This is a genomic window from Mycobacterium sp. NGS22, assembly GCF_059813095.1.
Genome location: NZ_JCALDY010000018.1, coordinates 1 through 111,811 on the forward strand (window position 1 = coordinate 1; position 111,811 = coordinate 111,811).

97 protein-coding genes, 1 tRNA gene, 2 pseudogenes and 1 riboswitch are annotated in these 111,811 nt (G+C 66.4%); of the genes and pseudogenes, 50 read left to right on the forward strand and 50 right to left on the reverse strand.

Annotation, left to right across the window (positions count from 1 at the left end):
* Positions 1 to 8 precede the first annotated feature (8 nt).
* Together sucD and sucC are read right to left on the reverse strand one after the other, a co-directional pair.
* Positions 9 to 911, reverse strand: coding sequence for a succinate--CoA ligase subunit alpha (sucD, locus tag AC5Y47_RS17465; RefSeq protein ID WP_499945421.1), 903 nt, complete (start codon positions 909 to 911; stop codon positions 9 to 11).
* Positions 912 to 928: 17 nt separating this feature from the next.
* A complete protein-coding gene (gene sucC, locus AC5Y47_RS17470) occupies positions 929 to 2,092 on the reverse strand; it encodes an ADP-forming succinate--CoA ligase subunit beta (protein ID WP_499945422.1) in 1,164 nt (387 codons plus the stop codon).
* Between the two features lie 291 nt (positions 2,093 to 2,383).
* Here sucC and AC5Y47_RS17475 point away from each other — a divergent pair, with 291 nt between their 5' ends.
* Positions 2,384 to 3,421 (forward strand): M23 family metallopeptidase, encoded by a 1,038-nt coding sequence (locus AC5Y47_RS17475; protein ID WP_499945556.1) that lies wholly within the window; start codon positions 2,384 to 2,386, stop codon positions 3,419 to 3,421.
* Between the two features lie 3 nt (positions 3,422 to 3,424).
* Positions 3,425 to 3,994: a hypothetical protein gene (locus AC5Y47_RS17480; RefSeq protein ID WP_499945423.1), complete on the forward strand. Its 570-nt coding sequence runs from the start codon at positions 3,425 to 3,427 to the stop codon at positions 3,992 to 3,994.
* Positions 3,995 to 3,999: 5 nt separating this feature from the next.
* On the opposite strand, the gene pcrA is transcribed toward AC5Y47_RS17480, so the two are convergent.
* On the reverse strand, positions 4,000 to 6,315 hold the full coding sequence (pcrA, locus tag AC5Y47_RS17485; protein ID WP_499945424.1) for a DNA helicase PcrA: 2,316 nt from the start codon (positions 6,313 to 6,315) through the stop codon (positions 4,000 to 4,002).
* A gap of 271 nt (positions 6,316 to 6,586) precedes the next feature.
* Here pcrA and AC5Y47_RS17490 point away from each other — a divergent pair, with 271 nt between their 5' ends.
* The 3 genes from AC5Y47_RS17490 (at position 6,587) to pgi (ending at position 9,616) form a co-directional block, all read left to right on the forward strand.
* A complete protein-coding gene (locus AC5Y47_RS17490) occupies positions 6,587 to 6,901 on the forward strand; it encodes a chorismate mutase (protein ID WP_499945425.1) in 315 nt (104 codons plus the stop codon).
* A gap of 62 nt (positions 6,902 to 6,963) precedes the next feature.
* Complete coding sequence (locus AC5Y47_RS17495; RefSeq protein ID WP_499945426.1) at positions 6,964 to 7,926, forward strand: esterase family protein; 963 nt, start codon at positions 6,964 to 6,966, stop codon at positions 7,924 to 7,926.
* Between the two features lie 31 nt (positions 7,927 to 7,957).
* The gene (gene pgi / locus AC5Y47_RS17500; RefSeq protein ID WP_499945427.1) at positions 7,958 to 9,616 is read left to right on the forward strand and encodes a glucose-6-phosphate isomerase; all 1,659 of its coding nucleotides are present in this window, start codon (positions 7,958 to 7,960) and stop codon (positions 9,614 to 9,616) included.
* 70 nt (positions 9,617 to 9,686) lie between these two features.
* On the opposite strand, the gene AC5Y47_RS17505 is transcribed toward pgi, so the two are convergent.
* The 5 genes and pseudogenes from AC5Y47_RS17505 to cobF form a co-directional block, all read right to left on the reverse strand.
* Positions 9,687 to 10,436 carry an SDR family oxidoreductase gene (locus tag AC5Y47_RS17505; protein ID WP_499945428.1) on the reverse strand — a complete coding sequence of 250 codons (750 nt, stop codon included), beginning with the start codon at positions 10,434 to 10,436 and terminating at the stop codon, positions 9,687 to 9,689.
* Positions 10,437 to 10,445: 9 nt separating this feature from the next.
* Positions 10,446 to 10,913, reverse strand: coding sequence for a zinc finger domain-containing protein (locus AC5Y47_RS17510; RefSeq protein WP_499945557.1), 468 nt, complete (start codon positions 10,911 to 10,913; stop codon positions 10,446 to 10,448).
* A gap of 153 nt (positions 10,914 to 11,066) precedes the next feature.
* Positions 11,067 to 11,309: pseudogene (locus AC5Y47_RS17515) on the reverse strand (DNA-formamidopyrimidine glycosylase family protein); the annotation flags it as partial.
* Positions 11,310 to 11,341: 32 nt separating this feature from the next.
* Complete coding sequence (locus AC5Y47_RS17520) at positions 11,342 to 12,349, reverse strand: PE family protein (protein ID WP_499945430.1); 1,008 nt, start codon at positions 12,347 to 12,349, stop codon at positions 11,342 to 11,344.
* Positions 12,350 to 12,535: 186 nt separating this feature from the next.
* Positions 12,536 to 13,291, reverse strand: coding sequence for a precorrin-6A synthase (deacetylating) (gene cobF, locus AC5Y47_RS17525; protein WP_499945432.1), 756 nt, complete (start codon positions 13,289 to 13,291; stop codon positions 12,536 to 12,538).
* Positions 13,292 to 13,440: 149 nt separating this feature from the next.
* Between cobF and AC5Y47_RS17530 the strand changes: the two genes are divergently transcribed.
* From AC5Y47_RS17530 to AC5Y47_RS17545, 4 genes are all read left to right on the forward strand, one after another.
* Positions 13,441 to 14,346 carry an AurF N-oxygenase family protein gene (locus AC5Y47_RS17530; RefSeq protein WP_499945433.1) on the forward strand — a complete coding sequence of 302 codons (906 nt, stop codon included), beginning with the start codon at positions 13,441 to 13,443 and terminating at the stop codon, positions 14,344 to 14,346.
* A gap of 212 nt (positions 14,347 to 14,558) precedes the next feature.
* The gene (locus tag AC5Y47_RS17535) at positions 14,559 to 15,503 is read left to right on the forward strand and encodes a DUF4873 domain-containing protein (RefSeq protein WP_499945559.1); all 945 of its coding nucleotides are present in this window, start codon (positions 14,559 to 14,561) and stop codon (positions 15,501 to 15,503) included.
* A gap of 377 nt (positions 15,504 to 15,880) precedes the next feature.
* Positions 15,881 to 16,654: an STAS domain-containing protein gene (locus AC5Y47_RS17540; RefSeq protein WP_499945561.1), complete on the forward strand. Its 774-nt coding sequence runs from the start codon at positions 15,881 to 15,883 to the stop codon at positions 16,652 to 16,654.
* Positions 16,655 to 16,741: 87 nt separating this feature from the next.
* On the forward strand, positions 16,742 to 17,611 hold the full coding sequence (locus tag AC5Y47_RS17545; RefSeq protein WP_499945435.1) for a TIGR03619 family F420-dependent LLM class oxidoreductase: 870 nt from the start codon (positions 16,742 to 16,744) through the stop codon (positions 17,609 to 17,611).
* Positions 17,612 to 17,614: 3 nt separating this feature from the next.
* Here the strand turns inward: AC5Y47_RS17545 and AC5Y47_RS17550 are convergent, their stop codons facing one another.
* Genes AC5Y47_RS17550 through AC5Y47_RS17560 form a run of 3 tightly spaced genes read right to left on the reverse strand, consistent with a single transcriptional unit; the run spans position 17,615 to position 22,675 of the window.
* Complete coding sequence (locus tag AC5Y47_RS17550) at positions 17,615 to 18,430, reverse strand: enoyl-CoA hydratase/isomerase family protein (protein WP_499945436.1); 816 nt, start codon at positions 18,428 to 18,430, stop codon at positions 17,615 to 17,617.
* Between the two features lie 46 nt (positions 18,431 to 18,476).
* Positions 18,477 to 20,408, reverse strand: coding sequence for a fumarylacetoacetate hydrolase family protein (locus tag AC5Y47_RS17555; RefSeq protein ID WP_499945437.1), 1,932 nt, complete (start codon positions 20,406 to 20,408; stop codon positions 18,477 to 18,479).
* On the reverse strand, positions 20,405 to 22,675 hold the full coding sequence (locus AC5Y47_RS17560; protein ID WP_499945439.1) for an ATP-dependent DNA ligase: 2,271 nt from the start codon (positions 22,673 to 22,675) through the stop codon (positions 20,405 to 20,407). Before AC5Y47_RS17560 ends, AC5Y47_RS17555 begins: the two co-directional genes overlap by 4 nt.
* Before the next feature lie 23 nt (positions 22,676 to 22,698).
* Here AC5Y47_RS17560 and AC5Y47_RS17565 point away from each other — a divergent pair, with 23 nt between their 5' ends.
* The 4 genes from AC5Y47_RS17565 (at position 22,699) to AC5Y47_RS17580 (ending at position 28,333) form a co-directional block, all read left to right on the forward strand.
* Positions 22,699 to 23,574, forward strand: coding sequence for a carbohydrate kinase family protein (locus tag AC5Y47_RS17565; protein ID WP_499945440.1), 876 nt, complete (start codon positions 22,699 to 22,701; stop codon positions 23,572 to 23,574).
* Positions 23,575 to 23,658: 84 nt separating this feature from the next.
* The gene (gene ku, locus AC5Y47_RS17570) at positions 23,659 to 24,564 is read left to right on the forward strand and encodes a non-homologous end joining protein Ku (RefSeq protein WP_499945441.1); all 906 of its coding nucleotides are present in this window, start codon (positions 23,659 to 23,661) and stop codon (positions 24,562 to 24,564) included.
* Between the two features lie 80 nt (positions 24,565 to 24,644).
* The gene (gene pstS / locus AC5Y47_RS17575; RefSeq protein ID WP_499945443.1) at positions 24,645 to 25,769 is read left to right on the forward strand and encodes a phosphate ABC transporter substrate-binding protein PstS; all 1,125 of its coding nucleotides are present in this window, start codon (positions 24,645 to 24,647) and stop codon (positions 25,767 to 25,769) included.
* A gap of 308 nt (positions 25,770 to 26,077) precedes the next feature.
* The gene (locus AC5Y47_RS17580; protein ID WP_499945563.1) at positions 26,078 to 28,333 is read left to right on the forward strand and encodes a serine/threonine-protein kinase PknD; all 2,256 of its coding nucleotides are present in this window, start codon (positions 26,078 to 26,080) and stop codon (positions 28,331 to 28,333) included.
* 1 nt (position 28,334) lies between these two features.
* Here the strand turns inward: AC5Y47_RS17580 and pstA are convergent, their stop codons facing one another.
* The 3 genes from pstA to pstS (AC5Y47_RS17595) are packed head-to-tail and all read right to left on the reverse strand — an operon-like array spanning position 28,335 to position 31,348.
* Entirely contained in the window at positions 28,335 to 29,246 is a 912-nt protein-coding gene (gene pstA / locus AC5Y47_RS17585; RefSeq protein ID WP_499945444.1) for a phosphate ABC transporter permease PstA, read from the reverse strand.
* Complete coding sequence (gene pstC / locus AC5Y47_RS17590; RefSeq protein WP_499945445.1) at positions 29,243 to 30,217, reverse strand: phosphate ABC transporter permease subunit PstC; 975 nt, start codon at positions 30,215 to 30,217, stop codon at positions 29,243 to 29,245. Before pstC ends, pstA begins: the two co-directional genes overlap by 4 nt.
* A 12-nt stretch (positions 30,218 to 30,229) precedes the next feature.
* The gene (pstS, locus tag AC5Y47_RS17595; protein ID WP_499945446.1) at positions 30,230 to 31,348 is read right to left on the reverse strand and encodes a phosphate ABC transporter substrate-binding protein PstS; all 1,119 of its coding nucleotides are present in this window, start codon (positions 31,346 to 31,348) and stop codon (positions 30,230 to 30,232) included.
* 334 nt (positions 31,349 to 31,682) lie between these two features.
* On the opposite strand from pstS (AC5Y47_RS17595), the gene AC5Y47_RS17600 reads away from it, so the two are divergent.
* From AC5Y47_RS17600 to AC5Y47_RS17615, 4 genes are read left to right on the forward strand one after another with little or no spacing between them, the layout of a single operon-like run.
* Positions 31,683 to 32,474, forward strand: a complete 792-nt coding sequence (locus AC5Y47_RS17600; protein ID WP_499945447.1) for an SDR family oxidoreductase — start codon at positions 31,683 to 31,685, stop codon at positions 32,472 to 32,474.
* 54 nt (positions 32,475 to 32,528) lie between these two features.
* Positions 32,529 to 33,785 (forward strand): Nramp family divalent metal transporter, encoded by a 1,257-nt coding sequence (locus AC5Y47_RS17605; protein WP_499945565.1) that lies wholly within the window; start codon positions 32,529 to 32,531, stop codon positions 33,783 to 33,785.
* On the forward strand, positions 33,786 to 34,856 hold the full coding sequence (locus AC5Y47_RS17610; protein WP_499945448.1) for a poly-gamma-glutamate hydrolase family protein: 1,071 nt from the start codon (positions 33,786 to 33,788) through the stop codon (positions 34,854 to 34,856). It begins immediately after the preceding gene.
* 7 nt (positions 34,857 to 34,863) lie between these two features.
* Complete coding sequence (locus AC5Y47_RS17615; RefSeq protein WP_499945449.1) at positions 34,864 to 35,688, forward strand: LLM class F420-dependent oxidoreductase; 825 nt, start codon at positions 34,864 to 34,866, stop codon at positions 35,686 to 35,688.
* Here AC5Y47_RS17615 and AC5Y47_RS17620 read toward each other — a convergent pair whose 3' ends face one another.
* A complete protein-coding gene (locus AC5Y47_RS17620) occupies positions 35,689 to 37,206 on the reverse strand; it encodes a carotenoid oxygenase family protein (RefSeq protein ID WP_499945451.1) in 1,518 nt (505 codons plus the stop codon).
* Between the two features lie 105 nt (positions 37,207 to 37,311).
* Between AC5Y47_RS17620 and AC5Y47_RS17625 the strand changes: the two genes are divergently transcribed.
* Both AC5Y47_RS17625 and AC5Y47_RS17630 read left to right on the forward strand, forming a co-directional pair.
* A complete protein-coding gene (locus tag AC5Y47_RS17625; RefSeq protein ID WP_499945453.1) occupies positions 37,312 to 37,872 on the forward strand; it encodes a TetR/AcrR family transcriptional regulator in 561 nt (186 codons plus the stop codon).
* 59 nt (positions 37,873 to 37,931) lie between these two features.
* Positions 37,932 to 38,004 (forward strand) — tRNA-Arg (locus AC5Y47_RS17630).
* Between the two features lie 314 nt (positions 38,005 to 38,318).
* Here the strand turns inward: AC5Y47_RS17630 and AC5Y47_RS17635 are convergent.
* Entirely contained in the window at positions 38,319 to 38,726 is a 408-nt protein-coding gene (locus AC5Y47_RS17635; RefSeq protein WP_499945455.1) for a hypothetical protein, read from the reverse strand.
* A gap of 263 nt (positions 38,727 to 38,989) precedes the next feature.
* On the opposite strand from AC5Y47_RS17635, the gene AC5Y47_RS17640 reads away from it, so the two are divergent.
* A complete protein-coding gene (locus AC5Y47_RS17640) occupies positions 38,990 to 39,823 on the forward strand; it encodes a PE-PPE domain-containing protein (protein ID WP_499945457.1) in 834 nt (277 codons plus the stop codon).
* A gap of 83 nt (positions 39,824 to 39,906) precedes the next feature.
* Here AC5Y47_RS17640 and AC5Y47_RS17645 read toward each other — a convergent pair whose 3' ends face one another.
* The 4 genes from AC5Y47_RS17645 to AC5Y47_RS17660 form a co-directional block, all read right to left on the reverse strand.
* Positions 39,907 to 41,232: a DEAD/DEAH box helicase gene (locus AC5Y47_RS17645; protein WP_499945459.1), complete on the reverse strand. Its 1,326-nt coding sequence runs from the start codon at positions 41,230 to 41,232 to the stop codon at positions 39,907 to 39,909.
* A 749-nt stretch (positions 41,233 to 41,981) separates the two neighbouring features.
* Positions 41,982 to 42,737, reverse strand: coding sequence for a DUF1275 family protein (locus AC5Y47_RS17650; protein ID WP_499945461.1), 756 nt, complete (start codon positions 42,735 to 42,737; stop codon positions 41,982 to 41,984).
* A 132-nt stretch (positions 42,738 to 42,869) separates the two neighbouring features.
* The gene (locus AC5Y47_RS17655; protein ID WP_499945463.1) at positions 42,870 to 44,009 is read right to left on the reverse strand and encodes a fatty acid desaturase family protein; all 1,140 of its coding nucleotides are present in this window, start codon (positions 44,007 to 44,009) and stop codon (positions 42,870 to 42,872) included.
* A 13-nt stretch (positions 44,010 to 44,022) separates the two neighbouring features.
* The gene (locus tag AC5Y47_RS17660) at positions 44,023 to 45,138 is read right to left on the reverse strand and encodes a ferredoxin reductase (RefSeq protein WP_499945465.1); all 1,116 of its coding nucleotides are present in this window, start codon (positions 45,136 to 45,138) and stop codon (positions 44,023 to 44,025) included.
* Between the two features lie 84 nt (positions 45,139 to 45,222).
* Between AC5Y47_RS17660 and AC5Y47_RS17665 the strand changes: the two genes are divergently transcribed.
* The 5 genes from AC5Y47_RS17665 to AC5Y47_RS17685 all read left to right on the forward strand — a co-directional run bounded on the left by AC5Y47_RS17665 (position 45,223) and on the right by AC5Y47_RS17685 (position 50,618).
* Positions 45,223 to 46,434 (forward strand): PucR family transcriptional regulator, encoded by a 1,212-nt coding sequence (locus AC5Y47_RS17665; protein ID WP_499945466.1) that lies wholly within the window; start codon positions 45,223 to 45,225, stop codon positions 46,432 to 46,434.
* A 302-nt stretch (positions 46,435 to 46,736) separates the two neighbouring features.
* Positions 46,737 to 47,180: an STAS domain-containing protein gene (locus AC5Y47_RS17670; protein WP_499945467.1), complete on the forward strand. Its 444-nt coding sequence runs from the start codon at positions 46,737 to 46,739 to the stop codon at positions 47,178 to 47,180.
* 224 nt (positions 47,181 to 47,404) lie between these two features.
* The gene (locus tag AC5Y47_RS17675; RefSeq protein ID WP_499945469.1) at positions 47,405 to 48,625 is read left to right on the forward strand and encodes an acetyl-CoA acetyltransferase; all 1,221 of its coding nucleotides are present in this window, start codon (positions 47,405 to 47,407) and stop codon (positions 48,623 to 48,625) included.
* Positions 48,626 to 48,627: 2 nt separating this feature from the next.
* A complete protein-coding gene (locus AC5Y47_RS17680) occupies positions 48,628 to 50,151 on the forward strand; it encodes a carotenoid oxygenase family protein (RefSeq protein ID WP_499945470.1) in 1,524 nt (507 codons plus the stop codon).
* Positions 50,148 to 50,618, forward strand: coding sequence for a VOC family protein (locus tag AC5Y47_RS17685; RefSeq protein WP_499945471.1), 471 nt, complete (start codon positions 50,148 to 50,150; stop codon positions 50,616 to 50,618). The genes AC5Y47_RS17680 and AC5Y47_RS17685 overlap by 4 nt, the downstream gene beginning before the upstream one ends.
* Before the next feature lie 3 nt (positions 50,619 to 50,621).
* Here AC5Y47_RS17685 and AC5Y47_RS17690 read toward each other — a convergent pair whose 3' ends face one another.
* The 7 genes from AC5Y47_RS17690 to AC5Y47_RS17720 form a co-directional block, all read right to left on the reverse strand.
* On the reverse strand, positions 50,622 to 51,050 hold the full coding sequence (locus tag AC5Y47_RS17690; protein ID WP_499945473.1) for a hypothetical protein: 429 nt from the start codon (positions 51,048 to 51,050) through the stop codon (positions 50,622 to 50,624).
* Positions 51,051 to 51,239: 189 nt separating this feature from the next.
* Positions 51,240 to 51,716, reverse strand: a complete 477-nt coding sequence (locus tag AC5Y47_RS17695) for a type II toxin-antitoxin system Rv0910 family toxin (protein WP_499945475.1) — start codon at positions 51,714 to 51,716, stop codon at positions 51,240 to 51,242.
* Positions 51,717 to 51,722: 6 nt separating this feature from the next.
* Complete coding sequence (locus AC5Y47_RS17700) at positions 51,723 to 51,902, reverse strand: antitoxin (protein ID WP_499945477.1); 180 nt, start codon at positions 51,900 to 51,902, stop codon at positions 51,723 to 51,725.
* Between the two features lie 72 nt (positions 51,903 to 51,974).
* Positions 51,975 to 54,362, reverse strand: coding sequence for a cation-translocating P-type ATPase (locus AC5Y47_RS17705; RefSeq protein ID WP_499945479.1), 2,388 nt, complete (start codon positions 54,360 to 54,362; stop codon positions 51,975 to 51,977).
* Positions 54,359 to 55,942 carry a serine hydrolase gene (locus AC5Y47_RS17710; protein ID WP_499945481.1) on the reverse strand — a complete coding sequence of 528 codons (1,584 nt, stop codon included), beginning with the start codon at positions 55,940 to 55,942 and terminating at the stop codon, positions 54,359 to 54,361. The genes AC5Y47_RS17705 and AC5Y47_RS17710 overlap by 4 nt, the downstream gene beginning before the upstream one ends.
* Positions 55,943 to 56,070: 128 nt before the next feature.
* Positions 56,071 to 57,189 carry an MBL fold metallo-hydrolase gene (locus tag AC5Y47_RS17715; protein ID WP_499945483.1) on the reverse strand — a complete coding sequence of 373 codons (1,119 nt, stop codon included), beginning with the start codon at positions 57,187 to 57,189 and terminating at the stop codon, positions 56,071 to 56,073.
* A gap of 5 nt (positions 57,190 to 57,194) precedes the next feature.
* Complete coding sequence (locus AC5Y47_RS17720; RefSeq protein ID WP_499945485.1) at positions 57,195 to 57,926, reverse strand: enoyl-CoA hydratase; 732 nt, start codon at positions 57,924 to 57,926, stop codon at positions 57,195 to 57,197.
* Positions 57,927 to 57,954: 28 nt separating this feature from the next.
* On the opposite strand from AC5Y47_RS17720, the gene AC5Y47_RS17725 reads away from it, so the two are divergent.
* Complete coding sequence (locus AC5Y47_RS17725) at positions 57,955 to 59,451, forward strand: carboxyl transferase domain-containing protein (RefSeq protein WP_499945487.1); 1,497 nt, start codon at positions 57,955 to 57,957, stop codon at positions 59,449 to 59,451.
* Here AC5Y47_RS17725 and AC5Y47_RS17730 read toward each other — a convergent pair.
* A complete protein-coding gene (locus tag AC5Y47_RS17730; protein WP_499945489.1) occupies positions 59,444 to 60,100 on the reverse strand; it encodes an ABC transporter transmembrane domain-containing protein in 657 nt (218 codons plus the stop codon). The two genes, AC5Y47_RS17725 and AC5Y47_RS17730, sit on opposite strands and share 8 nt — an antisense overlap.
* Before the next feature lie 371 nt (positions 60,101 to 60,471).
* On the opposite strand from AC5Y47_RS17730, the gene prrA reads away from it, so the two are divergent.
* Positions 60,472 to 61,173 carry a two-component system response regulator PrrA gene (gene prrA / locus AC5Y47_RS17735; protein WP_036364553.1) on the forward strand — a complete coding sequence of 234 codons (702 nt, stop codon included), beginning with the start codon at positions 60,472 to 60,474 and terminating at the stop codon, positions 61,171 to 61,173.
* A 16-nt stretch (positions 61,174 to 61,189) separates the two neighbouring features.
* Positions 61,190 to 62,530: a HAMP domain-containing sensor histidine kinase gene (locus tag AC5Y47_RS17740; protein WP_499945492.1), complete on the forward strand. Its 1,341-nt coding sequence runs from the start codon at positions 61,190 to 61,192 to the stop codon at positions 62,528 to 62,530.
* Between the two features lie 291 nt (positions 62,531 to 62,821).
* Here the strand turns inward: AC5Y47_RS17740 and arfC are convergent, their stop codons facing one another.
* The 3 genes from arfC to arfA are packed head-to-tail and all read right to left on the reverse strand — an operon-like array spanning position 62,822 to position 64,717.
* Positions 62,822 to 63,481 carry a channel accessory protein ArfC, sunset domain variant gene (gene arfC / locus AC5Y47_RS17745; protein ID WP_499945494.1) on the reverse strand — a complete coding sequence of 220 codons (660 nt, stop codon included), beginning with the start codon at positions 63,479 to 63,481 and terminating at the stop codon, positions 62,822 to 62,824.
* Entirely contained in the window at positions 63,478 to 63,681 is a 204-nt protein-coding gene (locus AC5Y47_RS17750; RefSeq protein WP_499945496.1) for a hypothetical protein, read from the reverse strand. The genes arfC and AC5Y47_RS17750 overlap by 4 nt, the downstream gene beginning before the upstream one ends.
* Positions 63,682 to 63,691: 10 nt before the next feature.
* Positions 63,692 to 64,717: a channel-forming protein ArfA/OmpATb gene (gene arfA / locus AC5Y47_RS17755; protein ID WP_499945498.1), complete on the reverse strand. Its 1,026-nt coding sequence runs from the start codon at positions 64,715 to 64,717 to the stop codon at positions 63,692 to 63,694.
* Between the two features lie 89 nt (positions 64,718 to 64,806).
* Here arfA and AC5Y47_RS17760 point away from each other — a divergent pair, with 89 nt between their 5' ends.
* Positions 64,807 to 66,390, forward strand: a complete 1,584-nt coding sequence (locus AC5Y47_RS17760) for a phytoene desaturase family protein (protein WP_499945500.1) — start codon at positions 64,807 to 64,809, stop codon at positions 66,388 to 66,390.
* A 67-nt stretch (positions 66,391 to 66,457) separates the two neighbouring features.
* Here AC5Y47_RS17760 and AC5Y47_RS17765 read toward each other — a convergent pair whose 3' ends face one another.
* Together AC5Y47_RS17765 and AC5Y47_RS17770 are read right to left on the reverse strand one after the other, a co-directional pair.
* Positions 66,458 to 67,750: a citrate synthase gene (locus tag AC5Y47_RS17765; RefSeq protein ID WP_499945501.1), complete on the reverse strand. Its 1,293-nt coding sequence runs from the start codon at positions 67,748 to 67,750 to the stop codon at positions 66,458 to 66,460.
* A gap of 235 nt (positions 67,751 to 67,985) precedes the next feature.
* Positions 67,986 to 68,312: a hypothetical protein gene (locus AC5Y47_RS17770; protein WP_499945502.1), complete on the reverse strand. Its 327-nt coding sequence runs from the start codon at positions 68,310 to 68,312 to the stop codon at positions 67,986 to 67,988.
* Positions 68,313 to 68,413: 101 nt separating this feature from the next.
* Here AC5Y47_RS17770 and AC5Y47_RS17775 point away from each other — a divergent pair, with 101 nt between their 5' ends.
* Together AC5Y47_RS17775 and AC5Y47_RS17780 are read left to right on the forward strand one after the other, a co-directional pair.
* Positions 68,414 to 76,681, forward strand: coding sequence for a BTAD domain-containing putative transcriptional regulator (locus AC5Y47_RS17775; protein WP_499945505.1), 8,268 nt, complete (start codon positions 68,414 to 68,416; stop codon positions 76,679 to 76,681).
* A 1-nt stretch (position 76,682) separates the two neighbouring features.
* Complete coding sequence (locus AC5Y47_RS17780; RefSeq protein ID WP_499945507.1) at positions 76,683 to 76,925, forward strand: PE family protein; 243 nt, start codon at positions 76,683 to 76,685, stop codon at positions 76,923 to 76,925.
* A 46-nt stretch (positions 76,926 to 76,971) separates the two neighbouring features.
* Here AC5Y47_RS17780 and pdxH read toward each other — a convergent pair whose 3' ends face one another.
* Positions 76,972 to 77,598, reverse strand: a complete 627-nt coding sequence (pdxH, locus tag AC5Y47_RS17785; RefSeq protein ID WP_499945567.1) for a pyridoxamine 5'-phosphate oxidase — start codon at positions 77,596 to 77,598, stop codon at positions 76,972 to 76,974.
* A gap of 105 nt (positions 77,599 to 77,703) precedes the next feature.
* On the opposite strand from pdxH, the gene AC5Y47_RS17790 reads away from it, so the two are divergent.
* Together AC5Y47_RS17790 and AC5Y47_RS17795 are read left to right on the forward strand one after the other, a co-directional pair.
* Positions 77,704 to 78,825: a citrate synthase 2 gene (locus tag AC5Y47_RS17790; protein WP_499945508.1), complete on the forward strand. Its 1,122-nt coding sequence runs from the start codon at positions 77,704 to 77,706 to the stop codon at positions 78,823 to 78,825.
* A 134-nt stretch (positions 78,826 to 78,959) separates the two neighbouring features.
* On the forward strand, positions 78,960 to 79,412 hold the full coding sequence (locus tag AC5Y47_RS17795; RefSeq protein WP_499945509.1) for a VOC family protein: 453 nt from the start codon (positions 78,960 to 78,962) through the stop codon (positions 79,410 to 79,412).
* A 52-nt stretch (positions 79,413 to 79,464) separates the two neighbouring features.
* Here AC5Y47_RS17795 and AC5Y47_RS17800 read toward each other — a convergent pair whose 3' ends face one another.
* The gene (locus AC5Y47_RS17800; RefSeq protein WP_499945510.1) at positions 79,465 to 81,156 is read right to left on the reverse strand and encodes an FAD-dependent oxidoreductase; all 1,692 of its coding nucleotides are present in this window, start codon (positions 81,154 to 81,156) and stop codon (positions 79,465 to 79,467) included.
* A 19-nt stretch (positions 81,157 to 81,175) separates the two neighbouring features.
* Entirely contained in the window at positions 81,176 to 82,201 is a 1,026-nt protein-coding gene (locus AC5Y47_RS17805; RefSeq protein ID WP_499945511.1) for an AurF N-oxygenase family protein, read from the reverse strand.
* Positions 82,202 to 82,382: 181 nt separating this feature from the next.
* Here AC5Y47_RS17805 and serC point away from each other — a divergent pair, with 181 nt between their 5' ends.
* Positions 82,383 to 83,513 (forward strand): phosphoserine transaminase, encoded by a 1,131-nt coding sequence (gene serC / locus AC5Y47_RS17810; protein ID WP_499945513.1) that lies wholly within the window; start codon positions 82,383 to 82,385, stop codon positions 83,511 to 83,513.
* 88 nt (positions 83,514 to 83,601) lie between these two features.
* A complete protein-coding gene (gene sepH, locus AC5Y47_RS17815) occupies positions 83,602 to 84,402 on the forward strand; it encodes a septation protein SepH (RefSeq protein WP_499945514.1) in 801 nt (266 codons plus the stop codon).
* On the opposite strand, the gene AC5Y47_RS17820 is transcribed toward sepH, so the two are convergent.
* Genes AC5Y47_RS17820 through AC5Y47_RS17830 form a run of 3 tightly spaced genes read right to left on the reverse strand, consistent with a single transcriptional unit; the run spans position 84,399 to position 85,926 of the window.
* Positions 84,399 to 84,674, reverse strand: a complete 276-nt coding sequence (locus tag AC5Y47_RS17820) for a DUF2537 domain-containing protein (RefSeq protein ID WP_499945516.1) — start codon at positions 84,672 to 84,674, stop codon at positions 84,399 to 84,401. The two genes, sepH and AC5Y47_RS17820, sit on opposite strands and share 4 nt — an antisense overlap.
* Positions 84,671 to 85,498, reverse strand: a complete 828-nt coding sequence (locus AC5Y47_RS17825) for a TrmH family RNA methyltransferase (protein ID WP_499945517.1) — start codon at positions 85,496 to 85,498, stop codon at positions 84,671 to 84,673. The genes AC5Y47_RS17820 and AC5Y47_RS17825 overlap by 4 nt, the downstream gene beginning before the upstream one ends.
* On the reverse strand, positions 85,495 to 85,926 hold the full coding sequence (locus tag AC5Y47_RS17830) for an Rv0880 family HTH-type transcriptional regulator (RefSeq protein WP_499945518.1): 432 nt from the start codon (positions 85,924 to 85,926) through the stop codon (positions 85,495 to 85,497). Before AC5Y47_RS17830 ends, AC5Y47_RS17825 begins: the two co-directional genes overlap by 4 nt.
* 162 nt (positions 85,927 to 86,088) lie before the next feature.
* Here AC5Y47_RS17830 and AC5Y47_RS17835 point away from each other — a divergent pair, with 162 nt between their 5' ends.
* Together AC5Y47_RS17835 and AC5Y47_RS17840 are read left to right on the forward strand one after the other, a co-directional pair.
* Positions 86,089 to 86,358: a DUF2530 domain-containing protein gene (locus AC5Y47_RS17835; protein ID WP_499945520.1), complete on the forward strand. Its 270-nt coding sequence runs from the start codon at positions 86,089 to 86,091 to the stop codon at positions 86,356 to 86,358.
* Positions 86,359 to 86,386: 28 nt separating this feature from the next.
* Positions 86,387 to 86,842 (forward strand): SRPBCC family protein, encoded by a 456-nt coding sequence (locus AC5Y47_RS17840; protein WP_499945521.1) that lies wholly within the window; start codon positions 86,387 to 86,389, stop codon positions 86,840 to 86,842.
* Between the two features lie 257 nt (positions 86,843 to 87,099).
* On the opposite strand, the pseudogene AC5Y47_RS17845 reads toward AC5Y47_RS17840, so the two are convergent.
* Positions 87,100 to 87,897, reverse strand: a pseudogene (locus AC5Y47_RS17845) (DUF3027 domain-containing protein); the annotation flags it as partial.
* 136 nt (positions 87,898 to 88,033) lie between these two features.
* Between AC5Y47_RS17845 and AC5Y47_RS17850 the strand changes: the two are divergent.
* The 3 genes from AC5Y47_RS17850 (at position 88,034) to AC5Y47_RS17860 (ending at position 91,358) form a co-directional block, all read left to right on the forward strand.
* Entirely contained in the window at positions 88,034 to 89,710 is a 1,677-nt protein-coding gene (locus tag AC5Y47_RS17850) for an MFS transporter (protein ID WP_499945523.1), read from the forward strand.
* A gap of 17 nt (positions 89,711 to 89,727) precedes the next feature.
* Complete coding sequence (locus AC5Y47_RS17855; RefSeq protein ID WP_499945569.1) at positions 89,728 to 90,189, forward strand: DUF2771 domain-containing protein; 462 nt, start codon at positions 89,728 to 89,730, stop codon at positions 90,187 to 90,189.
* A 98-nt stretch (positions 90,190 to 90,287) separates the two neighbouring features.
* Positions 90,288 to 91,358: a GGDEF domain-containing protein gene (locus tag AC5Y47_RS17860; protein ID WP_499945570.1), complete on the forward strand. Its 1,071-nt coding sequence runs from the start codon at positions 90,288 to 90,290 to the stop codon at positions 91,356 to 91,358.
* 9 nt (positions 91,359 to 91,367) lie between these two features.
* Here AC5Y47_RS17860 and AC5Y47_RS17865 read toward each other — a convergent pair whose 3' ends face one another.
* The 3 genes from AC5Y47_RS17865 to AC5Y47_RS17875 all read right to left on the reverse strand — a co-directional run bounded on the left by AC5Y47_RS17865 (position 91,368) and on the right by AC5Y47_RS17875 (position 94,837).
* A complete protein-coding gene (locus tag AC5Y47_RS17865; RefSeq protein ID WP_499945524.1) occupies positions 91,368 to 92,375 on the reverse strand; it encodes a glutathione S-transferase family protein in 1,008 nt (335 codons plus the stop codon).
* A gap of 11 nt (positions 92,376 to 92,386) precedes the next feature.
* Complete coding sequence (locus AC5Y47_RS17870; RefSeq protein WP_499945526.1) at positions 92,387 to 94,339, reverse strand: acyl-CoA dehydrogenase family protein; 1,953 nt, start codon at positions 94,337 to 94,339, stop codon at positions 92,387 to 92,389.
* 75 nt (positions 94,340 to 94,414) lie between these two features.
* Positions 94,415 to 94,837: a cold-shock protein gene (locus tag AC5Y47_RS17875; RefSeq protein ID WP_499945528.1), complete on the reverse strand. Its 423-nt coding sequence runs from the start codon at positions 94,835 to 94,837 to the stop codon at positions 94,415 to 94,417.
* 161 nt (positions 94,838 to 94,998) lie between these two features.
* On the opposite strand from AC5Y47_RS17875, the gene AC5Y47_RS17880 reads away from it, so the two are divergent.
* The 4 genes from AC5Y47_RS17880 (at position 94,999) to AC5Y47_RS17895 (ending at position 98,030) form a co-directional block, all read left to right on the forward strand.
* Positions 94,999 to 95,394, forward strand: a complete 396-nt coding sequence (locus AC5Y47_RS17880; RefSeq protein ID WP_499945530.1) for a YccF domain-containing protein — start codon at positions 94,999 to 95,001, stop codon at positions 95,392 to 95,394.
* The gene (gene moaA, locus AC5Y47_RS17885; protein WP_499945531.1) at positions 95,391 to 96,458 is read left to right on the forward strand and encodes a GTP 3',8-cyclase MoaA; all 1,068 of its coding nucleotides are present in this window, start codon (positions 95,391 to 95,393) and stop codon (positions 96,456 to 96,458) included. The genes AC5Y47_RS17880 and moaA overlap by 4 nt, the downstream gene beginning before the upstream one ends.
* On the forward strand, positions 96,451 to 96,717 hold the full coding sequence (locus tag AC5Y47_RS17890) for a MoaD/ThiS family protein (protein WP_499945533.1): 267 nt from the start codon (positions 96,451 to 96,453) through the stop codon (positions 96,715 to 96,717). The genes moaA and AC5Y47_RS17890 overlap by 8 nt, the downstream gene beginning before the upstream one ends.
* A gap of 247 nt (positions 96,718 to 96,964) precedes the next feature.
* Positions 96,965 to 97,142, forward strand: a riboswitch (cyclic di-AMP (ydaO/yuaA leader).
* A gap of 9 nt (positions 97,143 to 97,151) precedes the next feature.
* On the forward strand, positions 97,152 to 98,030 hold the full coding sequence (locus tag AC5Y47_RS17895; RefSeq protein WP_499945535.1) for a transglycosylase family protein: 879 nt from the start codon (positions 97,152 to 97,154) through the stop codon (positions 98,028 to 98,030).
* 4 nt (positions 98,031 to 98,034) lie between these two features.
* Here AC5Y47_RS17895 and AC5Y47_RS17900 read toward each other — a convergent pair whose 3' ends face one another.
* From AC5Y47_RS17900 to AC5Y47_RS17915, 4 genes are read right to left on the reverse strand one after another with little or no spacing between them, the layout of a single operon-like run.
* Positions 98,035 to 98,460, reverse strand: a complete 426-nt coding sequence (locus AC5Y47_RS17900) for a molybdenum cofactor biosynthesis protein MoaE (protein WP_499945536.1) — start codon at positions 98,458 to 98,460, stop codon at positions 98,035 to 98,037.
* Positions 98,457 to 98,936 (reverse strand): MogA/MoaB family molybdenum cofactor biosynthesis protein, encoded by a 480-nt coding sequence (locus AC5Y47_RS17905; RefSeq protein WP_499945537.1) that lies wholly within the window; start codon positions 98,934 to 98,936, stop codon positions 98,457 to 98,459. Before AC5Y47_RS17905 ends, AC5Y47_RS17900 begins: the two co-directional genes overlap by 4 nt.
* A complete protein-coding gene (gene moaC / locus AC5Y47_RS17910) occupies positions 98,933 to 99,439 on the reverse strand; it encodes a cyclic pyranopterin monophosphate synthase MoaC (protein WP_499945539.1) in 507 nt (168 codons plus the stop codon). Before moaC ends, AC5Y47_RS17905 begins: the two co-directional genes overlap by 4 nt.
* A gap of 7 nt (positions 99,440 to 99,446) precedes the next feature.
* Positions 99,447 to 99,641, reverse strand: coding sequence for a hypothetical protein (locus AC5Y47_RS17915; RefSeq protein WP_499945540.1), 195 nt, complete (start codon positions 99,639 to 99,641; stop codon positions 99,447 to 99,449).
* Positions 99,642 to 99,704: 63 nt separating this feature from the next.
* On the opposite strand from AC5Y47_RS17915, the gene AC5Y47_RS17920 reads away from it, so the two are divergent.
* Positions 99,705 to 101,960: a helicase-associated domain-containing protein gene (locus AC5Y47_RS17920; RefSeq protein WP_499945542.1), complete on the forward strand. Its 2,256-nt coding sequence runs from the start codon at positions 99,705 to 99,707 to the stop codon at positions 101,958 to 101,960.
* A 61-nt stretch (positions 101,961 to 102,021) separates the two neighbouring features.
* The gene (locus AC5Y47_RS17925; RefSeq protein WP_499945544.1) at positions 102,022 to 103,671 is read left to right on the forward strand and encodes a DNA repair helicase XPB; all 1,650 of its coding nucleotides are present in this window, start codon (positions 102,022 to 102,024) and stop codon (positions 103,669 to 103,671) included.
* 76 nt (positions 103,672 to 103,747) lie between these two features.
* Here the strand turns inward: AC5Y47_RS17925 and AC5Y47_RS17930 are convergent, their stop codons facing one another.
* Positions 103,748 to 104,893 carry a thiolase family protein gene (locus tag AC5Y47_RS17930; RefSeq protein ID WP_499945546.1) on the reverse strand — a complete coding sequence of 382 codons (1,146 nt, stop codon included), beginning with the start codon at positions 104,891 to 104,893 and terminating at the stop codon, positions 103,748 to 103,750.
* A gap of 1 nt (position 104,894) precedes the next feature.
* Positions 104,895 to 105,320: a Zn-ribbon domain-containing OB-fold protein gene (locus AC5Y47_RS17935; RefSeq protein ID WP_499945548.1), complete on the reverse strand. Its 426-nt coding sequence runs from the start codon at positions 105,318 to 105,320 to the stop codon at positions 104,895 to 104,897.
* 124 nt (positions 105,321 to 105,444) lie between these two features.
* On the opposite strand from AC5Y47_RS17935, the gene AC5Y47_RS17940 reads away from it, so the two are divergent.
* Together AC5Y47_RS17940 and AC5Y47_RS17945 are read left to right on the forward strand one after the other, a co-directional pair.
* Positions 105,445 to 107,343 (forward strand): serine/threonine-protein kinase, encoded by a 1,899-nt coding sequence (locus AC5Y47_RS17940; RefSeq protein WP_499945550.1) that lies wholly within the window; start codon positions 105,445 to 105,447, stop codon positions 107,341 to 107,343.
* Between the two features lie 4 nt (positions 107,344 to 107,347).
* Positions 107,348 to 109,246, forward strand: a complete 1,899-nt coding sequence (locus tag AC5Y47_RS17945) for a serine/threonine-protein kinase (RefSeq protein WP_499945552.1) — start codon at positions 107,348 to 107,350, stop codon at positions 109,244 to 109,246.
* Here the strand turns inward: AC5Y47_RS17945 and AC5Y47_RS17950 are convergent.
* Entirely contained in the window at positions 109,243 to 110,226 is a 984-nt protein-coding gene (locus tag AC5Y47_RS17950; RefSeq protein ID WP_499945553.1) for an LLM class F420-dependent oxidoreductase, read from the reverse strand. The genes AC5Y47_RS17945 and AC5Y47_RS17950 overlap by 4 nt on opposite strands.
* Before the next feature lie 99 nt (positions 110,227 to 110,325).
* On the opposite strand from AC5Y47_RS17950, the gene AC5Y47_RS17955 reads away from it, so the two are divergent.
* Both AC5Y47_RS17955 and AC5Y47_RS17960 read left to right on the forward strand, forming a co-directional pair.
* Positions 110,326 to 111,186 carry an LLM class F420-dependent oxidoreductase gene (locus tag AC5Y47_RS17955; RefSeq protein WP_499945571.1) on the forward strand — a complete coding sequence of 287 codons (861 nt, stop codon included), beginning with the start codon at positions 110,326 to 110,328 and terminating at the stop codon, positions 111,184 to 111,186.
* Positions 111,187 to 111,194: 8 nt separating this feature from the next.
* A complete protein-coding gene (locus AC5Y47_RS17960) occupies positions 111,195 to 111,800 on the forward strand; it encodes a class I SAM-dependent methyltransferase (RefSeq protein WP_499945555.1) in 606 nt (201 codons plus the stop codon).
* Positions 111,801 to 111,811 lie beyond the last annotated feature (11 nt).

Consider the following 111,811-nt stretch of genomic DNA (forward strand, 5'->3'; position numbering starts at 1 on the left):
GGGAAGCGTTAGAGCGACTGCAGAATTTCTCGCGCCAGCGCCGCCGTCTCCGACGGCGTCTTGCCGACCTTCACCCCGGCCGCCTCCAGCGCTTCCTTCTTGGCCGCCGCCGTGCCCGATGAGCCGGACACGATCGCGCCTGCGTGGCCCATGGTCTTGCCCTCGGGCGCGGTGAATCCCGCGACATAGCCGACGACCGGCTTGGTCACGTTGGCCTTGATGAAGTCGGCCGCCCGCTCCTCGGCGTCACCACCGATCTCGCCGATCATCACGATCAACTTGGTGTCGGGGTCCTTCTCGAACGCCTCGATGGCGTCGATGTGCGTGGTGCCGATCACCGGGTCGCCGCCGATGCCGATCGAGGTGGTGAACCCGAAATCGCGCAGCTCATACATCATCTGGTAGGTCAGGGTGCCCGACTTCGACACCAACCCGACCGGGCCCGGCCCGGTGATGTTGGCGGGGGTGATGCCGACCAGCGACTGTCCGGGGCTGATGATGCCGGGGCAGTTCGGTCCGATGATGCGGGTCTTCTTGCCCTTTTCGACGTTGTAGGCCCACGCATACGCGCTGTCCTGCACCGGGATTCCCTCGGTGATGACCACCAGCAGCGGGATCTCGGCATCGATGGCCTCGATCATCGCGTCCTTGGCGAACTTCGGCGGCACGAAGATGATCGAGACGTCCGCGCCGGTCTTCTCGATCGCCTCGACGACGGTGCCGAACACCGGCAGCTCGATGTCCTTGTCGTCGGCGTCCTTGTGCGACACCGTGGTGCCGGCCTTGCGGGCGTTGACGCCGCCCACGATCTGGGTGCCGGCCTTGAGCATCCGTGCGGTGTGCGTGGTGGCCTCGGCCCCGGTGATGCCCTGGACGATGACCTTGTTTTCGGAGGTCAGGAAAATAGCCATTGGGTTATCTCTCTTTGTCAGGCGTTCGCGAGCTGGGCGGCTTTATCGGCACCGGCGTCCATCGTCTCGGCCTGGATGACCAGCGGATGGTTGGCTTCGGCCAGGATGCGGCGGCCTTCTTCCACGTTGTTGCCGTCCAACCGCACCACCAGCGGCTTGTTGGCCTCGTCACCGAGGATTTCCAGCGCCTTGACGATCCCGGTGGCGACCGCGTCGCACGCGGTGATGCCGCCGAAGACGTTGACGAACACGCTCTTGACTTCCGGGTCGCCCAGGATCACGTCCAGTCCGGCCGCCATCACCTCGGCCGACGCGCCGCCGCCGATGTCCAGGAAGTTGGCGGGCTTGACGCCGCCGTGCTTCTCCCCGGCGTAGGCGACGACGTCCAGGGTCGACATCACCAGACCGGCGCCGTTGCCGATGATCCCGACCTCACCGCTGAGCTTGACGTAGTTGAGGTCGTGTTCCTTGGCCTTGAGTTCCAGCGGGTCGGTGGCTGCGCGGTCCTCGAATTCGGCGTGGCCGGGCTGACGGAAGTCGGCGTTGGCGTCCAGCGTCACCTTGCCGTCCAGCGCCAGGATCTTGTCGTCCGGCGTGCGCACCAGCGGGTTGACCTCGACCAAGGTCGCATCCTCGCCGACGAACACCCCCCACAACTTCTCGATCGTGACGGCGGCGGCGTCGAGCACCTCGGCGGGCAGGTGACCCTGCTCGGCGATGGAGCGCGCGAAGTCCCGATCGACGCCCTTGACCGCGTCCACCGCAACCTTGGCGAGCCGGTCGGGTTTGGTCGCGGCGACCTCTTCGATCTCCATGCCACCCTCGACCGAGCACATCGCCAGGTAGCTGCGGTTCGCCCGGTCCAGCAGGAAGGACAGGTAGTACTCCTCGGCGATGTCGCTGGCCTCGGCGACCAGCAGTTTCTTAACGATGTGGCCCTTGATGTCCAGGCCCAGGATGTTCTTGGCGTGCTCGTAGGCCTCCTCCGGGGTGGCTGCGTACTTCACGCCGCCGGCCTTGCCGCGTCCCCCGGTCTTGACCTGGGCCTTGACCATGACGGGCTTGCCGACTTCCTCGGCGATGGCACGCGCACCTTCGGCGGTGTCGGTCACGCGGCCCTGCGTACCGGGCACTCCGTGCTTGAGGAACAATTCCTTGGCTTGATACTCGAACAGATCCATGGGCGTCACTGCCTTTGCTCGGCTTAGTTACTAGTCCAGTGGGGCGGCGTCCCGTTTCGGTACCTCGCCCCGAGGAACTGTATCGGCACCCGAATTGCACTTTGCCGCCGCATCCACCGCTGTGGCGCAGGTCACCGAACCTCGATCTGGCTCAAACCGTGATACAAGTCACAAAATCGGTCAGTTTCCATACCGAGGTTGCCACCCTCCCCCGTTTGCGGATACCGTCTCAGGGTCCAGATAACGTTATGGTTACGAACCGAGGACATTCCAGCTTTGTCCCAGCACCGAATCGCCCGCTCTGCCAGCGCAGTAGCAGTCCGAGCACCCCGGGACCGGTGGCTGCATCATCACCGCAACGAAGTCACCGAGATCATCCCGTTAGATGGCTTTGATGAACTCGACGACATGGAACTCGCCGATCTCGACGACCTCGACTTCGGGGATTCCGAGTTCGACATCGATGAGCAGCTGCTGCAGGCCCCCGAACTCGACGACCTGAACGACACCGACGATCTGACTCCGCTGTGGCTGGCCGCGCCGGCCACCGAGGTGCTCACCCGGGTAGTCGTCGAACCCAAGGCCGTTGAGGTCACCGATGTCATCCCGGTGCCCCGCCGAGGGGGAAGCCACCGCAAGCAGCCGACCACCGCCGCCAAGGGGCGTCTGCTGATCGGCGCAATGGCCGCCGGCGCGGCCGCCGCTGCGACACACACCGCGCTCAACCAGTCCGACACACCCAAGATCGAGACGGTGCTGACCGCCAACGCGTCGACGATGTCCGGCGGGTCCCCCGGCGCCAACGCGCCGCGAGGAGCGCAGGTCATCGCCGCCCAACCGGGCAACGTCACGGTCCACAACGAAGAATTCGCCCGCGGCGTGGCCTTCGCGCAGGAGCGCGCGCAGCGCGAGGCGCGGTTGCAGCAGCCGCTGTACGTCATGCCGACCAAGGGGATCTTCACGTCGAACTTCGGCTACCGCTGGGGCGTGCTGCACGCCGGCATCGACCTCGCCAATTCGATCGGCACCCCGATCTACGCGGTGTCCGACGGCGTGGTCATCGACGCCGGGCCGACCGCCGGCTACGGCATGTGGGTCAAGCTGCAGCACGCCGACGGCACCGTCACGCTCTACGGCCACGTCAACACCACGCTGGTCAGCGTCGGGGAGCGAGTGATGGCCGGCGACCAGATCGCGACGATGGGAAACCGGGGCTTCTCCACCGGCCCCCATCTGCACTTCGAGGTCCTCCTCGGCGGCTCGGAGCGGATCGACCCGGTGCCGTGGCTGGCCAAGCGCGGATTGTCCGTCGGCAACTACGCCGGCTGACCGGTGACCGAGCCGACCGATCCGGCTACGCCCGAGACCCCCGAGTCTTCCGACGAACCACGAACGCGGATCATCCGGCGCGCACCGACCGGCCCGCTTCCGTCGATACCGGCTTCGGCGCAGACCACGCAGATAATCCGGCGCGCACCATCCTCAGATGCGGCGCGTGCCAACGTGTTTCCGGCCCTTCCCCGGGCACTGGCCGCTGAGCCGTCACCCCGGACGGCCGTGGCAGCCAGCGCCGTCAGCATCGTCAGCGGCTGGGCCACGTCTGTCGTCGCTACCGAACTGATCGCCGGCTGGTGGCGGTCCGACCGGTTGTTCTGCGTCGCGGTCGGCTTCCTGGCCCTGGTCTTCGCGATCACCACCGTGTCCGGGGTGATCATGCTGCTGCTACGCCGTCCGGTGGGCCGTTATCTCGTGGTGGCCGGGGCGGTGGTCGCGCTGCTGACCTATCTCGGCGTGTTCATCGCGGGAGCAAAGGTGGCCGGACTGGTGCATCTGCTGCCGCTGTTGCCGGTCGCGGGCGGGGTGCTGGCGATACTGCCCCAGACCAGACGCTGGGTGGAGTAGCAGGGCTACAGCTTGCTGATCGGAGCGTGGTTGTGCATCAGCTTCACCCGCCCGGCACTGCCGAAGTCGATCAGCGACATCGCCGACTCACCCGCACCGGAGACCTCTTCCACGCGGCCCAGCCCATACTTGTCGTGGGTCACCCGATCGCCGGGTTCGAGCACGATCAGCGGCCGCTTACTCGCACCGGATCGGGTCGGGGCGCTCCGGGGGGTCCCGAACCGGCCCGCGCCGCTGACCGGCGCGCTGAACGAAGCCTTGGGCGCGGTGCGCCGCCAGTCGAGGAGCTGCTGTGGAATCTCGCGCAGGAAGCGGGATTCCGGGTTCAGCATCGGCTGTCCCCACGACGAGCGGACGATGGCCCTGCTCACATACAACCGCTGCCGGGCGCGGGTGATGCCGACGTAGGCCAGCCGCCGTTCCTCGGAAAGCTCTCTCGGGTCGTCCAGCGCCCGCATGTGCGGGAACATGCCGTCCTCCCAGCCGGTCACGAACACCACCGGGAACTCCAGCCCCTTGGCGGTGTGCAGCGTCATCAACGTGACCACACCGGAGCCGTGCTCAGGGATCTCGTCGGTGTCGGCCACCAAGGACACGCGCTCGAGGAACGCTGCCAGGGCACCGGTGTCGGGCACGTCCTCGTCGTCGGGGTCGGTCTCGGCTGCCAGCGCCGCCGCGTTCGCCTGATCGATGCTGAATTCGTGTGCGACGCTGACGAGTTCGTTGAGGTTGTCCAGTCTGGCCAATTCCTGCGGGTCGCTTGACGACTCCAGCTCGCGGCGGTAGCCGGTGCGGTCCAGGACCGCTTCGACGAGATCGCCGAGGTCGTCGTCCAGATGCCCCCGCAACTCGTCGAGGAGTTCGACGAAGCCGGCGATGCACTTCTCGGCGCGGGTGTTGAGCATCGGGACCTTGCCCTGCGCCGCGGCCTGCAACGCGTCGGCGAAACTGCTGCCGGTGTTCTCGGCGTACACCGCCACACATGCCTCGGCGCGGTCGCCGATGCCACGCCTGGGCGTGTTGAGAATGCGCCGCATGCTGACCGCGTCACCCGGGTTGTCCAGCACCCGCAGATAGGCGACGATGTCGCGGATCTCCTTGCGTTCGTAAAAGCGCACTCCCCCAACGACTTTGTACGGAATCCCGGCGCGGATGAAGACCTCTTCCAGCGACCGTGACGAGTTGTTGGTGCGGTAGAAGACCGCGACGTCGTTGTAGGTGATCTCACCGCGGTCGGCGAGCGCGTCGATCTCGTCGGCGACGAACCTGGCCTCGTCGTGCTCGTTGTCGGCGACGTAGCCGACGATCAGTTCGCCCTCGCCGGCGTCGGTCCACAACCGTTTCTCGCGGCGTCCCGAGTTGCACGCGATCACCGAGTTGGCCGCCGACAGGATGTTCTGCGTGGAGCGGTAATTCTGTTCCAGCAGAATGGTTATCGCGTCCGGGTAGTCGCGTTCGAAGTCCTCGATGTTGCGGATGGTGGCACCGCGGAACGCATAGATCGACTGGTCGGCGTCGCCGACCACGCACAGTTCACCAGGCGCGACACCGTCCTGGGTGTCGCGGCCCACCAATTCCCGCACCAACACGTACTGCGCGTGGTTGGTGTCCTGGTACTCGTCGACCAGGACGTGCCGGAACCGTCGCCGGTAGTACTGCGCGATCTCGGGAAAGGTCTGGAGCACGTTGACGGTCTCGCCGATCAGGTCGTCGAAATCCAGTGCGTTGGCCGCCCGCAACCGGCGTTGGTATTCCCCAAAGACCGAGGCGACGGTGCGCGCCAGGTCGTCGGACTCGTCGGTCAGATCGGACACCGCCTGCTCCGGGTCGATCAGTTCGTTCTTCAGGTTGGAGATGGCGTTGGCGAGTAACCGGGGCGAGTAGCGCTTGATGTCCAGGCCCATGTCGCGGCCGATCATCTGCAGCAGCCGACGGGAGTCGTCGGCGTCGTAGATGGAGAAGTTGGAGTTGAGACCTTTGATCAGCGAAGCCTGGTTGCGCAGGATGCGTACGCACGACGAGTGAAAGGTCGACACCCACATGTATCGCGCCCGGTTGCCGACCAGATTGACCACACGTTCGCGCATTTCCGCGGCGGCCTTGTTGGTGAAGGTGATGGCCAGGATCTGACCCACCCCGACGCCACGCTCGGCGATCAGATAGGCGATGCGCCGGGTCAGCACCGCAGTCTTGCCCGAACCGGCGCCCGCGACGATCAGCAGCGGCGAGCCCTGGTGGACGACAGCCTGGCGCTGTTGCGGATTGAGTCCGTCGAGGAGTTGTTCGGCTTCGGATCTTGCCTCAGTTGCGTGCACACTCATGTCGGTCCAAACTTACCGCCGCCCGCCGACACCTCGCAGAATCAGGCCGCGTATGTCCGTTCGGGCTTGACTCATTCGACAGACCAGGCATTTTTCGTGCATATTTTTGCGCGCGCGTGGCCCTTGGTGGAACACTCGGGTCGTGCTCAACGTGCAGCCCCGATTTTTCTATGGGTACCCCCCAGCGGTGCCCGTGGTCTAGCTGCTATCGCAGAGCCCCGTGGTCCGCTTCCGGATTCGGGGCTCGTCTCTTGTGTGAGGCCCAAACCGGATGAGACCAGAACCCCCACCTCACGAAAATGCGGAGATAGCAGAAATGAACACCGAGACCCTCGATACCCAGCAGCTCGATATCGACCAATTGCGCGAAGAGATCGACCGGCTCGACGCCGAGATCCTCGCGGCCGTGAAGCGGCGCGCCGAAGTGTCCCAAGCGATCGGGCGGGCCCGAATGGCGTCCGGAGGCACCCGGCTGGTGCACAACCGCGAAATGAAAGTCATCGAACGCTACAGCGAGCTGGGTCCCGACGGGAAAGATCTGGCGATGTTGCTTTTGCGTCTGGGCCGGGGACGACTCGGCCACTAAACGGTTACTCCCGCCGTTACATTCGGTGAATCGCGCGTTTGCCGGAGTAAATTTCGCCGGAAATGGTCACGGCAATAACGATTGGGTTTTCGCCCGTGCGCCGGCTGATTTTGCTGTCGGTCGTGACCCTGCTTGCCTTGGGCTGCAGTTCGGCGACCTCGTCCGCGTGGTCGAGGCAGGGCCAGCCGATCGAATACCTGATGGTCCCGTCGGCGTCGATGAACCGCCAGATCAAGGTGGAATATCAGGGCGGCGGCACGCACGCGGTCTATTTGCTCGACGGGATGCGGGCCCGTGACGACTTCAACGGCTGGGATATTCATCTGCCGGTGTTCGAATGGTTCACCCAGTCCGGCCTGTCGGTGGTGATGCCGACCGGCGGAACGGCGAGCTTCTATTCCGACTGGTATCGCCCGGCCGTGGGCGGCAACGGAACGCAGACCTACAAGTGGGAAACCTTTCTGACCCAGGAGTTGCCGGTTTGGTTGGCGACGAACAAGGGCGTCAGTCAGACGGGCAACGCGGTGGTGGGTGCGTCGATGAGCGGCTCGGCGGCGCTGATCCTGGCCGCCGACCATCCGCAACATTTCGTCTATGCGGCTTCAATGTCGGGCTTCCTCAACCTGTCCGCCGGGAACTGGCCTGCCCTGCTCAGCGCCGTGCAGTTGGGCGCCGGAGGCTTCCGCTCCGAGGCCATGTGGGGCCCGCCGGGCGACCCAGCCTGGGCCGACCACGACCCCACGGTCAATGCCGCCAAACTCGTCGCCAACAACACCCGGATCTGGATCTATACCGGCAACGGCGACGATCGCGATCTGGGCACCAAGCTGGATGCCAGTCTGCTGGAAAGCGCTACCCGCATCAGCAACAAGGTGTTCCAGGCGCGCTACCAACTCAAGGGTGGCCACAACGGGGTGTTCAATTTTCCCGCCAACGGCACGCACACCTGGTCGTACTGGGGTCAACAACTGCAGGCGATGTTGCCCGATCTGCAACAAGTGCTCGGCAGTCCGCATCCACCCTGACTCGTCCCCGATGCCGCATTAGGGTCGAACTATGACCTCCGAGCCATCAGACATCACCGCCACCCCGGCCTGGGACGCCCTGCTCAAGCACCATGATCAGATCGGAGAAACCCACCTACGGCAACTCTTCGACGACGATCCGGACCGGGGCCGCGAACTCACCCTCACCGTCGGCGACCTCTACATCGACTACAGCAAACATCGCATCACCCGCGAGACGGTGCAGCTGCTGGTCGACCTGGCGCGGACGGCGAAGCTGGAAGAGCGCCGCGACGCGATGTTCGCCGGCTCCCGTATCAATACCTCCGAGGACCGGGCCGTGCTGCACACCGCGCTGCGGCTGCCCCGCGATGCCGACCTGATCGTCGAGGACCAGAACGTCGTGAGGGACGTCTACGAGGTGCTCGACGCCATGGGCGATTTCACCGACAAGCTGCGTAGCGGCGACTGGAAAGGCGCCACCGGCGAGCGGATCAGGACCGTGGTCAACATCGGCATCGGGGGCTCGGACCTGGGACCGGTGATGGCCTGTCAGGCGCTGCGTCACTACGCCGACGGGGGCATCGCGGCACGCTTCGTCTCCAACGTAGATCCGGCCGACCTGGTCGCAACATTGGCTGACTTAGACCCTGCCACAACACTTTTCATTGTCGCCTCCAAGACGTTTTCGACATTGGAGACCCTGACCAACGCAACCGCGGCGCGCCGCTGGCTCACCGAGGCGCTCGGCGACGACGCCGTGGCAAAGCATTTCGTCGCCGTGTCCACCAACAAGAAGCTGGTCGACGACTTCGGGATCAACACCGACAACATGTTTGGGTTCTGGGACTGGGTCGGCGGACGCTATTCGGTGGACTCGGCGATCGGACTTTCGGTCATGGCGGTGATCGGCCGAGAAGCGTTCGCGGACTTCCTGTCCGGGTTCCACATCGTCGACGAACACTTCCGGACCGCCCCCCTGCAGTCCAATGCGCCTGCGCTGCTCGGCCTGATCGGCCTGTGGTACTCCAACTTCTTCGGGGCCCAATCCCGCGCGGTACTGCCCTATTCCAACGATCTGGCCCGGTTCGCGGCCTACCTGCAGCAGCTGACCATGGAGTCCAACGGTAAGTCGACCCGCGCCGACGGTTCCCCCGTCACCACGGATACCGGCGAAATCTATTGGGGCGAGCCGGGAACCAACGGCCAGCACGCCTTCTACCAACTGCTACACCAGGGCACCCGGCTGGTCCCGGCCGATTTCATCGGGTTCAGCCAACCCCTCGACGACCTGCCGACCGCCGAGGGCGACGGCAGCATGCACGACCTCTTGATGAGCAACTTCTTCGCTCAGACGCAAGTGCTGGCGTTCGGCAAGACCGCCGAGGAGATCGCCGAGGAAGGAACGCCGGACGACGTGGTGCCGCACAAGGTAATGCCCGGCAACCGTCCGTCGACGTCGATCCTGGCAAACCGCCTGACGCCTTCGGTACTCGGCCAGCTGATCGCGCTCTACGAGCACCAGGTGTTCACCGAGGGCGTGGTGTGGGGTATCGACTCGTTCGACCAGTGGGGTGTGGAACTGGGCAAGACGCAGGCCAAGGCCCTGCTGCCGGTGATCACCAGCAACGATGCACCGGAGAAGCAGTCGGACAGCTCGACCGACGCGCTGGTGCGCCGCTACCGAAGCGAACGAGGCCGCGCGTCTTAACTTGCGCGAGCAGACGCAAAAGCACCCATTTCGTACCGAAATGAGGGGCTTTTGCGTCTGCTCGCGGGACTCAGGCGAACCGCTTGGTCATCGGCGGCGGCAACACCCGCATCAGCTGCACCAGCGGCGCCCACGGCCACCGCGGCACCGCGGCGCGGCCGGGTTCGCGTTCGATCGCGTCGACGAGTGCCCGGACGCCGGTTTCGTTGTCCACCATCAGCATTGTGCTGTTGGATTTGGCCGTCATCTCCGACTCGATGTAACCCGGCTCGATCACAGTGACTTTGATCGGCCCCTTGTGGTACTCCGCGCGCAGCGACTCGCCCAGCGAGGTCAGACCCGCCTTGCTCGCACAGTAAGCAGCCTTGACACCCGGTACGCCTCTGTTGCCGAGCACCGAGGAGATCAGCACCAGGTGTCCCGAGCCGGAGCCGATGAACATTTCCAGCGCGGTCTCGATCTGCACCAGCGCCGCAACCAGATTGGTCTCCAGCGTCGCCTTGTTCGCCCACACCTTGCCCGACCCCAGCTTCGCGCCCTTGCCGACACCGGCGTTGACGATCACCCGGTCGATGCCGCCCAGCTCGTCGCCGAGTTCGGCGAACACCTTCGGGATCTGATCATGGTCGTTGACGTCCAGCGCCGCCACCGCGATCTTGATCGACGGATGCTGTTGCAACAGTTCGGCTTTGAGTTCTTCCAGCCGGTCGGTGCGGCGGGCGCACAGCGCCAGATCACGGCCTTTGGCGGCGAAAGCCCGGGCCATCCCGGCGCCCAGACCGGAACTGGCCCCGGTAATCAAGATTTTCTGGCGAGTCACCGGGGCAGACTACTTGAGCAGCCTTGACATGCGCCGATCGGCCAGTACTTTGCCGCCGGTCTGGCAGGTCGCGCAGTACTGAAACGATTTGTCCGCGAACGACACTTCGCGCACCGTGTCACCGCAGACCGGACAGGGCAGACCGGTGCGGGCATGTACCCGCAGGCCGGAGCGCTTCTCACCCTTGAGGGTTGCTGCGCCCTGGCCGACGGATCGGCTCACCGCGTCGGTCAGCACGGAGATCATCGCGTCGTGCAGCACGACGACTTGTTCGTCGCTCAGTTTCGCCGCCGTGGCGAACGGCGAGATGCGCGCGACGTGCAGTATTTCGTCGCTATAGGCGTTGCCGATACCCGCGATGATCTTCTGGTCGGTGATGACGGTCTTGATCCGGCCGGTATTGCCGGCCAACACCCGGGCCAGATCCTCGGGCCCCAGTTCGAGCGCGTCCGGCCCCAGGGCGGCGATCTGCGGCACCTGCTCGGGATCGCCGACCAGCCACACGGCCAGACGTTTCTGGGTGCCGGCTTCGGTCAGGTCGAACCCCGGTGCTTCGCCCGGAGTGCCGAGGTGCACACGCAACGCGATAGGACCCTTGCCCGGGCGCAGCGGCGCCGCGGCCAGCTTGTCCGACCACCGCAACCATCCCGCCCGGGACAAGTGAGTGATCAGCCACAAGTCGCCGGCTTGCAGGCCCAGGTACTTGCCCCACCGGGAAGCGCCGACAACGGTCTGGCCGTGCAGCGCATTGATCGGCGGGTCGAAGGTCTTGAGCACCGACAACGCGGCGACGTCGACGCGGCCTACCGGCAAGCCGACGGCGTGCCGGCGCAGATGGTCGACCAGCGCTTCGATCTCGGGGAGTTCGGGCACCCGTCCAGTCTGCCGGTTGTGGCTAGGGGGTGTCAGGCCTGTTGACGAGTTCCGTCGACAACGCCGGCCGAGTTTCCGAGATCTGCATTCCCGGCGAAGAAGCTTCCCTCACCGGTAGCGAAGGGGACCTGGCCATTCGCGCCCAACGCCGCGCTTCCCCCGGCTCCACCGTCGCCGAACAGCGCGGTGTTCGAACCGAGCGCATGGTCGCCGTACAACCACCCACTGTTGCCGCGCAGCCCGGTGTGACCGTCGTTGTCGACCTGCTCACTGTGACTGCTCGCGGCCGGCGCAGCGCTCGCACCGGTTTGCGCGCCGGCGAGCGCAGTGCCGCCTGCTACCCCGGTCTGACCCGGACCGAAGACCACGGGACCGACTCCGCCGAGACCGGCGGCATTTCCGTCCACTCCGGCAACGGGGCCGTCCACCGCGGCAGCGACGGGGAGCGCAGTCACGGGAGGTGGCGCAGTCGGTGCGCTGACCCCTGTCCCGGCACCGGGGAGGAATCCGCCCGGATTCGAGCTGACGCCACCGGTCCCTGCGGCCCCGTTCGGACTCGCCGCGCCGTGCACCCCTGCACCGGCCGCAGCGGCGTTGGCGCCGGTACCGATCTGGACGTAGGTTCCGCCGTTGGTGGTCAGCAGGACCTGCTCGTCACTGTTGCCCGCAACCGGAGCGGCGGACCCGCCGGCGGGTGCCCCCCCGGCCAGCGCTTGAAGTGGCGCACTGATACCCGACGCGGCTTCCTGCATTGTCGCGTTGAGCGCTTCCGCGGTGGCGTACTGGGTCGCACCACCGCTCATCAATTCGACGAACTGCTGGTGGAATAGTGCGGCCTGTTGACTGAGAACCTGATATGCCTGGGCGTGTGAACTGAACAGCGCGGCGATCGCGGCCGAAATGTCGTCGGCTCCCGCAGCCAGCACCGCTTCCGTGGGGGCGGCCGCAGCCGAACTGGCAGCGTTGATCGACGAACCGATGCTGGCCAGATCCGTGGCCGCGGCAGCGACCCAATCCGGCGTAGCAAACACAAACGACATTCGACGACCTCTCCCGACTGCGAGCTCGCATTCAGCACGTGTATAGCACGCCAAATGAATGGTAACCCGACGTACGGTGCCGGGAGCGCGCGTTCTCGGAATCCCGGTTGCGCAAATCCCAAGCTATGAAACGGACACGTCCCAAATTGGGGCGCATATGCCGACGAATAGGCCCATTGAGCGCCGTCAGCCTTCGCATTCGCCGGACGAGCGCAGCAGATACGTGTCCATGATCCAGCCGTGCTGAGCACGGGCCTGCGCACGCATTTCGACGATGCGCGCTCCGACCTCCCCGACCGTCCCGGCCACCAACAACTCGTCGGCGGTCCCGAGGTAGGCGCCCCACCAGATCCGCGTGGACGGCGCGCATGCCTGAAAAGAGCAGTCGGCATCGAGCATCACGACGGTCGAGCCGGCGAGACCGTGCGCATTTAACTTCCGTCCGGTGGTGACCAGTACCGGTTCGCCCACGTCATTGAGCGGGATGCGGTGACGCGCGGTCAGTGCCTGAACTGCGGTGATGCCCGGGATGACGTCGTAGCTGATCTCGACCTCGTCCGCGACCCGGTCCAGGATGCGCAGCGTGCTGTCGTAGAGCGACGGGTCGCCCCAGGCCAGAAAGGCTCCGACGCCGTCAGGTTCCAGTTCCGTTTCGATGGCCGTCGCCCAGAGACGGGCGCGGGACGCGTGCCAGTCCGAGACGGCCTGCCGGTAGTCGGTGCCCGAGGCGCGCCGCGGGTCGGGCAACTGGACGAATCGGTATCCGGGCTTGCGGATGAACCGCGCGCAGATCTTCCGGCGCAGCTCGACGAGGTCGCTCTTGGCCTCGCCTTTGTCCATCGCGAAGAACACGTCGGTGTCGTTGAGTGCGTCGATCGCCTGCACGGTCACATAGTCCGGGTCACCAGCACCGATGCCGATGACGTGAATGTGCCGGCTCATAGGGCCTCAACCTAATCGAGAACCTCATCGAGACCGCGCGCCGTCTAGCCGAGACCGCCGGTACCCAGTACCCTGGGTATTGACTATCGAGTGTGATCTTCCTAACGTCGAAACCCAGGCCCTGGCAAGGCACATGAAGGGACACAGCGATGACCACTGCGGTACGACCAAGTGGACCCAGTCGGGAAGAGTTCTCCGAGCGCCTGCTCAAGGGCTCGGTCAAGAAGTCCTACGAACCCGTCGTCGACATCGACTGGGACGCCCCGTTGGATCCGGACAAGTTCTTCCTGCCCCCGAGGCTGGTCTCGTTGTACGGCACCCCGATGTGGGACCAGATGACCCGTGCCCAGCAGATCGAGCTGTCCCGGCAGGAATTGGTGAACACGCTCTCGGCCGGGATCTGGTTCGAGAACATGCTCAATCAGTCATTGCTGCGGACCATCCTGCACGAGGACCCGACGAGCAGGTCCACCCACTACAAGCTGACCGAACTGGGCGACGAAACCCGCCACATGGTGATGTTCGGAAAAGCCATCGAGCGCATCGGCGCAAAACCGGTGCGGCCGAAACGTTTTCACCGTTACGTCATCAATCTGCTGCCACTTGCGTTCCAGCGCGGGTCGATGCTGTGGGTGGCCGCGCTGATCGGTGAGGAGATCTTCGACTCGCTGCAACGCCAGATGATGGACGACCCCGAACTGCAGCCGATCATCCAGCGCCTCATGCGGATTCACGTCACCGAAGAGGCCCGGCACATTCAGTTCGCGCGCGACGGCGCGCGCAAGCGGGTGACCGAGATGCCGCGCGTGAACCGATGGTTCATGGCCAACATCAACGGGCTGGGCGGGTACTTCTTCAATTACCTGTTCAGCAATCCCGTGCCGTACGCGCGCACCGGCCTGGATGCCAAGCGGGCCCGACAACTCGCCCGGCACAGCGCACACCGCCGCGAGGTGCAGATCGCCGGATTCGCCCCGCTGGCAGCCTTTTTGACCGAAGTGGGTCTGATGGGGCCGGTGGCGCGCCGCGGTTGGAAGCGCAGCAGGTTTCTGTGACGCTGATCGTCGGCGCGGGAGCAGTCGGCGCGGCGGCCGAACTGCGGCAGGCCGGAATCACCGACGTCGCGACGTTTGACGGCGAGGTAGTCCGTTCGGTGTTCGACGACGAGACCGACACCTGGGTGCTGCAGACCACGGCTGACGAAACCCTGCGGGCGGGTGTGGTCGTCGAGTCGAGCCCGACCCGCTACGTCCCCTGGGTACCGGATATCGACGGTCGCAGCGACTTCGCCGGGGAGTCGTTCCACGCCGCGGCGTGGGATCCGCACTTCCGCCCCACCGGCAAGCGCATAGCAGTCGTGGGCACCGACTCCTCGGCCGGCCACCGTCTGGGCCGGCTGTTGGAATCAGCCGGATCGGTAACCGTATTCGGACATGCGCCGCGCCGCATTGTCACCAACATCACACCGTGGACGCAGCGCTGGCGGCGCCGCCGCCCGCAACCGGGCCCGATGGTGGTGACGTCGCCGATCGAGGAGATCACGACGGCGGCCATCCGGACCGGCGACGGCGTCGAACACCCCGTCGACGCGATCATCTATGGCACCGGGTTCTCGATCGACAGTCAGCCGTTGGTCGGCACCGGCGGACAGACCATCCAGCAGGCCTGGCACGACGGCATGGAACCGTTCCTCGGGATGGCCGTGCACGGATTTCCGAACTACTTCTTCCTCACCGGCCCCGACACCGAGACGCAGGCACGCTACATCGCCGAGTGCCTCACGGTGATGGCGCGCACCGGCAGCCGTCGTATCGAGGTACGCCGCTCCAGCCAGCAGGTTTTCAACGAGCGCGCTCAACTCGCACCCACCACGCCGCCCTCGGTGACGGGGGCGTTCGAGACGTTCGACCTGTCGTCCAGCGCGCCCGATTACGAAGACACCTACGACGGCGATGCGACGCTGGAGATTTCGGGCACCCGTTACCCGGTGCACGTCCGATTGACCGGTCACCTCGACCCGCTTGACGGCAACTACCACTGGCAAGGCACCGTCCTGGACGACCTGCCCGACGACTCGATGAAGCGGGCGCGGACGGTCACGCTGTGCGTCGGCGATCGCACCGCGCCCGCGCGCATCGTCGAACAAACGCCGTGGGGCACTCATTCGGTCGCCGGCGTGGGTGCGCCTCCCTACGCTCGAAGCGGCGCCTGACGTCGGCTGCTTCAAACACGTCTAGCTTGGGTATGCCCCGTTCGGGATTGACCGCGCGCTGGGGTGGGTAGTTCCACTGAGATCGTGCGCAAAGACGGGCACGACAGCAGGAACGACGACTTCAGCGTGGCAGTGGTGGGGTTGCATCACACGACCGGGTGGCACAGCTATCCGGTGCCTAATCCAGTGCGCGCGGGAGCACTGACATCCGCCGCCAAGCCGCCACTTTCACAAATCGGGAGATTTGCCCGAAGATAGACGTCTCCGCCATCGAGGGCGGCAGCAGCTGACAACCGGGCAGGGTTCGAGGAGCGGGACATGGAATCGGACGACACGATGCAACCGGCGTGCCTTCTCGAGACGTCCCGCAATCCGGGATGGTTCGTATGAGTGCGGTGGCCAAGTCCTCCAATGCGTTGGGGCTGGAATCCCGAACCGAGCAATCGATAGTCCTGCTGTCCGCTGAGGGAGTGCTCGACGCCAAAAACTCCGCCGAGCTGCGCGACAACATCACCAAGGCCACGCATGACGTCCCCGCCGCGGTCGTGGTCGACGTCAGCGGGCTGCAGGTCCCCGACGAGGCCGCCTGGTCGGCTTTCGTCAGCGCACGCTGGCACATGGACGCGCGTCCGGACGTCCCGATCGTGCTGGTCACCGCCAACCGCGCGGCTCGCGAGGCGATCGCGCGCAGCGGCGTCGCCCGATTCATGCCGGTGTACCCGACCGAGAAAGCGGCCATCAAGGCCGTCGAGCGGCTCGGGCGCCGCAAGCTGAAGCACGCCCAGGCCAAGCTGCCGGCCAACCTGACCAGCCTGCGGGAATCACGTCAGCTGGTCCGCGAATGGCTGACCACCTGGTCGAAGCCGGGACTCATCCCCGTCGCGCTGGTGGTGGTCAACGTGTTCATCGAAAACGTGCTGGAGCACACCGGAAGCGAACCGGTGATGAGGATCGAGTGCGACGGCCAGACCGCGACCATCGCGGTTTCCGACACCAGCAACGCGCCCGCAGTGCGTCTGGCGTCGCCGCCCAAGGGCATCGACGTGTCCGGGCTGGCCATCGTCGACGCGTTGTCGCGCGCCTGGAGCAGCACCCCGACGGCGGCGGGCAAGACGGTCTGGGCGATCATCGGACCCGAAAACCAGCTCTGACATTCAGCTTCGCCCAGCGTGTAGCCAGTGCGAAAAAACAGCCGATTTTTCGCGGTGGCTACACGCTCGGCGTAACAGGAGGATGCCGTGCGCTTCAGTTACGCGGAGTCGTTGACCGACCCGCAGTTCTACATTCCGCTGGCTCAGGCAGCCGAGCGGGCCGGCTACCACAGCATGACGATCGCCGACAGCCTCGCCTACCCCTTCGAGTCGGACTCGAAATATCCCTACACCCCCGACGGCAGCCGGGAGTTCCTCGACGGCAAAGAGATCGTCGAAACATTCGTTCTGACAGCGGCTTTGAGCGCGGTGACGACGACGTTGCGGCTCAACTTCTTCGTCCTGAAGCTACCCGTCCGGCACCCGGCGCTCACCGCCAAGCAGGCCGGTTCGCTGGCGGCGCTCAACGGCAACCGGCTGGGACTCGGCGTGGGGACCAGCCCGTGGCCGGAGGACTACGAGCTGATGGGCATCCCGTTCGCCAAGCGCGGCAAGCGAATGGACGAATGCATCGAGATCGTCAAGGGTCTGACCACCGGCGAGTACTTCGAATTCCACGGCGAGTTCTACGACATCCCCAAGACGAAGATGAGTCCGGCGCCCACTGAGCCGATCCCGATCCTGGTCGGCGGGCACGCCGACGCTGCGCTGCGACGGGCCGCGCGGCTCGACGGCTGGATGCACGGTGGTGGCAGCTCCCCGGAGGAACTTGATCGACTCATCGCCCGGGTCAAGCAGTTTCGCGACGAAGAGGGCAAGACCGGCCCGTTCGAGATTCACGTCATCTCCACCGACGCCTACACCGTCGACGGGATCAAGCGTCTCGAGGACAACGGCGTCACCGACGTGATCGTGGGTTTCCGCTGGCCCTACATCGTCGGCCCGGATAAGGACCCGCTGGCGAAGAAGATTCATCTGCTGGAGAAGTACGCCGATCAGGTGATCGCCAAAGCCTGACCGTCACAACGTATCCCATTTCGGTGCACGTTTCTCGCGATGCGCCCGCGCCGCCTCGGCGGGATTGTTGGTGAAGCCGGTCAGGATCTGGGTGCGGTTCTCGATCTCGATGGCATGCCGCAGGCTGGGCGCATCCAGGGCGGCGTTGAGGCCGATCTTGGTCTGCCAGACCCCGAATGCGTTGTTCTGCGCGATCTCTCGGGCTTTGTCCAGCGCGGCAGTCATCAGGTCCTCGGCTGGCACCACCTGGTGCACCAGCTTGATCCGGTGGGCCTCCTCGGCGTCGATCATCCGCCCGGTCAACATCAGTTCGCGTGCCACTCCGGCGCCGACGATCTTCGGCAGCAGGTAGCTGGTGCCCATGTCCATCGAGGAGAAGCCGGCCTTGATGAATGCCGAGCCGAATCGTGCTGTCTCGGAAGCGATGCGGATGTCGGAATGCAGCGCGAATGCCAGGCCGCCGCCGACCGCGACACCGTTGATCGCTGCGATCACCGGGATCGGCAGCTCGTAGAGCCGGACGAACAGATCGGCCAGCCGCACCTGCGCGTCGTAGGTGACTTTGAAGCCGGGGGTCGACGGGTTGACGTCGGTCCAGGCTTCGCCGGTGCCGCTCAGATCGGCGCCCGCGCAGAAGCCTCGTCCGGCCCCGGTCAGAATCACTGTCCGATGTTCACCCCGGCTCAGCACATCCAGCGCTTCGTCGGTGGCTCTGATGAGAGACCCGTCGATGGCGTTCAACAGTTTGGGTCGGTTCAGGGTGAGGCAGGCGATGCCGTCTTCGAGGGTTTCCAGTGTGACTGCGGGTTCGGGTGCCATATCGAAACCGTAGGACATCCGGCTGACGGGGGTATCCCTGGCGGCCCTAGCCCTCCCGCTTGGCCAACCACTCGGCCTGCATCGCGAACAACCCCATCAATTCCGGCTGCGGTGTGTCGGGATCGAGTTCGCAGTAGCGCCGGAAGATGTTGACGACGACGCGTTCGGAGTCCAGCCAGGACGCGTACTCGCCGAGGTCGACGGCATCGACCGCCTCCGCCAACGACAAGCCCTTGGCATGAGCCGCGTCGGCCTGCTCGATGAGGTGCACGAAATAGCCACGGACGGCCCGGATTCCGTCGGTGTCGGTGACCGGCCCGTGGCCTGGCACCACCACAGCAGGGTCCAGCGCGATCATCGCGTCGCAGGCCGCGATCCAGTTGGCGATCGGACCCGCCCACACGATCGGTGTGCAGCCGATGAACAGCAGGTCCCCGCCGAACAGCACCCCGGCGTCGGGCACGTGCACCACCGAGTCGGCACCGGTGTGGGCGGGTCCCAGGTTCAGCAGGTCCACGCGGCGGCCGCCGACGTCGATGGTCAGTTCGCGGTCGAAGGTCTCGTCGGCGTTGCGTATGGTGATGCCGCTGAAGTCGAAGTGGCCGAACCGGTCTCGCGCGTACTTCGTCGCGACCGGACCCAGGTCGGCGGTCTGGATCCCGATCAATCGGTCCGCGTTGGGTTCGTGCGCGATCTCCTCGGCGGTGCCGGCGGCGGTGATGATCCGAACTCGACTGTCCAGCAACTGATTACCGTGCGTGTGGTCGCCGTTGGAATGGGTGATCAACGCGTCGGTGATGGGCGCCCGGTCAGTGATGGGGCGCATCGCGTCAAACATCTCACGGGTCAGCGGCAGGTCGAACAGCGTGTCCACCAACAGCGACGCCCCGTCGCCGGTCACCAAACCCGCGTTGCTCCAACCGTATCCGCCGTCGGGCAGCGTCCATGCCCACACCCGGTCGGCGACCTCGTGCAGCCCGCGGGTGTAGGGCACCTTCGCCACAGCCGGATTCAGCCGCTGCGCGAGCCCGGTCGAAGACGGATTAGGCCGCGGCGCAAGCGGATACGGGGCCGGTGACGCCCGCACGGTCTGGCGCGTCTCCCCCAGTCCCTCGACCCGCAGCGTCACCACGTCCCCGTCGCGCAACCAGCCCGGAAACGACGGCCTACCCAGATGCTCGACGAGCGTGCAGGTGGGTACGGTGCCCGAACCGATCACGTCGCCGGGGCGCAGCGTCACGCCGCGAGAGATGTAGGAGATCACCTCGGGAAAGCTCCAGTCCATCGTGCCGGTGGATCCCGAGCCGACGACGGTGTCGTTGACCAGTGCGGTGACCTGCAGGCTGAGTTTGCCGTCGCGGCAAAAGGGTGCCAGCTCGTCGGCGGTCACCAGGCACGGTCCCAGGGTGACCCCACTGTCTTTGCCTTTGGCCTGACCGATCCGCAACTGGCCCTCCAGCATCTGCAGGTCACGCGCGGACCAGTCGTTGAAGATCATGTACCCCACGACGGCCTGCTCGGCCTGCTCCACCGTCAGGTCTTTTCCGGCGGAGCCGATCACCGCCGCAATCTCCAATTCGAAGTCCTGCCAGACGCTTCCGGGCGCCATCGGGGCATCGTCGTAGGGTCCCAAAACGGTTGCCGGGCAGGCGAAGTAGAACGCCGGGATCCGATACCAGGTGTCCGTCAACACCCGGCCGCCGCCGGTGGCCTCCTGACAGTTGCGCATGTGGTCCAGGAAGCACAGGGTGTCGCGGATCGACGGCGGCCGCGGGATCGGGGCGGCCAGGGTTACGTCAACCAGCCGAATCACCGACGACGGTGATTGCAGCGCCGCTTCGCCGGCCGCACGCAGCGCGTCCGGCCCCGCCGAGATCAACTCGAGCATCGTACGACCCGGTTCCACGGCGTAGACGTCGTCGCCGGACAGCACGCCGACGCGCTCGTCGTCCCGGTCCCGGAAGGTGACCCACTTCATTCCCGTACCACCTCACTCGGTTTCTTGTCGGGCCGCAACCCTCGCCAACTCGGTTGGCGCAGCCGGTTTTCCGGGGTCCACTCGCTGTAGCGCACCTCGCCCACCAACTTCGGCTCCAGGAACGTAACGCCCTTGGCTTCGCGAGCGGGAAGCTTGACGGCGAACGGTGATTCGTCGGTGTGCAGAGGCGCGAAGGTTTCCTTCAGCTTGGCTTGCTCGCGGTCGGTGAAGCCGGTTCCGACTCGTCCGACGAACTGCAGTCCGTCGGGTCCCGGTATGCCCATCAACAGTGCTCCGATGCCGCTGCTGCGCCCACCTTCGCCCGCCCGCCAGCCGCCGATCACGACTTCCTGGGTGTTCCAATGCTTGTCCTTGATCCACGACGCGGAGCGGCGGCCCGGCTGGTAACTGGAGTCACGCTTCTTGGCGACCACGCCCTCCCAGCCCTGCCTGGCCGAATACTCCAGCGCCTCGGCTCCGTCGCCGCCGGAGAGCAACGGAGGAACGATGAGTTCGCTTGCGCTGGCCAGGGTTTCCAACAGCTTGCGCCGATCGGCGTATTTGGCCCGCAGCAGTGAGCGGCCGTCGAGGTAGAGCAGGTCGAACGCCCAGAACTCGATGCGGGTGGCGCGGACCCGGTTCTGCATCCGGTTGAAGCTGGGTACGCCCGCGTCGTCGAGCGCGACGACCTCGCCGTCGAGCACCACATGATGTTCGGCGAGATCGGCCGCAACCGCGGCCAATTGGGGAAACTCCGCGGTGATGTCCCGGCCGCTGCGCGAACGCAAACGCATCTGGCCGTATTCGGCGTCGACCAGTAGGCGGTAGCCGTCCCATTTTCCCTCGAACGCCCATTGACCCTTCGTCAGCCCGGCGACCGAACCATGCGTGGCGAACATCGGTGCGAGACCGTCGAAGTCGAAAGCCTTCTGGTCCTTCATCCGGTGCGCCAGCCACTGGTTGCCGTTGGTCTGGATCAGCGCGTAGCGTCCGGAGATCCGGTTGCCGTGCAGGTTGACGATGACCTCGTCATCGAGGAACTTCTCGGCGTCGTAGGTTCCTGAGTCCCAGATGACGACCTTGCCGGCGCCGTATTCGCCCTTGGGGATGATGCCCTCGAACCCCCCGTATTCCAGCGGATGGTCTTCGGTGTGCACCGCCAGGTGGTTCACCGCGGTGGTCTCGGGCAGATTTTTCGGCACCGCCCACGACACCAGCACCCCGTCCCGCTCCAACCGGAAGTCGTAGTGCAGGCGACGGGCGTGGTGCTCTTGGATGACAAAGGTGTTGCCTTGCCCGGTAACGGGTTTCGAACTCGGCACCGGTTCCGGAGTCTTGGACGGATCGCGCATACTGCGGTATTTCGTCAGCCGGTCCGCCACCGGGGCGTCGGCGTCCAACGGGGCAAGTAGATCGCCGTCGCGTTGCACGCGGGCCAGCACCTCGTCGTAAAGCAGGTGGCGCAGCTCGGGGTCCTCGATCTCTTCCCACGTCCGGGGCGCCGCTACCGTCGGATGTTCTCGGCCGCGCAGCGAGTACGGCGCAATGGTGGTCTTTGCGCCGTTGTTCTGGCTCCAGTCCAAAAAGACCTTGCCGGCGCGCAAGCTCTTGGTCATCGTCGCGGTGACCAGCTTGGGCATGGACTTCTCCAGTTGCAGCGCAACACGTTTGGCCAAGATCGTGGCGCCGGCGCTACTGACCGGTTCCTCCAGCGGGGCGTAGAGGTGCAGACCCTTGCTACCGCTGGTCAACGGAAAGAGGGTCAGTCCGATATCGGTGATCAGTTCTCGGACGGCGTGGGCAACCTCGCAGAGCTGCGCCATCGTCACACCCTCGCCGGGGTCCAGGTCGAACACCAGGCGGGTGGCCGGGCCGGGCTTGAGTTCTTCGGCGCCCTTGCGGGTCCACTCGGCGACGAAGCGCCACTGCGGCACATGCACCTCGAGCGCGGCCTGCTGCGCGATCCACGCCAGCCCGTCGGCGCTGTTGATGATCGGGTAGGTCGTGGTACCCGACCGGTGCGTGACGCTGGCGCGCGGTAGCCAGGCCGGCGCCGACGACGCCAGCTGCTTTTCGAAGAACGAGGGCTCGTCGACACCGTTGGGCCAGCGTTTGCGCGTCGCGGCCCGACCCGCGATGTGCGGCACCATGACTTCGGCGATACCGGTGTAGTAGTCGAAGATGTCCCGCTTGGTGGTCCCGGTGGCGGGGTAGAGCACCTTGTCGGCATTGGTCAGGCGCACCTGTTGCTCGCGTGCCGAACCCATGATGTCAACGTAACGTGTCGGGCATGGAGCGCGGGCTCGTGATCGGCGAAGCGCTGATAGACATCGTGGCGGGACCGTCTACCACCCGGCATGTCGGCGGCAGCCCGCTGAATGTGGCCGTGGGCCTTGCCCGCCTGGGTCGCGGTATCGATTTCCTGACCCACATCGCTGACGACGCGAACGGCCGCCGCATCGCGGCCTATGTCAAAGACTCTGGCGCGCAGCTGGTTTCGGGCAGCGTTGCCGCTACCCGGACACCTACCGCCACGGCGACCATCGCCGCCGACGGCTCGGCGAGCTATTGCTTCGAGCTGGACTGGCAGCTCTCGGGGACCCCGCCCGTCCCGCCCCCACTGTTCGTGCACACCGGGTCGGTGGCCGCGGTACGCGAGCCGGGCTGCCTGGCGGTGGCCGCGCTGCTGGATGCCTACCGGGTGTCTGCCACCGTCACCTTCGACCCCAACGTCAGGCCGTCGCTGATCGTGGACCGCGAGCAGGCGCGCGACCGCGTCGACAAGCTCGTCGAGCGCAGCGACATCGTCAAGGTCAGCGAGGAGGACCTGCGCTGGCTCGCACCCGACCGCCCGCCGCGGGACACCGCGCGTGGCTGGCTGGCGTCCGGGCCGGCGATCATCGCCCTGACCATGGGTGAGCGCGGCTCGCTGGCGCTCTGCGCGGCCGGTGAGGTGACGGTGCCGGCGCGTCCGGTAGAGGTCGTCGACACCGTCGGTGCCGGTGACGCGTTCATGGTCGGTCTGCTCGACACGCTCTGGGAAGCGGGCCTGTTGGGCGGTGACCGGCGAACCCTCCTGCGCAGGATCGGGTTGGACACGCTGACGTCGGCGCTGGAGGCCGCGGCCGCGGCGGCGGCACGCGCGGTGAGCCGCCCCGGCCCCTGAGGCGAGCAGCCGCAATGGCCCTCGCACGCTCGGCGTGTCGGGTACTTTTGCGATCCCTCGGCATTAACTGGGCATACTGAGGCAATGCGCTCCATTTGGAAGGGCTCGATCGCGTTCGGGCTCGTCAACGTCCCGGTCAAGGTGTACAGCGCCACCCAGGACCACGACATCAAGTTCCACCAGGTGCACGCCAAGGACAACGGACGCATCAGGTACAAACGGGTCTGCGAGGTCTGCGGCGAAGTCGTCGAATACGGTGACATCGCCCGCGCCTTCGAATCCGACGACGGCCGGTCGGTCATCATCACCGACGACGACATCGCCACCCTGCCCGAAGAGCGCAGCCGCGAAATCGAAGTGCTGGAGTTCGTCCCGGCCAGTGAAGTGGACCCGATGCTGTTCGACCGCAGCTACTTTCTGGAGCCAGATTCGAAATCTTCCAAATCCTATGTGCTGCTGGCCCAGACGCTCGCCGAATCCGACCGGATGGCGATCGTGCACTTCTCGCTGCGCAACAAGACCCGACTGGCCGCGTTGCGCGTCAAGGACTTCGGCAAGCGCGACGTGATGGTGATTCACACGCTGCTGTGGCCTGACGAGATCCGCGACCCGGATTTCCCGGTGCTGGACAAGAAGGTCGACATCAAGCCGGCCGAACTCAAGATGGCCGGGCAAGTGGTGGAGTCGATGGCCGACGAGTTCGACCCGGACCGCTACCACGACGACTACCAGGAGCAGCTGCGGGAACTGGTCGACGCCAAACTCGAAGGCGGGGAAGCGTTTACGGTCGAGGAGAAGCCAACCGAGCTGGACGAGACCGAAGATGTCTCCGATCTGCTGGCCAAACTCGAGGCCAGCGTGAAGGCGCGCTCGGGTGACGGCAAGGCGCCGGCCAAGAAGTCCGCGGCGAAAAAGGCACCGGCCAAGAAGACGCCGGCGAAGAAGGCACCGGCGAAGAAGGCGGGTTCCAAAGCGGAGTCGAAATCTTAAGAGCCCTTGACCGGCACGGGGTCACCAGTGACATTCTGGGTTCACCCTCAACGGGTCGACTGTTCTGCAGAGGAGTTGCCGTGAAGTTCGCTCGGTCTGTCGTTGCATTCAGCCTCTTCGTCGGCATGGCGCTGGTGCTGTCCGGGTGCGGCGGCGATTCCAACAAGTCGGCCTCCTCGTCGTCGTCGACCGCCCCCGTCATCCCGGTGGACTGCGGCGGAAAGAAGAAGATCCTGGCCGCGGGATCGACCGCGCAGAAGAACGCGATGGAACAGTTCGTCTACGCCTTCATCCATGCATGTCCGGGACACACCCTGGACTACAACGCCAACGGATCCGGTGCCGGGATGGCGGCATTCATCGGGGGCCAGGTTGATCTGGCGGGCTCGGACTCACCGATGAACGCGGACAAAGGCGAACCCGACAGCGCCCGGGCGCGCTGCAATTCCCCTGCGTGGGACATTCCCGTCGTATTCGGCCCGATCGCAGTCACGTACAACATCAACGGGATCAATTCGCTCAGCCTGGACGGGCCCACCATCGCCAAGATCTTCAACGGGGCCATCACCAAGTGGGACGATCCGGCCATCAAAGCCCTCAACGCCAATACCAACCTGCCCGCGATTCCGATCCATGTCGTGTTCCGCGCCGACAAGTCCGGGACCACCGACAACTTCCAGAAGTATCTGGACGCCGCCTCCAACGGTGCGTGGGGTAAAGGCGCCGGTCAGGTGTTCAACGGGGGTGTCGGCGAAGGCGCCACCGGCAACGACGGCACCTCGCAGGCCATGAAGAAGACCGACGGGTCGATCACCTACAACGAATGGTCCTTCGCCGAGGGGCACCAGCTGAACAAGGCGCAGATCATCACCTCGGCGGGACCCGAGCCCGTGTCGATCAGCCCGGAGACGGTCGGCAGGACGATCAGCGGCGCCAAGTTCAAGCCCGGCAGCGACGAGCGCGACCTGATCGTGGACACCGCGTCGTTCTATCTCCCCACCCAGGCCGGCTCCTACCCCATCGTGTTGGTCACCTACGAAGTCGTCTGCTCCAAGTACCCCGACGAACCCACAGGCAAAGCGGTAAAGGCGTTCATGCAAGCCACAATTGGTGACGGTCAGATCGGCTTGGACGAGTACGGATACATTCCGTTGCCGAAGTCGTTGCAATCAAAGCTCACACCGATCGTCAACGCCATCGCATGACCGGTAGTCGGGGGACGGCGTTGCACGATCCCTCCGACATCAGTCAGCGAAACCCCCACGGCTCTAACAATTTTGTCCGCTGGACGACTTCGCTGGGTCATCCGGCCAGTGCCGGCCCGCTGGTCCCCGTTACTGACTCGTGATTGAAAATTCGTGCCGAGTCGCCGGATTTGGTTGTGTGCCCGCTCATCGAGCATTTACCGTGGGTTAACCATCAGGTTCGGCGTGGCTGCACGGGCGGCGTCGGAGTGCCGCTGCTGCCCGTTGCGGCCGACGGCAGTGGTGGCCGGGCGAAGGGAGCGTCGACGGTGACCAACACCGGGTCGGAATCGCGAGTGGGGTCGCAATTTGGTCCCTATAAATTGGTGCGCCTGATCGGTCGCGGCGGGATGGGTGAGGTCTACGAGGCCGAGGACACCCGCAAGCACCGGGTGGTCGCGCTGAAGCTGATCTCCTCGCAGTATTCCGACAACCCGGTGTTCCGCACGCGGATGCAACGCGAAGCCGACACCGCGGGACGGTTGACCGAGCCGCACATCGTGCCGATTCACGACTACGGCGAGATCGACGGCCAGTTCTACGTGGAGATGCGCCTGATCGACGGCGTCTCGTTGCGCTCGATGCTGACCCAGTTCGGTCCGCTGACCCCCGCGCGAACGGTGGCGATCGTGCGGCAGATCGCCGCTGCCCTGGACGCCGCCCACACCACCGGGATCACCCACCGCGACGTCAAACCGGAAAACATCCTGATCGCCAACAACGATTTCGCCTATCTGGTCGACTTCGGCATCGCCCGCGCCGCCCACGACCCGAACGTCACCCAGGCTGGGATGGCGGTCGGAACCTACAACTACATGGCGCCGGAACGGTTCACCGGTGACGAGGTCACCTACCGGGCCGACATCTACGCGCTGGCCTGCGTGCTGGGCGAGTGTCTGACCGGTGCGCCGCCCTACCGGGCGGACAGCGTCGAACGATTGATCGCCTCGCATCTGATGGAACCGGTACCCCGGCCCAGCGTGCTGCGCCCGGGACAGGTGCCAGAGGCCCTCGACCAGGTGATCGCCAAGGGCATGGCCAAGAACCCCAATGACCGCTACATGACCGCCGGCGACCTGGCCAGCGCCGCCCACGACGCCCTCACCACGCCCGAACAGCGTCAAGAGGCCACCATCCTGCGCCAAGGTGACAACGAGACGCTGATCGCACCCGTCGTCGACCCCAGCTTGAATGGCGGCTGGAACAGCTACGGCGGCTCGGGCCAGCATTCGTCTGGTGCCTACGTGCAACCCGCGGGTCCCTCATACAACAGCGGCGCCGAGACCCAGTACGCACCGGTGCCCCAGTACCAGTCCGGGGACCAGACCACGCGGACGCCCGTGCCCCCGTACCAGTCCGGGGACCAGACCATGCGCACGCCCGTGCCCCCGTACCAGTCCGGGGACCAGACCATGCGAACGCCCGTGCCCCCGCAACACTCCGGGGACCAGACCATGGCTCAGCCGCTGCCGTCGAACGCCGGCGGCTGGCGTTCCGCGCCTGCTGGGAATTCGGGTCAATGGACGCAGGCGGCCCCGGTCGCCGGCGCGGGATGGGCCAGCCAGCCCGGGGTCGCCACCGGGCCGTCGTACGACCAGCCGTCGGGACCCTATGCGACCACCACCCCGCCGTCGGAGCGCAAGTCGCGCAAGCCGCTGGTGATCGGCGCGGTCGTCGCCGCGGTCTTGTTGGCGGTGGCCGCGGTCACCGCGTTCATGGTGTTCGGCGGAAAAGACGGCGGCGAGGAGCAAGCCAACGGCCAAGCGGTGATGCCGTTCTCCGGGCTCACCTTCCGTTTCGCGCCGGGCGGGGTGGCCATGGACCCGAGCGGGACGCTCTACGTCACGAACCAAACCATGTACGGCAAGGTGGTGACGTTGCCGGACGGCTCGTCGTCACCGACGGTCAAGCCGTTCAGCGGCCTCTACGAACCGCAAGGTATCGCGGTAGACGGCTCGGGAAAGATCTACGTCAGTGACTTCAACAATCGGGTGGTGGCGTTGTCGGCCGGCTCGAACAACCAGGTCGAGGTGCCTTTCGTCGGGCTGAGCTATCCCGAAGGTGTCGCGGTGGACGCCCAGGGCAACGTGTACGTCGCCGACCGCGGCAACAGCCGGGTGTTGAAAATGCCGGCCGGTTCCAAGGAGCAGACCGAGGTGCCGTTCGAGGGCTTGAAGCATCCCGACGGGGTGGCCGTCGACGGTGACGGCAACATCTATGTCACCGACACCGACAACAGCCGGGTGCTCAAGCTCGATGCCGGCACCACCAATCAGACCGCGTTGCCGTTCACCGGCATCAGCGCGCCGTGGGGCATCACCATTGACGGTGCAGGCAACATCTACGTCACCGACCACGACAACAACACGGTTTCCAAGTTGCCCGCCGGTGCCACCACGTCAGTGATACTGCCGTTCGAGGGTCTGAACACCCCGCTATCGGTCGCGGTGGACAAGAAGGGCAACGTTTACGTGGCCGACCGCGGCAACGGCAGAGTGTTGCGGCTCGCCCCGACCAACACCTAGGTCAGCGTTTCCGGGTGGCCAGGAAACTCATACCGCCGGCCAACAGGTTGATCACGGCCACGATGATGATCAGCGTCAGCGCGGCGCCCCAGACCCGCAGGAAGCCGGCGTGCTGGGGGTTGGTGAGCTCGGTGTAGATCAGCAGCGGCAGCGAGGCCATGTTGCCGGAGAAGATGTCGGTGTTGATCGAGCGGCTGTATCCGACCAGCACCAGCACCGGCGCGGTCTCTCCGGCCACCCGCGCGACCGCCAGCAGCACACCCGAGACGATGCCCGGTGCCGCGATGGGGGCCACGATCCGCACGATCGTCTTCCATTTCGGGACGCCCAGGGCGTAGCTGGCTTCGCGTAGTTCGTCGGGCACCAGTCGCAGCATCTCCTCGGTGGAGCGCACCACGACCGGCAACATCAGCAAGACCAGGGCCAGCGACACGGCGAACGCGCTCTGCTGGAAACCCAAGGTCGCGATCCACAGGCTGAAGATGAATAGCGAAGCCACGATGGAGGGCACCCCGGCGAGCACATCCACCATGAACGTGGTCACTCGGGCCAGGCGACCGGTGCCGTACTCGACCAGATAGACCGCGGTCATCAAACCAAGCGGCACCGCAATGACGGCCGCCACACCGGCCTGCACCAAAGTCCCGAACAAAGCGTGGTACACCCCGCCGGCGGACTCCTCCGGCAGCACGCCGCGCAGCGAGTGCGTCCACCAGTCCGTGTGGATGACGGCGTGGTAGCCGCGCAGGACAACCACGCCGAGCAGCCACACCAACGGCACCAGCGCGATCACGAACGAGGTGTAGAAGAAGACGGTCGCGATGTCGTTCTTGACGCGGCGCGCGGTGCTCAACGGGCGAAAGACGACCGTCTTCACCGGCTGTTCGAGCGCGTCGACAGTGGCTCGGGTCATCCGTTGACCTTTCCACCGGCGATCGCGCGGGCAGCCGCATTGACCAGAAATGTCAGGACGAACAACGCAAAGCCCGCTGAGATGTAGGCGCCCGTCGGTAGCGGTCGGCTGAATTCGGCTGCCGCCGAAGCAATCTTGGAGGCGAACGTGTAGCCGCCGTCGAACAGCGACCAATTTCCGGGGCGGGCGGCCGAACGCAGGATGATCAGCACCGCCACGGTTTCCCCGAGCGCACGACCCAATCCCAGCATCGACGCCGCCACCACCCCGCTGCGACCGAAGGGCAGCACGGTCATCCGCACCACCTCCCACTTCGTCGCACCGAGCGCCTGCGCCGCTTCGATCTGCATCGGCGGAGTCTGCCGGAAGACCTCGCGCGACACCGACGTCACGATCGGAAGAATCATCACCGCGAGCACGATGCTGGCGGTGAAGATGGTCCCGCCGCCAGCCAGGGACACATTGCCCTGTTTGAACACGAATAGCCAGTCCATGTGACGGTTGAGGAATCTCGCGAGTGGCTCCAGCTGCGGCGCGAGCACGAAGATCCCCCACAGCCCGAAGATGATCGACGGCACCGCGGCCAGCAGGTCCACCATCGCGCTGAACGGACGGGACAACCGTTTGGGCGCGTACTGGGTGACGAATACCGCGATCCCGACGGCGATCGGCACCGCGAGCGTCAGCGCGGTGAGCGAACTCAGCACGGTGACCATGAGCAGGTCGCGGATGCCGAACGCAAGCTTGTCGTCGGAGGCGGTATCGAACTGGGCGCTGGTCAAGAAGTTGACGGTGTTGGCCCGCAACGACGGAATCGCCTTGATCAACAAGAACACTGCGATCAGCACGATCGCCACCACGATGGTGGACCCCGCGGCCGCGGCGGCCGACTTGAACAGGCGGTCGGCCCGCCGCGACGCGCGTACGTCCACCTCCGCTAGCGCTTGTCTTGCCAGCGGGGGTTTGGCCACGTCAACCTCAGATCAGGAGATCGCGTTGACCGCGGTCGACAACCTCGATTTGAACGAGTCCGGGATCGGGACATATCCGTTGTCCCCCAACCCGTTCTGGCCCCCACCGATGGTCGACTGCAGGAAAGCTTTGACCGCCGTGCCGGTTTGGGAGTCGGGATACTTCGAGCAGACGATCTCGTAGGTGGCCAGCACGATCGGGTAGGACCCGGGCTGAGTGGGCCGATAGAACGAAATCGTGTCCAGCTTCAAGTCGTTGCCCTGACCGGCGATGGTGGCTCCGGCAATCGTCTTGCCCACCGAGTCGGTGCCGATGGCGACCGGCTCCGGACCGGCCGAGGTGATGATCTTGGCGATGTTCAACTTCTGCCCCTGAGCGAACGACCACTCGTTGTAGGTGATCGAGCCTTCGGTTGTCTTGATGGCCGCGGCGGTGCCGTCGTTGCCCTTGGCGCCCTCGCCGACACCGCCCTTGAACACCTTGCCGGCGCCCTTGCCCCATGCCCCGTTGGACGCGGCGTCAAGGTAGCGCTGGAAGTTGTCGGTGGTGCCCGACTCGTCGTTTCGGAAGACGACGTGAATGTCGGTGCCGGGCAGGTTGGTGCCCGAATTGAGCGCGACGATCGCGGGGTCGTTCCAGGTCTTGATGGCCCCGCTGAAGATCTTGGCCAGGGTGGTCCCGTCGAGGTTCAGCGAACTGACCCCAGCGATGTTGTACGTGACCGCGATAGGACCGAACACCACCGGCAGGTTCCAGGCGGGCGACCCGCAGCGCTGCTGCGCAGTCGCGGCTTCCTCGCTGGTCAGCGGCGAGTCCGAACCACCGAAATCGGTTTGGTTTCCGTTGAATTCGCTGATACCGGCACCGGAGCCGTTGGGCGTGTAGTTCAAGGTCTGTCCGGGACAGGCCGATTCGAATGCCTTGATAAAGCGGGTCATCGCGTTGTTCTGCGCGCTGGAACCGCTGGCTTTTAACGTCTTTTTCCCGCCGCAGTTCACGCTGCCCGACGACGGACTTCCTGACGAACCCTGTCCCCCGCCCGCGTTGTTGTTGTCGCTACCACACGCCGACAAAACGAGCGCACCTGAAGCCAGGACGCTCAGCGCGGCACCAAATCGGTTGAGTTTCAATCCAGTTCCTAACGGTAGTGATGAAACATACTAGATGCCGCCCACCCGTCGCGGCACGTGACAACCCCTTTCATTGCAGCCTTGCAGCTACATTAACAACCTGTAACGTGGCTTTAAAGGGTCGATGATCACTCGGCGACAACGCCGCGGTTCGCACGACGCTATCTTCATCAACGCGCGCAACGGGATTGACGCGCAAGCTAATGACGATCATGCCGCCGCGTCAAGGTCTGGAACACGGCGGTACTGGACGTGTGACAAACTAGAACCTGTTACAGAAATCCCCCGGCCGCTGGCGTTCCCGTCTCGGCTCGACCCGTGAAACGAGGCCGCAGTGATCCTGGACAGGTTCCGCCTGGACGACAAGGTCGCCGTCATCACCGGAGCCGGCCGCGGTCTCGGCGCAGCCATCGCGGTGGCATTCGCCGAAGCCGGTGCCGACGTCGTGATCGCGTCGCGGACACAGTCCCAGTTGGACGAGGTTGCCGGGCAGGTCGCGGCCGTCGGTCGACGAGCCCACGTGGTGGCCGCAGATCTGGCTCGTCCGGACGACACCGCGCAACTGGCCGCGCAGGCCGTCGACACCTTCGGCAAGCTCGACATCGTCGTCAACAACGTCGGCGGCAGCATGCCCAACACGCTGCTGACGACGTCGACCAAGGACCTCAGAGACGCCTTCACGTTCAACGTCGCCACTGCGCACGCGCTGACCGTCGCCGCGGTGCCGCTGATGCTGGAGCACTCCGGCGGCGGCAGCATCATCAACATCACCTCGGCCATCGGCCGACTGGCGGGACGGGGTTTCGCCGCCTACGGCACCGCCAAGGCCGCCCTGTCGCATTACACCCGGTTGACGGCGCTGGACCTGTGCCCACGGATCCGGGTCAATGCGATAGCCCCGGGCTCGATCCTGACCTCGGCACTCGACGTGGTGGCCGACAACGACGAACTGCGCGCGCCGATGGAACAGGCCACACCGTTGCGCCGTCTCGGCGACCCGCTGGACATCGCCGCCGCCGCGGTCTACCTGTCCTCGCCGGCCGGCGGTTTCCTCACCGGCAAGACCCTGGAGGTCGACGGCGGCCTGACGTTCCCCAACCTGGAGATCCCGGTCCCGGACCTGTAAGACCCTGCGGGCCGGTGGTCGCGCCCCGCAGATTTCGGCTAACCTCACTTTTTTATTCGGCGCGCGGGATCAAAGGGTGGTGAGTTGACGCAGGAAACCACCACGTCCGGCAAAGCGAACTGGTATCTGCTGGGGCCGGCGTTCGTCGCGGCGATCGCCTACGTCGACCCCGGAAACGTCGCCGCCAACGTCAGTTCGGGCACCCAGTTCGGCTACCTGTTGCTTTGGGTGATCGTCGCGGCGAATGTCATGGCGGGACTGGTGCAGTACCTGTCGGCGAAACTCGGGCTGGTCACCGGACGTTCGCTGCCCGAGGCGATCGGCCAGCGGATGGGCCGGCCGGCCCGGCTGGCGTACTGGGCTCAAGCCGAGATCGTGGCGATGTCGACCGACGTGGCCGAAGTGATCGGTGGGGCCATCGCGTTACGCATCCTGTTCGATCTGCCGCTGCCGATCGGGGGCATTATCACCGGGGCAGTCTCCCTGCTGTTGCTGATGATCAAGGATCGTCGCGGTCAGCGCCTGTTCGAGGTGGTCATCACCGGACTGTTGCTGGTGATTGCGCTCGGTTTCACCGCCAGTTTCTTCGTCTCGACGCCGCCGGCCGCCGAGGTGTTGTCGGGTCTGGTCCCCCGTTTCCACGGCACCGAAAGCGTGTTGCTGGCAGCGGCCATATTGGGTGCCACCGTGATGCCGCACGCGGTATACCTGCACTCCGGGCTGGCCCGTGACCGGCACGGGCATCCCGAACCCGGACTGCCCCGCCGGCGCCTGCTGCGCATCACCCGCTGGGACGTGGGCGTGGCGATGGTGATCGCCGGCGGCGTCAACGCCGCGATGTTGCTGGTCGCTGCGTTCAACATGCGCGGCCACGGGGATGTCGGGTCGATCGATGCCGCCTACGTCGCGGTTCGCGACACCTTGGGACCGTTGATCGCCGTGCTGTTCGCAATCGGACTGTTGGCCTCCGGGCTGGCGTCGTCGTCGGTGGGCGCCTACGCCGGGGCGATGATCATGCAGGGCCTGCTGAACTGGTCGGTCCCGATGGTGGTGCGCCGCCTGGTCACCGTGGCTCCCGCGATCGCGCTGCTGGCCTTCAACGTCGACCCGACTCGCACCTTGGTGTTGTCCCAGGTGGTGTTGTCGTTCGGCATCCCATTCGCGGTGCTGCCGCTGGTCCGGCTCACCGGCAACCGCGAGTTGATGGGCAACGACGCCAACCACCGGGTCACCACCGTCGTGGGCTGGGTGGTCGCGGTGATGATTAGTCTGCTCAATGTGGTGCTGATCTATCTGACGGTGACCGGCTGAATGCCGGCCCGCCGGCACCCCTACTTCGCCTACGGATCCAACTTGTGCGTACGGCAGATGGCGGCACGCTGCCCCGACGCAGGCGATGCGCGGCCCGCGGTACTCAGCGACCATGAGTGGCTGATCAACGAGCGCGGAGTGGCCACGGTCGAGCCGTTGGCGGGGAACGAGGTTCACGGCGTGCTCTGGTGGCTTTCCGACTACGACCTGGCGCGCCTGGACAGCGCCGAGGGCGTGCCGGTGCGCTACCGGCGCGACCGTCTGACGGTGCAGACGGACGACGGATCGTCGGCAGCGTGGGTGTACATCGACCCGCGGGTGACGACGGGACCACCGCGGCCGGGATACCTGCCGCGCATCATCGACGGCGCGCTGCACCACGGGCTGCCGCAACGGTGGATCGATTTCCTGCACCGCTGGGACCCTTTGCATTGGCCGCAGCCCTTCATCTCGAATGGTGCGGGGCCGCAATCGCTTTCAGCGCTGCTCGATGAGCCCGGCATGGTCGAGACGAACCGGTTGCGCTCACGCTTCGGGTTTCTCGCCATCCACGGCGGCGGTCTGGAACGGACGACCGACGTGATCGCCGAGCGGGCTGCCGAAGCCGCCGGCGCGTCGGTGTATGTGCTGGCTCATCCCGACCGATATCCGCACCATCTGCCGTCGGCGCGGTTCGATCCGGCCGAGTCCGCCTGCCTGGCCGAGTTTCTCGATCACGTCGACGTGGCCGTTTCACTGCATGGTTACGGCCGGATCGGGCGCGGCACCCAGTTGCTGGCCGGAGGGCGCAACCGCGCGCTGGCCGAGCATGTGGCGCGCCACGTCCGACTACCCGGATACGAGGTGGTCACCGATCTCGACGCCATCCCGTCCGAGCTGCGCGGCCTGCATCCCGACAACCCGGTCAACCGGGTGCGTGACGGCGGAACACAATTGGAGCTCTGCGTGCGGGTACGAGGCCTGAGCCCCCGCAGTGGGTTGCCCGGGCCGGACGGGTTGTCGCCGGTTACCACCGCCCTGGTGGCAGGGCTGGCGGACGCGGCACGATCCTGGCGGTTTTCTTCGGACTAGATGGAGGTTGTTGGTGGCCAAGGATTTTCGGTTCGGACTGAGCTTGCGCTTCTTCAAGTCTCGCGACGCGCTGGTGGACACCGCGAAGCGAGCCGAAGATTCGGGATTCGACATCCTCTGCGTACCCGACCATCTCGGTGCCGCCGCACCGTTTCCGACGCTGACGGCGGTCGCCATGGTGACCACGACGTTGCGGGTGAGCATGTATGTGCTCAATGCCGCGTTCTACAAGCCCGCCCTGCTCAGCCGAGACCTCGGCGGCCTCGACCTGATCAGCGACCGCCGTGTCGAGGTGGGACTCGGAACAGGTTACGTCCGAGAGGAATTCGAGGCCGCCGAGTTGCCCTACCCCAGCGCCGGCGCGCGGGTCGACTACCTCGAGCACATGACGAAGTATCTGAGCGAGCAGCACCCGCAGATGCCGATTTTGATTGCCGGCAACGGGGACCGGGTGCTGACCCTCGCAGCCCGGCACGCCCACATCGTCGGGCTGACCGGGGCCAGGGTGCGGGAGGCCGACGATCCGCTGGCCGAACGGGTGGAGTTCGTCCGCGCCGCGGCCGGCGACCGGTTCGACGCGCTGGAACTCAACCTGGCGATTACCGCGATGCCGCACGCCGGTGAGACCCTGCCGGATTTGGCGATGACCCGCCGATACACGCCCGGCCTCTCCGACGACGAGCTGCTGGCGCTGCACTCGGTGCTCAGCGGGTCACCGCGCGAGATCGCCGACACCCTGCGGGAGTATCGCGACAAGTACGGGGTGACCTCGATTACCGTGCAGGACAACCACATCGAGAACTTCGCGAAGGTCATCGCGGAGTTGCGGTAGTCAGCGTGCCCGGGGTGCGAAGTGGCCGTGGAAGCCCTGCGGGATGTGGTGGGTGAGTTGGGCGGTGGCAACGGGTCCGCGCGCCGGGTCTTCGGCGTCGAAGACGACCAACCGGGACAGGTGTTGTCCGGCTTGGTATTCGACGCTAAGCAACCAGCCGTCGTCCTCGTCTTTCGCGTCTGGGCGCGGAACGAATACCGGTTCACAGAAGCTGTTGCCGGCCCCCGCCGCGGTGTAGGTGGTCTCGGTGTTGTCGGCAAGGTCGAGTTTGGTGACCGAGTCGTACAGCGACGAGAGCTGGCGTCGGGTGTTGAGATAGACGTAGCGGTGGTGGCGTCCCTCGCGGTCGGGGTGGTGCCGGGGAAATTCGCATGCGCTGTCGCTCAACGACTCTCGGATGACCCGACCGGCGCTGGTGAGTCGGAAACGGGTGAATTCCGACGGCGACGCGTTCAGCGGAGTGGTTTGGAATCGCGCAATGCTCTTGAGTAACTGCGAGTTCTGATAGGTGATCGCGTCGACGACGACGTCGTCACCGTCGTCGTGCGCGTTGCTGAGATGGAATTGCAGGACGGCCGGGGAGTCGACCTGACGGATCTTTCCGCCGTCACGCGGCACCAGGATGAAGACGCTGCCCTTGTCCGGGCGGTACTCCAGCGCATCACCGATTGGCTTGCGGCCCAACGCGACCTGTACCAGATCGGCGACTATCGGCGACACCAGGAACACCAGATAGCGCTGGGTAATCGAAAAGTCGTGCACCATCGCCAGGTACGGCAACCGGGCGGAGCGGATACGGCGCAGCGTGCCTCGGCGATCGGCGCGGTAGATGCGCAGGTGTGGTCGCGGAAGGAATTCGACACCGAAGTTGAACATCTCGCCGGTGCTCGGACATGTGCTGGGATGCGCGGAGAACGTGGCCCCCGGGCGCAACTCGCCGCCGAATCGGCATAACCCGAACGTGTCCAGTGTGTCCGGATCGATTGCGTAGGGGGCGCCGCCCTCCCACAGCGCATACAGGTGGCCGGCATGCTCGACGATGTTGGTGTTGGCCAAGTTCGGCGGTGTCTTGGCGATGTTTTTCCGCCAGCCGCCCGGCGCCGCCGTGCCGAGGTGTGTCGTACCGCTTTTGCCCCGGTAATGCCGGGTGCGCACATACCGGTTTCGGTAGTGGACGTTGCCGTCGCGGATAGTGAAGGCGGACAGCATGCCGTCTCCGTCGAACAGGTGGTGCAACGGACGGCCGGTGTGGTCCTCCCAACGGCCCGGACCGTTGCGGTACAGCGTCCCAGACAGCTCCGACGGAATGCTGCCGTCGATTTGTGCTACCTGGTAGTCGTATTCGCCGTACTGCGGTTCGCTGACGCCGAGGCTGAGCAGATCCGCGCCCGACAGCGCCGCGAGCCGGTCGGTGGCTCGAGCACGTTCCTCGTGCGGCAGCGACGTCAGATAGCGGCGCAGGCCCGGCAAGTTCGTCAGGTCGGGTAGGGAAGCTGACTGAGTCGAACTTGCCGCCACGTGCGCTCCTTCAGCCGTAAACAACTGAGACTAATCGTGAAGGTAGTCTCAGTCCGAAGCTCAGTCAACATGCCGCGACGCGACGCTGCGGTACAAATACCGGTGATGCCCGCGACCCGATCCACTGAAGCGCTGCTGCAGGCGACGCTGCAGTTGATCACCGAGAGCGGAGTCGATGCCTTGACCCTGAGCCAGGTAGCCAGGCGCGCCGGTGTGTCGCGGGCGACGGCCTACCGGGAGTTCGGCGACAAAGACGGCTTGATCTCGGCGGTCGCGCAGCACGAGATTCAGCAGATGGTCCTCGACGTCATGTCCCGCGTCGACGCACACGCCGATCCGATGACTACGGTCGGCTCGACCGTCCTTTCGGCATTGCAGTACCTGCGCAACCACGCCGCCTTCACCTACGTGCGCGACCACGAGCCGCACTGGCTGCTACAGGCGGTGCTGCAGATCGGCGAGACCCGGATGAACGTCGTGCAGACGGTCGCCGCCATCGTCGCACCGGTGATCGCCGCCAATGAGTATCCGCGCCCGCTGTTGCCGCCCCTTCAGGCGGCCGAAATCATTGTCCGCACAGTGCTTTCGCACACGTTGATCGAACGCAGCACTCTCACCGACGAGCAGGTCGCCGACGCCGTGACCCGGGCGATCACCGTCGACTGATCCGGTTACGGTCTCTCGCGGTAGGCTGACCCCGGTCTTACTCCGCATTTTCGGTCGCCGCCCTCGTAGCTCAGGGGATAGAGCACGGCTCTCCTAAAGCCGGTGTCGCAGGTTCGAATCCTGCCGGGGGCACTCCTGGCCTGCCTGGGGACATCGTTGACTCGAGTGGTCGCCGCTCAGACGTTGCGGTTGCGTCTGTTCTGCCGCCGTTTCCAGCGGGTCTCCCTGAGGTAGACGACGGTGGCGACGGCGGCCACCAAGTAAGCGAGCTGGGCTCGGTGTATGTCGGCGTATAGGCCGTGGTGCCGTCGTTGACCACTGCTGGAGGCACGTTGGTCTCTTACGTCATTTACGATCGCTTTTCTCGGCCGCAACGAACTAATGTTTCGAGAATGTCCGCCGGCAATTGTTTTGACCGGAAATAAGGGCGCGTCAGGGAACGGCAGCTAGTCTGCCGTCGTTTGGGCAGGCCTGTCGACCCGAGCTTGGACCTTTCTGTGTTCCGAGCACCTCCAACAGTCGTAGCTCTGATCAGTTTCGGGGATGTCGTTGTCCGCACCGCAGCGTGGACAGCTAAATCGGCGGCGCCCGTCCGCGATTTTTCGTTTAGCCGGCTGAGAGCTGCCGTGCTCCCTGCTTTCAAGCAGCAGTTCTTCGACCTCGCCGTCAGGAGCAACGAGGGCAAAACCGGGTCCCAGCGGACCGAGAAAGAAGAACGTGATGGTGGCGAACGCCCAGAAGCTGCGGGCCCGAGCCATCGCAATGAATCCGGCCACTATCGCAGAGAGCAGCCAGACGAAAATCAACGTTGTGAAGAATACGAGCGCGCTGAAACCCAAGTAGTCGTCATCCATGAGAGCGGACGCTACCAAGAATCACCGAACAATCCTCGATTGTCGGAGTGACAATCCGGCCGTTGTGAAAAGTAAATTGCAGCGTGTATACCGTCGGCCACATTGTGATGTCACTTTGTAATACAGAGCGAAGTATCAGCTGTCGCCGGTGATATAACTTCGATTGCCTTTTTGAGCTGCCAGTTCGAGTCATGGCGGAAAAGGTGCCGGTGCGGGCAATTCGGCGGGGAGGAGCGCCAGGGGTGGCGGTGCTGGGACGTTCGGTGACTTCAGTTGCATTGACGTTGGCGATCGCCGGCAATGTCGTCGGATTCGCGCCCGCTCAGGCACACGCCGAGGAGGTGGCGCCGACCGGGGCCGTGGTACTGACACTCGACCCCGCATTCTCGGCGCTGCCATCGAATTGGTTACGCGGTGAATTGTTCGCAGCCCCGAATGTCACAGTCAAAGTCCCGTATAACAACTTTCCCGCTGAGATCAACGTCCACCGAGGATCCGACGCCCTCGACCGTTTTCTGCATGCCTACCCGGGACGCAAGATCGTCCTGGGTCACAGCGAAGGCGCACAAGTGGAAGACGATTGGTTGCGACGGTACGGCCCGGGCAGCGACATCGATCCCACGACGGTGACCTTCGTGCTCACCGGCGATCTGGAAAGCAAGTACAACGGCTGTGCCAGCGTGCCCAATAGCGGTTGCCGGGCCGCCTACGGTGGCAAGGGATTTCCAGCCGACACCCGCTACACCGTCAAAGTTGTTGCCCGCCAATACGATTTCTGGTCCGATTGCCCGAACGACCTTTCGAACTTCACCGCGTTGTGGAACAGGATCGCCTCGTTCTTCGTCGCGGGCAGAGGACAGTACAAAGGACCGCACGGCGATTACAGCAGTCTGAGCCTGTCCGATCCAGGCAACAAGACGTATGTGGAGGGAAACGCCACCTACATCCTGGGTGCGCCTGCCACGTACTACCTGCCGATGATCACCCTGAAACTCCTCACGCCGGATGACCAGAAGCGGTTGCAGGACATAGCAACTCGGCCAGTGGTCGAAGCCGCCTACCATCGTCCGATGGAAGCACCGGCCCCGCCCAACTGAGCTGCGACCACACCCTGCGTAATCAGCGCACGATGCTTGCGACCGTAGCCCAGGGGGTGGCGGGGCCGCCTCCGAAAGTGCCGCTAGCGTGCGCTGCCGGCTTGTTGCGGACGAACCGCACGACGCCGTCGTGCGCTCTGCCGACCACTGGCACCTTGGACGCGGTGTCCTCGCCCAGAGTTGCGCTGCTGCGTACTACGGCTTCGGACGGGTTCATCCGGCGCCGCGGCCACGGGAGCACGCAACGGAGCGATGGCACCGACCAACGCTTGCACCGGCGCGGAGTCGACGCTGACTTGTTGGGGACGCACGTCGATGCCCGCCTTGCGCATCATCAGTTGATGGTCTCTGCGCTGTTCGGGAAGCACCACGGTCACGACGTCCCCGGCGTTACCGGCCCGCGCCGTACGACCGGAGCGGTGCAGATACGCCTTGTGGTCAGCGGGTGGGTCCACATGCACGACCAGTTCGACCCCGTCGACGTGAACGCCCCGCGCCGCAATGTCGGTGGCCACCAATACCCGTGCCTCGCCGGTGCTGAAGGCAGCCAGGTTGCGATCACGCGCCGGCTGAGAAAGGTTGCCGTGCAGGTCAACTGACGGAACACCCGCTTGCGTGAGCTGCTTGGCCAGTCTGCGCGCGTGGTGCTTGGTGCGCATGAACAGCACTCGGCGGCCGCTGCCCGAGGCCAGCCGGTGCACCAGTTCCTTCTTGGCGTCGACCCCGTCGACGTGGAACACGTGGTGGGTCATGGCCGGCACCGGCGAGTCGGCGGTATCGACGCAGTGCGTCACCGGGTTTCGCAGGAAGCGTCGCACCAGTTTGTCGACACCGTTGTCCAGGGTTGCGGAGAACAACATCCGTTGCCCATCCGTCGGGGTCGCGGCCAGGATGCGGGTCACGGACGGCAGGAATCCGAGATCGGCCATGTGGTCGGCCTCATCGAGCACCGTGATCCGGACCCCGTCGAGGCTGATCAGCCGCTGCTTCATCAGATCTTCCAGGCGGCCCGGGCACGCAACGACGATGTCGATGCCGGTCTTGAGCGCGGCGACCTGCCGGTTCTGCGGCACGCCACCGAAGATCGTGGTGACCTTCAGCCGGTGTGCAGCGGCCAAAGGTTGTAAGACAGCGGCGATCTGGGAAGCCAGTTCGCGAGTGGGGGCCAGTATCAAGCCTTTCGGACCGCCCGACGACCGTTGTCCGGCCAGCCGTTCGACGAGCGGGATGCAGAACGCCAGTGTCTTTCCGCTGCCGGTCTTTCCGCGTCCGAGTGCGTCGCGGCCGGCCAGCGTGTCAGGGAGGGTTGCGACCTGGATCGGGAACGGGGACGTGATACCGCGGGCGGCCAGCTCCCGGATCGTGGATTGACCCACGCGCAGATCGGCAAAGGATGCAGTTGTATTCATGGAGAGGAACTTTCAAAGTCGTGTGTGGCGAGATTGCCGGTGGCAAAATCGATCGCCGCATGAGAGTCGTTGCGGTGCACCGACATTACGTTCAAAGCTTCGAGGACTGGAGGATCGGAATGATCCGATCTTGCCTGCGAAAGAACGGTCAACTGCGCGTAGGCGATTGGCGCGCGTGACGCTTGTCGACAACCATAGCACGTCACGCTGGCGTGACGCTCGGCGCCCACAGCCACGCTGGCGTGACGCTCGGCGCCCGACGCCCAAAGCCACGCTGGCGTGACGCTCGACGCCCAAAACCACGCTGGCGTGACGCTCGACGCCCACAGCCACGCTGGCGTGACGCTCGACGCCCACAGCCACGCTGGCTCGGCGCTCGGCGCTCGACGCCCAAAGCCACACTGGCGTGACGCTGGGCGCCCAAAGCCACGCTGGCGTGACGCTCGACGCCCAAAGCCACGCTGGCGTGACGCTCGACGCCCAAAGCCGCACTGGCGTGACGCTCGACGTCCAAAGCCAAAAGCCACGTTGGCCTGACGCTCGGCGCCTAAAGCCACAACCACGCTGGCGTGACGCTCGACGCCCACAGCCACGCTGGCGTGACGCTCGACGCCCACAGCCACGCTGGCGTGACGCTCGACGCCCACAGCCACGCTGGCGTGACGCTCGACGCCCAAAGCCACGCTGGCGTGACGCTCGGCGCGCAAAGCCACAGCCACACTGGCCTGACGCTCGAGCGGCAGACCGGCTCAGACCCTGACAGACTCAGGCTCGCTCCGCCGCTGGTTGCGATACGACCGGCTGTACAGCAAGTTGGCGACCGCTACGGCCATGCAGGCCACCGCCGGCACAATAAGCGCGTAGCCATTGATGCTGGCACCGACCAGAAGCCCCGCGACACCGCCGCCGAGAAACAGCAACAGCGTGACCGACAGGATCGCCGCCTTGTACTTGTCGATCCCGTCCTGGCGACTCCGTCCCAGGATCAGCCCCAGGTCGGTCACGGTACCGGTGAAGTGAGTGGTGCGTACCGCCATCTCGCGAAGGCTGGAGGTCAGACCGTTCTGCAGACCCAAAGCGGCAGCCGCCAGCATCGCCTGAATCGCGGCCGGTGCGACGCCGAGTTCGGAGATGAGGTCCTTGGCGGACTGTCCTTCGACCCCGAATGCGGCAAGCAGCAGCAGCACCGCCTCGAGCGCCAAAATCAAGGCGTGTCGTCGACCGGTCATCGCGTTCGTGGGCGCAAGCAGCGCCCCGGCGACGGTCGCTCCCCCCAGGAAACCGACCAAGATCGCGATGAGCAGGTGCCCTTGGTAAAGCCACGGGTTGGCCGTGGTCATGCCCAACTGGGTGGTGACGGCTGTCAGATTGCCGACCGGAAAAGCCAGGATCAGCAACGCCACCGCGTTGACGAATCCCGCGATCAGCGCGAGAACGCCGGTGTAGCCGAGAACCAACGCACGCGGAGGCGTCCCCGGCTTGCGGGGCTGCGTGTTCTCAGGCATTACCCCTACGTACCCTCTCACGCTGTTCGGCGAAACCCTGCCACAGGGCAAAAGCACTGGTGGCGGCGCGAAATCATAGATACCTCAAATGATTTCGCCGCCCTCGGCTCGAATGAGACAGTCGTCACACGGTCACGCGGCCGCGCGGGGCGCGGCCAGAATCGCCTCTCTGATCGCCGCGGGTGCGACGGCCTGGGCGGCTTTGCGCGGGAAGTCGTTCGGTAACGACAGCCGGAACACTTTCTTCCACGCCGAGGCGACCTGACGCGGCAGGCTCCCGGTGGTGTAGGTGAGTCCGTAGCGCTCGAAGAGTTCCTGCACCTTCGGTGCGATCTCCTGGTAACGGTTGCTGGGCAGGTCCGGGTACAGGTGATGCTCGATCTGGAAAGACAGGTTGCCGGTCATGAAGTGTAAAAACGCGTTGCCGCTGATGTTCGCCGAGCCGAGCATCTGGCGCAGGTACCACTGACCGCGGGTCTCCCCCTCGATGGAGGTCTTCTCGTAGGTCTGCACACCGTCGGGGAAATGCCCACACATGATGACCGAGTGGGTCCACCAGTTGCGGACCAGGTTGGCCGTCAGGTTCGCGGTCAACGTGGTGAGGGCCGACGGTCCGGACAACAGCGGGTGCAGCACGTAGTCACGCGTCAGCTGCTTGCGCACCTTGGCGAGCACCTTCTTGCCCTGCCGGCTGAACTCGTTCTTGTCGCCGCGGCCCTGCAGACGTTTGCCGATCTCCAGATCGTAGGCAGCGATGCCGTATTGGAAGAGGCAGGCGTTGACGAAGTTCCACAACGGCTGGGCCAGGTAGAACGGCTTCCAGCGCTGGTTCTCATCGACCCGCATGATGCCGTAGCCCAGATCATGGTCCTTGCCAAGCACATTCGTGTAAGTGTGGTGCACCTCGTTATGCGAGTGCTTCCACATCGCCGCCGGTGAGGCGTTGTCCCACTCCCAGGTCGTGGAGTGAATCTTGGGGTCGCGCATCCAGTCCCACTGGCCGTGCATCACGTTGTGCCCGATCTCCATGTTCTCCACGATCTTGGAGATCGACAGGCCCGCCGTGCCGAGCAGCCACGCCGGCGGGAACAGCGAGAACAGCAGCACCGCGCGACTGGCGAGTTCGAGCTTGCGCTGACCGTCGATAACCCGGCGGATGTAGGCGGCGTCACGCTCGCCGCGGCCCGCCAGCACATGTGCGCGGATGGCGTCGAGTTCGCGCCCCAGGTTTTCGACGTCCTGGTCGGACAGGTGAGCGGTCGGGTCGGTCACGTTTGACTCCTTCTCAGACTTCGAGTTCGCAGGCGCCGGCAGCGGCCGAGACGCACGTCTGGATCTGCACGTCGTCGCCACCGTCGGTGGCCATGGTGATGTCGCCGTTGCGCAGATCGCGCACGGCACCTTGCTTGAGCGGTACGACGCAGCCGAAGCAGATGCCCATGCGGCATCCCGACGGCATCAGCACCCCGGCGCTTTCACCGGCATCCAGCAGCGTCTGGGATCCGTCGGCGTCCACGACACTGCCCGATCTGGCGAATGTCACGGTGCCGCCTTCGCCGGTCGTGATGACGGCGGGCCGGAATCGTTCGATGTGCAACCGCTCGGCGATACCGTCAGCGGCCCAACGTTGTTCGAGCGCGTCGAGTAACCCGGCCGGACCGCAGGTCCAGGTCTGGCGGTCGGCGAAGTCGGGGACCAGCTCTTCCAAGGCCGATACGTCCAGCATGCCGTCGACGTCGGTGTGCTTCTCTATCAGGCGGATTCGTCCCTGACGGGCCAGCATGCGCAGGTCCCAGCCGAAGATGGCGTCGTCGCGCGTCGGTGCGGAATGCACCACCACGATGTCCGGGGCACCGGCCAGGTTGCGCAGCATCCCCATCACCGGGGTGATGCCGCTGCCGGCGGTCAGGAACAGGATCTTGGCCGGCGGCTGCTCACCGAGGGTGAAGTCACCGGCCGCCTGGTCGAGCTGGATGACGGTGCCAACGGTGGCGCGCCGGACGAGGTGATTGCTGACCACTCCGCCCGGGATGGCTTTCACGGTGATCGAGAAGCAGCCGTCGCGCCGGTGCGTCTTGGAGGTCAGGGAGTACGCCCGCCATTGCCGGACGCCGTCGACGTCCACGCCGACCCGGACGTATTGGCCGGGAAGGTGGGGCCGCCAGCCGCGTCCGGGTTTGATCACCAGGGTGGCGGCGTCGCGGGTTTCGGGATGGATCGCGACGATGCGACCGCGCAAGGTCGCGCCGGAGCGCAGCGGGTCGATGACGTCGAGATAGTCGGCCGGTACCAGCGGCGTGGCGAGCGGTATGGCGATCCGCTCGGCAAACTCCAGCACTCGGGCGCGCAGGCCGCCGACGATTTCGGACCGAAGGGCGAACCGGGGTGCGGTTGTCGTCATGATTCCATCGTCGTTGTTCTTGAATGTAAAGTCTTGACTGAAGCGTGTGAAGAATTGCATTGTTTTTGTTCGGAAAGGATAAGTATGCCGGACTCGTCGCTTCGGCTGACGGGTTTGCGTCTCGATGAACCCGTGGTCAGGGCGCTGGAGGCGATCCTGCCCGCCATGGCCGAGCGAACCGTGACTGCGATCACTATCGAGGTACCCAGCTACGCAGATGCGTTCAGCGGGCGAATGGGCCAGAACATCGAGGATGCGGTGCAGACGTCGCTGGGTGCGTTCCTGCGACTGGTCACCCGCGCCGAGGATTCAGATCCCGGACCGCCCCTGTCGCCGGCGCTGGACGGTGCGTACGAGCTGGGCCGAGGGGAGGCGAGGCAGGGTCGCTCGATGGACGCGCTGCTGTCGGCTTTCCGGGTTGGGGCGCGAGTGGCTTGGCGCGAGCTGTCCACGACCGCGGTGGCGGCGGGGCTGCCCGCGGCGACGATCGCCAGGTTCGCCGAGTTGGTCTTCGCCTACATCGACGAACTCTCCGCATCCAGCGTGTCCGGTCACGCCGACGAACTGGCCACGTCCGGGCGCGCCCGTCAGCGCTACCTGGAACGGCTGACCCAGAATCTGCTGGCCGGCCAACCGTCGGCCACGTTGCTCGCCGACGCCGACGCCGCGGGCTGGCTGACTCCCGACACGCTGACGGCGGTGCTGCTGCCCTCGACGCAGGCCCGTGGGTTGGCGGCGCAGTTCGGCCAGTCGACGCTGCAGCTGTCGGAGGATCTGCCCGGGGTGGATCCCAGTGAGGCACTTGCGGTGCTACTGGTGCCGGACATGGCGGGAGGCTTGCGGGGTCGACTGCTGTCGGGGCTCTCCGCACGCCGGGCGATCGTGGGGCCGGCCAGACCGTGGCTCGAGGCCCGGTCGTCCTATCAGCGGGCGCTGCGTGCTCGCGAACTGGTGCGCACCGACACCGGCGCTGCCCTGGACACCGACGACCATCTGGTCGAGCTCGTGCTGGGCGCCGATCGGGAAGCCGCCGACGACCTGCGTGCCCGGGCCCTGGGTCCGCTTTCGCACCTACCAGCCAATACCGCCGACCGGCTCACCGAGACGCTGCGCTCATGGCTGCTACATCAGGGGCGGCGCGACGCGGTGGCCGCCGATCTGTTCGTCCACGCACAAACCGTGCGCTACCGGATGACTCAGCTACGCGAGTTGTACGGCGACCGGCTCAACGATCCGCGGACGGTGTTGGAACTGACGATCGCCCTCGGCCTATCTGCCGGCTCTTCGCCCGCCTGAAACACCTGCGTCGGCGTCGGTCATCCGACTGCCGCCAAGCAATCATCGGCGTATTGGATTGCTGCACAATAAGTTACAGCGGAAGGGTCGCGGCGGCGTAAGCGGCGACCGTGCCCGGACTGTGCGCAGGGCCGAAAACTGAGCTAGGCTCATGGGACAAGTTGAAGCCACAGCCTGTGGACACGCCGCACAGTGCATCCGGCTACGTTCCCTTTCCAGTAGGGATTTTGACGACCGGTTACTGCTTGCTCATCGCGGCGTCTCGAAACCTGTTACGGCAACCATCGAATCGAGATTCGCCGATGACCGCTTCACGCTACCCACAGCCCACCTCTCCCGGCTTCACCTCATACTCCCCCGGTGCCTGCACCGTCGTCTGCAACGGCACCAGAATGCGTGCCTACTGCCGCCACGGCGTGACCGTGGTGCAAGTCACAGGTGAGATCGACGCCACCAACATCGACCGCTTCTACCACTACGCCCACCGGTTCGTCTCCGTCGCTCCTGGACTGATCATCGAGCTCAGCGAAGTCGACTTCATCTGCGCCAAAGGAATTTTCGCGCTGCAGGCGCTCGTCAACGAGTGCCGAGCCGCCAAGACCAGCTGTGTCGTCGTGGCAAGCCGGGCAGTCCAGAGAGTGCTGCGCGTCGGCGATCCCAACGACGGGTTGGCGACGGCGAACTCCGAGGGCGAAGCGCTCGCCGCGGTAACACCCGGCTTGCAGTTGACCCGAACCGCGTCCTGACTTCTCGTCCATCAAGGGCTAAACGCCTGATTCGCCGGATATCTCTCACAACATGTTTGTCAATCGCTTTGGATGGCAATGTTGAACCGGAGGTGGGCATATCGGCCGGCCTATATGCCCACCCAGGTCCCGTCGGTTCAGCCCGAGAGCCGACGGGACCGCTTTATTTTCGGGTCGGTGAGTAACCCGGATGGGCGTACCGCCCTGGGAGTACCGTGCCGCGTATGGACGGTGTCTGCGGCGTGTGGATCCTGGGCGGCTACCAGAGCGACTTTGCCCGGAACCTGAACCGCGAGAACCGTGACTTTGCGGCGCTGACCACCGAGGTCGTCGACGGCACGCTCGCCGCGGCCCGAATTCCCGCCGCCCAGATCGCGGTGGTGCACGTCGGAAACGCCTTCGGCGAGATGTTCGCCCAGCAGGGCCACCTCGGCGCGATGCCCGCCACCGTCTGCGGCGAGCTATGGGACACCCCCGCCGCCCGGCACGAGGCGGCATGCGCTTCGGGCAGTATCGCCGCCCTGGCTGCGATCTCCGATCTGCGGTCCGGGGCCTACGACGCCGCGCTGGTCGTCGGTCTGGAGTTGGAAAAGACCGTGCCTGGCGACACAGCCGCCCAGTATCTCGGCGCGGCGGCTTGGACGGGACACGAGGGGGCCGACGCACGCTATCTGTGGCCGTCGATGTTCGGCCAGGTCGCCGACGAATACGACCGGCGCTACGGGCTGGACGACACCCATCTGCGCGCCATCGCGGCACTCAATTTCGCCAACGCACGCCGCAATCCCAACGCCCAGACCCGTGGCTGGACGGTCCCGGACCCGATCACCGACGACGAGGCAACCAATCCGGTCACCGAGGGCCGGTTGCGCAGGTTCGACTGCAGCCAGATGACCGACGGCGGCGCCGGACTGGTGCTGGTCAACGACTCCTATCTGCGGCAACACCCCTCGGCGCGACCGATCGGGCGGATCGACGGGTGGGGGCATCGAACGGTCGGGCTGGGATTGCGGCAGAAACTGGACCGCGCCGCCGACGACCCCTATGTGCTGCCTCACGTGCGGTCGGCGGTGCTCGACGCGTTGCGCCGCGCGCAGCGGACGCTCGACGAGGTGGACGGCTTCGAGGTGCACGACTGCTTCACGCCCAGTGAGTACCTGGCCATCGACCACATCGGACTGACCGGGCCGGGCGAATCGTGGAAAGCGATCGAGAACGGTGAGATCGAGATAGGCGGTCGGTTGCCGATCAACCCCAGCGGCGGGCTGATCGGCGGCGGGCACCCGGTGGGGGCGTCTGGAGTTCGGATGCTCGTGGACGCGGCCAAGCAGGTCAGTGGCACGGCCGGCGACTACCAGGTCGAGGGTGCCCGGACTTTCGGCACGCTCAACTTCGGCGGCAGTACCGCCACCACCGTGAGTTTCGTTGTCGGCGAAGGCGTTTGACCATGGATGTGCAGATTGTCGGGAAGTATCTGTCGACGCTGCCCGAGGATGACGACCACCCCTACCGCACCGGTCCGTGGCGACCGCAGACCACCGAGTGGGACGCCGACGATCTGACCGTCGTGGACGGCGAGCTTCCCGGTGACCTGGACGGCATCTACCTGCGCAACACCGAGAACCCGTTGCACCCGGCGTTCAAGACGTATCACCCGTTCGACGGCGACGGGATGCTGCACATCGTCGGCTTCCGCGACGGCAAAGCATTCTACCGAAACCGGTTCATCCAGACCGAGGGCTTCCTGGCGGAAAACGAAGCGGGCGAACCACTTTGGCCCGGATTGGCCGAGCCGGTACAGATCGCCAAACGTGAACGTGGTTGGGGTGCGCGCGAACTGATGAAGGATGCATCGAGCACCGATGTCATCGTCCACCGCGGTGTCGCCCTGACCAGCTTCTACCAGTGCGGTGACCTGTACCGGGTGGATCCGCATTCGGCGAACACGTTGGGCAAGGAAACCTGGAACGGAAAGTTCCCGTCCGACTGGGGAGTGTCGGCACATCCCAAGGTGGACAACACGACCGGCGAGTTGTTGTTCTTCAACTACAGCAAGCAGGACCCGTACATGCGCTACGGGGTCGTCGACGCGAACAACGACCTCGTCCACTATGTCGACATCCCACTGCCCGGGCCACGCCTCCCGCACGACATGGCGTTCACCGAAAACTACGCCATACTCAACGATTTCCCGTTGTTCTGGGATCCGCAGCTGCTCGAGCACCGGGTGCACCTGCCGCGCTATCACGCGGACATGCCGTCGCGGTTCGCGGTGATCCCGCGGCGGGGCGGCACGCAGGAGATCCGGTGGTTCGAAGCCGACCCGACGTACGTGCTGCACTTCACCAATGCCTACGAGGACGGCGACGAGATCGTGCTCGACGGATTCTTCGAAGGCGCACCCCAACCGCTGGAGAGCGGGGCCGGACCAACCGGCAAGTGGGAGAAACTGTTTCGCTTCCTGGCACTGGATCGGATGGATGCCCGCCTGCACCGGTGGCGGCTGAACCTGTTGACCGGGAAGGTGACGGAAGGCCCGCTGTCGGACTCGGTCACCGAATTCGGGATGATCAACACCGACTACCTGACCAGCGACTACCGCTATGTGTACGCCGCAAGTGGCAAGCCGGGCTGGTTCCTGTTCGACGGCTTGGTCAAACACGACCTGCGCACCGGCGACGAGGAACGCTTCTCATTCGGTGACGGCGTGTACGGCAGCGAGACCGCGATGGCACCCCGGGTCGGCGGCACTGCTGAGGACGACGGCTACCTGGTCACGTTGACCACGGACATGAATGCCGATGCGTCGTACTGTCTGGTGTTCGATGCGGCCCGGGTCGGCGACGGGCCGCTGTGCAAACTTGCGCTGCCCGAACGCATTTCCAGCGGTACCCATTCCACGTGGGTGCCGGGTGCCGAGTTGCGCCGTTGGGGCGAAGTGGATTCCGCGGCGACGGCGGTCGGCCTGTGAACGGGGGCCGGGTCACGCACTGGCCGGCGCAGCTGGCCTCGGTCGGTGCCATCCGTTTCGCCCGTCGCTCGTCGAATTACGCCGAGACGGTACGGTTCTACCGCGAACTGGTCGGGTTGCCGCTGTTCGAGACGTTCAGCGAGAGCTACGGCAGCAACGGCGCGATATTCGGGCTGCCCGGCTCGTCGTTGACGATGGAGATCGTGGAGTCCGTGACCGCGCCGGCAGTGGACCCGCACGACCAGCTGTGCCTGTACTTTCCGGACAGGCAAGCCCAGCAGCACGCCATCACCCGGCTGGAGGAGGCAGCGGTTCCGCGCGTCGAGCAGCATCCGTACTGGGAGGCCACCGGTGCCGTCACTTACCGCGACCCGGACGGTCGCGAAGTCGTCTTCGCGCCGTTCGTGTACGGGGTCAACGAGCCCGTCGACAGCTCAGCATCCGGCACGCATCGGTTTCCGGGCTGACCGCTAGCGCCGAGCGTCCAGCGCCGCCACCACCACCGCCCACACCGCGCAGGCCACCGCGCCGGCCGCGGCGACCGCACCGACGTAGAAGCCGTACTCGGCCGATACCTGCACGCTGATGTTGCGCCGGTAGTACAACACCACGAGTCCCACCACGAGCAGTGAAATGACCAGCGTCGCAATCGAAGCCGAGCGGGCGGACAATCCGCGCCCGACCATCGCGCCGGCCACCAGCAGTGCCGAGGACAGCAACAAGATCAGTTGGCCCGCACCGAATCCACGTGGCAGTTCCAGGCTGCCGTGGGTGCCCCCGATCGCGTTCGCCCAGCCGCCGCCGTCGACCTGCGTCGTCAGCCAGGGCAACCAGGTACTGGTGGCGAGCACCATGGCGCACAGCGCCACCATCCAGCCGGGGCGGGGGCGGCGACTCATGTTTGCGAGGTTAACCGAAGGCCGCTGCCTCGACCGAGCGTCACGCCAGCGTTGCGTTTGGCGCCGAGCGTCACGCCAGCGTGGCAACAGGAGTCAGCTCCGCAGCGACGACAGGTTGAACGCGGCCCCGGTGTGATCGGTCGCGGCGGGCAACCGTCCGTTAACTCGGCCGGACCGCAAACTGACCGGTCACTGATGGACGACCCGGCCCCCGTTCATGCCCGGATCGGGACGGGTGAACACCGTGACGAAGTTCTGCAGCGACTCGCGGATGTCGCTGCGCAGCGCCGCGGCCACCACCATGCCGATCGGCCCGAACAGCGCGGGACCACCAAGATGCACGTCGAAACTGACGACGGAGGAACCCTCGCCGTTGGGGGCGACCTTGGCGATCAGCTTGACCTTGACACCGCCGACGCCGTCGCCGTTGAGTGTCATACCTTCCGGCGGCTTGTAGCGCACGATCGTCCACTTGATCCGGTTGGTCATGCCCTTGACCTCGACATAGGACTCGAGGACGGTGCCCTTCTCGATGACTTCCGGTAGCTTGCTGCGCCACACCTTGTGGATGGTCAGCCAGTCCTTGTATCGGGTCAGGTCCGACGCATGCTTCCACGCCTCTTCCGGCGGGAGCGGAACGTCGATCGCTCCGGAGAGTTTCGCCATCCGCCGCTACCCCTGCTGGTCGCCGGGGCCGGCCACCTTCTTGGCGCCCTCCTGCACCTTGTGGATGGTGTCGGTGTACTTATGCTGCGTCTTTTCGTCGACGAACTCGCCGGCCTTGTTGATCACCGTCTCGACCTTGTCGGCGTTCTGCGACAACAGGCCCTTGGCCTTGTCCAGAAATCCCATCTGATCGTCCCTTCCCTCGAAGAGCCCCTCCCCCGGAGCCCCTGATTGCCGGTACGACCCTATCTGCCGCTGCTAACCACGCCACACTTGCGGTTTCACTCCCAGGACCCTGGCCCGCATCCACCACAAGGCCTCGATGACGGCCGCCCCCGTCGCACCGATTGCCAGCGCCGTCGTCGTCGCCCACAGGTTCGACGGATCGAGGAAGAACTTCTGTTGCGTCCACGGCAAGCTGAAGATCAGCACGTACGCCAGCGCGGAGACGATGACCAGCGCCAACCGCCACCATTGGTAGGGGCGGGCCGCCACGGCCAGCACCCACACCGCCGTCACGAGCAAGGTGATCAGCGCCGTCGTCGACGCCTGGTCCTGCTCCACTCCCGTCGCATGCCGGCCGTGATAGGCGGTGAGATACGAGACGAACGTCGCGACTCCCACGACGAGGCCGGACGGCAACGCCGAGGTCAGCACCCGCCGCACGAAACCCGGGTAAGCACGCTCGTTGTTGGGCGCCAACGACAAGATGAAGGACGGAATGCCGATCGTGAACCAGGCCGCGATGGTGATGTGAATGGGCTGGAACGGGAACAACAGCGGATCGGCACCCAATGGCTTGGCCAGTAGGCATTCGATGCCGACCAGCAGTGCCAGCAACGCCGAATACACCGTCTTGGTCAGGAACAGGCTCGCGACGCGTTCGATGTTGCCGATCACTCGCCGCCCCTCGCCCACCACATAGGGCAGCGTCGCGAACTTGTTGTCCAGCAACACAAGTTGCGCTACCGCGCGGGCCGCCGGACTGCCCGCACCCATCGCCACGCCGATGTCGGCGTCTTTGAGGGCGAGCACGTCGTTGACACCGTCACCGGTCATTGCCACCGTGTGCCCGTGCGCCTGCAGGGCGTGCACCATGGTGCGCTTCTGATCGGGGCGCACCCGGCCGAATGTGGTGTAGGTGTCCAGGGTCTCGGCCAGTTCGGCTGGTTCGGACGGCATCCGCCGGGCGTCCATCGTCTCGCCGTGCAGTCCGAGCCTGTCGGCCACCGCGGCGACCGACACGGCGTTATCCCCGGAGATCACCTTGACGGTAACGCCTTGAGCCGCAAAGTATCCCAGTGTTTCACCGGCATCCGGGCGCACCTTCTGCTCCAGCACCACCAGGGCGACGGGAGCGACGGCACCGGGCGCTTCGGGATCGTCGACCGCGGTGGCGCTGGTGCCGAGCAGCAGCACCCGCAGGCCCTGCCCGCCGAGCGTCTCGGCTTGCGCGGCCGGCTCCGAGTCCGGGTCGAGCAGCACGTCGGGCGCCCCGATCACCCAGTCCCCGTGATCGCGGTAGGACACGCCGCTCCATTTGGTCGCGGACTTGAAAGGCGCTGTGGCGGTGACGGTCCAACCGGGAGGGTCGGGATATGCGTCGGCTATCGCCTGCATGCTGGCGTTCGGACGGGGGTCGGCCGCCGCCAGCGCGGCGAGCACGTCGGCGGGACTTTCGCCGGCCGGGCCGAGATCTTCGACCTCGGCTACCCGCATGCCACTCTCGGTCAGCGTGCCGGTCTTGTCAGCACAGACGACGTCGACCCGGGCCAGTCCCTCGATCGCGGGCAACTCCTGCACCAGGCATTGGCGCCGACCGAGTCGCACGACGCCGATCGCGAATGCGATCGAGGTCATCAGCACCAGACCTTCCGGCACCATCGGCACCAACGCACCCACGGTCGCCAACACGGACTCGCGCCAGCCCGCGTTGGTGGTGAACAACTGGGTGTAGATGGTGAGGAGTCCGGCCGGTATCAGCAAGTAGGTGATGAACTGCAGGATTCTGTTGATACCGTTGCGCAGTTCGGATTTCACCAACGTGAACTTGCTGGCCTCGGCGGCGAGTCTGGCCGCGTAGGCGTCACGGCCGACCTTGGTGGCGCGGTACGCTCCGGAGCCGGCGACGACGAAACTGCCCGACATGACTTCCTCGCCCGACTGTTTGGCGATCGGGTCGGCTTCGCCGGTGAGCAGTGACTCGTCGACCTCGAGATTGTCCACTTCGAGGATCTGCCCGTCGACCACGATCTGGTCGCCCGGACCGACCTCGATCACGTCGTCGAGCACCACCTCGTCGGGGGGGCGGGCACACGTTCCGGATTGCCTGCGCACCAATGGTTTTGCCTGTCCGACGATGGCCAGTTCGTCCAGCGTCCGCTTGGCGCGGATCTCCTGGACCATGCCGATGACGCTGTTGGCGACGATCAACAAGCCGAACAGCCCGTTGATCACCGACCCGGTCACCAGCACGATGGCGAACAGCACACCCAGGATTGCGTTGATCCGGGTGAAGACGTTGGCCCGCGCGATCTGCGCGATGCTGCGGGTGGCGCGCTCGGGAAGGTCGTTGGCTTGCCCGTCGGCGACCCGTTGCGCCACTTCGGCATCGGACAATCCGGTCACGGCAGGCGCGGCGGTCATCGGTTGAATGTTCCGAGCTTGTCGGCGTCGTAGTACTCGAGGTTCAGCGCGTTGCCGACGAAGGTCGCTTTGGAAATCGAACCGGGCAAGGCGTTTTCGTTGGTCAGCGGGAATGTGAAGGTGTCGCCGTCCCAGTGGGTCAGGTCGAAGGTCTGGTTCTTGGGCCCTAGCGCCAGCTGCAGGCGGCCGTCACGTTCGGTGACGGTGGCCGGCCCCCAATAGTCGTTCGCGTAGACACCGACGTATTCGGTCAGCGGCCGGGCCGGAGCCGGGTTGACCGGAGGTGGCCTGCCGACCAGTGAACCGTCCGGGCGGTTCATCGGACCCAGTTGTTGCCGGTACAACGTGGCCCAGTCCTCCCGCACCTGGCCGTACTGCACCAGGTCCATGAACTCGGCCGTCAGCGCTTCCGGCACACCGTAGGGAGCGGCGTTGGTCAGCGCGACGATGGCCACGTCCTCCGACGGCAACACCGCGAAAGTCGTTGCCGCGCCTAGTCCGAACGCTCCCGAGTGACTGTACTGGGTACGTCCGGATGAGGTCACCGACACATTGAAACCGTAGCCGTAGGTGCCGGCCCGCGCCTGCGGGTTTTTTGCGGCCACGGAGATCACCTGCGGGGTGAGAGCGGGCTGCAACGCTTCCGGTGAGGTGATGCGCTGACCGTTGTAGGTACCGCGGGCGAGCAGCATGGTCAGCCAGTGCGCCATGTCGTTGACCGACGAGCTCACCCCACCCGCGGGAGTCTGGGCGTCGGGGTCGCGCTGGAAACGTGCTTCCCATTTGTCGCCGATCTTGATGTGGTTGACCGCTCGGTTGGGCCTGGCCAGGAAGTCGGCGAGCCGGGAACTCGTCGAGGCCATCCCGAGCGGTCGGTAGAGCACTTCGTCGGACAGGTCCTCCCAGGACTTGCCGGCGGCGGCCGCGGCGGCGCTGGCACCGGCGGTCACCCCGAAGTTGGTGTAGGCGTAGCTGTTCCGGAAAGGGGCCAGACTCAGATACTTCAGGTGCTCCAGCACTTGCCGGCGGTCGTAGCCCAGGTCTTCCAGGGCATCGCCGGCGTGGTCGGGCAACCCGGAGCGGTGCGAATAAAGGTCGGCGACTGTCACGTGCTCGGTGACGTAAGGGTCGCTGAGCGCGAACCACGGCAGCTTCGACACCACGGGCGTGTCCCAGGTGATGGCACCGTCGGTGACTTCGTGCGCCACCACGGTCGCACCGATCGACTTCGATATCGAGGCCAGTTGAAAGACGGTGTCGGCGTTGACCTTGTTGTCCGCAGCGTCTGGCCTGCTTGCATCCCTGATGCCGAACCCCTTGGCGTACAACGTCTTCCCGCCGCGAACGATCGCCACCGCCATACCCGGGATGCCGCTGTTCTTCATCAGTTCGGCCACCAGGCCGTCGACCTTGGCGACGGCGTCGTCGATGCGGCCGGCGGGGATCTGCAAGCCGGAGAACTCGTTGGGCGGCACCTGGACCGGCGTGGACGACGGACTGGACGCCGGTCGCCCGGGACCACAGCCAACCAGCGACACCATCAGCAGCAGGACTGCGGCCGTCGCCGCACGTTTCCTCATGGCTAATCCTTTTCCCGCGAGCGCGCTCAAATGTACGACGACACGCCGTTTTGGCCGTACATTTGAGGACCCTCGCGCCCGATGAAGCGGGCCGGCATCTGGTTTCGCGGGAAGGAAACCAGGTTCGCTCAGAGCCGCCACCACGCGCTGAATCGCAGCGGCGAGGCGGTGTCGATCCGCTGCCCAGGATTGGGCACCGCCACCTGAGCCCCGTCCGCCTCGGCCGCTTCGAGCACCCGCTCGACCGGCTCGGACCAGGGGTGCGGCGCCAGCCGGAACGTCCCCCAGTGAATCGGCACCAGCAGCCCCGACCCCGAGTCGGTGACGTCCAGATGAGCCCGTACCGCTTCCTCCGGGTTCATGTGGATGTCCGGCCAGGCCGTGTTGTACGCGCCGATCGGCATCAGCGTCAGGTCGAACGGCCCGTGTTCGGAACCGATGTCGGCAAAGCTCTTGGTGTAGCCGGTGTCGCCACCGAAATAGGCCCGGTGCGACGGCCCGACAAACGCCCAGGACGCCCACAGCGTGTTGTTGCGGCTCAGAAAGCGCCCGGAGAAGTGCCGGGCCGGTACGCAGACGATGGTCAGTTCGTCGACCTTCGCGCTCTGATTCCAGTCGAGCTCGACGATCCGCTGCTCGGGTATCCCCCACGACCGTAGGTGCGCACCAACCCCGAGCGGCACGAAGAACGGTGCCCGCTGCATGCGAGCCAGCGCGAGCACGGTGTCGATGTCGAGATGGTCGTAGTGGTCGTGGCTGATCACTACGGCGTCGACGGCCGGCAAGCCTTCCAATTGCACGGGCGGGGGATGCAGTCGTTGCGGTCCGACCAGGTCCGACGGCGAGCAGCGGTCGCTCCACACCGGGTCGGTCAGCACGCGGTAACCGTCGATCTCGATCAGTGCCGTCGAGTGACCGAACCAGCTGACCGCCAATTCGGCCGGCTCACCCTGATAAATGGACGGCGATGCCAACGGGATCGGTCGCGCGGGACGGCTGTGTACGCGTGCGCCGACCAGTTCCCAGGCGACCTGGCGCAGCTGCTCGCGGTTCATCACGTAGAGCGAGCCGGGGTCGATGTTGACGAACGCGCCGTCCCGGTAGTTCGGCGAATCCGCTGTGACGGCTTCGATGGCTCCGGGGTCGGCGCCCAGCGCCGAGGGGGCGCCGTGCAGGGCGCGTAGCAACCAGCCGCCCGCTGCCAGCGAGACGGTGCCGGCGGCCAGTCGCAGCGCCCGGTTCGTCATGTCCGTCAGGCCCCCTGAAAGTTCGGTGGCCGCTTTTCGACCCGGGCCACCTGCGCCTCGATCACGTCCTGACTGCCCCAGGCCTTGTCGAACAGCTCCTTGTGCTCCGGCCAGGCTTCTTCGATGGAGCCGTCGTCGTTGAGTACCCGCTTGGCGTGCTGGATGGCCAGCGGCGCCAGCCCGGCGATCTCTGCGCCCCAGGCCTGGGCGTCGGCAAGCGTCCCGATCCGATTGGCCATGCCGGTCTGTAGCGCGACCTCGGCGGTCAGTTTCTCCGCGGTCAGCAGCATCGACCTGGCCCGGCCGTGACCGACCAGCGAGGACAACCGGCGGATGCTCCAATTGTCCAGCGCCAGACCGTATTTCGACGTCGGGAACTGGAAGAACGCGTCCGGTGCGACGACCCGGAGGTCGCACTGCATGGCCAGCTGCAGCCCGGCGCCGATGGCGGGACCGTTGATCGCACCGATCACCGGGATCAACGTGGCGTCCATGACCCGGTGTAGTTCGACGAGCCGGTCGGGGTAGTCGGCGGCGAACGCGTCGCCGGACAGGTCCGCCCCGGCGCAGAACGCCGTGCCCTGCCCGGTCAGCACGATGGCCCGCACCGAGCCGTCCCCCGCCTTCAGCAACGCCTCCCGCAGCTCCTCGACGAGCTGGGAGTTCAGCGCGTTGCGCCGCTCCGGTCGCTGCAGTTCGATGGTCAGGACGGCTTCGGTCTGGGTGATACCGATCATGGGGGCCAGGATAACTAGCCTCGTCGGTGTGAGCCGTATCACGACCGATCAACTGCGCGACACGGTACTCGACCCCGGCTCGTTCCTCAGCTGGGACACCGACCCGCTCACGGTGCCGACCTCGCCGTCCTACGCCCGTGAGCTGGCCGACGCCCGGGCCGCCACCGGACGCGACGAATCCGTCTCCACGGGCGAGGGAACGGTCTTCGGACGCCGGGTGGCGGTGGTGGTCTGCGACTTCGACTTCCTGGCCGGGTCGATCGGGGTGGCCGCCGCAGAACGGATCACTTCGGCGGTCGAGCGCGCCACCGCCGAGCGGTTGCCGTTGCTGGCGTCGCCGAGCTCGGGCGGCACCCGCATGCAGGAGGGTACGGTCGCGTTCCTGCAGATGGTCAAGATAGCCGCCGCCGTCCGGCTGCACCGCCAAGCCCACCTGCCGTACCTGGTCTATCTGCGCAACCCGACGACGGGCGGGGTGTTTGCGTCCTGGGGATCGCTGGGTCACGTGACGTTCGCCGAGCCGGGCGCGCTGATCGGGTTTCTCGGTCCCCGCGTGTACGAGTTGCTGTATGGCGAGCCGTTCCCGTCCGGCGTGCAGACGGCGGAGAACCTGCAGCGGCACGGGGTGATCGATGACGTCGTCGCGCTCGGTGAGTTACGTGACACGCTCGACCGGGCGCTGACGGTGATCGCCGACGCCCCCGGGCCGCCGCCGGCACCTCAGCCGGCCGAGCCGGTGCCCGACGTCGGTGCCTGGGATTCGGTGCTGGCTTCGCGGCGCCCGGATCGGCCCGATGTGCGGGACCTGTTGCGCCACGGCGCTACCGATTTGGTGCCGTTGTCGGGCACCGGTCGGGGTACGACGACGCTGCTGGCGTTGGCCCGGTTTTGCGGTCAGCCGGTGGTGGTGCTCGGCCAGCAGCGGACCCAACCCGGTGGCGGCAATGCCGTCGGGCCCGCTTCGCTGCGCGAGGCGCGCCGGGGTATGGCCTTGGCCGCCGAACTGCGACTCCCCCTGGTGCTGGTGATCGACACCGCAGGGCCGGCATTGTCCATCGAAGCCGAACAGGGCGGCTTGGCCGGGCAGATCGCCCAGTGCCTGGCCGAGCTGGTGACGTTGGCGACTCCCACGGTGTCGGTGCTGTTGGGTCAGGGCAGCGGCGGGCCGGCGCTGGCCATGGTGCCCGCCGACCGGGTGCTGGCCGCGCAGCACGGGTGGCTGGCCCCGCTGCCGCCCGAGGGCGCCAGCGCGATCGTCTTTCGTGACATCACACATGCACCGGAACTCGCTGCGGCACAAGGTATCCGGTCGACCGACCTGTTGGCGGCCGGCATCGTCGACGCGGTCGTGCCCGAACGTCCCGACGCCGCCGACGAGCCGGCCGAGTTCTCGGCGCGGCTGTCCCGCGCGATCGCCGCGGAGGTACACGCGCTGCGGATGTTGCCCGACGCCGGGCGCTTGGACGCGCGCTTGCGGCGCTACCGCCGTATCGGCCTGCCGGAGGCCGGGAACACGCTCAGTTAGCCGACCCTCTCATCGCTTCGCGGGTCATCGACAACAGAAAGCCCAGCCCGGTGGCTGGCCAGACCAGGGACAGCGTCATCAGCAGCGACGCCGTCAGCGTGCCCATGGTGATCAGGCCATGCCACACCGCGTACGCCCCGTGCCCCAGCACGACGACCAGAGCGAGATTGGGGATGACCTCCAGCACCGTCCAGACCTGCGCGGGCAACCTGGGCAAACTCAGTTCGCCCTGATGGTGCAGCACCGTGGCGAGCAGCGCCGCGACCATGGCCAGCGCCACCACCCCCATCGGCCAGTACAGCGCGAGCAGACACACTGTCACCACGGCGAGTTGAAGGCTGTCGAGCACCACCAGCACCGCGCCGAACGAGAGCAGACCGCGCACGGTGTCCTGATCGCTCACTGAACGCGACACCAATTTCCCGGTCTGGCAACGCAGGTGAAAGGTCAGCGGCAAGATATGCAAGCCTTGGTGCAAGTCTCGGCGAATCGCGGGTCCCAGGCCCGTCGCCGCACAGACGGTGACCCGGCGGCGTATCAACCACATCGCCGACTCGGACAACAGCAAAGCGATGGCCGCCACCCCCGGCACCCACAGCCCACGGTGATCGTAGTAGCTCAGCGGGCCATCGATCGTCGCCCTCGCCATGAGTGGGAACCCAACGGCCGCAACGCAAGTAAGGATTGCCGCCGCACCCATGACGCTCCACCGACGCGGGTCCTGGTCGGGCGCCTGGGCCACCTCATACGGGGCGGGCATGACGTCGGTCATCGAGCTCGTCTCCCGATCCCGTTGCGAGAGATGGCGTCAAAGGCGAATCGCAACAACGAATTTCGGTCGCGACGCCGAATGTCGTGACCTGCCACCCGATCTCGATGATTGCACGTCGGCAACCAGGCCCGGTCGCTGCGCAGCGTCGAAACGATAACCATTTCGACAATGCGTTGCTACGGTCCCGGCATCCCGCGGACTGCTCGTGCCTCCCACCGTCGCACCCGACAATCAGGCAAGATGAACCCATGGACACTGGTGTCAACTCACCTCGGGTCTTGGTCGTCGACGACGACTCCGACGTGCTCGCCTCGCTGGAGCGCGGCCTGCGGCTCTCCGGTTTCGAGGTGTCGACGGCGGTCGACGGCGCCGAAGCCCTGCGCAGCGCCACCGAGACCCGCCCGGACGCGATCGTGCTGGACATCAACATGCCGGTGCTGGACGGCGTCAGCGTCGTCACGGCACTGCGCGCGATGGACAACGACGTGCCGGTGTGCGTGCTCAGCGCCCGCAGCTCGGTCGACGACCGGGTGGCCGGTCTGGAGGCCGGAGCCGACGACTACCTGGTCAAGCCGTTCGTGCTGGCCGAACTGGTGGCCCGGGTGCGCGCGCTGCTGCGCCGCCGCGGAGCCACCGCGACGTCGTCGTCGGAAACCATCACGGTGGGCCCGCTGGAGGTGGACATCCCGGGCCGCCGGGCTCGGGTCAACGGCGTGGACGTGGACCTGACCAAGCGAGAGTTCGACCTGCTGGCCGTGCTGGCCGAGCACAAGACCGCAGTGCTGTCCCGCGCGCAGTTGCTGGAGCTGGTGTGGGGCTATGATTTCGCCGCCGACACCAACGTCGTCGATGTCTTCATCGGCTACCTGCGACGCAAGTTGGAGGCCAACGGCGGTCCGCGGCTCCTGCACACCGTCCGGGGAGTCGGGTTCGTCCTTCGGATGCAGTAAGGCCGCAGTATTGCCGATGAACATCCTGTCGCGGATCTTCGCCCGAACGCCCTCGCTACGGACCCGGGTGGTGGTCGCGACGGCGATCGGCGCCGCGATTCCCGTGCTGATCGTGGGCGTTGTCGTGTGGGTCGGTATCACCAAGGACCGCAAAGAGCGGCTGGACCGCCGGCTCGACGAGGCCGCTGGTTTCGCCATCCCGTTCGTGCCGCGCGGTCTCGACGAGATCCCGCGCTCCCCCAACGACCAGGACGCCCTGATCACGGTGCGCCGCGGCAACGTGGTCAAGTCGAACTCCGACATCACCTTGCCGCCACTGCAGGCCGACTACGCCGACACCTACATCAACGGGGTGCGTTACCGGGTGCGCACGGTGGAGATCTCCGGACCGGAACCGATGTCGATGGCCGTCGGCGCGACCTACGACGCGACGTACGCCGAAACCAACAACCTGCATCGGCGGGTGCTGTTGATCTGCATCTTCGCCGTGGCGGCGGCCGCCGTGTTCGCTTGGCTGCTGGCCGCTTTCGCGGTGCGGCCGTTCAAACAACTCGCCGAACAGACGAGGTCGATCGATGCCGGCGACGAAGCCCCGCGGGTCGAGGTGCACGGCGCCAGTGAAGCCGTCGAGATCGCCGAGGCCATGCGGGGCATGCTGCAACGCATCTGGAACGAGCAGAACCGGACGCAGGAGGCGCTGGCCTCGGCCCGTGACTTCGCCGCGGTCTCCTCGCACGAGTTGCGCACCCCGCTGACCGCGATGCGGACCAACCTCGAGGTGCTGGCCACCCTGGACATGCCCGACGAGCAGCGCAAGGAAGTGCTCGGCGACGTCATCCGCACCCAGTCGCGCATCGAGGCCACCCTGAGCGCGTTGGAGCGGCTCGCCCAAGGCGAGCTGTCCACCTCCGATGACCACGTACCGGTCGACATCACCGATCTGCTGGACCGGGCCGCTCACGATGCCACCCGCATCTACCCCGACGTCGACGTGTCCCTGGTGCCGTCGCCGACGTGCATCATCGTCGGGATGCCGGCCGGGCTGCGCCTGGCGGTGGACAACGCGATCGCCAACGCCGTCAAGCACGGCGGCGCCACCCATGTCCAGGTGTCGGCGGTCAGCTCGCGAGCCGGAGTGGAGATCGCCATCGACGACGACGGCAGCGGCGTGCCCGAAGAGGAACGCCGGATCGTGTTCGAACGATTCTCGCGAGGTTCGACCGCCTCACATTCCGGGTCCGGCCTGGGCCTGGCGCTGGTCGCTCAGCAGGCCCAATTACACGGTGGCACGGCGACTTTGGAGAGCAGCGCAATGGGCGGGGCGCGACTGGTGCTGCGCCTGCCCGGCCCCAGCTAGTCGGTGTCGAGTTCGGGTGAACCTGGGGCTTTCAGTGTGAAACCTGGGCTTTCAGTGTGAAACCTGGGCTTTGCGAGGGAAACCACGGCGGGATTTCGCCGATTTTCCCGCCCTGGTTTCACCCCGAAAGCCGTCCCTTCACCCCCAAGACCAAGTCTTCACAGCGAAATCACGAAACAACCCAAACGCTTACTCCGCGTGCAAAATCTGGGCGCGAAACCAGCGTCAGGATGCGCACCCCCATGCAACTCAACCCGCCTCACCAGGACCGGCGCTATTGTCAGAAACGCCCTAGTCCTCGGGGCTGGTAGGCGCGCTGTCGCGCCCCGGCATGAAAAACGCCCGCCTGGCGAAATCCTCGTCCTCGAACCAGACTTGGGCCTCGACGTCGTCGTAGCCCGGATCATCGGGAAGATAGAACAGCCGAGAATCGGTGCGGCCCTTCACCTGCCAGCCCTCCGGCCCAGTCCCGTCGGGATCGGCACGCATGGACCCAGGGCCGTACGGCGCGTACGGCACCAGAGGTATCTGCACCGTCTGCGCTTCGCTGAGCGTATCAGTCTGCGTCGCAAGGTCTTTCGTGACAGGAATCCGACCGGGTGGGCGTCTGGGTCTGGCCTTCTTCGCCGGGACCTTCTTCGCGGTCCTCTTCCTTGGGACCGCAATCGCCTCCGTCGCATCGTCTCGCGGAATCGGCCTGCGTTTTCTCGGTGGCACTTTGGCGGCGGTCTTCTTCGCCGGTCGCGGCCTGGCCACCGGGATCCGTTGGGTAGGCGCCTCGCTGGCCGGCACCTTCATCGTCGGCGGCTCGGGCTGGGCCAGCGGCCCCGGTTGACCCGACACCCAGGCCGGCATCGGGACTTTGGCCGGGCGCATCATCAGCGTCAGCGTCAGCACCATGCCGAGCCCGAACGCGACAGCGGCGGGCCACCAGTGCAGTTGACCGCTCACCCTTTGGCTCCGATCTCCGAAGACTCCTGCTCGACGGGCTGCGGTTCGGGGTCGGGGCGGGGTTCGGGTTCGGGCTCGGGGGCGGGCGCGTCTTCGGCGTCGCGTTGTTTGGGCTTGAGCAGCAACGCTATTCCGTAAGCCACGGCCGAACCGCCGACAAAAGCGACCGAGCAGATCAACCACTGGACCACGAAACCCATATCCGATCCCCTAGCCGACCACGATCTCGGCGCGGCGGTTCTTGGCCCGTCCCTCTGGGGTGTCATTGCTCGCGATCGGATTGGCCGACCCCATCCCCTTGGCGGTGACCCGGGCGCGCGGCACGCCGTTGGCAATGACGTATTCGGCGACGGCGGTGGCCCGTTGGGTGCTCAGCGGAATATTGACGGCCTCGCTGCCGGCGTTGTCGGTGTAGCCGTTGATGGTGACGCGGGCGTCCGGACATGCCTTGAGCTTGTCGGCCACCCGGATCAGGATGTCGTTGTCCTCCGGTGTCAGGCTCACGCCGTCGTTTCCGAACGCAAGCGGACCACCGGTCATGGCGTTGATGGCGGCCTGTAGATCGCCGCAATTCGCGGCCGCCGCAGGGGCAGGGGCAGGCGGGGCCGGCGTACCACCCGGGGGCATCGGCGTGATCTGGCCTTTGACCACGATCTTGTTGGTCAGGTTGACGTCCGGCCAGGCGGCGGCGGCGGCGCGGCCGATCGCCTCCTTCTGGTCCGGTGTGGTAGCGGTGCCGGTCAGCGTGACGGTGTCTTTCTCGACCTTGAAGTTGAAGTCTGGAATCGGGGCGCCGGCGGTGAAAACGGGTTCGGCGTTGGTGAAGTCGAGGGTGTGCACCAGCGGGTCGATGCGGATCTGGTCGACGACGGCGACTCCCGGCGCCAGTAATCCCTTGAGCGCCTTCATCAATGACGCTTTCGACGCCTCGTCGGGAAAGTCACCGATCAACGTGATGCCGTTGCCGTCGCGGCTGACGGACAGCAGCGACAACGACAGGCTGGGCGCCATCGAGATACTGACCGATGTCGGGGACAGCGTGGGCAGATCGCCGGTTGGGCCGTTGACGGCCATGGGACGCTCGTATGCGCCGTAGCTGATCAGGGCGAGCAGGAACGGGATCAGCGCCAGACCGATCAGCCAGAGCCGGACGAGCTGCCGTCGGGTCGGTCGGTCCTGGGCCACGGGCTCGGCGGGCGTGGGTGCTTCCGTCACACCCACCTCTGAACCGGCCATCGCTCCTCACTCGTTCGTGCACTTCCAGGCGATTAGCAGCCTACCGAGTCCCGGCCCGTTCCCGGGGGAACGTCGGGCAGACTGTAGCGATGGCCAACGGGACTGGCCCGGCGGTCAATCCCCGGTACGACGTCGTGATCGTCGGCGGTGGGCACAATGGGCTGGTCGCGGCCGCCTACCTGGCGCGCGCGGGTTTGCGAGTGCGGGTCCTGGAACGCCAAGCACACGTCGGCGGCGCCGCGATATCGGCACGGGCCTTCGACGGCGTCGACGTCCGGCTGTCACGCTATTCGTACCTGGTCAGCCTGCTGCCGTCGCGCATACTCGATGACCTGGGCGTTCGGGTACGGCTGAGCCGACGCGCGTATTCGTCCTACACCCCGGACCCCATCACCGGGGGACGCACCGGTCTGCTCGTCGGATCACCCGGCGGGTTCGACGCGCTCGGCGCCGCGGCCGACGAGCAGGGCTTCGACGCGTTCTACCGGCGCTCTCGGCTGGTGACGCGGCGCTTTTGGCCGACCCTGCTCGAGCCGCTGCGCACCCGCGAACAAGCCCGCCGGCTCGTGCTGGACGGTGGTGATCCCGACGCGGCGTCTGCGTGGCAAGCCCTGGTCGACGAACCGATCGGGCGGGCGATCGCCGGCACCGTCGGCAACGACGTGGTCCGCGGGGTGATCGCCACCGACGCACTGATCGGCACCTTCGCCCGACTGGACGACCGGTCGCTGCTGCAGAACATCTGCCTGCTGTATCACGTGCTGGGTGGCGGCACCGGCGACTGGGATGTGCCGGTCGGCGGCATGGGCGCGGTGTCGGCGGCCCTGGCCGCGGCGGCCACCGGCTACGGAGCTGAAATCAGCACTGACGCAGATGTTTTCGCGATAGACCCGGATGGCGAGGTGCGCTATCGCCGGCACGACGACGAGTGTGTGCTGCAGGCGCGGTTCGTACTGAGCGGGGTGGGGCCGGTCCTACTGGCCGACCTGTTGGGCGAGTCGGCACCCGCCCTGGCGCCGGGCGCGCAGGTCAAGGTCAACATGGTGCTGCGACGACTGCCCCGGTTACGGGACCCGCGGGTGACACCGGAGCAGGCATTCGCCGGGACGCTGCACGTCAACGAGACCTGGTCACAGCTCGACGCCGCCTACACGAGGGCGTCGGACGGAGACGTGCCGGACCCGTTGCCGTGCGAGGCCTACTGCCATTCGCTGGCCGATCCGAGCATCGTGTCGCCTGAGTTGCCCGGTGTGCAGACGATGACGGTGTTCGGTCTGCACACACCGCCGTCACTGCGCGCGGACGCCGTCGTGCTCACCGAATCCGTACTCGGATCGCTGAATTCCGTTCTGGCCGAACCGATTCAAGATCTGTTGCTCGTCGACGCGCAGGGCCGGCCGTGCCTGGAGACGACGACCACACGGGACCTGGAGCACGCGCTGGGCATGACGGCGGGCAACATCTTCCACGGCGCGCTGTCGTGGCCGTTCGTCGAGGACGACGATCCGCTGGACACTCCGGCACAGCGATGGGGGGTGGCCACCGAACACCCGCGGATCATGCGGTGCGGCGCGAGCGCTCGCCGCGGCGGCGGGGTCTCGGGCATCGGCGGGCACAACGCGGCGATGGCCGTGCTGGCGACCTTGACGGCGAGCAGACGCAAAAGCCCCTGAATTCGGCACGAATCAGGGGCTTTTGCGTCTGCTCGCGAGGGGGTGGTGCCCCCAGCTCGCAGCGAAACTAGCGGCCGTCGATGGCGACGTAGTCGCGCTCGGTGTAGCCGGTGTAGATCTGGCGCGGCCGGCCGATCTTGCTGTCGCTGTCGTCGTGCATCTCGCGCCAGTGCGCGATCCAGCCGGGCAGCCGGCCCAGCGCGAACAACACCGTGAACATCCGGACCGGGAAGCCCAGTGCCCGGTAGATCAGGCCGGTGTAGAAGTCGACGTTCGGGTAGAGCTTGCGCTCGATGAAGTAGTCGTCGGTCAGCGCGGCCTCTTCGAGCTGCTTGGCGATGTCCAGCAGCGGGTCGCCGCCCAGCTTGTCCAGGATCTTGTCGGCCTGTTCCTTGACGATGCGGGCACGCGGGTCGTAGTTCTTGTAGACGCGGTGACCGAAGCCCATCAGCTTGACGCCTTCTTCGCGGTTCTTCACCTTGCGGACGAACTCGCCGACGTCGTCGCCGCTCTCGCGGATCTCCTCGAGCATTTCCAGCACCGCCTGGTTGGCGCCACCGTGCAGGGGACCCCACAGCGCGTTGATGCCGCCGGAGATCGAGGTGAACATGTTGGCGCGCGACGAGCCGACCAACCGGACCGTCGACGTCGAACAGTTCTGTTCGTGGTCGGCGTGCAGGATGAACAGCATGTCCAGCGCGCGTACCACCTCGGGGTCGGCCTGGTAGGGCTCGGCCGGGAAGCCGAACGTCATGCGCAGGAAGTTCTCCACCAATGTCAGCGAGTTGTCCGGGTAGAGGAACGGCTGGCCGACCGACTTCTTGTAGGCGTAGGCGGCGATCGTGGGCAGCTTGGCCAGCAGCCGGATCGTGGACAGCTCGACCTGAGAGTTGTCCATCGGGTCCAGGGCGTCCTGGTAGTACGCCGAAAGGGCGTTGACCACGCTGGACAGCACCGGCATCGGATGCGCGTTGCGCGGGAATCCGTCGAAGAACCGCTTGAGGTCCTCGTGCAGCATGGTGTGGCGCTGGATCTTGCCGGTGAACTCGGCCAGTTGGTCGGTGGTGGGCAGCTCGCCGTAGATGAGCAGGTAGGAGACCTCGATGAACGTCGACTTCTCCGCGAGCTGGTCGATCGGGATGCCGCGGTAGCGCAGGATGCCCTCGTCGCCGTCGATGTAGGTGATGGCGCTCTTGCAGGCGGCGGTGTTGACGAACCCGTTGTCGAAGGTGGTGTGCCCGGTCTTGGACAGCAGCGGACCGAGCGCGATGCCGTCGGCACCTTCGGTGGCGCGGACGATTTTCAGGTCGATATCGCCCCCCGGGTACTTCAGAGATGCGGTGTCGTCGGTGTCGCCCACGAGAACCCCTTTGCGCTCAGGCTGATATGGCTGCCCGCCCTAGGTGCACTAGGAGCGTCATAGGTGAAGGTAGTCGTTATCACGATGGCGTGCCTGCCCGGGGTCAGGTCTGCAGGTCCTGCGCGGCGTGCAGCTAGGACCGCTGCTGCTTGCGACGGTCACGCCTGGGTGACATTCGGCGGCGAACGGCACACCGGTGCGGCGTTCGCGCCTCACCAAACGAGGTAATTCGACATCATGCGATTCCAAGAAGAGACGCCAAGCCGGACTCGACGATCGCCCAGAACACTGCATTCGCAAATGCAGCGAACAACAATAATCCGGCCGGCGCAGCCAAGGGAAATATCAATGCTTCCGGCAGGAACGGCACGAAGTTGTAAAGCAACCCCGCATATCCGATCGCCGCAGCAAGCAACGCCACAGTGGACCCCAGCCTGAATGCGTCCACCCCGGACAGCAAGTTGAGACTCAAGGTGTTGGCGCTTTCCGCGCCGGCATAGGACGTAGCGTTGGTCGTCAAGTTCTGGACGAACTGCTCCTGGTATGCCGAGTGCTCGGGCACAAGTACCCGCCTACTCCAATCGCGTGGACCGCCTTTACTCGACCTTGACTGCCCGTTGAATCCTCTGCCCAACGATGGCCTTCGTGACTACTCTTCAAGACGTGGAACTGGGGGTTTTGGGCCCTCTTCAAGTCCGGCAGCATGGCGCAACCATCATGATCCCGGACACAAAACCGCGCGCCCTACTCACGATGCTCGGGCTGCACGCCGGTTCGGTCGTCTCCGCTGCCACCCTCATCGAACTGCTCTGGGGCAAGGAGCCGCCGCGCACCGCCGGAAAGGCTCTGCAGACTCACATCTCGCTGCTGCGTCGCACCCTCGGCGACGGCTTCGTCTTGACCGAAGGCGCCGGATGGATCCTGGCCGGGACGGAGGTTGACACCGCGAGTTACCGGTCGTTCGCTCGGCGGGGTCGCGAGGCGGCCGCTGCCGGGGACAGCGGCCAGTCGGTGGCTCGCTTCGACGAGGCCCTGGCTTTATGGCGCGGAATCCCCGAACTGCCCGACAGTCAGCGCGGAACCGCCGAGAAGACGCGGTGGGCGGAAGAGCACGCCGCACTGGTGGAGGACCGCGCCGATGCGCTGCTGGCGACGGGCCGTGCCGCAGAGATCATCGGCGAGCTCGAGGCCGTGGTGGCTGACGCGCCGCTACGCGAGCGGCGATGGGGCCAGCTGATGCTCGCCCTGTATCGCGCCGGTAGGCAGGGCGAGGCCCTCGGCGCGTATCAACGGGCGCGGGCGCTGCTCGCCGAGGAGCTGGGTGTCGATCCCGGTCCGGAACTGCGCCGCCTGGAGGCAGCGGTCGTCGCACAGGACGCGGGACTGGAAATCCCTGTTGCGCAGAATCTTTCGACGGTAACCCGGGCGGTGACGTTCCTGTTGACCGACATCGAGGGGTCGACGGCGGCCTGGGAGGCTGACGCTGCGGCCATGGCGACCGCGCTGGCGCGCCACGACGAGCTCGTCGAACAGGTCGTGACCTCACGCGGCGGACGCCTGATCAAGACGCGCGGTGAGGGCGATGCCACGTTCTCGGTCTTCGAACGGCCCTCTGCTGCCGCTGCCGCAGCAATAGAGCTGCAGGAAGCGGTCATTCACGAGCCGTGGACACTGGCCGAGCCGATGAGCATTCGCATAGCCCTGCACACCGGTGAGGTCGAGCTTCGCGACGGCGACTACTTCGGCCGCGCGGTCAACCGGGCAGCGCGCCTGCGCTCGCTGGCCGCGGGCGGCCAGACTTTGTGCTCGCGAGCGACCGCCGAGCTTGTCATCGACTCGCTTCCGGACGATGTCGTGCTTGCCGACCTGGGGATGCGCCAGCTGCGCAACCTCGCGCGCCCAGAACATGTTTTCGAGCTGAGACTGGACACCGACCAGCGCGAGCAAGTCGTCGCCGACGCACCGATAGACCGCCCCGCCCTGCCCGCCGTGTTGACCGCTCCCGGCCCGTTCGTCGGCCGCGGCGTGGAACTGGAACGTCTTTTCACCGCGTGGCAGAGCAGCGGCGCGCACGCGGTGCTGATCGCCGGCGAACCCGGTGTCGGCAAGACGCGCCTGGCTGGCGAATGGTCCCACCGCGCGTATGCACAGGGTTCGATCGTGCTTTACGGACGTTGCGACGAGGACCTCGGCGCGCCGTATCAGCCGTTTGCCGAAGCCTTGCGCGCGCTCGTGCCGTGCGTCGGCGCGGACCGGCTGCGGGGACTGCGGGGCGTCGAAGCGCTGCTCCCCCTGGCCCCCGGGCTGCTGGACGCGGTCGCCGATCTGGCGTCCCCGGCCCGCGCGGACCCTGACACCGAGCGTTACGCACTGTTCGACGCCGTCGTCGCGCTCCTGGAGATCGCGTCGGCCGCGGCGCCGATCGTGCTGATCCTCGACGACCTGCACTGGGCGGCCAAGCCGACGCTGCTGCTCTTGCGGCATCTGCTGCGGTTCGGCGACCATGCCCGCGTGCAAATCGTGGGCACGTACCGCAGCACCGATCTGGACCGCTCCCTCCCGTTGGCGGCAATGCTGGCCGACCTGCACCGGAACGGCACCGCCAGCCGGCTGAATCTGAGCGGACTCGACGAAGACGACGTGACCACCTACGTGGCCGAAGCCGGCTATGACGACGAGGAACTCGCCCACGCCCTGGCGTCTGTCACCGGCGGAAACCCGTTCTTCCTCATTGAGGCCCTGCGTCACGTCGATGAAAGTGGCGGCGTATGGGATCAGAGCACCCTTCCCCAGGGTGTTCGAGAAGCCGTGAGCCGCAGGCTTTCTCGACTCTCGCAGGAGACGAACAAGGCGCTCTCGGCGGCTGCGGTGGTCGGTAGCCGGTTCGGCCTGGAACTGGTCGAGCAGGTGATCGGGAGTGAACTCGTCGACGCGTTCGACGAGGCGTGCGCGGCCGGTCTCGTCGTCGAAGAGCCAGGTGGCCGTTACCGTTTCAACCACGCGATCGTCCGCCAGTCGCTGCTCACCGAGCTTGCCTCGGTGCGGCGGATGCGACTGCACCAACGGATCGCCACGACGTTGGAGTCTCAACCCGGCGCCGAGGACGAGTTGCTGGCCGAATTGGCTCACCACTATTTCGAATGCGCCTGGGCCGGCAACGCGGCTAAGGCCGTTCAGTACTGCCGACGCGCCGCCGACCAGGCGATGGCACGGCTGGCTTACGAAGGTGCCGCCGACCTCTACGACCATGCCTTGCACGCGTTGGAGGAGATCGACGAGGAACTGCCCGACCGTGACGATCAGGCCGCCGCGCTGCTGGTGGCGCGCTGCGAAGCGCTCCTGGCCGCTGGTGATGTAGCTTCGGCGGGTGGCGCAGTTTCCCAATTGCATTCGGTGACAGTCGATTCGGTGCAACTGTCGGCGTGGGCCACCTGCTTCGACGGCCAGTTGTCGATGCTCATCCATCCCGAGCGATTGGACGAGGTAGAAGTCGCGTTGCAGACCGCAGCCCAAGAGTTGGCCGGTTTGGCCGATGCCGCCGGGGAGGCGAAGGCCCATACCGTGCGTGCCGGATGCCTTGCACGCCTTGGGCGTATCGGTGACTGTGAAGCCACCCTGGATGATGCCTTGACGGCGGCGCGGCGCGCGCGCGAACACCGCCGGGTGAACGCGGTGCTGGCCGGTGCGCCGCTGGCGGCCTTATGGGGACCCAACCCGGTGCCGCGGGCCGGCGGACGGTGCCTCGACGTGGTGCGGCTGCTGCGAATAACCACCGACTCGCCAGCGGTCGAGGCCACCTCGACCCGGTGTCAAGCCGTGTTGGAAGCCTTCCGCGGCCGCACGGCCGCGGCCCGGCGGATGATCGACTCCGCGCGTCGGACCGTGACCGAGCTCGGCTTGCGGCCCGCACTGCTCGAAGTCGAGCAGTTCGCCGGGATCGTGGAGCTTGTCGCCGACGACGCGGCTGCAGCCGAGCCGCATCTAATGAAGGCTTACAACGGTTTTCGTCGCATGGGTCTTGACGCCGACACCGCTGAAACCGCTGCCCTGCTGGGCCGCGCCCGCTTGGCGCTGGGCCGAGACGGCGAGGCGGACGAGTTGTGCTGCGAGAGCGAGCGTCTGGCCGGACATGCACTGAAGCCGTCAATCGCGTGGCGCACCCTTCGGGCGCATCTGTTGTCGCGCAGCGGAGCACACGACGAGGCCTGCCGCGTAGCTCAGGCCGCCGTGGGACTTGCCGAGCGTACCGACTTGCTGGTGGACCACGGCGACGCATGCCTTGCCCTGGCAACGGTTTTGGAGGCTTGCGACGACCTCGCGCAGGCCCATGCTGCTGCGGAGCGAGCCGTCGAGCTGTATGAGCTGAAAGGCGCTGCGGCGCTTACCGAGATTGCCCGCAAGATCGTGGAGCAAGATCTCTGCGTAGCCCCGCTGCCAATGCCTGAAGCGCCCAGACTCGAGCCAGAAAACGCCTGTGTGCGAGCGGTCAGACAGGTGGCGGCCGCGCTGGATGTTGAGGCCTGGGACGAATTGGAGCAGTTGTTTGCGCCTGGCGTCGTTGTCGAGAGCCGGCGAAAGATTGTCCGCTTCAATCTGGACGATCTACCTGCTGGCCCTTGGCCGCACCAGGTACGACGGCTCGCTGAAGACGGCGCGCTGCGCTTCCGAATTGTTGGCGTCGTTGCGGTGCGCGGCGAACGCATGGCGGTAACTCGGTTAGCCGTAACCACTTGTGACGACACTGCTGGCTCGCCGCACGACGAATTTCTGCAAGTCTGCGTGTTAGACGAGGATGGCCGAATCGCAACGCAGGTGTGGTTCGACTCCGAAGACCTTGTCGCGGCGATGGCCGAACTCGACGCCGCGGATGCCCGCTTCGAGCAGCAAGCACGGCCGCAGCCTCGACGACCCGAAAACGCGGCGACCCGCGTATGCCAGCGGGTCAACACATATTTCGTGGGCAACGACTGGGACGCGGTGAAAGAATCCCTGGCCGAGCATGTCGTCCAAGATGATCGCCGCAAGGTGGTGGGCTCGGGACTTCGACAGGGACGCAATGCCGTGATGGCCGAACTATCGGTAGTGGCCAAAGCTGGGATCAACAGCATGGCGACGAATACCATTGCGACACGAGGCGGATGCCTAGTACTCAATCGGGTCCAGTCCTCTTTCGGTGACCACCGTCCGGACGCATTCGGCATCGACGTGCTCGCCGTCGTCGAGATCGACGCCACAGAACGGATTGTGGCGCGCGTTGTGTTCGACCTTGACGACTTCGATGCCGCGGTCGCCGAACTCGACCGTCGCTACCTCAGCGGCGAGGCCGCGCCGCACGCTCATACGTGGTCGGTGATTGCACGTGGCCCCGCTGCGGTCAATCGAGGCGAGCGTCCCTCGTTCGCAACGGATTGCGTCAGCATCGATCATCGTCCGGTCTCTTTCGCGCCCGGTGATCTGCTCGACGACCTCAGTAACCTGGGCAATTTCCGAGGCGTCCGACTCTACGTCGAGACCGTACATCGGCTCAGTGACCGTGCCGCGGTGTGTACGCATGTGGCGCAAGGCATTTCGGCTATGGGTTTTGACGCCGAGTGGCGCGGTATCGATTTGCAGATGGTCGACGGTGACAAGGTTAAGCGTTTCGAAGTCTACGACGAGGCGGAATTGGAAACCGCAATCGCAACGTTCGACCGGCTGAGCCGACCCGCACCGCTTTTGGAGAATGCGGCAAGCCGAGTCTACGACCGCTTCAATGCGTACCTCGCGACTCGTGACTGGGACTCCATGGCGGAGATGACTACCGACGACAGCTACTACGACGATCGTCGTCGGTTGATACGCAGCGGTGTTCAACGCGGCCGGGCTGCGCAGATTGCGAATCTGCGGGCCATCGTCGACGTCGGGGTCAGGAGCTGCGAGTCGCGTGTCATCGCAACCCGTGGGGAGCGCCTGGTGCTCACTCGCAGCCGGATGTCGGGCGGCAACCAGCGGCCCGATCCGTTCAGTCTCGAGATGCTTTGCCTCGTCGAAGTCGACGCCGACAACCAAGTGACGGCGGGTATCACCTTCGATGTCGACGACATCGACGCGGCCATCGCTGAGCTCGATGCGCGTTATCTCACCGGCGAGGCGGCAGCTTACGCGGACACCTGGTCTCTCATCGCAGGTGCCTGCGCCTCGTTCAACCGGCACGAACTCCCCGCTATGACGCCCGACTGCGTCAATACGGACCATCGCCGAGGGATATCGTTCACACCCGGTGACTTGACCGCGTACATCCGATCCACGTGGGACGCCGCGCCGGGCAGCAGCATCTACATCGAGGCTGTGCATCGGTTGAGCGGCCGCGGCGCGCTCGCGACTCATGTGCTGAAGGGGAGCTCGCGCGACGGTTTCGAGGCCGAGTGGCGGGCAATCGGTCTTCTCACCTTTGATGGCGACAAAATCAATCGCCGCGAGGTCTTCGAGGAGACAGACCTCGACGCCGCGCTCGCGAAGTTCGATCAGCTCAGCGCGCCGGCACCGCGACTGCAAAACGGGGCAAGCCGGGTGTACGACCGATTACTGGCGTACTTCGCTGCCCGTGACTGGGACGCGTTAGCGAAGATCTGCGCCGACGACCTCTACGCCGAAGATCGTCGCCTTCTGGTAGGCGAGGGCATCGGAACCGGTCGGGATGCCATGGTCAGACAGTTCCGGACGGCCCTCGACCTGGGGGTGACGCAAATGGCTTCGGAGGCCCTTGCCACTCGCGGCGATCGCCTCGTCCTTACCCAGGCCCGGTTTTCGCGCACCGACGAGAAACCCGAAGCGTTTCGCGTCGATCTTCTATACGTACTTGAGATCGACGCCGCCGAGCGGATCTCGGCAATCGTCGCGTTCGATCTGACCGATTTCGAGGCTGCGCTCGAGGAACTCGACGCCCGATACCTGGCCGGCGAAGCCGGCGCTCACGCGCAGACTTGGTCTGTTGTCACACGTGAATGCGCCGCGTTCAACCGGCACGAACTTCCGACCGCGGACTGGGCGGCCATCGACCATCGACGGCTCGCGGTAATCGACGCGACCGATCCCCAAGTAGCCATGCGCGACATCTGGGACGTCACACCAGAACTCAGCATGCTGATCGAGTCGGTACATCGGCTCAGCAATGTGGGAGCGGTGGGCACCTATGCCGCGTGGGGAAGCTCGCCAGACGGGTTTGCCGTCGAGTGGCGAATGATCCTTGTTCTGACTGTCAAAACCGGTCGGATCAACCGCGTCGAGGTGTACGACGAGGCCGACCTCGAAGCCGCACTCGCAAGGTTCGACGAACTCCCACGGCCTGGACTGGAAAACGCGGCGAGCCGGGCAAATGACCGAAACTTTGCGTACTTCCGCGCCCGCAACTGGGCGGCGTTGGCCGCGATCCTGACCGACGACAGTTTGGTCGATGATCGCCGGCGCGTGACGAGTTCCGGATTCTGGGACGGTCGCGACGTCGTGGTCGCGAACCTGCAAGCCCTGGCCGATACGGCGCCGTCGACGTGGACCGTCGTCGCGACCCGCGGGGAGCACCTCGCCCTCACTCGCATCTGTTCGCCGAACCGGGATTTGCAGCAAGGCGACTTCAGCAGCGACATGCTCATCATCGTCGAGGTCGACACCGACGAGCGGATCTCGGCGCAAATCGCTTTCGATGCCGATGACTTCGATGCCGCCTTCGCGGAACTCGACACCCGCTACTTCGCCGGCGAAGCGGCGGCTCACGCACGAACGTGGTCGGTGACTATGGCCGCTTACGCCGCCCTCGACCGGCACGAGCTGCCAGCAATGACGCCGGACATGATCAGCGTCGACCAGCGGAAGGGACGATCATTCGAGTCCGGAGACCTAAGCGCATTTCTTCGTGCCACATGGGATCTCATGCCGAACTCCAGGGGATTTATCGAGGCTGTGCACCGGCTCGGCGACCACGGGGCATTGGTCACGTACGCGTGGAGTGGGACATCAGCCCAGGGCTTCGACGCGGAGTTCCGGGAACTGAGCATCACGATGCGCACCGCTGACCAGATCAGCCGCGTCGAGCTCTTTGATGAGAACGATCTCGGCGCCGCGCTTGCGCGCTTCGAGGAAATGCGGCCGCAGGCACCGCGACTGGAAAACGCGGCGAGCCAGGCGGGTGGGCGCTATCTGACGCTTCTCGCGGCAGGCAACTGGGACGGCATGGCGACGATACTGGCCGAGAACATTTTCACTGACGATCGCCGTCGGGTGGTGGGTGCGGGAGTCCGAAGCGGTAGAGATGCCCTGACTGTGGACGTGCGCGCGATCGCCAACCTGTCCACTATGAACGTGACGTCGGCCGTCGTAGCAACCCGCGGAACACGGCTCGCCCTTCTCAGTAGCCGCTTCTCGAATCGCGATCCGGCTTCCGAAGCGTTTTCTACCGAGGTACTCGTCATTGTCGAGACCAACTTCGACGACCGGATTGTCGCGGCTGTCACGTTCGACATGGACGACTTCGACGCCGCTTTTGAAGAACTCGATGCCCGATACCTCGCAGGCGAAGCGGCCACCCATGCATTCGTTTGGTCGCTAATTTCAGGCACTTACTCCGCGTTCAACCGGTACGAGTTTCCCGCAATGGATTGGGTCAACGTGGACAACCGGCGAGGAACGCCGTTCTCAGCCAGCGACCTGACCGCCGTAATTCGTACCTTCCGGGATTTCACCCCGGAGTTCAGGGTCAGAATCGAGGCAGTGCATCGGCTCAGCAACCTCGGAGCGGTCATCACCAATCATTCGTATGGCTCCTCGCGCGAGGGCTCTGACCTCGAATGGCGCATGATCCAAGTGGTGATTGTCGAACGCGACCGAATCACCCGCTGCGAGCTCTTCGCCGAGGAAGACCTTGAGGCCGCGCTCGCCAAGTTCGACGACGCTCAGTGACATGTCGTCCTTGATTGCGGTCCCGGAGATAATCAGTTCGGCGGCAACGGATTTGGCCGGCATCCAGTGGCGATCGGTGCAGCCGACGCGGCCGCGACGGTTCAAACCACGGCGGTGCTGGCAGCGCCCGCTCATCGGCAACGGCGGCAACGGTGGGCCAGGCCTCGCCTTGCCAAGCAGTGGCGGTGCCGGCGGCAACGGCCGGCTATTTCGCGGACTGGACGGGCTCGCCGGTCCGCCGTAATGGCCGGGAGGATGCGACTGAGGCATCGGGACACGGTGAGCAGAACTCAGGGCTGCAGTCGCTCGACCTGACCACCAATCACCCGAATCCTGTTGTGCACCCGGTCTTCTCGGCCCTGCCAAAACTCCACGACCTGCGGTGCGATCAGATAACCGCCCCAGTTCGGCGGCACCGGGATGTGCTCGGTGTCAGCGAACCGCTCGGTCACCTCCGCCAGCTGGTCCAGCAACGCGGCACGCGAGGCAATCGGCTGCGACTGGTGTGACGCCCAGGCGCCCAGCTGGGAACCGCGCGGCCGTTTCGACCAGTAATCCTGGGTGACCTCGGGAGCGACCTTGCTCACCGGGCCCCGGATGTGAATCTGTCGGCCCAGGAGATACCAGGGAAACGTCGCCGAGGCATAGGGCGTCACCCCGAGTTCGATCCCCTTGGCCGAGTCGTAGTTGGTGTAGAAGCTGATCCCGCTCTCGTCGGCGTTCTTGCACAACACCGTCCGGCTCACCGGCCGCCCGTCGGCAACGGTGGCCACGACCATCGCGTTGGCCTCCGCCACCCCGGCCTGCCATGCGTCGTCCATCCACTTGCGGAACAAAGCAAGCCAGCCATCGGCCAGCCAGTCGGCATCGAGGTCGGCACTGCCGTCCTTCTCCGCGGATCCGTACTCCACCCGCATCCCGGCCAAGCGCTGCCAGTCAGATCCGGTCACCCGGCCAACGCTACTCGGCGGTTGTTACTGGCCGGTAGTAACCGTGCGGGGGTCGGGTGCGAGAATCTGCCCATGACTGTGATCCCCGAGGATTTTGTCCCAGGTCTGGAAGGCGTGGTGGCCTTCACGACCAAGATCGCCGAGCCGGACAAAGACGGCGGCGCGCTGCGCTACCGCGGCGTCGACATCGAGGATCTGGTGGGCCAGGGGGTCCACTTCGGTGACGTGTGGGCGCTGCTGGTCGACGGCGACTTCGGCCGAGGGCTGCCACCGGCCGAGCCGTTCCCGCTGCCGATCCACACCGGTGACGTGCGGGTGGACGTGCAGGCGGGTCTGGCGATGCTGGCACCCATCTGGGGCTACAAGCCGTTGCTGGACACCAACGAACCCACGGCCCGCGACCAACTGGCGCGCGCGTCGGTGATGGCGCTGTCTTACGTCGCGCAGTCCGGTCGCGGTATCTATCACCCGGCCGTCCCCCAGCGGATCATCGACGAATGCCCTACCGTCACAGCGCGTTTCATGACCCGCTGGCAAGGCGAGCCGGACCCCAGGCACATCGAGGCGATCGATGCCTACTGGGTGTCGGCGGCCGAGCACGGGATGAACGCCTCGACCTTCACCGCGCGGGTGATCGCCTCGACCGGCGCTGACGTGGCCGCGTGCCTGTCCGGGGCGATCGGCGCGATGAGCGGCCCGCTGCACGGTGGGGCGCCGGCGCGGGTGCTGCCGATGATCGAAGAGGTCGAGCGCACCGACGACGCGCGTGGCCTGGTCAAAGGGATCCTGGACCGCGGCGAGAAGCTGATGGGCTTCGGCCACCGGGTGTACCGCGCCGAGGATCCACGGGCGCGGGTGCTGCGAGCGACCGCTAAGCGGCTGGGTGCGCCCCGCTACGAAGTGGCCGTCGCGCTGGAGCAGGCCGCGCTGGCCGAGTTGCGCGAACGCCGCCCGGACCGGCCGATCGAGACGAATGTCGAGTTCTGGGCCGCGGTCATCCTGGACTTCGCCAAGGTGCCGGCCAACATGATGCCGGCGATGTTCACCTGCGGACGCACCGCAGGATGGTGCGCGCACATCCTCGAACAGAAGCGACTCGGCAAGCTGGTCCGCCCGTCGGCCGTTTATGTCGGTCCGGGTCCGCGCAGCCCTGAGTCCATCGAAGGCTGGGACCGGGTCCTCACGACGGTGTGAGCGCCGGGTTGCGGTAGGTCCCACTTGTCGGTGGGCCTGGTTAGCCTCGCGGACGTCCGATGAGTTTTGTCTGCGCGCCCGGTCTGTACCTGTGCAGCCCCGCGCGGGCGATACCAACAACCCGAGGAGAGTCCATGGCCATCAACATCGAACCCGCAGTGATCCCCCACCTCGTCGTCGACGACGCCGCCGCTGCGATCGACTTCTACGTCAAGGCTTTCGGTGCCGAAGAGCTTGGTCGCGTACCCGGCCCAGACGGCAAGTTGATCCACGCCGCGGTGAAGATCAACGGCTCCACCGTCATGCTCAACGACGACTTCCCGGAGATGTGTAACGGCCAGTCGATGACGCCCAAGTCACTGGGCGGCACCCCGGTCACCATCCATCTGACGGTGACGGATGTCGACAACAAGTTCCAGAAAGCCGTCGACGCCGGCGCGACGGTGGTGATGGCGCTCGAGGACCAGTTCTGGGGAGACCGCTACGGCGTGCTGGCCGATCCGTTCGGGCACAACTGGTCGCTGGGACAGCCGGTACGCGAGGTCAGCATGGAGGAAATCCAGCAGGCGATGTCCGCGCAGGCCTAGCGGCGATCGCAAGCGCGGCGAAGCCGGGCGAAGCGGGTCGCCGCCGTCGACCCTAGCCGCGTAGCCGTGCCAGCAGGCGTCGGGGGAACGACGACGTCTGCGGCGCGGCGGTCGCGGCGACCGCGAGCATGTCGTCAACCGCGGTGAACTTGTTGCGCGGCCGGCCGTCTCGGCTGCCGCGCGCTACCTCCGCGTCGTCGATGGCACGCCAGCCTGCGGAGTCGACGACGTCGGGCTGACGCGCCGCCACCAGCTGGGCCAGCGTCGCGCGCCCTGCCGTCGGATCGGTCAGCTTGCCCGCGTTGAAGTCGGCGACCAGCGCCGCGACGGTCTGCATCGAGCACGACTTGTTGGTGCCGATGAACCCGGTCGGTCCGCGCTTGATCCACCCGGCGACGTAGGCGCCGGGGACGGACCGGCCAGTGCCGGGATCGACGACGCGGCCGCCGTCGTTGGGCACGACGCCGGCCCGCTCGTCGAACGGGAGATCGCGAATTGCATTGCCGCGGTAGCCTATCGACGTCAACACCAGGCCCGCGTCGAGCCGGCGCACCTCCTCGGTGCCGGTGACGGTGAACTCGATTCCGGTTGCGTGCCCCTCCCCCACAACGCGTTGCGGGGTAAGACCGTAGGCGAGCCGGATGCGCGGTCGCGACGCCGGGACAGTCCCGTCGCCCAGGGTGCTGAGGATTCGAAGTTTGTTGCGCGTCAACGGATCCGTCGCGGTCTCCAGATCGTCGAGCACCTTGCGGTGGTCACCGGGGTCGAGCACGACGTCGGCCGCACCGGTGAGACCGACCAGCTCCGGCAGCGTGAAAGCCGAGTGCGCCGGACCCCGGCGGGCTGCGATCACCACCTCCCGCACGGCCGATTTGCGCAACGCCTTGAGCGCGTGGTCGGCGATGTCGGTGCGAGCCAGATCGTCGGGGTCTGCGGTGAGCACGCGCGCAACATCCAGAGCGACGTTGCCGTTGCCGACGATCACCACCCGCTCGTGGCTCAGATCGATTGGCAGACCGGCGAATTCGGGGTGACCGTTGATCCAGGCGACCAACTCGGTGGCGGTGTCGGTGCCTGGCAGACCCATCCCGTCGATGTCCAGACGACGGTCGTTGGGCGCCCCCACCGCGTACAGTACGGCGTGGTGATGCTGCATCAGCTCGGCGTGGCTGACGTGCTTCCCGACCTCGACGTTGAGAAAGAAGCGGAACCGACGGTCGCCGGTGACCCGGTCGAACAGCGTGGTGACCCGCTTGGTGTGCTGGTGGTCGGGCGCCACCCCGACCCGCACCAAACCATAAGGCGTGGGCAGTTTCTCGAAGACGTTGACCCGCACGCCGTGCTGGACCAACAGCTCGTCGGCGGCATACATCGCCGCCGGCCCCGAGCCCACGACGGCCACCGTCAGCGGCCGGTCGTGCGCGCGCACCTCGGCCGCCGGCAGCACCGGCGCCAGCTTGGAGGTGGGCGGCAGCTTCTCACCGGCGGGCCGTTCCGGGTAGAACGACGCGTTGATCTCCACGAACGGCAGTTGCCTGAGGTCCAGCCGGCTGTCGGGCACGATCGCCCCGACCGGGCAGGCGCTCACACACGCGCCGCAGTCCACGCAGGCCACCGGGTCGATGTAGAGCATCTCCGACGTTGCGTAGCCTGGTTCGTCGGGGGACGGGTGGATGCAATTGACCGGGCACGCGAACACGCAGGACCCGTCATTGCAGCACGATTGGGTGATGACGTGCGGCATAACCTGACTCGCGAACTCCCTAGGCGGCCGGCGCGGCGGACAGGTGCTGACGCTGCGGTTCGCTGCGGTAGCGCGACGGCTTGCCGTTGATCTTGCAGATCCGCCACATCAGCCGGGCCGAGCGGTTCTCCATCAACCCGGTGTCGTAGGCCAGCATGCGCACGTCGGAGAACATGTCGCGCAACCATTTCCGCGACTCCGGGGACCGGAAGAACAGTTCCTTCTTCACCGAGCGCGGGATGTCGAACTCCTGCCAGAACGCCTTGGGCGGAATCAGAATCGCGTTGCAGAGCGTGCGCATGACCAGCGGGAAGGCCAGGGACGCCCAGAAGCGTTGCCGGCGAGTCAGATTCGGCAGTCGGCGGCGCAGGAACTCGTGCGCGAACGAGATGTGCCGCGCTTCCTCGGCCACGTGGATGGCCATGACCCGTTCCATGATCGGGTGCAGCGACTTGCCTTCGCGCAGCACCTGCTTCTGGGTGTGGTCGATCGGCTCTTCACCGGCCAGCACGCCGATGAAGAAGAGCACCGGCAACGGACCCGCGGCCAGCGGGATGATCGGCGAGATCCAGCGCAGCCGGCGCGGCATCCCAGGAACGTCGGCGCCGACGCGGTTCACCATCTCCTGGAACATCATGGTGTGGTTGCACTCTTCGACCGACTCGTGCAGGCAGTAGCGGTACTCCGGGGAGCCGTTGGGCACCCAGAAGGTGTAGTTCATCAGCCCGCGGATCAGGATGGACTCGAAGTGCAGACCCACCTTGGCCACGTTGGCCTGGCGCCACATGCCGATCTTGATCTTCACGTCGTCGGGCTGCGCCTGATACCAGGGGTGGCGACCCAGCGGGTCGGTGGCCGGGAGGATCCACCGGGGATCGTTGTCAGTGACGGCGAACTCCGGTGACTCCCAATCGATATCGGTGTACGGATTGAAGTTCCGCCGCACCGACCCCTCGGACAGTGTGGCGAGCATTTCCACGTACTCCGCGTCGTCCCGCACTTCCATGTTGCGGCGCCAACGTCGAACCATGCGCGTCCTAGCCATTCAAGCCTCCCCAACGAGGTTCAGATCGGACGGATAGGAAATACGGTACCGCCGGTACTGGGAATTTTCCAGAGCCGTCGGATCGACTGTGGCCTAGGCCGCATATCGCATCGGGTGTGGCTCAGGTCACAGCTCGGCCCGCTTGGTCGTCGCCCCGGCCCCGCTCACTACCCTGGTCACCATGGCTGACCAGCTCCCGACTTCACTCGAGATCCCCGCCGACCTCAAACCGCGCGACGGCAGGTTCGGCTGCGGACCCTCCAAGGTGCGACCCGAGCAATTGCAAGCGCTGACCACTACGGCCGCCGAGTTGTTCGGCACGTCGCACCGCCAGGCGCCGGTCAAGAACCTGGTTGGCCGAGTTCGCGAAGGTGTTGCCCAGCTGTTCTCCACCCCTGACGGCTACGAGGTGATCCTGGGCAACGGCGGGGCGACGGCCTTCTGGGACGCCGCCGCGTTCGGTCTGATCGACAAGCGCTCGCTGCACCTCACCTACGGCGAGTTCAGCGCGAAATTCGCCTCCGGCGTCGCCAAGAACCCGTTCGTGGGCGACCCGATCATCGTCAAAGCGGACCCGGGCAGCGCACCCGAGCTGCAGTCGGACCCGTCCGTCGACGTGATCGCCTGGGCGCAGAACGAGACGTCGACGGGTGTCGCTGTGCCGGTACGCCGCCCCGGCGATGCCGGTGACGCGCTGGTGGTCATCGACGCGACCTCGGCAGCGGGCGGACTGCCGGTGGACATCACCGAGGTCGACGCCTACTACTTCGCGCCGCAGAAGAACTTCGCCAGCGACGGTGGTCTGTGGCTGGCCGTGATGAGCCCGGCGGCGCTGGCCCGGGTCGAGGCGATCGCCGCGTCGGGGCGTTGGGTGCCCGACTTCCTGTCGCTGCCGATCGCGATCGAAAACAGCGTCAAGAATCAGACCTACAACACCCCGGCGGTCGCAACTCTGGCGCTCATGGCCGAACAACTCGACTGGCTGCTGGGCAACGGCGGCCTGGACTGGGCGGTCAAACGCACCGCGGACTCGTCGCAGCGGTTGTACTCGTGGGCCGAGGAACGCTCCTACACCACCCCGTTCGTCGCCGACCCGGCGTTGCGCTCACAGGTGGTCGGCACGATCGACTTCGCCGACGAGGTCGACGCTGCGGCGGTGGCCAAGACATTGCGAGCCAACGGCATCGTCGACACCGAGCCGTACCGCAAGCTCGGACGCAACCAACTGCGCATCGCGATGTTCCCGGCCGTGGATCCCGACGACATCAGCGCGTTGACCGCCTGCATCGACTGGGTGGTCGAGCGACTCTAGCCACGCCCGCGTGTCAGCGACGTTAACGACGTCTGGCGCACTAGAGTGCGCACGTAACGGGTCCGGCGCTGACCTGCGAGGAGAAGCCATGCGGGAACTCAAAGTGGTTGGGCTCGACCCCGACGGCAAATACGTCCTCTGCGAGGGGGCCAACTCGGCCGAGAAGTTCAGGCTGCCCGCCGACGACCGCCTGCGGGCTGCGATGAACGGCGAAAAACTGCCGGCCGAGCAGCCCGCACTCGACATCGACGTCACGAACATGTTGAGCCCCAAGGAGATTCAGGCCCGGATCCGGGCCGGGGCATCAGTGGAACAGGTGGCCGCCGCGTCGGGATCCGACCTCGCGCGGATCCAGCGTTTCGCCAACCCGGTGCTGCTGGAACGCTTCCGCGCGGCGGAGCTGGCAACGGCTGCGCATCCGGTCCTGGCCGATGGCCCCGCGGTGCTGACGCTGCTGGAAACCGTCACCGCCGCGCTGGTGGCGCGTGGGTTGAGCGCGGAGCGGCTCAGCTGGGACGCGTGGCGCAACGAGGACAGCCGCTGGACGGTTCAGTTGGGGTGGCAGGCCGGGCGGTCGGACAACCGCGCGCATTTCCGCTTCACGCCGGGTGCGCACGGCGGCATGGTCACCGCGATCGACGACGCGGCGACCGAACTCATCGACCCCGACTTCAAACCGCGCCAGTTGGCACCCGTGGCCCACCTGGCCTTCGAGCCCGAACCCGTACCCATACCCGAGGCGCTGGAGCCGGCGCCGGCGCCGAGCCCACCGGCAGCAACGGGACCGGGTACGCCCACCGAACAGCCAACCGGCAGCCGCCGAGGCAAGCCGGCCATCCCGGCCTGGGAGGACGTGCTGCTCGGCGTGCGGTCAAGCGGACAGCGCTAGCCGCCCCGCAACACCACCGCGATCAACGCCACCCACGCTGCTACGACGCCGACTCCGGCGCCCAGCACAAACCAACGCAGCACCAGGGTGCGCCGCCAACCCCAGAACGTCGGCGCCAGCCCGCCGACCGCCACGATGTTGAGGCCGACCGCCAGCAGCGGGTGCACTCGCATCAACCCGAGGCTGAGTACCACGATCGCGGCGCCGGTGACCGCGGCGACGAAGGCGGCGACCGCCAAACCCGTGCCCCACGGGACGGGTTCGTCGCTCACGTGCGAAGCCTATCGGGGATCGTCCGCTCGTAGAACGCCAGCGCCGCCGCGGTGGCGACGTTCAGCGAGTCGGTGCCGCGCGACATCGGAATGCGGACGCGCGCGTCGCTGATCCGCAGCGCTGCCGTCGTCAAGCCCGGTCCCTCGGCGCCGACCAACAGCGCGACCGGTTCGTCGGTGACCGCGCCCATCACCTCGAACAGGGAGCCGGCGTCACCCTGCGGTGTCAGCGCCAACAACCGGAAGCCGTGTTCCTTCAGTAGCCGCAGGTCTGCGGGCCATTCGGCGGCCCGGGCGTAAGGCACCAGCAACGCGTGACCCATGGAAACCCGCACCGCGCGGCGGTAGAGCGGGTCGGCGCAGCCGCTGCCGAAGATCACGGCGTCGACACCCAGCCCGGCCGCGTTGCGGAAGATCGAGCCCAGATTCTCGTGGTCGTTGACTCCTTCGAGCACGGCCACGGTGCGGGCGCCTTGGATCACCTCGGCGACGGTCGGCTCGGGGACACGGCGCGCCGCCGCCAATACGCCACGGTTGAGGTGGAAGCCGACGGCCTGCGCCATCACCTCGGCCGAGACGCGGTAATAAGGCGCCGGGCTGCCGACCAGATCGTGTTCGAGTTCAGCCAGCCGCCGGTCGGTGCCCAGCAGGGCACGCGGAGTGAAGCGCGACGCCAACATGCGCTGCACCACCAGCACGCCCTCGGCGATCACCAGGCCCTTGCCGGTCGGTAGGTCCGGGCGGCGGTCGACGCTGTTGAGGTCACGAAAGTCGTCGAGGCGCGGGTCGTCGGGATCGGCGATGTCCTGGACGTCGATTGTCACGGGCTTTCGTCGACCAGGACCGACATCAGATCGGCTGCGCTGCGCAGGATGTCGCGTTGGCCGTCGTCCAGCTTCGCCAGGCGCTCGGCGAGCCACTCCTGACGGGCGCGGCGGGCCACCCTGACCAGCTCGGCGCCGGACTCGGACACCGAAACCAGCACCTGTCGACCGTCGACCGGGTGCGGGGCGCGGTCCACCAGGCCTTCGTCGGCCAGCGACGCGATGACCCTGGTCATGGACGGCGGCCGGACCCGTTCGCGGATCGCCAGGGCGCCGGGTGTCATCGCACCCTCGTTGGCCAGCGTCGTCAGCGCCGACAGCTGGGACAGCGACACCGGCGAGGACGGGTTCCGGAACCGGAGCTGGCGCGACAGCCGCATGACCGCCAACGACAGATCGGCGGCCAGCCGCGCATCGCTGTCAGGCACAGCGCGAGGTTACAACGGAACCCGAGAAACGTGGATGAGAAACGGCGAACCCGGCGGCGCATCGAGTGTGGAAAGCACGACGCGACGCGCCGGGTACCTGTCGTGGGCTTCACTCTCGGCGGCCTGTGGACTTGCAATGACGGCGCGTTATGTTGAGACGCGATGAACGTCGAGTCGTACGATCCCGAACCCCCTCCGCTGCCGCGGGCTTGGTTGCAGGTATGGCCGGTCGTCATGGTCGGTGCGGCCGGCTGGGTGATCGCTACGGTTGCGGCGTTCCTGGTGCCCGGACTGCACAGTTGGCGGCCGATCGCGCTCGCCGGTCTCGGCGTCGGAGTGCTCGGCACCAGCATCTTCGTCTGGCAGCTGGCCGCCGCACGTCGCGGCGCTCGCGGCGCGCAGGCCGGGCTGGAGAACTATCTCGACCAGTAGTAGCAGTTGCGCACCCTTGGGAGGACATATGGCAACACCACTCTTACAAACACATATCGACATCGATGCCCCGCCGGCGAAGGTATGGGAGCTCATTTCCGATTTCCGCCGAATGCCGCAGTGGAGTCCACAATGTCGCTGGATGCGACCTTTCGGCCCGCTGCGCCCCGGCACCCGCACCCTGAACTTCAACCGTCGCAACCGGCTGTTCTGGCCGACCACCAGCACGGTCGTCGAAGTGGTTCCGGAGAAGAAGCTGGCGTTCCGGGTCGACGCCAACCGCACCATCTGGAGCTATGAACTCGAACCGCAAGGTGACGGCACCAGGTTGACGGAGACCCGTCACGCCGAAAACGGCGTCACCGCGTTCTCGAGCATCACCGTCAAGGCGCTACTCGGTGGGAACACCAGCTTCGAACGTGAACTGGTCGAAGGGATGAACACCTCGCTGGCCAATATCAAGGCCGCCGCCGAGAAAGGCTAGCCGGACGGTTCCGTCGAAGCGGTGGGCTCGTCCGGGGCAGGCTCGTCCGGGGCGGCAGGCTCGTCCGAGGCAGGCTCGCCCGGGGCGGCAGGCTCGTCCGAAGCTACAGGCTCGTCCGGGGCTGCCGGCTCGTCCGAAGCAGGCTCGTCCGAAGCAGACTCGTCCGAAGCGACAGGCTCGGTAGGAACCCCGGCCTCCGTTGGAACCTCAGCCACCTCCGCAAAGGCATCTGCGCCTGGGACGGCCGGTTCCTCTGCCGCGGACACCGGTTGCTCGACGATCTCCAGCACCCCGTCGTCGTACGGCTGGTACATCGGCGAGCCGGTACCGGCCGGGGCGGGCGTGTCCGAGTGCGCGCCGCACCCGTACTGCTTGTCCACCACGTGCCCGTCCGCGGACAGTTCGTTGCCGCAGACCCCGAACATCGAGCCCAGCGATCCGGCCAGGGGCAGGAAGAAACCGCAGTCGCGGCACACCCGCTTGGTCGAGCGTGACATCGCCGAGTCGGGTCCGTACTCGCCCTCGTGCCAGCGTTCGGCGGCGTCCGCGCGGCCCCACGGGCTCATCAGCCAGCGCCGGCCCAACCCGAGTTCGACGGCGACCTCGTCCAATTGCGGGTCACCGGTGGCGCTGTAGCCGGGCACCAGTCGCGGGTCGTCCTTGGCCGGCGCCAGCAGGTCACCCGGTCCCAGGTCGCCGGGCTGCACCCGTTGGTCCCACGGCACCCACTCGGGTGCCAGTAACGCGGTCGGACCGGGAATCAACACCACCTCGCTGATCGTGGCGTGGTCGCCGCCGGGGTAACTGGCGACGACGACGGCCCACTGCCACCCCCGGTAACCGGGCACGTGGGCTAGGAATTGGTGCGTAGCGGTGTTGGGATCTTCGTAGCTGACGCCGAGGTAGTCGCCGACGGAATCCGGACCACTGAATTCCACGACAGCGGCCCTGGCCTGCTCAGCGGCGCCCGTGAGTACCGCCGCGAGCTCGTCGGGCCATGCCGCCATCGTCACGGCACCGCCGCCGTCGACGGCCTCCTCCATGGGTCCGGTCACACTCTCCCCTCTCTGCGATCCGCACTCAATACTGCCGGAAGACACGTCGGCGCAGCCACACCGGTTTCCTACGCCAGCACCCGCCATAGGACAGAATTGAACCGTGTCAGGACGGCGGCGTGATCATCCGGGCCGCATGGCCCCACCTCCGGGCCGCCGGACCCCGCACGACCCAGGCAAAACCCCGGGCGGATCCTTTCACCAACATCCCGGGATGGCGAACTACCCGGCGGACGACGTCGACTACCGCCGGTCTCGCCGCCCACCACCCATGCCCAGCTCCAACCGCTATCTGCCGCCGCTGGACCACGATCCGCCTCCCGAGCGCGACACTCCGCCCGAGCCGCCGCGCGGCTTCGTCAACGGCGAACGCATCACCGTCACCCGTGCCGCGGCAATGCGCAGCCGTGAGATGGGTTCACGGATGTACTGGATGGTGCAGCGCGCCGCCACCGCCGACGGCGCCGACAAGTCCGGCCTGACGGCGCTGACCTGGCCGGTGATGGCCAACTTCGCCGTCGACTCCGCGATGGCGGTCGCCCTGGCCAACACCTTGTTCTTCGCCGCGGCGAGTGGCGAAAGCAAGTCGAAAGTTGCGCTGTACTTGCTGATTACGATCGCGCCGTTCGCGGTGATCGCGCCGCTGATCGGGCCGGCGCTGGACAAGCTGCAACACGGCCGGCGCGTCGCGCTGGCGATGTCGTTCGCGCTGCGCACCGCTCTGGCGCTGGTGCTCATCATGAACTACGACGGCAACAGCGGCAGCTTCCCGTCGTGGGTTCTGTACCCCTGCGCGCTGGCCATGATGGTGCTCTCGAAATCGTTCAGCGTGCTACGCAGTGCGGTGACTCCACGGGTGATGCCGCCGAGCATCGATCTGGTGCGGGTCAATTCCCGCCTGACGGTGTTCGGCCTGCTCGGCGGCACCATCGCCGGCGGTGCTATCGCCGCGGGTGTCGAATTCGCCTGCACCCACCTGCTGCAATTGCCCGGAGCGCTGTTCGTGGTCGTCGGGATCACCATCGCCGGCGCGCTGCTGTCAATGCGGATCCCGAGCTGGGTCGAGGTGACCGCCGGCGAAGTCCCGGCCACCCTGAGCTATCACCGCGACAGCGACACGCAGCGGCGCAGCTGGACCGAAGAGGTCAAGAAGTCCGGCGGGAAGCTTCGACAACCATTGGGCCGCAACATCATCACCTCGCTGTGGGGCAACTGCACCATCAAGGTGATGGTCGGGTTCCTGTTCCTGTATCCGGCGTTCGTCGCCAAGGCCCACGACGCCGACGGGTGGGAGCAACTGGCGATGCTGGGCATGGTCGGCGCAGCGGCGGCGATCGGCAACTTCGCCGGCAACTTCGCCAGCGCACGCCTGAAGCTGGGGCGACCCGCGGTGCTGGTGGTGCGCTGCACCGTGATCGTCACGGCGTTCGCGCTGGCTGCCGCGGTGGCCGGCGAGTGGGTCGTGGCCGCCGTCGCCACCCTGGTCACGTCGGGGGCCAGCGCCATCGCCAAAGCATCATTGGACGCGTCGTTGCAGCACGATCTGCCCGAGGAGTCGCGCGCCTCCGGTTTCGGGCGCTCGGAGTCGACGTTGCAGTTGGCCTGGGTACTGGGTGGGGCGGTCGGTGTGCTGGTCTACACCGAATTGTGGGTGGGGTTCACGGCGGTCAGCGCGCTGCTCATCCCGGGACTCGCCCAGACTTTGGTCAGCTTCCGGGGCCACTCGTTGATCCCGGGTCTGGGAGGTAACCGACCGGTGATGGTCGAGCAGGAGGGCACGCGGCGGCAGGGCACCACGGGTATGCCGCAGTGAAGCCTCGGCTGCTGGCGATGCTCGCCGCGATCCTGCTGCTAGCCGCCGGCGCGGGCATCGGCGCCTGGCTGCTGGTGCGAAGGACCGGTCCGCACCTCCCGATGATCAGCGCCTACTCGAATGGGCAACTGACCCGGGTAGGGCCGTACGTGTACTGCAACGTGCTGAATCTCGACGACTGCCAGGCACCGCAGACCCAGGGCGAGCTGAGAGTCAGCGGACGCTACCCGGTGCAACTGTCGGTGCCCGAAGCCATTTCCCGCGCGCCGTGGCGGCTGCTGCAGATCTACGAAGACCCGGCGAACACCACCTCCGCGCTGTTCCGGCCGCACACCCAGCTGGCCGTCACCATCCCCACCGTCGACCCGCAGCGCGGGAAGCTGACCGGGGTGGTCGTGCAGTTGTTGACCTTGGTGGTCGACAACGGTGAACTACGGGAGGCTCCGCATGCGGAGTGGTCGATTCGGCTGGTCTCCTGAGCGGGCATGTGAAATTGAGCGGATCCGCTGTGCGACTGTTGCATTAGCATGTCCGAGCAAACTTGCGTCGTATCGACGGTGTGGTCCACGTGAGACAGATGTTGGAGTTGCTGCTCCAGTGGTGGCGCGCGGGTGATCAATTCGAGCAGCTGAGCTCGCACCTCGAAGCACGGGGCATGACCCGCGCGATCCGCGCCCGCATCTGCTTCATCGCCGGGTCGTTGAGCCTGGTGGCGATCGGCTCGATCTGGAGCCCGGTCGGACCGCACGGGACGATTCCGGTGACGCTGGCGCTGATCGCCGGCGTCCTTGCCGCCGCCAACTCCCTGTTGTGGGCGCTGCGGTGGCCGACGCACCGTCAGGCGGTCACGTTCGCAATCGTGTCCAGCACCGGCATCGCCCTGGTGGTGCTGGCGCAGAGCAATCCCGCGGCGGCCATGTTGGGCTGCACGACGTTCGCCGGGCTGGCGATCCACCAGTCGTTGTTCCATTCCGCGCGCATCATCGCCTACAACTTCGGCTGCTCGGTGGTGGTGGCGTCGGTCAAGACCGTCGGGCTGGTCTCTCAATTCGGTTTGGCCGGTGCGCTTGTCGCGTTCTGGTTGGTGGTGCTGCTGAATCTTTCGTCGCCGCTAGCGCTGTACGTCGCCGGTCAGGTCCTGGGACCCGATGCGTACCGCGCCGACCATGATTCGCTGACCGGCCTGCTCAACCGTCGGGCGTTTTATCTGCGCGCACAGAAGACACTGCAAAGCTGCCGGGACGGCGCGGCGGATCTGGTGATCGGCGTCATCGACCTCGACCGGTTCAAACAACTCAACGACCGCTACGGTCATCCGACCGGGGATGCGGCTCTGATAGCGGTGGCCAAGACGTTGCAGGACGGGACCACCGAGAAGGCGCTCATCGGCCGGCTGGGCGGCGAAGAGTTCGCCTTCGCCGACCAGTGGCCGCCCGGCGAAACAACCTCGCGCGCAACGCAATTATGCGCCGCGATCGCCGCGTTGCCGTTCGGCATCACCGCGAGCATCGGCACCGCCATCCTGTTGTCCGGGGCCGACCTACCTGCGCCCGACACCGAAGCCGCCTTGACCGATCTGGTGTCCTCGGCCGACGCCGCGATGTACGCGGCGAAGGCCAGGGGCGGCAACCAGGCCGCACAGCACTGAAGCAGTCCGTCAGTCCGCCCCGTGGCCAGGCAGCACCCGCTCGCCGTCCGCCACCGGCCCTGGTGGTGTCCCATCGCCGAATGGCCTGCCGCCCAGAGCTTCTCGACCATGCGGCGACAGCCAGTTAGCCAGGTCCGGCCCCTTGGGCACGATGCCGGTCGGGTTGATGTCGGAATGCACGATGTAGTAATGCTGCTTGATCTGGACGAAATCGATGGTGTCGCCGAAACCCGGTGTCTGGAACAGATCTCGCGCGTAGCCCCACAACGCCGGCATTTCGGACAGCTTGGCCCGGTTGCATTTGAAGTGGCCGTGGTAGACGGGGTCGAAGCGCGCCAATGTGGTGAACAGTCGCACGTCGGCCTCGGTGATGGTGTCGCCCACCAGGTATCGCTGCCCGGCCAATCGCTCACTCACCCAGTCCAGGGCGGTGAACAACCGGTCGTAGGCCGCGTCGTAGGCGTCCTCCGACCCCGCGAAGCCGCACCGGTACACCCCGTTGTTGATTTCGGTGTAGATCCGGGTGCTGACCTCGTCGATCTCCTCGCGCAACGCTTCGGGATACAACTGCGGGGCGCCCTCGCGGTGGTGGGCGGTCCACTCGGTGGAGAAATCCAGCGTCATCTGCGCGAAGTCGTTGGTGACCACCGCACCGGACTCGGTGTCGACGACGGCGGGGACGGTGATTCCCTTGGGATAGTTCGGATCCCGCTTGAAGTAGGCGTCCTGCAGTCGCGGGATCTGCAGCACCGGGTCGACGCCACCGGGATCGAGATCGAAAGTCCAACTGCGTTCGTCGTGGGTGGGACCGCAAAAGCCAATGGAGAGAACGTCTTCCAAGCCGAGTAGCCGTCGGACGATGATGGTTCGGTTCGCCCACGGGCACGCCCGCGCCACGACGAGGCGGTACCGGCCGGGTTCCACCGGGTAGCCGTCGCGCCCGTCGGCGGTGATGCGGGTGGTGATGTAGTCGGTGTCGCGGTTGAATTCGCCGGTCCCGGCGACATAGGTAGCCATCCCGGATCCCCCTAGATCTTCGCCTCGGCCGGGTCGGACGCCGAGACGACTTTCCGGGCCAGGTTCTGTTCGGTGGACGGGCCCGGCTCCCATGCAGCGATCCATGGTCCGGTGCCCTCGGATTGGTCGATGATGCCGTCCTCCAGCCAGGTGTATCGGCCATCCAACACGTCGTCGGTCAAGCGCACGTCGCTGCTGTCGGTGTTGGTCCACAGCGCGCTGAACAACGCCTCGACACGCAAAGACGCCTGCTGACAGAACATTTCGGCGAGCTCGTAGGCCTGCGTGCCGAGTACGGGATCGGTGCTGCGCTGCGCCTCGGCCCGCACACAGGCGGCAGCCATCGCGAACAGCTCCGCGCCGATGTCGACGATGCGGCCCAGGAAGCCCTGCTTCTGCTCCAGTTTGGCCTGCCAGCGCGCCATCCCGTAGAAGGTATTGCGGGCCAGCTTGCGGCTGGAGCGTTCCACGAAGCGCAGGTGCGGGGCCAGCGCACCGAACTCGTTGTACGCCGTCGGACGCTGGCCTTCACCGAACACCAACTTGGGCAACCACTTTGCGTAGAAGCCGCTCGCCCCGACCGCGGCGGCGGCCTTCTGCCGCAAGTCGGCGTCGGCCTTGGCCAGATCCCCGGCAGCGCTCAGATGTGCGTCGACAGCTTCGCGCGCAATGAGCAGCCGCATGATCTCGCTGGATCCTTCGAAGATGCGGTTGATCCGCAGGTCGCGCAGCGACTGCTCGACCGGTGCGGCGCGCTCCCCGCGTGCAGCCAGCGACGCCGCTGTCTCATAGCCTCGCCCGCCGCGGATCTGCATCAGGTCGTCGGCGATGACACAGGCCATCTCGCTGCACCACAGTTTGGCCAACGCGGCCTCGATCCGGATGTCGTTGCGGTCTTCGTCGGCCATCTGACCCGACAACTCGACCACTGCGTCCAACGCGTAGACGGTGGCCGCCATGAAGGAGATCCGACTTGCCACCGCTTCGTGTTTTCCGATCGGCTTGCCCCACTGCACCCGCTGCGCCGACCATTCGCGGGCGATCTTCAACGACCACTTCGACGATCCGGTCACCATCGCCGGGAGCGCCAACCGTCCCACATTGAGTGTGGTCAGCGCGATCCGCAGACCGTCGCCCTCGCGACCGATCAAGTTCTCCGCGGGGACCCGCACGCGGTGCATCCTGGTCACGCCGTTCTCGATGCCGCGCAGACCCAGGAACTGATTGCGCCGCTCCACGGTGATCCCCGGTGAGTCGGCCTCGACGACGAACGCGCTGATGCCGCCTCGGTGCCCGTCGCTCTTGGGAACGCGGGCCATCACCACCAGCAGTTCGGCGATCACGCCGTTGGTGGTCCACAACTTGACGCCTTCGAGTTCGTAGGCCTGCCCGTCGCCGGTCGGGGTCGCCGTCGCACCCAACCGCGCCGGGTCGGAACCGACATCGGGTTCGGTGAGCAGGAACGCCGAGATGGCTCCAGCTGCGCAGCGCGGCAGGAACTTCCGCTTCTGCTCCTCGGTACCGGCCAGTTTGAGGGGTTCGGGCACCCCGATCGACTGATGGGCGGACAGCAACGCGCCGAGGCTGGGATGCACGCTCGACACCAGCATCAGCGCACGGTTGTAGGCCACCTGGGACATGCCCAAACCGCCGTACTCCCCCGGGATCTTCATGCCGAAGCAACCCAATTCGGCTAAACCCGTGACGTATTCGTCGGGGATCTGCGCGTCGCGCTCGATGACGCTGCCATCAACGGTGCCCAGGAACTCGCGCAGCTTGGCCAGGAAATCCGAGGTTCGCCGCTCGTCGCTCTCCGACGGGCGCGGGAAGGGGTTGATCAGCTCCAGCGGGAAGCGGCCGAGAAACAGCTCCTTGGCGAAAGACGGTTTATCCCAGTCGCTTTCGCGGGATTCTTCGGCGACTGCTCGGGCCTGCTGCTCGGTGACCTGCGCCTGCTGTGCCATCGCCGCCTCCTCGTTGACGCCGTCCCAACGAGGTCTGAGTACCCGCTAACCTGCACGGGTAACGCCGAGCCCGGGCTACGCCTCGAACTCCCGCGCGACGGCCTTGACCACCTCGGAGATCTGCCGGGCCGTCTTGCGGTCCGGGTAGCGACCTTTGCGCAACTCGGGCTGCACGGTGCTCTCCAGCAGCGTGATCATGTCCTCGACCATGCCGTGCAACTCGTCGGGGCTGTGCTTGTGCTCGGCGGGCGCCTCGCGGCGCGCGGCCTCCCGGCGGGTCCGGGACAGACTCGGCGGCGAGTCGAGCAGCTTGAGGCTCAACGCCTGTGGTCCGCGCCGTCCCGAGGCAATGCCGAACTCGACCTTCTGGCCGGCTTTGAGGCCCTCGACTCCCGCGGGCAACGCCGAGGAGCGGACGTAGACGTCCTCACCGTCCTCCTGCGACAGGAAGCCGAACCCCTTCTCGGAGTCGTACCACTTCACTTTGCCGGTCGGCACTGCTCTCACCTGCTGTCTGACGGATCTGGCGTTACAACACAAAGACGCGTCCTTTTATGTTCAGGACGCGATGACGATCACAGATCCTACTCGGCTGATTGTCCGCCCAGCATTCCGGTTTACCCGACACTCGGTAGGCTGGCGGTACCGCTGGAGGAGATATGCGCCTGGTTCTGAACGTCATCTGGCTGGTATTCGGTGGCCTCTGGCTGGCCCTCGGATACCTGTTGGCCGCGCTCGTCTGCTTTCTGCTGATCGTCACCATCCCGTTCGGCTTCGCCGCCCTACGGATCGCGTCGTATGCGTTGTGGCCGTTCGGCCGGACCATCGTGGAGAAGCCGGGTGCCGGGACGGGCGCGGTGATCGGCAACGTCATCTGGGTGCTGCTGTGCGGGCTCTGGCTGGCGATCGGGCATCTGACGAGCGCGATCGCGATGGCCGTCACCATCGTCGGGATCCCGCTGGCACTGGCAAACCTGAAGTTGATCCCGGTGTCGCTGGTTCCGCTCGGCAAGGAGATCGTCCCCGCCGACTGGCCCTCGCGAGCCTCGGCATGACGCTGACCGCGCTGGGATTGCCGGCGGTTCCCCGGCCCAGCAAACACCGGCCCACGCTGGCCGGCCCGTTGCTCGACACCTACGGACGCGTCGCCACGGATCTGCGGGTCTCACTCACCGACCGCTGCAATCTGCGCTGCACCTACTGCATGCCCGAAGACGGGCTGAACTGGCTGGCCGGAGAACAGCTGCTGCAACCCGACGAACTGGCCCGGCTGCTGCGCATCGCGGTGACCCGGCTCGGCGTCACCGCCGTGCGGTTCACCGGAGGCGAGCCGTTGCTGGCCCGCCACCTCGAGCAGGTGGTCGCCGCGGCAGCCGAACTTTCGCCGCGTCCGGAGATTTCCCTGACCACCAACGGCCTCGGCCTGGCCCGGCGGGCGGGGGCACTGGCCGCCGCGGGCCTGGATCGGGTCAACGTGTCGCTGGACAGCGTCGACCCCGCGCACTTCGCCGCCATCACCCGTCGCGATCGGCTGCACGACGTGCTCGCCGGCCTGGCCGCCGCGCAACAAGCCGGTCTGTCGCCCGTCAAGGTCAACGCCGTGCTGGACCCCGAAACCGGTCGCCGCGACGTCGTCGAGCTGTTGCGGTACTGCCTGCAGCACGGCTACCAGTTGCGCGTCATCGAACAGATGCCGCTGGACGCGGACCATCGATGGCGACGGCACGCGACGCTGCGCGCTGACGACGTGCTGGCGGCGCTGCGGCCACACTTTGGCCTGCGGCCCGATCCGGCGCCGCGCGGTTCGGCTCCGGCCGAACTCTGGTTGGTCGACGCCGGACCGGATACGCCTGCGGGGAAAGTCGGTGTGATCGCCTCGGTGTCGCACGCCTTCTGTGCGACGTGCGACCGCACCCGGCTGACCGCTGACGGCCAGGTTCGAAGCTGCCTGTTCTCGTCCCAGGAGACCGATCTGCGGCGTCTGTTGCGCGGCGGCGCCGACGACGACGCCATCGAGGCGGCGTGGCGCGCGGCGATGTGGGCCAAGCCCGCCGGCCACGGCATCAACGAGCCCGGATTTGTCCAGCCCGACCGTCCGATGAGTGCGATCGGTGGCTGAGCGGTCTCAGATCGAGGTCACCGTCCGCTACTTCGCCGCCGCGCGGGCGGCCGCGGGAACCGAGTCGGAGACGCTCACGCTGCCCTCCGATGTGACGGTCGCCCAACTGGTGGAAACCCTCGCCCGGCGGGACACGCGACTTGCGACGGTACTGAGCCGCTGCTCCTATCTGCGCGACGGAATTGCTGTCCGAGATGAGGCCACGGCGTTATCCGCCGGCGACACGGTTGATGTCCTTCCGCCGTTCGCCGGCGGTTGAAACTGTGAAATAGATCACGTAACGGATCGATAACAACCCGGCCACGCTCTGATTTCGGGTGCTATGAGCTGCGCAAACGTCGGGGCTTCCTGGTGTTTTGCGACGCCGATGTGACCAAAACGCCGACTTTCGTTGAACGTGACGAGAACGCGTTTAACCGCTACCGTCCTCGACAGGTTCGTCACCCAACCCGAGAGACGGGCCCGCCCTCGCCTAGCACGCGCCTAGCTCCATCCATTAGGCGAGGGGTTCCGACCCGCGGATGGAGGCGGGGGACCCACCAGGTCCGCCGAGCTCGGACCGGGACCGTTTACGGGCCCTTGGGGTGAAGCCGACGTCGTATCAACGTAGATCGACCGCGGCCGGGTGACCTCTCCCACCCGAACCCGACAGCTGACCTCGCAGGCGTGTACACGAGAGGAATTTCTGAGCGTATGAGTGGACGGCATCGTAAGCCCACTACTTCGAGCGTCAGCGTCGCAAAGATCGCCTTCACCGGCACGGTCCTCGGTGGCGGTGCCATCGCGATGGCCGGCCAGGCGGCTGCGGCCACCGATGCCGAATGGGATGCAGTAGCCCGCTGCGAGTCCGGCGGCAACTGGGCCATCAACACCGGCAACGGGTTCTACGGCGGCGTTCAGTTCGCCGCCGGCACCTGGTCCTCGCACGGTGGCGGCGAGTTCGCTCCGTCCGCCCAGCTGGCCAGCAAGGACCAGCAGATCGCCGTCGCCGAGCGGGTGCTGGCCACCCAAGGTCGCGGCGCCTGGCCGGTGTGCGGCACCGGTTTGTCCGGGCCGTCGCCCCGCAACGTTCTGCCCCAGCCGGCCGGCTTGCCCTCAGACCAGCCGCTGGACGCGCCCGGACTGAACGGCGAGCTGCCCCCGCCCGCGGAACTGCCGGCGCCCGTGGAGGCGCCCGAGGTGCAGCTGGTCGGCAATGACATCGCTCCCGCTCCCGTCGAGCTGCCGCCGGCCCCCGCGGACCTCGTCCCGCCCCCGGCCGACCTGCCTCCCGCACCCGCCGACCTGCCTCCCGCACCGGCCGACCTGCCGCCCGCACCGGTCGAAGAGGCTCCGGCCCCCGGCGACCTGCCGCCCGCGCCCGGCGACCTGCCGCCCGCGCCGGCTCCGGCCGTCGTGGAGACCGGTTTCCAACCCGGCGACGTGCCGCCCCCGGCCGATGCCGGCATCCCCGCCGACATCCACGAGGTGTCCACCGTCGGCTACACGCAGCAGCTGTGGCAGGCCATCGTGGACCAGGACATCGCCGGCAACGACGCGCTCGACGCCTTGGTGGCGGGTCCCGTCAGCTGACGGCCTAGGCCGAACCCACCCACTCTTCGGACCCGTCGCCGAAGAACTGGTGCTTCCACACCGGTAGCCGCTCCTTGATGGCGTCTACCAGAGCCGCGCAGGTAGCAAACGCCTGCTGTCGATGGTCGGCCGCCACGGCGGCCACCAGCGCGGCCTCCCCGATGTGCAGCACGCCCACGCGGTGGCTGGCCGCGACGGCCCGGACTCCGATGGCCCGTCCGGCCACCTCGGCCACCACGTCAGCAAACACTTCGGGTGCCGACGGGTGCGCGGAGTACTCGAGGCGGGTAACCGGTCGTCCGCCGTCGTGGTCGCGGATCGCGCCGACGAACCCGACGACGGCCCCGGCGGACTGATGGTTCACCAGCGCTTCGTGCTCGGCGAGGGAGATCGGCTGGTCGGTCACTGCGGCGCGCAGGACCAGGCTCATCGTCGGTGATCTTCGCCGGCGAGTTGCGAGAGCGCGTGGTCGAGGACTCCGGCAAGCACCCCGAGGCCGTCCCGGACGCCACCGGGCGAGCCCGGCAGATTGACGATCAACGTGCGCCCGGCCACCCCGCACACCCCGCGCGAGAGCACCGACGTCGGCACCTTGGGCAGGCCGGCCTGCCGGATCGCGTCGGCCAGTCCGGGGACGACGAAGTCCAGCACCGCCACCGTCTGCTCCGGCGTGGTGTCGGTGGGTGAGATCCCGGTGCCGCCGGACGTCAGGATCACGTCGACGTCGTCGTCGAGTGCGTCGTTCAGCGCTTCCCCGACGGGATTGCCGTCGGCGACCACGCGTGGCTCCTCCGTCGAAAAGCCTTGCTGGCCAAGCCATTCAACAATGATCGGTCCGCATTCGTCGGTGTAGGAACCGGACGCGGCCCGGGTAGAGGCTACGATGACCCGCGCCGACCGACTCATGGTCTCACCCAACTTCCGCTGCGGCCGCCTTCTTTGCTGAGTACCCGGACACCGTCGATGCGAGCCGCCGGGTCGACCGCTTTGATCATGTCGTACAAGGTCAGGGCCGCGACGCTGACCGCTGTCAAAGCCTCCATCTCCACCCCCGTTCGGTCGGTGCTGCGCACCATTGCAGTGATGTCGATCTCCTCATCGCCGACGGTGAAGTCGACGTCGACTCCGGTAAGCGCCAACTGGTGGCACAACGGGATCAGGTCACTGGTGCGCTTGGCGGCCAGGATGCCGGCCACCCGGGCCGTCGCCAGCGCATCACCTTTGGGCAGTCCGCCGCTGGAAATGAGCGCCACCACTTCAGCAGTGGTGCGCAGGGCGCCGGCGGCCACAGCGATGCGCCGGGTGGTGTGTTTGTCGGTGACGTCGACCATGTGGGCGGCGCCCCGCTCATCCAGGTGCGACAGCGTGGGTAGGTCGGAGGCGCCGTCGACGGCCTCAGCCCCGGTCATGCCGGACCTACCAGGTGGCAACCGTCACCGGATGCAGATAGGGCAACTCGTCGGCGGGCACTGGAAACACCACTTCCCCGAAGGGGGAGAGCGCGCCCGTGCGGTCGGTGACGAGTTCGCTCACCGCGTGGTCGTCCGGGTCCGTAGTGGGCCAGCCGTTGTCCACATACTTTGCCTTACGTGAGTCAGCCACGCGTCCCATTCTGACAGGTCCGACAACCGCACGCGACGGTAGGCCGCGCCTCGGGCCTAGGCTTGTTTTTCGATGACCGAACACACCCCGGATATCCCGCTGGGGTCCTGGCTGGCCGACTTGCCCGACGAGCGGCTGATCCTGCTGTTGGAGCTGCGACCGGACCTTGCCCAGCCCCCGCCGGGCAGCATTGCGGCGCTGGCCGCGCGTGCCCAGGCACGTCAGTCGGTCAAGGCTGCCACCGACGACCTGGATTTCCTGCGCCTGGCTGTCCTCGACGCGCTGCTGGTGCTGCAGGCCGACACCGAACCGGTGCCCGTCGCCAAACTCACCACGCTGCTCGGTGAGCATGCGCCGCAACCCGACGTGCTGGCGGCCCTGGACGATCTGCGGCAGCGCGCCCTGGCTTGGGGCGATACGGCGGTGCGAGTGGCTGCCGACGCCGGCGCCGCGCTGCCGTGGTATCCCGGTCAGGTCACCCTCGAGGACCGCACCCACTCCGGGGAACACATCGCCGCCCTGATCGACCGGATCGACGAGCAGCAGCGTGACGTTCTGGACAAACTGCTCGAAGGGTCCCCGATTGGCCGCACCCGCGATGCGGCGCCGGGCGCGCCGCCGGAGCGGCCGGTGCCGCAGCTGCTGGCGACCGGTCTGCTGCGCCGCCTCGACGCCGAGACGGTGATCCTGCCCCGTCATGTCGGGCAGGTGCTGCGCGGTGAAAACCCCGGCCCGATGCAACTGACCGCTCCGGACCCGGTGGTCTTGACCGCCAAACCCGCGGACGTGGACGCGGCGGCCGCCGGGGCAGTCATCGACCTGCTGCGCGAGGTCGACGTGCTGCTGGAAACCCTCAGCGCGGCACCGGTTTCCGAGCTGCGTAGCGGCGGTCTCGGCGTCCGGGAGCTCAGGAGACTGGCCAAGGCGACCGGCATCGAGGACTCACGCCTGGGCCTGATCCTCGAGCTTGCGTCAGCGGCGGGGCTGATCGGTAGCGGTGTGCCCGATCCCGAGCCCGACTATGGCGAGGGTCCCTACTGGGCGCCGACGACGGCGGTCGACCGGTACCGCACCCTGGGCACCGCCGATCGCTGGTTCCTGCTCGCCGACACCTGGCTGGACCTGCCCGGCCGGCCCGCGCTGATCGGTGGTCGCGGCCCCGACGGCAAACCGTATGGGGCGCTGTCGGATTCGCTGTTCTCCACGGCCGCGCCACTGGACCGGCGACTGCTGTTGAGCATGCTCGCCGGGTTGCCGGCGGGCGGCGGGGTGGACGCGACGTCGGCGTCGGCCGCGCTGATCTGGCACCGCCCGCGCTGGGCCCGACGGCTGCAACCGGAGCCGGTTGCCGATCTGCTGTCCGAGGGCCAGGCGCTGGGTTTGGTGGGTCGCGGCGCGATCAGCACCCCCGGGCGGACGCTGCTGGAACGGGGCGACGACGTCGGGGCTGTGCTTGATGCGATGTCCCGCGCGCTGCCCCGACCGATCGACCACTTCCTGGTGCAGGCCGACCTCACGGTGGTGGTGCCCGGCCCCCTGGAGCGTGACCTCGCCGACGAGCTGGCCACCGTCGCCACCGTCGAATCCGCCGGCGCGGCAATGGTTTACCGGGTCAGCGAGCAGTCCATCCGGCACGCACTCGACATCGGCAAGACCGCGGACTGGATGCACGCCTTCTTCGCCGGCCACTCGAAAACCGCGGTGCCGCAAGGACTCACCTACCTCATCGACGACGTCGCCCGCCGGCACGGGCAGCTGCGCATTGGCATGGCAGCGTCGTTCGTGCGCTGCGAGGACCCCGCGCTGTTGGCTCAGGCCATCGCGGTACCCGCGTTGGAGGAGCTACAGCTGCGCGCGTTGGCACCCACGGTGGCGGTGTCGCCGGCGCCGATCGCCGACGTACTCGTCGCCTTGCGCTCGGCAGGTTTTGCTCCGGCGGCCGAGGACTCCACCGGTGCGATCGTCGACGTCCGTTCCCGAGGCGCGCGGGTACCCGCATTGCAGCATCGCCGGCCCTATCGGCCACCGCCCCGACCCAGCAGCGACACGCTGCAGGCGGTGGTCGCGGTGTTGCGCACGGTGACCGCCGCACCGTTCGGCAACCTGCGCGTGGACCCCGCGGTCGCGATGTCGTTGCTGCAGCGCGCCGCGCGTGACCGGGAGACGGTGTTGATCGGTTACCTCGACGCGGCCGGGGTGGCGACGCAGCGGGTGGTGACTCCGGTCCTGATCAAGGGCGGCCAGCTGGTGGCCTTCGACGCGGCCTCGGGGCGGATGCGGGACTTCGCCATCCACCGCATCACCTCAGTGATGTCGGCCGACGAATGATAATGGTGCTATGCGTGCCGACGACGATGCAGAGCGCAGCGATGAAGAGGAGTGGCGCTGAATGTCCGACGGACCCCTGATCGTGCAGTCCGACAAGACGGTGCTGCTCGAGGTCGACCACGAGCTGGCCGGGGCGGCACGCGCCGCCATCGCACCGTTCGCCGAGCTGGAACGCGCACCCGAACACGTGCACACCTACCGGATCACGCCGCTGGCGCTGTGGAACGCGCGCGCGGCCGGCCACGACGCCGAACAGGTCGTCGACGCGCTGGTCAGCTTTTCCCGCTACGCGGTGCCGCAGCCGCTGCTGGTCGACATCGTCGACACCATGGCCCGCTACGGCCGGTTGCAGCTGGTCAAGCATCCCGCGCATGGCCTGACGCTGGTCAGCTTCGACCGCGCGGTGCTCGAGGAGGTGCTGCGCCACAAGAAGATCGCCCCGATGCTGGGCGCGCGCATCGATGACGACACCGTGGTCGTGCATCCCAGCGAGCGTGGCCGGGTCAAGCAGATGCTGCTCAAGATCGGTTGGCCCGCAGAGGATCTCGCCGGCTACGTGGACGGCGAAGCGCACCCGATCAGCCTGGAACCCGAGGGCTGGGAGTTGCGCGACTATCAGCAGCTGGCCACCGACTCGTTCTGGGCCGGCGGGTCCGGTGTGGTGGTGCTGCCGTGCGGCGCGGGCAAGACGCTGGTCGGCGCGGCCGCGATGGCCAAGGCGCAAGCGACGACGCTGATCCTGGTCACCAACATCGTCGCGGCCCGGCAGTGGAAGCGCGAGTTGGTGGCGCGTACCTCGTTGACCGAGGACGAGATCGGCGAATACTCCGGCGAGCGTAAGGAGATCAGGCCGGTCACCATCTCGACGTATCAGATGGTCACCCGTCGCACCAAGGGCGAGTACCGGCACCTCGAGCTTTTCGACAGCCGCGACTGGGGACTGATCATCTACGACGAGGTTCATCTGCTGCCGGCGCCGGTGTTCCGGATGACCGCAGACTTGCAGTCGCGGCGGCGACTCGGGTTGACCGCCACCTTGATTCGCGAGGACGGTCGCGAGGGCGACGTGTTCTCGCTGATCGGGCCGAAACGCTACGACGCGCCGTGGAAGGACATCGAGGCTCAGGGCTGGATCGCACCGGCCGAGTGTGTGGAAGTCCGGGTCACGATGACCGACAACGAGCGGATGATGTATGCCACCGCAGAGCCCGAGGAACGATACAAGCTGTGCTCGACCGTGCACACCAAAATCGCTGTGGTCAAGTCGATTCTGAAGAACCACCCCGGTGAGCAGACACTGGTGATCGGAGCCTACCTCGACCAGCTCGACGAGCTCGGCGCCGAGTTGGACGCCCCGGTGATCCAGGGCTCGACGAAGACGCGGGAGCGCGAGGAACTGTTCGACAAGTTCCGCACCGGCGAGATCTCCACACTGGTGGTGTCCAAGGTCGCGAACTTCTCCATCGACCTACCGGAAGCCTCTGTGGCGGTGCAGGTTTCGGGAACCTTCGGGTCCCGCCAGGAGGAGGCGCAGCGGTTGGGCCGGCTGCTGCGGCCCAAGTCCGACGGCGGTGGCGCCATCTTCTATTCGGTGGTGGCCCGCGACAGCCTGGACGCCGAATACGCCGCGCACCGGCAGCGCTTCCTGGCCGAGCAGGGCTACGGCTACATCATCCGCGATGCCGACGACCTGCTCGGCCCCGCCATTTAGCGCGCCTTCCCGCGCGAGCAGACGCAGAATCGCACGAAAAGCGCCGCATTACGCGATTCTGTGTCTGCTCGGCAAGCTAGAGCGACAGGATCGTCGCCGACGCGGTGCCCGGCGCGCCGTACACCTGCGCCAGGCCCACCCGCGGGTTGCCCGGCACCTGGCGCTCGCCGGCCTCGCCGCGCAACTGGCGCACCAGCTCGTGCATCTGCCGCAGGCCCGACGCGCCGATCGGCTCGCCGTTGGCGATCAGACCACCGTCGGTGTTGACCGGCATCGACCCGTGAATCTCGGTGGCGCCGTCGGCCAGCAACTTCTCCTGCTCACCGTCGGCACACAGGCCCGTCTCGGCCATGTGAATGACCTCGTTGCCGGCATCGGTGTCCTGCAACTGAGCCACGTCGACGTCCTCGGGCCCGATCCCGGCCGCCTCGTAGGCAGCCTTGGACGCGTACACCGTCGGCGAGACATCCTCGTCCAGCGGCGCGAACGTGGCGTGCACCTCGTAGGCGCCGTAGCGACGGGTCCGGATCTCACAGGCCCGCACATAGACGGGTTTGTCGGTGTACTTGTGCGCGATGTCGGCCCGGCACATGACGACCGCGGCGGCGCCTTCGTCGGGCGCACAGAACATGTACTGCGTCAGGGGGTAGTTAAGCACCGCCGAGTTGAGGATCTCCTCTTCGGAGATCGGCTTGCGCCGGAATGCGTTGGGGTTCAACGCACCGTTGCGGAAGTTCTTCGCGGCGACCTTGGCCAGCGTGGCCTGGGAGATGTTGTGGTCGTGCAGGTACTTGTTGGCCTTCATCCCGAAGAACTTGGTGGTGACGAACTGGCCGTTCTGGGCGTACCACTGCGGTAGCGCCAGCTTGGCGGGGTCGTCGGTGAACGCGCCACGCGGATGCTTGTCCAGGCCGATGGCAATGCCGATGTCGTACTTGCCCAACCGGATCGTGTCGGCCGTCTGCTGAATGGCGCTGGCGGCGGTGGCGCAGGCGTTGAACACGTTGGTGAAGGTGATGCCGGTCAACCCGACCAGCCGGGTCACCGCGTCCGGGTTGGACACCTCGTGGCTGCCGCCGAAGCCGAACTGGATGTCCTTCCACTCCAGCCCGGCGTCGGTCAACGCGGACTGGATGGCCTCGGCACCCATCTGCATCGCGGTCTTGTCGAACCTGCCGAACGGGTGCAGGCCCACTCCGATGATGGCGACGTCGTTGCTCATCTCACGCTCCCGTCGCGACCGGTTCGAACGCGAAGGTGAGGATCTCCTCGCCGTCCTCGTTGGTGGTCAGCGGGACGAAGGTCAGCTCCACCTCCTGGCCGAACTGCAGCTTGGCAGGGTCGTTCTCGGTCAGCCGGCCCTCGACGCGGATCACGTCGCCGAGCTGTACCAGGCCCACCCCGAACGGAACGAACTCCTTGCCGGTCGGCCCGGCGTACGGCGCGCCGGGCGGGAAACCCTGCGTGGTCCACGCGACCAGGCTGCCCCGCCGGGGTAGCAACACCTCACTCATGTTGCCCAAACTGCAACGCGGACAACGTTGCTGGATGGGGAATGTGGTGGCGTCGCAGTCACCGCAGCGACTGCCGATCAATTGGGGATTCTCGTCGGGCCAGGTCGAGATTTCTGGGGCCAATGCTTTCGGCATCGCAGGTCCTCCATCGGACGCGAGAATATTGACTCACCAAACGTACAACAGCGTTCCGCTTTTGTGGAAATCTGGTTCTCGTTGTTGGGCTCGGTAGCTGGCGGCCACGATTTACGATTTGCCCATGTCCCTCGAAGTTGGCCAGGTCTTTGCCGGCTACACGGTCTTGCGGGTGCTCGGCGCCGGCGGGATGGGCAAGGTGTACCTGGTGACGCATCCGCGGCTGCCGCGCGAGGACGCGCTCAAAGTGCTGCCGGCCGAGGTCACTGACGACCCGGAATACCGGTCGCGCTTCGCCCGCGAGGCTGACTTGGCCGCGGGTCTGTCGCATCCGAACATCGTGCGCATCTACGACCGCGGCGAGAACGACGGCCGACTGTGGATCTCGATGGACTACGTGGCCGGCACCGACGTCCACCATCTGCTCGGCGAGCGTTATCAGAGCGGCATGCCCGTCGACGAAGCAGTCTCCGTGGTCAGCGCTGTCGCGTCGGCGCTGGACTATGCCCATCACCGCGGTCTGCTGCACCGGGACGTCAAGCCCGCCAACATCCTGCTCACCGAGCCCGACGACGGCCAGGCCCGCCGAATCTATTTGGCCGACTTCGGCATCGCCCGCCGCATGGACGATTCCTCCGGGCTGACCGCCGCCAACTTCGCCGTGGGCACCGTCGCCTACGCGGCACCCGAACAACTCAAAGGCGAAGCCGTCGACGGCCGTGCCGATCAATACGCGTTGGCGTGCAGCGCCTTTCACTTACTGACCGGCGCCCCGCCCTACACGCACAGCAATCCGACCGTGGTGATCACCCAACACGTCAGCGCCCCGCCTCCCTCGGTCGGTGCGCGCCGGCCGGAACTCAGCGCACTGGACCCGGTGTTCGCCAGGGCCATGGCGAAGAACCCCGCCGGCCGGTTCAGCAGTTGCAGCGAGTTCGCCGCGCAACTGAGCGCGCACTTGACCCCGTACCACCACGACACCCCAATTGCATTGCACGCCAGGCAGACCCAGCCTTCGATCGCTCTACCGCCATTGCCGGCCCAGCCCCGGCAACACTGGTGGCAACGCCCGGCCGTGCTGATCGCCGCCCTCACGGCGGTCGCGTTGCTGATCGTCGGCGGCGTGTTCGTCGGCGTCAAACTGAACCAGCCCCGACCGCGCTCCGCCCCGAACGCTCCAAGCGCGAGCAGTCCCGCACCGCCGGCCCCGACCACCGCGCCGGTGGGTCCGTTCACCGGTACCTACCGCGTCGATTTCGGCCCGGTCGGCGATCTGGACGGCAACCAGGTTCCCGACGAGCAACCGTCGACAGGTACCTATGGGGTGCGCTCGACGTGCGGCGGGGCCGGATGCGTGGCGACGGCGTCCCGCTTGACCGGGGAGCGCAGTTTCGCGTCGACGTTGGTCTTCGACCAAGTGCGGGGCAGCTGGGTGGCGGTGGCGCTCTCGACGACCCAATGCCGTGACAAAGCCGGAGAGATCTGGGAGGTCTTCCGGCTGCAGGCGCGTCCGGACGGCACACTGACCGGCGAGCAAACCCGGACCTCGCGTAACAACTGTCAGGAACGGCGGGCCGTCACCTTCACCCGCACGGGTGATGCCGACGCCGGACTGCCCGATCCGGCCACGCTGCCACCGCGGTCGGCGTCCGCGGCCGAGGCGTTTCACGGTCACTACCAACTCACCCGTACCTTTGCCGGCGGTAGTCCGCAACTGATGGGAAACTCCGGTATCGACACGAACTGCCTGCGAACCGGTGACCGCTGCATGAGCTATTTCCATTCCAAATCCGGTGATGTGCCATTGGTTTTCGCCGGAGGCAACTGGACCTGGGCCGACTCGAGCACCGGCAAGTGTCCCGACGGCAACCCCGCGACCTTGAACGCCAACGCGACGTTTCCGATGCCGCAACCGGTGGAGGATCCGTTGCCTTCGCTCACCGGCCACGGTCACTGGGTACAGACGCGGGCTTGTGCGGTCAGCATAGACTTCGACGAAACATTGACGCGCACAGGCGATTAGCAAAATGGTGCTGCAAGCTGGCCAGGTGTTCGCCGGATACACGATCCTGCGGGTGCTGGGTGCCGGCGGGATGGGCACGGTGTATCTGGCGACGCACCCGCGGTTGCCGCGCGAGGACGCGCTGAAGGTCCTGCCGTTGGAGCTCACCCACGACGTCGAGTACCGGGCGCGCTTCATTCGCGAGGCCGAGCTGGCGGCCGGTTTGTCCCATCCGCACATCGTCGGGATCCAGGACCGCGGCGAGCACGACGGCCAGTTCTGGATTTCGATGGATTACGTGGCGGGCACCGACCTCGCCCGGATGCTGGACGAAAGCCATTGCGGGGGTTTGGCAGTCGCCGAAGTGACGCCGATCGTCGCCGCGGTCGCTTCGGCGCTGGACTACGCCCATCACCGCGGCTTGCTGCACCGCGACGTCAAGCCGGCCAACATCCTGCTCGCCGAGCCCGGCGGCGGACAGGCCCGCCGCGTCTACCTGTCCGATTTCGGGATCGCGCGCCGCATGGACGATTCGGCCCGCCTGACCGAGACCGACATGGCCGTGGGCACAGTGAGTTACGCCGCTCCCGAGCAACTCAGGGGCGATCCGGTCGACGGGCGTGCCGACCAGTATGCGTTGGCCTGCACCGCCTTTCACGCGTTGACCGGTGAGCCGCCCTATCCGGATGTCAATCCCACTGTGGTGGTCACCCAGCATGTGTTCGCTCCGCCACCGGTGATCAGCGTGCGGCGGCCTGACTTGGCGGGGCTGGATCTGGTGTTCATGAAAGCCATGGCCAAAGAGCCGGGGAGCCGGTACGCCAGTTGCGGCGACTTCGCGGCTCAGCTGAGCCGGTATGCGCGCGGCGAGCTACCTGCCGCTGCGGTGGCCGCCTTCACCGCCACCGCGCCGGCCCTTCCCGTTGCCGCGCCAACCCTTCCTGTTGCCGCGCCGGCCCGGCGCCGCCCGCGGGTCCTGATCGGGGCGCTGACGGGCGTGGCGTTGTTGATCGCCGCCGGCGTCTTCGTCGGGGTCCGACTCTTTCGGGACAGTCCCGCACCTGCCGTCACACCCCCCGCCGTCAGCCCGATGCCGACCACGACGACCACGCTCCCGCCCACCCCCGGCCCGTTGAACGGGACCTATCGTGCCGACTTCGCCGTTGCCACCGATCTCGACGGCAACGGCAAGGGTCCGGCGCCGAGCACGGCCAGTTACGGATTGCGTTCGGTATGCCGGGGCGCGGCCTGTGTCGCGACGGCGACCAAACTCAGCGGCGACGTCGTCTTCGCGGCGAATCTGGTGTTCGACGAAGTCCAAAGCCGTTGGATCGCCGTTTCTTTCGGCTCCGAACAATGTCGTGGAACCTCATCCGAATACTGGCAGGTTCTCGTGCTGCAGTCAGGTCTCGACGGCACGCTGTCCGGCGAGTTCACTGCGACGTCGGCCAACACCTGCCGGTACAAGCGGACCGTGACCTTCACCCGCACCGGCGATGTCGACGTCGGCGCAGTGGCCGATCCCGCTACTTTGCCGCCGCGGGTGGCCTCGCCCGCCGAAGCGCTGCGGGGCCGCTACCGCGTCGAACGGAGGTACCCCGACGGGACGCCCGGCCAGGCCGAAGAGCAGACCGTCACCACCAGATGCGTGCGCACCGGCGAACGGTGCATGAGCTATTTGCACGGACCCGCGAGTGACATACCGCTGGTGTTCGTCGGCGGCAGCTGGACCCAGAGCGAAGAGGCTGACTACGTCTGTCCCGCCGGCGGCACCCTGCATTTCAGTGTGACCGCGCGGTTTCCATTGCCCGCGCCGGCGCAGGATCCCATCCCGTCGCTGAGCGGAAACGGGCACCAGGAGCAGACCGGCGCGTGCGCGGTGAACACCGACTTCACCCAGACCTTCACGCGCACCGGTGACTAACTCAGCGCTGGAATCACTTCGCGCTCGAACAACTCGATGCCGGACCGGTCGTAAGCCGCCTCGGGGAAATAGCAGATCGCGTATTCACACCCGAGGTCGCGCACCTTGGTCAACCGCTCGATGACCTGCTCGGGTGTGCCGGACGCCGAATCCGGGATGCCGCCGACCATCGAATCCGCCAGCGCCTCAGGCACATAGCCGGCCAATCGGTCCCGCACCCGTTTGGTGCGGTCGGCGACGTCGGCCTCCGAGGTCCCGACGACGGTGGTGAAGTTGGCCGACCGGACGATCGCGTCGAAGTCGGTGCCCAGGTTGCGGCAGTGCTCGGCAAGTACCTCGGACTTGTGCGCGAACGCTTCGAGTTCCGGAGTGAAGTTGGTGTATTGCGCGTACTGCGCGGCGATCCGCAGTGTCTTCTTTTCCCCGCCGCCCGCGATCCACAACGGAATACCATTGTCCTGCAGCGGCTTCGGTGCGACGATCGCGCCGTCTACCTGATAGTGCCTGCCGTCGAAACTGACCTTGCCGTCACGCCAGGCGTCGCGCATGATCTGCACGCCCTCGTCCAGCCTGGCCAGCCGCGCTCCCGCCGAGGGGAAACCGTAACCGTAAGCGCGCCATTCGTGTTCGTACCAACCCGCGCCGATGCCCATCTGGACACGCCCGCCCGAGATGACGTCGGTGGTGGCCGCCACCTTGGCCAGATAGACCGGGTTGCGGTAGCTCATCGCGGTGCACATCTGGCCGAGCTTGATTCGCGAGGTGACGGCGGCGTAGGCGGCCATCAGCGTCCATGCTTCGTGGGTGGCTTCGTCCGTGGGCAGCGGCACCGTGTGGAAGTGGTCGTACACCCACAACGAATCCCAGGCCCCGCCGTCTGCATAGGTGGCCAGGTCGCGCATCACCGCCCAGTGCCGTTCGGGTTCGATGCCGACGAGATCCATCCGCCAGCCCTGCGGGATGAAAAGACCGAAGCGCATAGGACGGACTCTAGACCTGCGCGGGAGGCCCCATGCCACGAGCCGGGATTATCCGTTTGGCACCATGGAGCCAGGGTCGCGGAAGAAAGGATGAGCCGAGTGGAACTGTCCGGTGTAGGAGTGTGGAGCAGTCAACTGCGCTACGGTGATGCCGCCGAAGCTGCCGACGCTGCAGCGGAATTGGACGAACTCGGTTTCGCGGCGCTGTGGATTCCGGATGTCAGCGGATCGGTGCTCGAGGCGGTGGAACGCCTACTCGCTGCGACCGAACGCACGGTGATCGCCACTGGAATTCTCAATCTGTGGATGAACTCCCCCGACGATGTCGCCGCAGCCCATGCCCGGCTTGTCGCCGAGCACGGGGATCGTTTTCTGCTCGGCATCGGAGTCAGTCATGCCCCGTTGATCGACGCCGGCAATCCCGGCCGGTACCGCAAACCGCTCGCGGCGACGACCTCGTTCCTGGACGAATTGGACGCGGCAGCGCACCCGGTGCCCGTCGAGAGCCGGGTGCTGGCCGCGCTGGGCCCCAAGATGCTGCAGCTGTCGGCGACCCGTGCCCGCGGCGCCCACCCCTACCTCGTCACTCCCGAACACACCGCTTCTGCGCGTGCGACGCTGGGCGAGGGACCGTTGCTGTTGCCCGAGCAGACCGCGATCCTCACCGACGACGCCGACACGGCGCGCAGTATCGGAACCGATTGGCTGCGCGGCTATTTGGCGATGCCGAACTATGCCAACAACATGCGTCGCAGCGGGTTCTCCGAAGACGACCTGTCGCAGATCAGCGATCGGCTCTTCGATGCGCTCATCGTGTGGGGCGACGAGGAGGCGATCCTGCGCAGGGTCGCCGAGCACCGGTCGGCCGGCGCCGATCATGTCTGCGTCCAGGTGCTCCAAGCCGACCCCAGGTCGTTCCCGCGGGAACAATGGCGTCGTCTGGCCGCCGCCGCCTCGTAGCCAAAGTCATGGCGCTCAGTCACCGGCTCAAACATCTGCAATACCGGACGTTCTACCGGCTCGGGTTCGTCCCTTGGGACGGGCACCCCATCGCAGCAAAACTCCGAGAGCTGCTCGAAGACAACGCAATTTCTCCCGGCACCGCGCTCGACATCGGCTGCGGCACCGGTGACAACTCCATCTATCTGGCCCGGCACGGATGGCAGGCGACCGGAGTGGACTACGTGCCACAGGCTCTCGCCAAGGCCCGTGTCAAAGCCAGGGCCGCCGGTGTCGACGTGCACTTCGTCCGCGCCGACGTCACCCGGTTGAGCTCGGCGCGCGTGGGCCGGGACTTCGCGTTGATCGTCGACAACGGCTGCCTACACGGCATGAACGACGACGACCGCGACGCCTACGTGCGTGAGGTCACGGCAGTGGCGACGACGGGCTCCCGCCTACTCATCATGGCGATGATCCCCGGTCATTCGCCGGGAGTGCGTGGGATCGACTTACCCGAGATCCAGCGACGTTTCGCCCCCGCCTGGACGCTGGTGTCCTCCGGCGACGAACCGTCCCTGGATCACAACGGCAAGAACCCCGGCCGCCACTACCTCCTGCAGCGCACCTTTTGATGGCGAGCAGA

Excerpts from the sequence above, each read along its gene's own strand:
- sucD (WP_499945421.1), bottom strand. The coding sequence starts at position 911 with ATGGCTATTTTCCTGACCTCCGAAAACAAGGTCATCGTCCAGGGCATC.
- sucC (WP_499945422.1), bottom strand. The coding sequence starts at position 2,092 with ATGGATCTGTTCGAGTATCAAGCCAAGGAATTGTTCCTCAAGCACGGA.
- pcrA (WP_499945424.1), bottom strand. The coding sequence starts at position 6,315 with ATGAGTGTGCACGCAACTGAGGCAAGATCCGAAGCCGAACAACTCCTC.
- AC5Y47_RS17490 (WP_499945425.1), top strand. The coding sequence starts at position 6,587 with ATGAGACCAGAACCCCCACCTCACGAAAATGCGGAGATAGCAGAAATG.
- AC5Y47_RS17495 (WP_499945426.1), top strand. The coding sequence starts at position 6,964 with ATGGTCACGGCAATAACGATTGGGTTTTCGCCCGTGCGCCGGCTGATT.
- pgi (WP_499945427.1), top strand. The coding sequence starts at position 7,958 with ATGACCTCCGAGCCATCAGACATCACCGCCACCCCGGCCTGGGACGCC.
- AC5Y47_RS17520 (WP_499945430.1), bottom strand. The coding sequence starts at position 12,349 with ATGTCGTTTGTGTTTGCTACGCCGGATTGGGTCGCTGCCGCGGCCACG.
- cobF (WP_499945432.1), bottom strand. The coding sequence starts at position 13,291 with ATGAGCCGGCACATTCACGTCATCGGCATCGGTGCTGGTGACCCGGAC.
- AC5Y47_RS17530 (WP_499945433.1), top strand. The coding sequence starts at position 13,441 with ATGACCACTGCGGTACGACCAAGTGGACCCAGTCGGGAAGAGTTCTCC.
- AC5Y47_RS17540 (WP_499945561.1), top strand. The coding sequence starts at position 15,881 with ATGGTTCGTATGAGTGCGGTGGCCAAGTCCTCCAATGCGTTGGGGCTG.
- AC5Y47_RS17550 (WP_499945436.1), bottom strand. The coding sequence starts at position 18,430 with ATGGCACCCGAACCCGCAGTCACACTGGAAACCCTCGAAGACGGCATC.
- AC5Y47_RS17555 (WP_499945437.1), bottom strand. The coding sequence starts at position 20,408 with ATGAAGTGGGTCACCTTCCGGGACCGGGACGACGAGCGCGTCGGCGTG.
- AC5Y47_RS17560 (WP_499945439.1), bottom strand. The coding sequence starts at position 22,675 with ATGGGTTCGGCACGCGAGCAACAGGTGCGCCTGACCAATGCCGACAAG.
- AC5Y47_RS17565 (WP_499945440.1), top strand. The coding sequence starts at position 22,699 with ATGGAGCGCGGGCTCGTGATCGGCGAAGCGCTGATAGACATCGTGGCG.
- ku (WP_499945441.1), top strand. The coding sequence starts at position 23,659 with ATGCGCTCCATTTGGAAGGGCTCGATCGCGTTCGGGCTCGTCAACGTC.
- pstA (WP_499945444.1), bottom strand. The coding sequence starts at position 29,246 with ATGACCCGAGCCACTGTCGACGCGCTCGAACAGCCGGTGAAGACGGTC.
- AC5Y47_RS17610 (WP_499945448.1), top strand. The coding sequence starts at position 33,786 with ATGCCGGCCCGCCGGCACCCCTACTTCGCCTACGGATCCAACTTGTGC.
- AC5Y47_RS17625 (WP_499945453.1), top strand. The coding sequence starts at position 37,312 with ATGCCCGCGACCCGATCCACTGAAGCGCTGCTGCAGGCGACGCTGCAG.
- AC5Y47_RS17635 (WP_499945455.1), bottom strand. The coding sequence starts at position 38,726 with ATGGATGACGACTACTTGGGTTTCAGCGCGCTCGTATTCTTCACAACG.
- AC5Y47_RS17645 (WP_499945459.1), bottom strand. The coding sequence starts at position 41,232 with ATGAATACAACTGCATCCTTTGCCGATCTGCGCGTGGGTCAATCCACG.
- AC5Y47_RS17650 (WP_499945461.1), bottom strand. The coding sequence starts at position 42,737 with ATGCCTGAGAACACGCAGCCCCGCAAGCCGGGGACGCCTCCGCGTGCG.
- AC5Y47_RS17660 (WP_499945465.1), bottom strand. The coding sequence starts at position 45,138 with ATGACGACAACCGCACCCCGGTTCGCCCTTCGGTCCGAAATCGTCGGC.
- AC5Y47_RS17665 (WP_499945466.1), top strand. The coding sequence starts at position 45,223 with ATGCCGGACTCGTCGCTTCGGCTGACGGGTTTGCGTCTCGATGAACCC.
- AC5Y47_RS17670 (WP_499945467.1), top strand. The coding sequence starts at position 46,737 with ATGACCGCTTCACGCTACCCACAGCCCACCTCTCCCGGCTTCACCTCA.
- AC5Y47_RS17675 (WP_499945469.1), top strand. The coding sequence starts at position 47,405 with ATGGACGGTGTCTGCGGCGTGTGGATCCTGGGCGGCTACCAGAGCGAC.
- AC5Y47_RS17680 (WP_499945470.1), top strand. The coding sequence starts at position 48,628 with ATGGATGTGCAGATTGTCGGGAAGTATCTGTCGACGCTGCCCGAGGAT.
- AC5Y47_RS17690 (WP_499945473.1), bottom strand. The coding sequence starts at position 51,050 with ATGAGTCGCCGCCCCCGCCCCGGCTGGATGGTGGCGCTGTGCGCCATG.
- AC5Y47_RS17695 (WP_499945475.1), bottom strand. The coding sequence starts at position 51,716 with ATGGCGAAACTCTCCGGAGCGATCGACGTTCCGCTCCCGCCGGAAGAG.
- AC5Y47_RS17700 (WP_499945477.1), bottom strand. The coding sequence starts at position 51,902 with ATGGGATTTCTGGACAAGGCCAAGGGCCTGTTGTCGCAGAACGCCGAC.
- AC5Y47_RS17705 (WP_499945479.1), bottom strand. The coding sequence starts at position 54,362 with ATGACCGCCGCGCCTGCCGTGACCGGATTGTCCGATGCCGAAGTGGCG.
- AC5Y47_RS17710 (WP_499945481.1), bottom strand. The coding sequence starts at position 55,942 with ATGAGGAAACGTGCGGCGACGGCCGCAGTCCTGCTGCTGATGGTGTCG.
- AC5Y47_RS17715 (WP_499945483.1), bottom strand. The coding sequence starts at position 57,189 with ATGACGAACCGGGCGCTGCGACTGGCCGCCGGCACCGTCTCGCTGGCA.
- AC5Y47_RS17720 (WP_499945485.1), bottom strand. The coding sequence starts at position 57,926 with ATGATCGGTATCACCCAGACCGAAGCCGTCCTGACCATCGAACTGCAG.
- AC5Y47_RS17730 (WP_499945489.1), bottom strand. The coding sequence starts at position 60,100 with ATGGCGAGGGCGACGATCGATGGCCCGCTGAGCTACTACGATCACCGT.
- prrA (WP_036364553.1), top strand. The coding sequence starts at position 60,472 with ATGGACACTGGTGTCAACTCACCTCGGGTCTTGGTCGTCGACGACGAC.
- AC5Y47_RS17740 (WP_499945492.1), top strand. The coding sequence starts at position 61,190 with ATGAACATCCTGTCGCGGATCTTCGCCCGAACGCCCTCGCTACGGACC.
- AC5Y47_RS17750 (WP_499945496.1), bottom strand. The coding sequence starts at position 63,681 with ATGGGTTTCGTGGTCCAGTGGTTGATCTGCTCGGTCGCTTTTGTCGGC.
- arfA (WP_499945498.1), bottom strand. The coding sequence starts at position 64,717 with ATGGCCGGTTCAGAGGTGGGTGTGACGGAAGCACCCACGCCCGCCGAG.
- AC5Y47_RS17760 (WP_499945500.1), top strand. The coding sequence starts at position 64,807 with ATGGCCAACGGGACTGGCCCGGCGGTCAATCCCCGGTACGACGTCGTG.
- AC5Y47_RS17780 (WP_499945507.1), top strand. The coding sequence starts at position 76,683 with ATGTCGTCCTTGATTGCGGTCCCGGAGATAATCAGTTCGGCGGCAACG.
- pdxH (WP_499945567.1), bottom strand. The coding sequence starts at position 77,598 with ATGCGGGTGGAGTACGGATCCGCGGAGAAGGACGGCAGTGCCGACCTC.
- AC5Y47_RS17790 (WP_499945508.1), top strand. The coding sequence starts at position 77,704 with ATGACTGTGATCCCCGAGGATTTTGTCCCAGGTCTGGAAGGCGTGGTG.
- AC5Y47_RS17795 (WP_499945509.1), top strand. The coding sequence starts at position 78,960 with ATGGCCATCAACATCGAACCCGCAGTGATCCCCCACCTCGTCGTCGAC.
- AC5Y47_RS17800 (WP_499945510.1), bottom strand. The coding sequence starts at position 81,156 with ATGCCGCACGTCATCACCCAATCGTGCTGCAATGACGGGTCCTGCGTG.
- AC5Y47_RS17805 (WP_499945511.1), bottom strand. The coding sequence starts at position 82,201 with ATGGCTAGGACGCGCATGGTTCGACGTTGGCGCCGCAACATGGAAGTG.
- serC (WP_499945513.1), top strand. The coding sequence starts at position 82,383 with ATGGCTGACCAGCTCCCGACTTCACTCGAGATCCCCGCCGACCTCAAA.
- sepH (WP_499945514.1), top strand. The coding sequence starts at position 83,602 with ATGCGGGAACTCAAAGTGGTTGGGCTCGACCCCGACGGCAAATACGTC.
- AC5Y47_RS17835 (WP_499945520.1), top strand. The coding sequence starts at position 86,089 with ATGAACGTCGAGTCGTACGATCCCGAACCCCCTCCGCTGCCGCGGGCT.
- AC5Y47_RS17840 (WP_499945521.1), top strand. The coding sequence starts at position 86,387 with ATGGCAACACCACTCTTACAAACACATATCGACATCGATGCCCCGCCG.
- AC5Y47_RS17850 (WP_499945523.1), top strand. The coding sequence starts at position 88,034 with ATGGCCCCACCTCCGGGCCGCCGGACCCCGCACGACCCAGGCAAAACC.
- AC5Y47_RS17855 (WP_499945569.1), top strand. The coding sequence starts at position 89,728 with ATGCTCGCCGCGATCCTGCTGCTAGCCGCCGGCGCGGGCATCGGCGCC.
- AC5Y47_RS17860 (WP_499945570.1), top strand. The coding sequence starts at position 90,288 with ATGTTGGAGTTGCTGCTCCAGTGGTGGCGCGCGGGTGATCAATTCGAG.
- AC5Y47_RS17865 (WP_499945524.1), bottom strand. The coding sequence starts at position 92,375 with ATGGCTACCTATGTCGCCGGGACCGGCGAATTCAACCGCGACACCGAC.
- AC5Y47_RS17870 (WP_499945526.1), bottom strand. The coding sequence starts at position 94,339 with ATGGCACAGCAGGCGCAGGTCACCGAGCAGCAGGCCCGAGCAGTCGCC.
- AC5Y47_RS17880 (WP_499945530.1), top strand. The coding sequence starts at position 94,999 with ATGCGCCTGGTTCTGAACGTCATCTGGCTGGTATTCGGTGGCCTCTGG.
- moaA (WP_499945531.1), top strand. The coding sequence starts at position 95,391 with ATGACGCTGACCGCGCTGGGATTGCCGGCGGTTCCCCGGCCCAGCAAA.
- AC5Y47_RS17895 (WP_499945535.1), top strand. The coding sequence starts at position 97,152 with ATGAGTGGACGGCATCGTAAGCCCACTACTTCGAGCGTCAGCGTCGCA.
- AC5Y47_RS17900 (WP_499945536.1), bottom strand. The coding sequence starts at position 98,460 with ATGAGCCTGGTCCTGCGCGCCGCAGTGACCGACCAGCCGATCTCCCTC.
- AC5Y47_RS17905 (WP_499945537.1), bottom strand. The coding sequence starts at position 98,936 with ATGAGTCGGTCGGCGCGGGTCATCGTAGCCTCTACCCGGGCCGCGTCC.
- moaC (WP_499945539.1), bottom strand. The coding sequence starts at position 99,439 with ATGACCGGGGCTGAGGCCGTCGACGGCGCCTCCGACCTACCCACGCTG.
- AC5Y47_RS17915 (WP_499945540.1), bottom strand. The coding sequence starts at position 99,641 with ATGGGACGCGTGGCTGACTCACGTAAGGCAAAGTATGTGGACAACGGC.
- AC5Y47_RS17920 (WP_499945542.1), top strand. The coding sequence starts at position 99,705 with ATGACCGAACACACCCCGGATATCCCGCTGGGGTCCTGGCTGGCCGAC.
- AC5Y47_RS17925 (WP_499945544.1), top strand. The coding sequence starts at position 102,022 with ATGTCCGACGGACCCCTGATCGTGCAGTCCGACAAGACGGTGCTGCTC.
- AC5Y47_RS17930 (WP_499945546.1), bottom strand. The coding sequence starts at position 104,893 with ATGAGCAACGACGTCGCCATCATCGGAGTGGGCCTGCACCCGTTCGGC.
- AC5Y47_RS17935 (WP_499945548.1), bottom strand. The coding sequence starts at position 105,320 with ATGCCGAAAGCATTGGCCCCAGAAATCTCGACCTGGCCCGACGAGAAT.
- AC5Y47_RS17940 (WP_499945550.1), top strand. The coding sequence starts at position 105,445 with ATGTCCCTCGAAGTTGGCCAGGTCTTTGCCGGCTACACGGTCTTGCGG.
- AC5Y47_RS17945 (WP_499945552.1), top strand. The coding sequence starts at position 107,348 with ATGGTGCTGCAAGCTGGCCAGGTGTTCGCCGGATACACGATCCTGCGG.
- AC5Y47_RS17950 (WP_499945553.1), bottom strand. The coding sequence starts at position 110,226 with ATGCGCTTCGGTCTTTTCATCCCGCAGGGCTGGCGGATGGATCTCGTC.
- AC5Y47_RS17960 (WP_499945555.1), top strand. The coding sequence starts at position 111,195 with ATGGCGCTCAGTCACCGGCTCAAACATCTGCAATACCGGACGTTCTAC.